This is a genomic window from Nocardia sp. NPDC003963, assembly GCF_053605105.1.
On record NZ_JBSGIP010000005.1, the window covers coordinates 1 to 115343 of the forward strand.

Genomic DNA, 115343 nt, shown 5'->3' on the forward strand with positions numbered 1-115343 from the left:
GAGCGCAGCGACTGAGCGGCGGAGTGAAGAACCGGGGTTGATAGGGCCCCACCCCCGCGGCGCCGAAGGCGCCGCCAAAGTTACAGCAGCTGGCGGAGGCGGGTGCCCAGGGTGTCCCAGCGCCATTGCCGTTCGACGAAGGCTCGTCCGGCGGCGCCCATTTCGGTGGCTGCCGGGCGGTCGGCGAGGATATCGGCGATCGCGTCGGCTACGTGGTCGGCGCGGCGGCCGTCCACTACGCGGCCTGTTTTCCCGTCGAGTACCGTTTCCGGGGCTCCGCCCGAGGTTCCGGCTACCACGGGGACGCCGGAGGCGGAGGCTTCCAGGTAGACGATGCCGAGACCTTCCACGTCCAGGCCCGCGCCGCGGGTGCGGGCGGGCATGGCGAATACGTCGGCGAGGGTGTGGTGGGCGGCGAGTTCGTCCGCGGGTACCCGGCCGGTGAAGACCACATCGTCGGAGAGGCCGAGGGCGTCGGACAGGCCGCGCAGCCGGTCTTCGTAGGGGCCGCTGCCGGCGATCACCAGAACGGCGCCGGGGACGCGTTCCTTGATCCGGTGCATGGCGATCAGGAGGACATCCTGTCCTTTGCGCGGGACCAGCCGTGACAGGCAGAGCACGGTGGGCCGGTCGCCGAGTCCGTAGCGTTTCCGCAGTTCGGCGCGGGCTGCCGGGTCGGGGCGGAAGGTTTCGGTGTCCACACCGGGTGGCAGGTATTCGAGGGCGGCGTCGGCGCCGAATGCCGCGGCGAACCGGCGGCGGGTGTATCTACTGACGTAGGTGACCACATCGGTGTTGTTGCCGATGACTCGCAGGGCCTGTCGCGCGCCCGGCAGCATCGACCAGCCGACCTCGTGGCCGTGGGTGCTGGCGAGGATGCGATGGGCGCCGGCCCTTCGCAGCGGTGCCGACAGCAGGGCCAGCGGTGCGGCCGCGCCGAACCAGACCGTTTCGCAGCCCTCGGCGCGCAGTACTTTCCGGGCGCGGCGCAGGACCGCGGGCGTGGGCAGCATCAGCGTGGTCGGGTGGCGGACCACCTGGAAGGGCTGTTTCGCATCGAATCGGATATGGCTGTCACCGCGCCACCGGGGTGCGTAGACGACCAGATCGTCCGGGGGCAGCTGTCCGGCCAGCGCCTGCAGATACGACTGGATACCTCCCGGCCGCGGCGGGAAATCATTGGTAACCAGCAGAGTTCGAGCCATATGACCAACAGTATTGGCGTGCGGTCGGCTGCGTCGCTTCGGGTGTCAGTAGCGCCGGGCGGAGTGGTAGGGCGTGGAATCCATCGGTGCGACCGCGACCGGGACGCCGAAGGTCGACGCGTGCAGCATGAGGCCGTTACCGGCGTAGATGCCGACGTGGGAGATATCGTCGTAGAAGAAGACGACATCACCGGGTTGCAGTTCGTCGCGGCCGACCGGGGTGCCGTAGGCGGCCTGCGCCGAGCTGGTGCGTGGCACCTCCTTGCCGACCTGGGCGAACGCCCACTGGACCAGGCCGGAGCAGTCGAACTGGTCGGGACCGGTGGCGCCCCAGACGTACGGGTCGCCGACGCGGGTGAGTCCGGCGGCCAGAGCGCTGGTGCCGCTGCCGGGTACCAGATCCCGCAGCAGGCTGTCGCGATCGAATCCGGGTGGGAACGGTGAACCGGCCAGTGCGGTGCGATCGGCGGTCGACAAGGAGCCCCAGATCTCGATCACATGGGCGACGGCGTTCTGCAGATCGGTTTGTTTGCTCTGCACCTCGCCGCGGACGGTATTCGCCTGATCGGCGGCGGCGCGCGCGGTATCGGCGGCCGAACGAGCGGCGGATTGCGCGGCGGTGGCGGCGTCGGTCGCGCGTTTGTACTGTCTCAGCTGGTCGGAGGTCTGGGTGGCGACCACGTCCAGAGTGGACATCTGATCCAGCAGTTGCTGCGGTGAATCGCTGACCAGGACCGAGAACAGCCGGTTGGTCCGTGCGCCCTGGTAGGCCGCGATCGCGGTGCGATCGATCATCGGCCGGTAGCGGGCGACCTCGTTGCGGGCGGCGTCCACGGCGGCACCGGCTACGGCGACTTCGGCGTCGGCGTCGCGCTGGACGGCGAGTTTCGCGTCGAGGTCGGCCTGGGCGGTGAGGGCTTGCTGATTGAGCTGTTCGGCCTGCCGTGACAGGTCGATCATCTGCTGGACCGCTTCGCTCGCGGAGGTCGGTACCGGGTCGGCGCCGGCGCCGGCCGGGCCGCCGCCGTAGAGCGCCGCCGCGAGCAGTCCGGCCGCGAGGGCGGTGCGTGCGGTGTGCCGGTCCTGCCTGTGGCCGGGCCGATCCCGTTGCCGCCGTTGCCGCCGTTGGTGTGCTGCCACAGCCTGCCGTGCCCCGCTCTCATATGACGCTCTGTGCGATACGACCCGTAAAGATCTCGATTAGATTACGGAACCGCCGATGGAGTGTCCAGCACGGCACGAAATGGTCACGCTCCCGCGCGATTCCGGTCGGGGCGGGTCACGCCGGACACTCCGCGGCCGGCGGTCAGTAGCGTCGGGCGCCGGCGAACGGCATGGAGGAGATGGGTGCGACCGCTACCGGCGAACCGGCGGTGGAGGCGTGGACGACATTGCCGTCGCCCGCGTACAGGCCGGAATGCCCGCCGCCGTAGAACGACACCACATCGCCGGGCTGTAGATCGTTGATCGAGATGGGGGCGCCCGAGGCGAGCTGCGCGTCGCTGGTGCGCGGTAGTTCGCGCCCGGCCTGTCTATAGGACCACTGCACGAGTCCGGAACAGTCGAAGGCATTCGGGCCGGCCGCGCCGTAGACGTAGGGCGAGCCGACCTTGGAGAGCGCGGCGTCGAGTGCGATATCGCCGACGGTCTTGATGGGGGTGACGAACGGCGGGGCCGCGGGGGAGCCGGGCAGCTGGATGCCGGGGATGCCCGCCGGGATCGGGATCTCGTTGGGCACCTCGAACGTGCCGAAGCCGTCGATGGTGATCGGCTGAGCGGCGGCCGGTGCGGCGGGGAGCAGGAATGCGCCCAGGGTGGCAGCGCCGACGGCTCCGGTTACGGCTACGCGCCGTGCCTGTCGCTTGACGGTGTTGAACGCCATGATGCGGTCCTTCCGATCTCCCCGCCCGGTCGCACCGCCGGTGGTGCGCCGAACTCCGCGAGGTCTCGAAAAGATTACGAACAGATCACGGCCATTTGTAAAGCCCCAGGTATCGATAAACGTGTGCACCGCAGCTTTCGTCCGGCAAATTATGCGAGAGATATCACAGGGCGGCGCCGGATTGCGCCGAGGTTACGTACGGATGAGACAGGGGTGTGCGGACGTATCGATCCACGTCCGTTTCACATCGGAATTCGGTGATTTTTCGCAGCTGGAGCGGGAGGATGTCGTTCTGTGTGCGGTGGCCCAGCTGGGAAACCGCCCCCGGTTTGCCTCGGGGGGTCGTATGCGTTTTGAGTCGGGTGACTATTTTGTGCGCAATACGGCAATTGGATAGCTAACGAACATCGACTGTGAACTGGGGCACATTTTCGTGGTGAGGCGGGTGCGGACTGGGAACAAGGACAGGTTCGGCCCGCGAACCGAGCCCACGGACAACCGTCCGATACCGGGAATCTGTCGGACCCGCCCACTACTCTGCCGCCGTGCCCGAACCCGTTCCGATGCCCGCTCGGCAACTGGCGTTCGACCAGCTCGACACTCCGCTCTTCGATACGACCTTCGTGGTCGTGGATCTGGAAACCACGGGCACCAGTCCGGGAGCGGACGCGATCACCGAAATCGGCGCGGTGAAGGTGCGCGGTGGTGAAGTACTCGGCGAATTCGCGACGCTGGTGGACCCGGGCCGGTCCATACCGCCCGCGGTCGTACAGGTCACCGGTATCACCACCGCGATGGTGCGGGCGGCGCCGCCGATCGAGGCCGTACTACCCGGGTTCCTGGAATTCGCGGCGGGCGCGGTGCTGGTCGCGCACAACGCCCGATTCGATATGGGATTCCTGAAAGCCGCCGCGGTGCGCTGCGATACGCCGTGGCCACGCGCCCAGGTGGTCTGCACGGTACGGCTCGCGCGGCGGGTGCTCGGCCGCGACGAGGCGCCGTCGGTCCGGCTCGGCGTGCTGGCCCAACTGCTCGGCGCGGGCACCACCCCCACCCACCGCGCCCTCGACGACGCCCGCGCCACCGTGGATGTGCTGCACGCGCTGATCGGCCGGGTGGGGAATCAGGGGGTACACAGCCTCACCGAACTGATCGACTATCTACCCGAGGTCACCGCCGGGCAGCGGGCCAAACGTGCGCTGGCCGTCGACCTGCCCGTCGCGCCCGGTGTCTATCTCTTCCGCGGGCCGTCGGACGAAGTCCTCTATATCGGGACGGCGGTGAATCTGCGCCGCCGGGTGCGCAGCTACTTCACCGGATCGGAGACCCGGGGGCGGATCCGGGAAATGGTGCGGCTGGCCACCCGGGTCGATCATGTGGTGTGCGCGCACGGGTTAGAGGCAGGTGTCCGGGAGCTGCGGCTGCTGGCCGCGCACGCCCCGCCCTACAACCGCCGCTCCAAATTCCCGAAGCGGGCCTGGTGGATCACGCTCACCGCCGAAGCCTTTCCCCGGCTGACCCTGGTCCGTGAGCCCGGCGGTCCGGCGGTGGGGCCGTTCCACTCCCGGGCCGCCGCCGCCGATATCGCTGCCACCCTGGCCGAATACTGCGGTCTGCGTACCTGCACCACCCGGCTGTCCCGGACCGCGCTGCACTCGTGTCCGCCGGAAGTGGCCGGGGGTTGTCCGGCCGCGACCGGCACGCCGCGCGCGGCGACCGCCTACGCGGCTGCGCCGGCGGCCGCGCGGGCGCTGTTCGCCGGCACCGACGACACCGCGCTGCGCGCGTTGATGACCAGGATCGAGGACTACGCGTCGGGTGAGCAGTACGAATCGGCGGCGCGATTACGCGACCGGGCCGCGGCCGTCATCCGCGCGCTGCGTCGTACCCAGCGACTGGCCGCCGTCGCACGCCCCGCCGAACTGATCGCCGCGCATCCCGACGGTGCCGGCGGCTGGGAATTCGCCGTGATCCGCCACGGTCGCCTCGCCGGGGCGGGTACCGCCGGACGGGGGGTCGCGCCCATGCCGGTGGTCGAACGGATCGTCGCCGCCGCGCAGACCATCCGGCCCGCCGGGGCCGTGACCGGCGTTGCGCCCACCACCGAATTGCCCCTGGCCGGAGTCGAGCACCGGTCGCCGCCCCTGCTCGGGGCCGCACCGGACGAAGTCGCCGTGATCGTGCGCTGGCTCGAACGTCCCGGCGTGCGGATCGTGCGCACCACCGACGGCTACGCCGAACCCGCCCGTGGCGCGGGTCGCTGGATCGGCTGGGCCGAGATGGCCGATACCGCCGCGGGGGCGGCCCGGGCCGCCGAATCCTATGACGAACAGCGGGGCTGAGCGGCCGGTCGCCGGGCGGACCGCGTGGGCCCGCACGGCCGGGACTCGACGATGCCTAGGCTGTCCCCATGATTACCGCCATCGTTCTGATCCAGGCCGACAACGGGCGTATTCCGGAGACCGCGCAGGCGGTGGCCGATACCCGGGGTGTCGCCGAGGTCTACTCGTGCGCCGGGGATGTCGACCTGATCGCGCTGGTCCGCGTCCGCGACCACGAGCAGGTCGCCGAGGTGGTCACGGGGCGGATCGACAAGGTCGCCGGGGTGCAGCGCACGGTCACCCATATCGCGTTCAAATCGTATTCCAGTGCCGATGTCGAGGCCGGATTCTCCATCGGTGAGTGACCGCGGGGTCAGTCGTCGCCGAGCGTCCGGGTGAGTTCGGCCCAGCGGTCCAGCAGGGCGGCGGCCGCACCGCTGTCGATGGCCGTCGCCGCCCGCTCGATCCCGGCGACCAGATGTTCGTCCAGATCGGCCGCGCCGTCGGCGCCGCGGGACAGGTCGTAGGCGGTGATGGCGGCGGCGGAGTTCACCAGGACGGCGTCCCGTACCGCCCCGGGACGTCCCGCGAACACGTTCCGGGCCACCCGGGCGTTCACCTGGGCATCGCCACCGCGCAGTTCGTCCAGGTCGACCCGGGGGATACCGAGCCGGACCGGATCGATCACCGCTTCCCGGACCACACCGTCGGCGACCACGTAGACATCGGTGACATCGGAGGTGGTGATCTCGTCCAGGCCGTCGCGGCCGCGCACCACCAGTGCTCCGGCGCCCCGATCGGCGAATACGCCGGCGATGGTTTCCAGCAGATCCTCGAACGCGCACCCCACCAGCCCTGCCCGCGGCTGGGCCGGATTGGTGAGTGGACCCAGCACGTTGAACACCGTGGGGATCCCGATCTCCTTCCGGGCCGGCCCGGCGAAACGCAGGCCGGAATGGAACAGCGAGGCGAAACAGAAACCGATACCCACTTCGCGTACGCAGTGCGCCACCGATTCGGGGCCGAGGGCGAGTTTCACGCCCAGCGCCTCGAGGACATCCGCGCCGCCGGCCTTGGACGAAGCCGCCCGGTTACCGTGCTTGACCACCGGTATCCCGGCCGCCGCGACGACGATCGAGGACATGGTGGAAATGTTCACCGATCCCGACCGGTCGCCGCCGGTCCCGACGATATCCACCGCATCGCCGTCGATCTTCACCAGCCGCGCGTGCCCGAGCATGCCGCGGGCCATCCCGGCCAGTTCGGCCGGAGTAGGGCCCTTGATCTTCATCGCGACTCCGAACGCGGCGATCTGCGCCGAGGTGGAGTTGTCGGTGAAGATCTCGTCGATCACCCAGGTCGTATCGTCCGCGGTGAGGTCCTGTCCGTCGGCGAGCGCCCCGAGCATCAGGGGCCAGCTGCGCACGCTCATCTCAATCTCCTCGTCGCACCGATATCTGTGACCGAACGGTTGTGCACACCCTAAACCGCGCCCGGTCCCGTACACCGCACCACATCATCCGCGCTGTTCGCGGGGGCCTGCTCGGACGGGGGTCCGCCGACACGCCGAACCGCTGTGAGAGACGCACGGAGCCGGTCGATCACGACACGGATGATCAAGTTTGGAACCCGACTTCGACTGTCGTACTACGAAGAGTCATACTTACCCCCGTGACGACCGCAGTAGGTACCTCAGGATCGGCCATAACCCAGCGTGTGCATTCGCTGAACCGGCCCAACATGGTCAGCGTCGGTACCATCATCTGGCTGTCCAGCGAGCTGATGTTCTTCGCCGGCCTCTTCGCGATGTATTTCGTCGCGCGAAGTCAGGCGCCCGAGTGGCCGATGCCGCCGACCGAGCTGAACATGACGCTGGCCATCCCGGTCACCGCGGTGCTGATCGCCTCGTCGTTCACCTGCCAGATGGGTGTTTTCGCGGCCGAACGCGGTGATGTGTTCGGGCTGCGCCGCTGGTACGTGGTCACCTTCCTGATGGGCGCGTTCTTCGTCTGCGGCCAGGCCTACGAGTACTACCACCTGGTGGCGGAGGGGACCTCGATCGCCGGCAGCTCCTACGGGTCGGTGTTCTACATCACCACCGGGTTCCACGGTCTGCACGTCATCGGCGGTCTGATCGCCTTCCTGTTCCTGCTCGCGCGGACGGCGATGAGCAAGTTCACGCCGGCCCAGGCCACCGCCGCGATCGTCGTCTCCTACTACTGGCACTTCGTCGACATCGTCTGGATCGGGCTGTTCGCCACGATCTACTTCGTCCGGTGACACCGGAGCCCAATACAGCCCACCAGGTTCCGTCTACTCCAAAGGGACACAGATGAGTTCATCGCCCCCGACAGCGCCAGCGCCCGCCAGCGGTGGGCACGGCGAGGCCAGCAAGAAGCGCAGGCAGCGTCGCGTCCGCCGACGGATAGCGGGCGGTCTCGCGCTCATGGTGGGTCTCGTCGGAGCCGGTTTCCTCGCCTCGGCGCTCACTCCCGAGCCTCAGGTCGCCACCGCCAACGAGGATTCGGTCGCGCTGATCCGCGAGGGTCAGCAGCTCTACGAGACCTCCTGTGTCACCTGTCACGGCGCGAACCTGCAGGGTGTGGCCGATCGTGGTCCCAGCCTGATCGGTGTCGGTGAGGCGGCTGTGTACTTCCAGGTGTCGTCCGGGCGTATGCCGATGGCCCGTAACGAAGCGCAGGCCGAGCGCAAACCCCCGAAGTTCGACGCGCATCAGACCGACGCCCTCGGCGCCTACGTGGCCGCCAACGGTGGCGGCCCGACGGTGCTGCGCGACGCCAACGGCGAGGTCGCCCAGGAATCGCTGCGCGGTGCCGATATCGGCCGCGGTAGCGAATTGTTCCGGATGAACTGCGCGTCCTGCCACAACTTCACCGGTCGCGGTGGCGCGCTGTCCTCGGGTAAGTTCGCCCCGCCGCTGGAGCCCGCCTCCGAGGCGCAGATCTGGACCGCCATGGTCACCGGCCCGCAGAACATGCCGAAATTCTCCGACCGGCAGCTCTCGCCGGAGGAGAAGCGCGACATCATCGCCTACGTCAAGGACGCGGCCGAGGCGAAATCGCCCGGCGGCTGGGGCCTGGGCGGTTTCGGTCCCGCGACCGAAGGTCTGGCCATGTGGACGATCGGCATCGTCGCCGTCGTGGGTGCGGCGATCTGGATCGGGTCCCGGACGTGACCGGGTCAGCGCCCGGCGGCGGTAGCTTGCGTGGCCGTGGAGGGCGTCCGGTCACGTCCCCATCGGAAGGGACCTAGTCATGAGCGAACAGGAGCAAAACGAGATGGGTGGCCTGGACAAGCATTCCGCGGCCGCGACCCCGGCTGAACCGACCGAGGCCGAACTGGACGCGATGTCGCGGGACGAGCTGGTCGCGCTCGGTACCGCCCGTGACGGTGTGGACGTGGCCTACCGGCGGGAACGCTGGCCGGTGCCGGGCACCCGGGCGGAGAAACGTGCCGAACGGCAGGTCGCCCTGTGGTTCGCGATCTCCGGGCTGGCCGCGGCCGCCCTGGTGGGTGTGTTCCTGTTCTGGCCCTGGGAGTACAAGGGCAAGGACGACGACGGCCACGGCCTGTACACGCTCACCACCCCGCTCTACGGTCTGACCTTCGGTATCTCGATCCTGGCCATCGGTATCGCCGTGGTGCTGATCCGCAAGAAGTTCATTCCGGCGGAACTGTCGGTCCAGGACCGGCACGACGGTAAGTCCAGCGAGGTCGACCGCCGGACACTGGTCGCTCAGCTGAGTGACGCCGGGGAAACCTCCACCCTCGGTCGCCGCAAGCTCATCACCCGCACCGCGGGCGCGGGCGTCGGCGTCCTCGGCATCGGCGCGCTGCTGGTGTTCGTGGGCGGCATGGTGAAGAACCCGTGGGCGCAGCGCGAGAAGTCGCCGCTGTGGGTATCGGGCTGGACCCCGGACTTCCCGGGCGAAACCGTCTACATCCGCCGCGATACCGGCCGTCCGCAGGACATCGTGCTGGTCCGCCCCGAGGATCTGGACGCGGGCGCGATGGAGACCGTCTTCCCGTGGAAGGAATCCTGGCGCGGTGACGAGCACGCGACCCTGCAGTCGCTGCGCGGTATCCGAAACGCCGTCATGCTGATCCGTCTGCGTACCGAGGACGCGAAGAACGCGATCAAACGCAAGGGTCAGGAAAGCTTCAACTTCGGCGATTACTTCGCCTATTCGAAGATCTGCACCCACCTCGGTTGCCCGACCTCGCTGTTCGAACAGCAGACCAACCGGATCCTGTGCCCCTGCCATCAGTCGCAGTTCTCCGCGACCGAATGGGGTAAGCCGATCTTCGGTCCCGCTGCCCGAGCGCTGCCGCAGTTGCCGATCACCGTAAACTCAGAGGGGTACCTGGTCGCCAACGGTGACTTCATCGAACCCCTCGGCCCCGCCTTCTGGGAGCGTCGATCATGAGTTCTGGAGCTGCAGGCCGCAAAGTCGCGGCACAATTCAACGAAATGGACGAGCGGTACCGCGGCGCCGCCTTCGTGAAGCGATCGATCAACAAGGTGTTCCCCACCCATTGGTCGTTCCTGCTGGGTGAGATCGCGCTGTACGCGTTCATCATCCTGCTGCTGTCGGGTGTGTACCTGACGCTGTACTTCGATCCGTCGATGGCGCACGTCACCTATGACGGCGCCTACCAGCCGCTGCGCGGTGTGGGGATGTCGCGGGCCTACGAGACCGCCCTGAACATCTCCTTCGAGGTGCGCGGTGGTCTGTTCGTCCGGCAGGTCCACCACTGGGCGGCGTTGCTGTTCGCGGCGTCGATCATCATCCACCTGTTCCGCATCTTCTTCACCGGCGCGTTCCGCAAACCGCGTGAGGCGAACTGGGTGATCGGCTCGCTGCTGCTCATCCTGGCCATGTTCGAGGGGTTCTTCGGGTACTCGCTGCCCGACGACCTGCTCTCCGGTACCGGTCTGCGGGCCGCGTTCTCCGGTATCACCATCGGTGTTCCGGTGGTCGGCACCTGGCTGCACTGGCTGATGTTCGGCGGCGATTTCCCCGGCGAGATCATCGTCCCGCGGCTCTACATCGCGCATGTGCTGCTGTTGCCGGGCATCATGCTCGCGCTCATCGCGGCACACGTCGCCATCGTCTGGTATCAGAAGCACACCCAGTTCCCCGGGCCCGGCCGCACCGAGAACAACGTGGTCGGCTCTCGGATCGTCCCGGTGTTCGCCGCCGACCAGGGTGCGTTCTTCGCGTTCACCCTCGGCTTCGTCGCGATCATGGGCGGCGTACTGCAGATCAACCCCATCTGGAACCTGGGCCCGTACAACCCGTCGCAGGTGTCCGCCGGTTCACAGCCGGACTTCTACATGATGTGGACCGACGGTATGGCGCGTCTGATGCCGCCGTGGGAGCTGTATCTGGGCCGCTACACCATCCCCGCGGCATTCTGGGTCGCCCTGATCATGGGTCTGGTGTTCGCGGTGCTGGTCACCTATCCGTGGATCGAGAAGAAGCTGACGGGCGATACCGCCCGGCACAATCTGCTGCAGCGGCCGCGTGACGTTCCGGTCCGTACCGCGATCGGCGCCATGGCGATCGCGTTCTACGTGGTGCTCACGCTGTCCTGTGTCAACGACATCATCGCGCTCAAGTTCGATATCTCGTTGAACGCGACCACCTGGATCGGCCGTATCGGCCTGCTCGTCGCGCCGCCGGTGGCGTACTTCCTCGCCTACCGGTTCTGCATCGGCCTGCAGCGCAGCGATCGCGCGGTACTCGAGCACGGTATCGAGACCGGTGTGATCAAGCGGCTGCCGCACGGCGAGTACATCGAGGTGCACCAGCCGCTGGGACCGGTGGACAGCCACGGTCATCCGCTTCCGCTGGAGTACCAGGGCGCTGTGGTGCCCAAGAAGATGAACCAGCTGGGTTCGGCGGGCCAGCCGGGGACCGGCAGCTTCCTGCGGGCCGATCCGCGCGCGGAGAGCGAACAGCATTTCGCGGCCGAACTGGAAGAGGAACACCGGCAGCTGGCCGTACTCAAACGAGTACAGGACGAAGCCGGTTCCGACGGGAACGGGCACGGCGGGCACTGACCCGCCCCGCACGAACGAACAGGCCCCCTGGTCATCGGACCAGGGGGCCTGTTCGTGTTCGGGCCGGTCGTGGCGCCGGCGTCAGTTCGCGCGCCGGCGGGCCGATTCGATGGCCTCGAACTTGGCGAGGTTGTGCCGGGCGTCGGCCAGGGCGTCGTGCGCGTCACGCGGCGGTGGCGGCAGGTCCGGCCTACCGTGCGCCTCCCAGTGCTGCCGCAATTCGTTGGTGTAGCGCGGCAGTGTCGGCGGTAGGTCCACCATCGAACCCCAGAGCTGGCACAGCACCACATGGTCGTAGGCGCTGACCCACGCCCACAGTTCCGGTTGCACGGTGGGCCGGGGGACCAGGAAACGATACAGATCGTCGCGGATCTGCTGCCGGGTCCGCCACAGCGGAGAAGTCTTCGGCGGCAGCTTCGGCAGCACGTACTTGCACACCCAGGGCCCCGCGCGGTCCGCGTCGAACTCCGAGGACACCGCGTAGAACTCGCGCCCGTCCTCACAGACGACGCCCATCGACACGAGGTCGATCACATGGCCGTCCTCGATGAACTCCGCATCGTAGAAATATCTCAAAAGGTTGGGTCTCCTCGGCAGCGAACAGAACGCACGCGCCCACGGCCGTCCAGAACGGGCGACCATCGAGCACCGGCGGTGTAGCGAGCCTACCCAGGCCGGTCCCGGTGTATGTCCGCGCACACCTTCTGTTCACCTCGCGGGGTACACGACCCTGCGGCGGCGTCGGCGCCACAATCGGACACAGTATCCTGAAGGAGTGAACTGGACCGTCGACGTTCCTATCGACCGTTTGCCCGAGCTTCCGCCGTTGCCCAGTGACCTGCGGAAACGGCTCGATGACGCATTGTCGCGCCCGGCGCTGCAGCAGCCGTCCTGGGATCCCGAGCAGGCGGCGAACATGCGTACGGTGCTGGAGAGCGTGCCGCCGATCTGTGTTCCCGCCGAGGTCGACGAACTGCGTGGGCAGCTCGCCGAGGTGGCGCGCGGTGAGGCATTCCTCATGCAGGGCGGTGACTGCGCGGAGACATTCGCCGACAACACCGAACCGCATATCCGCGGCAATATCCGCACCCTGCTGCAGATGGCCGTGGTGCTCACCTACGGCGCCAGCCTGCCCGTGGTCAAGGTGGCGCGGATCGCGGGACAGTACGCGAAACCCCGCTCTTCCGATACCGACGCACTCGGGTTGAAGTCCTACCGGGGCGATATGGTGAACTCGCTGGTCGCCGACGCCGCGGTGCGCGAGCACGACCCCTCCCGCCTGGTCCGTGCCTATGCGAACGCCAGCGCCGCGATGAACCTGGTCCGGGCGCTGACCATGGCCGGAATGGCCGATCTGCACAAGGTGCACGACTGGAACCGGGATTTCGTCGCGCAGTCGCCGGCCGGGGCGCGATACGAGGCCCTCGCCGGGGAGATCGACCGCGGCCTGCGTTTCATGACCGCCTGCCGGGTCAACGATCCCAGCCTGCAGTCGGCCCGGATCTACGCCTCCCATGAAGCGCTGGTCCTGGACTACGAGCGCGCGATGCTGCGGCTCGCGCACAACTCGGCCGGTGATCCCGCCCTCTACGATCTGTCCGCGCATTTCCTGTGGATCGGGGAACGCACCCGCCAGTTGGACGGCGCGCATATCGCCTTCGCCGAACTGCTCGCCAACCCGATCGGTCTCAAGATCGGGCCCTCCACCACCCCGGAACAGGCAGTGGAGTATGTGGAACGCCTCGATCCGAACAACGAACCCGGCCGGCTGACCGTGGTCTCCCGGATGGGCAATACCAAGGTCCGCGAGATCCTCCCGGCGATCGTGCAGAAGGTCCAGTCCACCGGACACCAGGTCATCTGGCAGTGCGATCCGATGCACGGCAACACACACGAATCCTCGACCGGGTTCAAGACCCGGCATTTCGACCGCATCGTCGACGAGGTGCAGGGTTTCTTCGAGGTCCACCACGCGCTGGGTACGCATCCGGGCGGGTTGCACATCGAACTCACCGGTGAGGATGTCACGGAATGCTTGGGCGGAGCCCAGGACATTTCCGATCTGGATCTGTCGGGCCGGTACGAGACGGCCTGCGATCCGCGACTGAACACTCAGCAGTCGCTGGAGCTGTCCTTCCTGGTCGCGGAGATGCTGCGGTAGGGCGGCGCGGCGGGGGTGTCCCCGCCTACGCCGCCGCGCGCCGGCGGACTGTCAGGGGAATGCCACCAGGGTGACCGTCGTCCCCGGCTCGACATTGGCGTTCGCCGGAGGATTCTGGGAGACCACTGCCGAAGAATCCAGGGGCGCCAGCTGCCGGACCTGGACGGTGAGCCCCAGCGATTCCAGGGTCTGACGTGCTTCGGACACCTTTTTACCCATCACCGACGGCATCGTGACCGCTTCGCAGACCAGCAGAGTGACCGAGGACCCGGCATCGACGGTGGTGCCGACGGTCGGATCGGTCCCGACGACGCGGCCGGCTTCGACCAGTTTGTCGTAGACCGGGCGTTCACCGCTGACCGTGAGTCCGAGATCGGTGAGCTTCTGCCGTGCCTGTTCGGGTGTCGAGGCACGCAGATCCGGCAGCTGGACCGGTTTGGAGCCGTTGCTCTTCCAGATCTGCACCCGGGCGCCCGCGGGCAGGACCGTGCCGGGACCGGGATCGATCCGGGCCAGGGTTCCCTCGGGCGCCGTGCTGGCGACCTCGCCGCCGTCGACCGGTTGCAGGCCCTGATCGCGGATCAACTGCCCGACACTGTCCCAGTTGTCACCGGGGGAGACCGCCGGCACCTTGGGTTTCCCGCTGGAGACGAGGACGTCGATGGTGGAACCCTTGGTCTCGCGGGCCCCCGGGCCGGGATCGGTGCCCACCACGCCGCCGACGGGAACGGTATCCGAGGACTTGTCCCGGGTGCCGGTCTCGAATCCGGCCTCCTGGAGTTCGGTGGTGGCGTTCTCCAGTGTCATCCCGGCGACCGAGGGCACCGTGGCATAGCGGCCCATACCGAGCCACCAGCCGCCGATCCCGACGAGCAGCGTGACCACCACCACCACCGCGGCCCAGATCATGCCGTTGCGCCGGTGGTTGGCCCGGCTCTCCTGATAGGCGCTGTACTGGGTGGGTTGCTGCGGGGGAATGTAGGCGGGCGGCGGCGGCTCGTTCCGGGGCCGGGCCGTGGTCACCATCCGCGTGGCGTGCGGCCCGGCAGGGGCGGCGGCTTCGGGGGACGGCCGGGTGACCGGATGCCGGGCACTGGTGTGTTCGGCCGAGTCCTGGGGTGCGGGCACCCGGTAGGCGGGCAGCTCCAGCCGGGCGGCGACGGCCCGCAGTTCGGCGACCATTTCACCGGCATCCGCGAACCGGTGCCCGGGTTCCCTGGCGGTCGCGCGGGCGACCAGCCGGTCGAACTCCGGTGGTACCCCGGCGATGAACTCGCTCGGGCACGGGACGTCGTTCTCCACCCGCTGATACGCCACCGACAGCGAGTTGTCGCCGGTGAACGGCACTCGGCCGGTGAGCAGTTCGAAGATCAGGATCCCGAACGCGTACACATCGCTGCGGGCGTCGGCGCTACCGGAGGTCACCTGCTCGGGTGAGAGATAGGCCGCGGTGCCCAGAATGACGCTGGCCGAGGTGGTGTTGGCCGCCGCCACCGCGCGCACCAGGCCGAAATCGGCGATCTTGACATCGCCGGTATCGGAGATGAGGACATTCTCCGGTTTCACATCGCGGTGTACCAGCCCCGCGGCGTGCGCGACGCCGATCGCGGCCAGTACCGGTTCGGCCACCGCGCGTACCGCGTGCGGTGGCATCGGACCGCGTTCGCGCAGCAGTTCGCGCAGCGTACCGCCCTGGACCAGCTCCATGACGAGGAACGGGTACTCACCGTCGATACCTTGGTCGTAGACCTCGACCAAGGAAGAGTGTTTGAGTCCGGCGACCGCTCGTGCCTCGAATTCGAAGCGGCTGAGGAACTGGGGGTCACCGGCGAATTTGGGATCCATCACCTTGATGGCGACCTGACGTCCCAGGCGGGTGTCCACCCCGCGGAACACCATCGACATACCACCGCGGGCGATCGGCGCGTCGATCCGGTATCGCCGGTCGAGTACGGCGCCGATCAATTCTGTTCCGGCTGTCACGAACCTCTCCACTTTCCTACCGCGTCCACACGGTGGCCGCCCCGCGCGGCTGGTGTCGATGTTATCGGCCGCGCTGCCACGGGTGTCTCACGGTGGGGAGGCGGGCAGCGTCTACGGTTGTCTTCCGTGAGTGCCTTTCCCTGCAGTACCGATGTCCTGCCCGCCTCGGTACCCCTGCTCGCGCTGCCGGAAGTCGCGAAACAACTGGGCGTCGTCGTGACCCGGGTCCATCAGATGCTGCGCGACAACCAGTTGCTCGCCCTCCGGCGCGACGGTGTGGTGGGCGTCCCGGAGATCTTCTTCGACGATACGGGTGCCGTACTGAGATGGCTGCCCGGGCTGATCACGGTGATGCGCGACGCGAAGTACACCGATGAGGAGATCCTGGAGTGGATCTTCACCGACGACAACACGCTGCCGGGTAAACCGGTGGAGGCGTTGCACGGGCCGCTGGCCCGTGAGGTACTGCGCCGCGCCGCCGCCGAACCGATCTGAACAGGCCATCTCAGCCGCCCAGTGCCGCGCTCGCGGTGAGCCTCAGTCGCCGGCGCCGCGGCACTACGGCGCGCTGCGCGAACACGGCGTAGCCGCTGTCCTCTATGCGGTCGAGGATGGCCGCGTAGAGGGTCGCGGCCGCGCGGATACCGGGCCGCACCCGCGGGCTCAGCAGATCGATACCCGGGTGCGCACCCCGGTACAGATCGCGATTCACCGCGATCAGATGTGCCAGCGCGCGGCGCAGGCGCCGGTCGGTGCGACCGGTGCGCCGGCCCTCGGCGAGCAGTGCCTCGTCCACCCCGAACGCGGCAAGATCGGCCGTCGGGAGATAGATCCGGCCGCGGTCGAGGTCCTCGCCGATATCGCGCAGGAAATTGGTGAGCTGGAATGCGTTGCCGAGCGCGGCCGCCGCGGGTTCGGCTTCGGCGACCGGGCAGACGGTGCCCAGGACCGGTAGTAGTTGCAGACCGATGGCCGCGGCCGACCCGCGCATGTACTCGTCCAGCGCCACCATCGTCGGGTAGCGGTCGCGGAACAGGGGAGACTCCGGCAGGTCCATCCGCATGGAATCCAGGAAGGTCCAGAAATGCCGCGGCTCGATCGCGAATCGGGCGACCGTATCGGTGACCGGCGAGACAATCCGGTCGAACTCCGGGGGGAGTGCGACGCCGGCCGGTAGCGGTGCGGTGTGCCCGGGCCGGGACCATGCGCTGCGGAGCCGGTATTCGACAGCGTTCAGCACTGTCACCGGTTCGTACCGGGTGCCACCCCGGCCCGGCGGGCCGTCGACGATATCGTCCACGGTCCGCGCGAAGGCGTACAGCGCGTGCACCGCCGGACGGCGGTCGGCCGACAGGAGCCGGGTCGCCAGATAATAGGTACGACCGTGTGCGGCGGCGATCCGCCGGCAATGCCGATAGGCTGCCGGGAGGGACTCGTGCCCCGGGGGCCCCGTCGGCGTCGGTACGCCGACGCGCGTACCGGGCGGGTTGTTCACAGACCGCCGGTGACTGCGGGCGTCGTGACCGCGCGTGGGGTGCGGGGCGTGCCGCGTAGGCGGAGCGGGTCGATATTGCGCAGCGAGAGTGCGGCGACCACCGAGGCGAAGGTCGCGGCCGCGACATGCCAGAAGTTGTACAGGCCGATCGAACCGTCCGGCTGGAAGACCAGCATCAGCCAGGTACAGACACCGACCAGCGTCATGAGTGTGGTGGTGGATAATGCGAAGCCGGCGGCCAGGGCCAGCGGCCACGAGTAGTACCAGGGCAGCGCGGCCGGCGACAGGATCACGATGGCGACGAAGGCGATCAGGATGCCCAGTACCGCGTCGCGTTCGCTGAGTTTGAACCGCCACCAGGTCCACACCAGCAGTGCCAGCAGTGCCAGCATGCACAGCATGCGGGTCACCTCGAGGGTCGAATCCAGGCCGAACGGGGTGATCCAGGTGACGGCATGCGCCATGACGGTGGGCAGCGACAACCAGTTGATGATCTTGCGTGACCCCGACAGTGCGGTGAGCCAGCCGATTCCGACGCCGGCGATCGCCGAAGCCGCCACGAAAACCACCGCGAATACGGCGAGGCCGAGGCTCGCGATCTTGGCGAACATCTTCCAGTGATGGGCCAGGAACTCCCGGCTGGTGGTGGCCAGGGCGGCGCGCTGGCCGTCCTCGGCGCGGCGGTCGCGTTCGTGCAGCATCCAGATCCACACCAGGAACGGGAGTGCGACACCGGCGGTCGCTTTGATCGCGACCCCGATCGCCACCACCACGATCCCAGCCACATGATGGCGTTCCAGCACGAGCGCGATCCCGGCGCACATCAGCCCGACCATCAGCATCTCGTTGTGCACGCCGCCGATCAGGTGGATGAGCACGAGCGGGTTCAGCACCGCCAGCCACAGGGCGACGGCGGGCCGGCCACCGAGGTGTTTGGTCAGGTACGGCACCGCCCACATCATCAGCACCAGGCCGGGCAGCATGACGAAGCGCAGGACGATCGTGCCGCCGACCACGCTGTCCCCGGTCACCGCGGTGATCGCGCGACCCATCAACAGGAACACCGGACCGTAGGGGGCGGTGGTGGTGGTCCAGACGGTGCTCACGTTGTCGAGCAGGATTCCGGGATTGGCGACCGGGCCCACCTGATAGGGGTCGAAACCGTCGCGCAGCAGCGCGCCCTGGGCGAGATAGGAGTAGGCGTCGCGGCTGAACATCGGCACCGCGAACATCAACGGGGCGATCCAGATACCGACGATGGCGCGTAGCTCGTTGAGCCGCACCTCGCCGGTGTGGCCGCCGAAGCCCAGGGTTATCCGGCCCAGCCGCACCCACGCGGCCACCATCATCAGCACCCCGGCCCAGACACAGATCATCGACAGCGCGTAACCGTGCCCGAACCGCAGCCAGGACAGGTGCACGGCCTCGAGCAGTGGATCGCGTTTGCGTACGCCGCCGGCGCCGAAACCACCGAAGGTGATCATGACCGCGCCGGCGAAGCCGAGCAGCGCCGCATGACCTTCCGGGCTGCGCAGGAAATCGGCGCAGAAACGCAGCCAACCCCAGAATCCGGGCGCGAAACCGGCACGTCCTGCCGTCCGCGCGGTCTGCGGTTCCGAAACTGCCGCGTCGGCGTCGGCGACGGGAACAGTGGTGGTCGTGGTGTGCATATAGGGGGCTGGCATCCGGTGTCGGTCCCCCCTGGATGGTCGGCGGTCGCAACCGCGGGCGAATAGGTCGGCGCTCAGTTTACGGCTTCCGTCACGGAAGGCAGCCGGACGGTAGCGGGGGCGCGCGTCCGGGCACCGCGATTCTCGCCCACAACGCGCTGTGCCGCGAGTTTTCCCGATAACAGCGCGGTGGGTACCCCGACGCCCGGTGTCGTCCCGCATCCGGCCAGGACCACGTTCTCCTTGCCGCGCGCGAGATTACGAGTACGGAAGGGGCCGGTCTGGCGGAACAGGTGCGCGGCCGAGAACGGCGTCCCGGCGATCATGCCCTGATCCAGCCAGGTCGCGGGCGTGTCGAGCCGGTCCACGCGGAACTGCGCCGAGATCCCGTGGTATCCGCGCTCCTCCAGGACGGCGAGTAGTTCCCGCAGGTAGGAGGGTCCGAGCCGAGTCCAGTCCAACGGTGCCGAATCCAGGTTGGGGCAGGGAGCGAGCAGCGAGAAGGGTTCGTAACGGGCCTCGCCGCGGGTGAGGTAGAGCCCCGGATCGCTCAGCGCGGGCCGGGTCAGCAACAGTGACGGATCGCTCATGAGACGGCCCCCGCGGCGGGGTGTGATCTCGGCGAAGGTCCGCGACCAGGCGGCGCCGAAGTCGATGGTGTGATGTGCCTGTACCGGCCAGGTTCCGGTGATCTCGGCGGGTACGGTGCCGTGCGCGACGACCGCCGACGGGGAGGCCCGCAGCCGTCGACGCGGGCGCGCGCCGAAGCGATCCAGCGACCCCAGATCAGCGGTCAGGATCACCGCGTCGCAGGGCAGGTCCCGGCCGTCGGCCAGCAGCACTCGCCGGGCCCGGCCGCGGTGGTGGTCGAGTCCGGTGACCTCGGTACCGAGTTCGAGCCGGCCACCGGCGGCGGTGAACGCACCCGCCATGGTCTCGGCGACAGATCGCATTCCGCCGTCGGGGAAGTAGACGCCGAGACCGGTGTCCATATAGGGGATCGCGCCGTACACACCGAGTGCCTGCTCGGGTGTCATTCCCGCGTACAACGCCTGGAAGGTGAACAGGCGGGCCAGCCGCGGGTCGCGCAGTGTCCGGGTGACCCGGTTGCCCAGCCGGCCGAAGGCACCGAGCCGGATCAGTTCGAGCAGAGCCGCTCGTTTTGCGGGGTACCGCACCATATCCAGCGGTGAATCGAAGTTCGCCGCCAGGAATTCGTCGTATTCGGCCCGGTACACACGGCCCAGCCAGTCCCGTAACCGCCGATACCGGACGGCTTCGCCGGGGCCGCAACTCCGCTCGACTTCCGCGCTCATCCGGTCCGGGTCGGCGTACACGCGCAGGTCGGATCCGTCCGCGAAGCGGGCGTGGTAGGCCGGATCCAACTGCCGGATCCGCAACGGCGGCACCGTGGTCGAAGGATCAGCTCCCACCGCGGCCAATGCGTCGTCGACGAGTCCGGGCAGGGTGAGTACGGTCGCGCCGGAATCGATCTCGTAATCGGCGAACCGGTACCGCCCGACCCGGCCGCCGACATGATCGGCGCGCTCCACCAGGGTGACCGAGCAGCCGGCACCGGTCAGGTACAGCGCGGCCGCCAGACCGGACAACCCGGCGCCGACCACGACCACCCGCTCCACGGGGCCGGTCACCGACTTCACGAGCTGCCCGCCGGTGCGTGCGGGCCCGCCACCGCGGTCGGCCGCGGCTCACCGGTGGTCATGCCGCGCGCCGGGTGGCCGCCAGGGCCATCGCCCGCAGCCGAGTCTTGGCCTCGGGTGTGGCGGTACTGGCATCGATCGCGGTCAGGCCCTGATCGGTCAATGCGGTGATCCGGGCTTCCACCGCGTCCGCCGCGCCGAGTTCGGTGAGCAGCGTCCGCAATTCGCCGACCTGTTCCTCGGTGAGATCGGTGCCGATCTCGGTGCGCAGTTTCCGGGCCGCCGCCGGAGTGGCGCGTTGCAGCGCTTCGGCGACCAGGACGGTGCGTTTACCTTCGCGCAGATCGTCCCCGGAGGGTTTACCGGTCACCGCGGGATCGCCGAACACCCCCAGCAGATCGTCGCGGAGCTGGAAGGCGATCCCGATATCGGTCCCGTAGGTGCGGTAGGCGGTGATCAGTCCGGGGTCGGCGTCGGCCAGTGCCCCGCCGAGGTGCAGCGGGCGTTCCACCGTGTAGGCGGCGGTCTTGTAGCGGTTGATCCGCAGCGCCGCGGCCACCGATTCGTCGCCGCTGGCCTCGCCGTGCACATCGAGCAACTGGCCGCCCAGTACCTCGGTGCGCATCCGGGCCCATACCGCCGCGAACCGGGCCAGTGCCGCCGGATCGAGTCCGGCGTCGTGCACCATATCGTCGGCCCAGGCCAGCGCCAGATCGCCGAGCAGGATCGCCACCGATTCGCCGTAGTGCGCCGAGTCTCCGGACCAGGCCGCGCGGTGATGCCGCTGTTCGAAATCCACATGCACGGTCGGGAACCGGCGCCGGGTGCGGGAGCAATCGATGATGTCGTCGTGGATCAGCGCGCATGCCTGGACGAGTTCCAGGGCCGAACACGCGCGCAGCACCGCGGTCGCCTCGGTGCTCGCCGGATCGCCACCGGCGCCCAGCCAGCCCATCCACGCGAACCCGGGCCGGGTGCGTTTGCCGCCACGCAGGGTGAACGATTCGAGTGCCTCGACGCTGTCGGCGAATACCGGACCCAATTCGGCGACCGGATCGTGGCGGGAGGTGAAGAAATCGGTCAGGGCCTGTTCCACGGCCGTCGCGAAGGCCGCTGTCCCGGGGACGGCCGAGAGGGGACCCGACCGGGTCGGGATACCGGTTCCGGCGGACAGGGTGACCTCCCAGCTCGTTCGATGCCCGTGGGAGCGGCCGGTGGCGGCCGCTGCTGCGGGAGCGACCCACGTTCGCCCGCCGCGGCGGCGGGACCTGATCGCAGAATACGCGCGCGCGGCCCCGGGCCGGGATCGGGTAGCGGACCGGACAGGAGACACTCGGGGCAGGTGCGGGGTCGGCTCTAGACTGGGTCGGTGACTTTCGACAACGCGCGGGGACTACCGACCCCTGGCCGGCCGTCTCCCACGTCACCGGACGTCTCCGCGACGCCTTCGGTCGTGCAGCGCCTGGGCCGGCACGCCGACGGCGCCGTGCCCTTCTCCGTGGAGTTCTCCCCACCTCGCGACGAGGCGGGTGAGCAGCGGCTGTGGCGTGCGGTGCGTACCTTCGAGCGGATGCACCCGGCATTCGTCTCGATGACCTACGGCGCCGGTGGCAGCACCCGCGACCGTACGGTGCGCGTCACCGGGGAACTGGCGTTGCAGACCACCCTGTTGCCGGTCGGTCATCTCACCGCGGTCGGGCACAGCGTCGCCGAACTGCGCTCGATCGTCGGGGCCTACGCCGATTCCGGTATCAGCAATATTCTCGTGCTGCGTGGCGACCCGCCGGGCGATCCGCTGGGGGAATGGCACAAACACCCCGGCGGGGTGGAATACGCCGAGGAGCTGGTGCGGATCGTGCGCGACCTCGGCGATTTCCATGTCGGGGTGGCGTCGTTCCCGCAGGGTCACCACCGCTCGATCGACCTCGATCACGATACGCGGCACCTGGCGGCGAAACTGCGTGCGGGCGCGGAGTATTCGATCACCCAGATGTTCTTCGACGTCGACGACTACCTACGGCTGCGTGATCGGATCGCCGCGTTGGATCCGGAGGAGGGCGCCAAGCCGATCATCCCGGAACTGATGCCGATCACCTCGCTGCGCACGGTGGAGCGGGCCGAGCAGTTGTGCGGCCGGCCGCTACCTGAACGGGTGATCGAGCGATTGCGTGCGGCCGCCGGCTCGGGGCCGGAAGAGGATCGTGCCGCGGTCCGGGCCGCCGGGATCGAGATCGCCACCGAGATGGGTGCGCGGTTGATCGCCGAGGGCGCCCCCTGTCTGCACTTCATCACCCTGAACTTCGCCAAGGCGACCAGCGAGGTGCTGACCAATCTGGGTTACGGCGTCACCGCGTCACCGCTCAGCGCCTGAGTCGCCGGGCGGACCGGCGTCAGTCGGCGGGGGCGTAGACGTTGACCGTGATGAGGTCGTCGCGGCGGACCACCTCGAGCGCACGGTCGTCGTGCCGCAGGATCAGTCCCGGAGCGCCGTCGATCGGATCGATGATCTCGATACCGGCGATACGTTCGCCGGCGTGGTCCAGCCGGTCGCCGGGTTTGGCGGCGATGAACACGCGGCCGTCGATCACCCACCAGGTGCCGGGTAGGCCGGGCAGTTGTTCCGGTGCCTCGCCGAGCCGGTGCCGGGCGACCGGGTCGCTGCTGCCGTGCGGGCTGCGCAGCCGGACCGAGCACCGCTCGTACCATTGCGTCCAGGTGGTATCGACGCTGGTGTGGCCGACAATGGTCATGGTGCAGCCTCCTCGGAACCCGGGCCGTCGCGGCCCTGCCCGCCGGTCGTGCCGGGCGGGTTCATCATCCGGCCGCTCCGGTGCGGGCACAAGACCAAGAATCAGTGAGAATCCAGCTCTTGGCGGGGTGTAAGGACACGTCCGCGCCAGGTCAGGGCGTTGCGACGGTGGGCGCGATGTGAGTGTTGCCACAGCAATAGGTAGGCCGCGACCGAGGCCGGGTGCGCGAGCGCGTCCACGAGGTCGTGCCGGTCCGGCCGCCGCGCTTTCTCCAGATCGCGCGCCAGCAGCCGGCCGGTGACCGCGGCGGCGTAACCCAGCAGGCCTATCCGGCGCGTGCGGCCGTGGCCCAGTACGGCGGCCAGCGGGGGCAGCCAGTAGGCCCACGCGGCGACGGTGCCCACCGCCACGCCGCCGGCGACCGACCCGCCGTAGGCCGACCAGAGCCAGCGCCGGTAGCCCGCCACCAGTTCGTTCGTGTTCCGGTACATCCGGGTCCGTGCCGATTCGCCCGCTGCCACCGTCGCGGTCCGCCGGCCGGCCCGGCGCAGCACCCGGGCGATATCGAGGTCTTCGGTGACACTGCCGGCGACGGGCTCGTGACCGCCGATCGCGTAATACCCCGCCGCGTCGAACACCAGGAACTGTCCGCAGGCCACCACGGTCGACGGGTAGGTGCCGCGATCGGCCCGGGCCACCGGCAGAGTGGTCGCCCAGGACCAGCACAGCAGCGGTTGCACCGCACGCTCGGCCACGGTTTCGGCGCGCTGTTCGGGCCACGGCGCCAGTAGCGCGAGGTCCTCCCGGCGCAGCCGCGTGACGGCCGCGGCCAGCGTCGTCGGCGCGAGCCGGATATCGGCGTCGAGGAAAACCAGTACGCCGGACCCGATCCCGCCGTCGCTCCGTGCGTGTCGGGCCAGCGCGGCGCAGGCCGCCGCCTTACCGGTCCAGCCCGGTGGTGGGTCGGTGGTACCGCGGAGCAGTTCGCACCGGGGGTCGTCGTCCATCGCCCGCAGGGCCTGTGCGGCCGTATCGTCGGTGGAGGCGTCGTCCAGGACGAGGATGCGCAAGCGCGCGATACCGGCCTGGGCGCGCAGATCACCGATCAGTCCGGGGAGCAGCGCGGCTTCGTTGCGCGCGGGTACACAGACCGTGACGGTTTCGTCGACCGGGCCGGCGCGGTCGGGCAGGCGGGGGACGGTGAGCCGGTTCCAGGCGGCGAGCGCGGCCCCGGACACGGCGAAGCCGGTGCCCATGGTCACCAGGCGGCTCCATCCTCCCGGCGCCCGCGCGGCCGATCTCATGCGTCGGATTTGACCTGGTCCCACCAGCGTCGCAGCGAGAACCCGGCCGGTCCGCCCGGTGCCGGCGGATTGCGGTCCACATAGGCGAGTGCGATGACCACCGCCGCGACCGCGAGCGTGATCCCGCCGACGATCCCCGCCCAGCCCGCGAAGGAACGGGTGTTGGGATCGGCGTAGCCCACCTCGGCGCGGACGGTGCTGACCTCACCGGCGGGAAGTTTCCAGGAGACCACGGAATCGCCCTCGCGGTTGCCGTTGGTCTTGGCGACCCGGGCCGGGAAAGCCACACTCAGTTGCACATCGGATCCGTGTGGGGCCAACGTTTCCAGGTCCACCCGGCCGTTGAGGCTCACCAGATCGCCGTTGCGCTGGAACTTCAGGTCGAACAGGCCCTGGGCCTGCTCCGAAAGCTGGGACAGCTGTTCCACCTCGCCGAAGTTCAGATCGTCGAAGTACACCTCGCTGCCGATGTATCCGTCCTGGTTGTACGGCTCGATGCGCACCTTGGTGGCAAGGGTTTCCGGGGCGGTGAGCTGGGGGCCCTTGTCCTCGCTGTTCTCCGGTACGACCGCGGCGACGATCCGGCCCGAGACCCGGTCGTTGGACGACAGGCCCATGGAGGCCTGGACGCGGAGGCATCCGGCCAGCGCGGGGGTGAGCAGCGCGGCCAGGACGAAGGCCGCGGCTATCCGCGACCGCAGGCGGCGGCGCGAGCGCGGAGCGGGGACCGGGGAGCCGGGTTTCGCGGTAACGGGACTCGGAGGCACGGATGACATGGTGCCAGGCCCGAACTCACCCACGCCATGCGACGGGCCCGAGGATCCGCCGATCGTGCTCGGACGGACCGCCGGTGCCGTCGCGCACCAGCCGGACCAGTAGCGGAATACCGAGAACCCCCAGCACGACCGCGCCGTAGCCGGCCGAATACGGCAGTCCGAGGAACACCGCGTGTGCGAGCGCCGAACCGAGCCAGGTCCACAGGAACATCACCACCGGCACCCCGATCCGCGCGGATCGGGCGGCGGACCGTTCCCAGCCGGTGAGTGCTCCCGCCATCACCGCCGCCACCGCCAGCCAGCCGAGATAGTTGGTCCAGGGGATCTCGGCGAGGCCCGGCAGCCCGGAATCGGTGACCGCCCACTGCCACTGCCCGTCGGCCACCATCTGCGGATCGAGGAACAGATCCCAGCCCACCGCGCCTATCGCGGTGGCGGCGATCCGTGTCACCGGACCCGGACACAGCAGACCGGCGACCACCCAGATCGGATACAGCCCGCCGGTCCAGGCGAGGGGGACCACCAGCGGTACGTCGAACAGCTCCGGCCCGAGCCGTCCGTCCGCGTACTCGTAGGCCCCGAAGGGGATCCCGGTCGCCGTGCCCACGGCCTCGGCCGCCAGCCCGATCCCGGACACGATCACCAGGAACCCGGCGGCGTAGCCGATACCGCGGGTCACCGCGGCGTGCAGCAGTGCGGTACCGGCGGTCAACAGGACCACGGCCACCGTTACCGCGTCGCGGGCCGCGCCACTGGTCAGCGGATAGGCGATCTGCGTTCCGACCAGCACGACCAGCAGACCGGCCGGTAGCAGGTCGCGCCATCGCGCGGGCCGGGCCCCCGGCCCGGCTAGCGGCGTATCCACTTGCGGATCCCGCGGCTGTCGCGCAGCACCAGACGCGCGGCGGTGCGGCCGCTCGCCCCCGACACTCCGCCGCCGGGATGCGTCGACGCGCCGGTCAGATAGAGACCGGGCGCGCCCGGCACCCGCTGCCCGGACAGCTCCGGTAGCGGGCGCCACAGCATCATCTGATCGAGACTCATCTCCACATGCATGACATTGCCGCCGCGCAGCCCCATCTCGCGTTCCAGATCGACCGGTGTCTGGATATGGCGGTCCAGTACGGACCCGGCGAAACCCGGTGCGTAGCGATCGAGTTCGGCGATGATCCGGTCCGCTTCCGATTCGCCGTGCCGGGCCCAGCCGCCTTCCGCGGTGAGACGGTAGGGGTGCCATTGCGACCACAGCGAGAGTTGGTGTTGCCCGGTGGGCGCGATACTCGGGTCCAGTGCGCTGAAACTCATGGCGAGCACGATCGGCCGCGGGGGCAGCCGCCCGCCCGCGGCACTGCCGTGCGCCAGCGCCAGGCGGCGTCGATCCGCTACGAGTAGTTGCAGACCCGGCGCGGATTCGTCGGTCGTCGCGCCCGAATACCGGGGGAGCGCGTCGGTCGCGACTCGCACCACCATGCCGATCCCGGGGCCCACCCGGATTCGCCGCCGCCAGCGGTCGAGCGTTCGCGGCTCGAATCCGCCGGCCCCCAGCAGGTCGAGCGTGGTGAGGATATGGGTTCCCGCGATCACGGTCGTGGAGTCGTATGCCCGCCCCGCCGCTGTACCGACCCGCCAGCCGTCCACACGGCGGGTCAGCGTGGTGACCGCGTCGCCGGCGACGATCTCGCCGCCGTCGCTGCGCAGCCGTGCCACCAGGGCCTCGGTGAGGGCGCCGCTACCGCCTACCGCCCGGCCCGGCGGCAGGGTGTGCATCAGCGCCGCGAACGCGACCATCGGCGCCGTTCCCGGTTCCGACATCGGCGGCCCGGACTGGGCGCCGAACCAGGCCAGCGCGGCCTTCAAACGCTCGTCGTCGAACCAGGTGTCCAGGAGCGCGTCACCGGACTGCAGGAACTCCCGGGACAGCGCGCTCCCGCCGTCTCGGGCGTCCAGCCCCCAGAACGAGCGCAGCAGCCGGCCGGGAGTCGGTGCGCCGCCGAACGAGCGCATCACCCGCCGTGCCCGGGGCTCCCACACACCCACGAAACGCCGGTACGCCGCGGCATCGCGGTCACCGCAGGCGGCGGCCACCGACGCGCAGGTCCGGTCGAGGTCGCGATGGAACACGATCGGTGCGGCGCCCGTCTCCGGACAGGCCGGGGCGAAGGCCCAGGGGTCGCAGTCGAGGTAGCGCAGTCCGAAACGGTCCAGTTCGAGCTCCTCGACGATCCCGGTGTGCCGGACCATCAGGTGTGCCGAAGAACCCCGGTCGACGCGGTGGCCCGGGAAACGTTCCACGGTCGAGACCGCCCCGCCCAGTACGGTATCGCTCTCCAGCACCCGGACCCGGTGCCCTTCCCGCGCCAGATAGCAGGCTGCCACCAGCGCGTTGTGGCCGGAGCCGATGATCACCACACTCACGGCAGCAGTGGTAGCGACCGGCCGAGGATCCCGAAGCGGCGCGTATCGCCGGCGAAGACGAAATCGCGCAGGACATCCCGGAAACCCATCCGCCGGTAGAGGCGCCAGGCCCGGTTGTCCTCCTCGCCCACCTCGGGAGTGGACAGCAGGACGGCGTGCTCGGGGCGGTCCCGCAGCAGACGCTGCAGCAGGGTCGCCCCGATACCGCGGCCCTGCGCGCTCGGATGCACATGGAGCTCGGTGAGTTCGAAATAGTCGCCGAGCAGCTGCTGGGCGACCGGTTCCGGCCAACCGGTCCGGCGCATACCCGCATGCACCTGCTGCTGCCACCACTGCTGCGGTCCGCCGCGATACCCGTAGGCGACGGCCACGATGGGGGAGCGGCGCAGGTCGAACTCGCCGTTGTCCTCGGGGACAACCGCGGCGACCGCCTGCCACCCGACCCGGTGGGTGTGCTCGGTCCACATCGGTGCGCGATGGTGCTCGGTACCGCGCGGATAGTCCATGGCTGCGACGTACACGGCCAGTGCGTCGTGCAACCGGGCGCGCAGCGCGGTTACCGAGAGGTCGACGACGACCGGGGCGGGGAGATGATTCGACTTGACAGCGGTCATTGCGGTATCGGTGGGCTCTTTCGCGGTCGGCGGGGGCGGAGCTGCGGTTTCGGGCACACGAACATGTCGGTGGTCGTCTCTATATTCAAGCTCGAGCCAAACGTTCGAATGCCTGTTCGGCCCCCGCGGTGCACGCTCAGCCTGCCATACCGGCGGACCGCCGCGGGGAGTGACGGGCGAGATACGGAGGGACGGCCATGCCGGAACGAAGCATGCACCCGGTGCAGCCGGGCCGGGCGGGGATGCTGCTGCGGCGCGCCGACGGGCTGCTCATGGAGGCGGCCGGCGAGCAGGATCCGCAGGAGCGTTTCCGGGTCGCCTACCTGGCGGCCCTGCGCGGCGCGGGAGCGGTGCTGGCGCTCACCGGTGCCGATACCGCGCCGCGGGCACGATCGCGTAACGCGTGGGTGATGTTGCAGCGCGCGGCACCCGAATTCGTGATGTGGGCGGACTATTTCAGTGGCCATTCCGCGACCCGGGCGGCGCTGGAGGCCGGGCTGCCCCGGGAGATCGGCGCGGAGTGGGCCGACGAGTTCGCTTCGCGGGTGGGAGCCTTCCTGCACGATGTCGAGGATCTCATCGCACCGGCCGCGCGGCTACGTGCTGCCGGTGAGAGGGACGACACGCCTCACTAGAGGTCACCGCCGGCCGTCGGACCTCTGTATTCGGCCCCGGCCCGATTCGATCGGGCGACGAACTTCGTTCGGCTGTACCCATATGGTGGTACCGCTCCTGGCGAACTCGTATCATTGATGACAGATAGCCGCCAAGGGGTTATCTGTCGCCTACCCGGAGGCGACAGCCACGACCTAGTGCCGGGGGAGGTACCGTGCCACTCTCCGAGCACGAGCAGCGCATGCTCGAACAGATCGAGAGCGCTCTCTATGCTGAGGATCCGAAGTTCGCCTCGTCCGTCCGCGGTGGACGTCTTCGTACGACCTCGAGTCGTCGTCGACTCCAGGCCGCGGCCTTGTTCGTCCTGGGCCTTGTCCTACTCGTCGCGGGGATCGCCCTTCCGGTGCGACCCGGCGGCTTTCCGATCATCAGCCTGATCGGATTCATCGTCATGTTCGGCGCGGGAGTTCTACTCCTGCTCGGTGGCGCCAAGGGTGCCTCGCCGGGCAGCGGCGGCGGTTCGCCGGGCGATGCGTCGGGGGCAGGGTCGTCGTCGGAGCGAGCCGGCGGGCGCGGGCGTCCGCGCCGCTCCGGTGGGTTCACCGAACGTATGGAGGACCGTTTCCGCCGAAGGTTCGAGGAGTAACCGCCCGCCGATCTCGAACCGGCCATACGAGCCGACAGCGGTGCCGCGCCGGTAGCCCGGTGCGGCACCGCTGTTCGTGCGTGCACCCGGCCCGGGGTCCGGCGCGGGGCCGGGTCCGCGCCGGACGTGCACGGGGCCACCTTTCCCACAACGCCCCACCGGGTTCCTCCACCGCGCCCCACCCGCTCGTCCGAGCTCGCGTGAACAGGGTGTTTGCTGGAAGTTGACGGGAGCCGCCGGAGTCGATGGTCGTGGACGCGCGCAAGGAGGCAGGGGCCGCGAAAAGTTCACCCAGCCGGTGATAGCTGGGGTGACCTGCGAAATCCGCCGGGCGGGGAGGCACATCACCCCGTGTTTCGATTGAAAGTGGGGGAAAGTGGGGTAATGTGGAGCGCGCACTACAGGAGAGGCTGCAAGGCACTCGACCGGCCTAGCCGGTCAACACCATTCGAGGTGGTCCGGTAGGAGGTATCGGGTTGTTTCTCGGTACTTACACACCTCGTCTGGACGACAAAGGGCGACTCACGTTGCCCGCGAAGTTTCGAGACGATCTGGCGGGAGGGTTGATGGTCACCAAAGGGCAGGACCACAGCCTTGCCGTCTATCCGAAGGACGAGTTCAGTGCGCTCGCCCGGCGAGCTGCGTCGGCATCCCGGAGCAACCCGCAGGCGCGGGCATTCATCCGGGCGCTGGCAGCGGGCACGGATGAGCAGCGGCTGGATTCGCAGGGCCGGATCGTGTTGTCGGCCGAACATCGCCGGTACGCAAACCTCACCCGCGACTGTACGGTCATCGGTTCGGTCGACTTCCTGGAGATATGGGACAAGCAGGCGTGGGAGACCTACCTCGCCGAGCACGAGGAGGACTACGCGCAAGCGAGAGACGAGGCACTGGGCGGAATCTTCTAGCCCGCGCGAGTGCCACGCGGCCTCTGCCCGGATGCGGACCCTGACGTACTTCCCCGACGCCAGGTGCCGCTTCGGTCAGAGACCCCGCGGCATTCGTAACGTCGCCGATTTCCTTCTGCCGCACACACTGTGAGCGTGCGGATAGATCGGTCGCGTGGCCGCATCTCGCGCAATCAATTGTTCGCCCGCTTCGGCGCCGATGATCCGCACCCGTACCGGGTGCGGCGCGACCCGGATCGGGTCGTCACGGAGCGAGGCTAAGGATCCCCGGAGGTCGATTTGAACCGTGAGCAGCACGGCACACGACACGTCCCTGTTCTGCTCACCCGCGCCGGCGAACTGCTCGATCCGGTGCTCGACGCTCCGGCGGCCGTCTACCTCGACGCGACGCTCGGACTCGGTGGCCACGCCGAATATTTTCTGCGCACCCACCCCGATCTGAGGCTCGTGGGTCTCGACCGCGATACCCGGGCGCTCGCGCTCACCACCGAACGTCTCCGGCCCTACGCCGACCGGACCACCCTGGTCCATACGCGATACGACGGAATCGCCGACGCGCTCGCCCGGGCCGGCCTGCCCGCCACCGATTCGGTGAGCGGCATCCTGATGGATCTCGGTGTCTCGTCCATGCAATTGGACGAAGCCGAACGGGGTTTCGCCTACTCCGTGGACGCCCCGCTGGATATGCGGATGGACGCGACCACCGGTCCGACCGCCGCCGATGTACTCAACACCTACAGCCAGGGCGAGATAGCCCGGGTGCTGAAGGTCTACGGCGAGGAACGTTTCGCGAACCGGATCGCCGCCGAGGTGGTGCGCCGGCGCGCCCGGCAACCGCTGCGTACCAGTGCCGAACTGGTGAGCCTGCTCTACGACACCATCCCCGCGCCCGCCCGCCGAACCGGCGGGCATCCGGCGAAGCGGACCTTCCAGGCGTTGCGGGTGGAGGTCAACGGCGAACTCGATTCGCTGCGCGCGGCGTTACCGGCCGCCCTGGCGGCGCTGCGGCCGGGCGGGCGCATCGTGGTCATGTCCTATCAATCACTCGAGGACCGGGTCGTCAAGCACGAACTGGCCGAACGCGCGAAATCTCGTACCCCGGTGGGGCTTCCGGTAGAACTACCGGGTATGGGCCCGGAGTTCCGGATCTTGACCCGGGGCGCCGAACAGGCGGGTCCCGCCGAGATCGAGGAGAACCCGCGCGCCGCGCCGGTCCGGATGCGCGCCGCCGAGAAGATCGCACAGGACGCGGGATGAATCCGGACACCGGCACCGGCCGTGCCGCAGCGGTCCGCGGAGCAGCGAATTCGCTTGTCCGCGACCGATATCTGCGGTACGACGGTGTGGATGCGATATCCGCCTGTCGCATCGGTGTCCGCGGAGTTGTGGTGTCAGGGGAGCACCGGCTGGGCATTACGGACCACAGCACAGGGGCGCGCGGGTCGATACCGCGGGCCATCACACCGATACGGGGGTGTCAGGTATGAGCGTGAGCACACGTACCGAAACCGGGCGGCCGGCTCGGCGGGTACACGATGCGGAACGGGTGAAATCCGGTGCGGCGCAGCGCGCCTACGCCCGGCGCCGGCAGCGCACCGGCGGGCCCGGTACGCCGCCGGTGGCCGCGCCGCGGACGGAGTTGGCCGGGCGGGGACCGTTCGTCGCCGCGATCCTGGCCATGTTCGGCTGTGGGCTCGCCCTCACCCTGGTGCTGACCACCCGCGCCGCCGAGGACAGCTATCAGCTCAGCGACGCGCGCGAAGCCAACCGGGTGCTCGCCGACGAACGCGCCGCCCTGCAGCGGGAGGTCGCCGCGGCCGATTCCCCGCCCGAACTCGCCACCCGGGCCCGGGAACTCGGCATGGTCCCGGCACCGGATCCGGCCCGGCTGATGGTCACCCCCGACGGGACGGTCACCGTGGTCGGTGAGCCCATGCCCGCACAGGGGCCACCGGCTCCGCCGCTGAACGCACCACCTCGCTCCGGGGCGCCCGGTACGGGCGCCGATCCCGGGGAGCGGATCGTGCCGGTCCCGGCCCTGCCCCGAGCGGATCCGGCCGCGCCGGGCCCGGGCGATGTGCTCGCCGCGCCGGGGTCCGAACCCACCTCGGTGCCACAGCCGGCCGAGGGCGTCCCGGCGCCGGAACAGACCGGTGCCCCGGCGGGGACCGCCCCGGTGGAGGGGGCTGCACCGGCCGAGGACGTAGCGCCACCGCCCGCCCCCGCCGTGGGCGACGGTGCTCCGGTCGAGGGCACCGCGCCCGCCGGGGCTCCTGCTCCGGTGGAGGGTGCTGCGGCAGCGCCCGGCCCGGCCGATGCTCCGGTCCCGGTCGACGTGCCGGCCCCTGTCGAACCCACCTCGGTCGCGCCGCTGCCGCCTGTCCCGGCGGGTGAGGAGATCCGATGAACCGGCGCGGGTCGGGTCGTGGGCGCGATTCCGCGCCGAGATCCCGAGCCGCGAGCGACCGCGGAAAGGTGAAGAAGAAAGCCGCCGAGGTCGCCCGGTCCGCACCCGGCCGGCCCCGTTCGCCGGGGCGGCCGCGCCCGGGCACCCGATCCGCGCCGGGGGGACCGGTGCGGATCCGGCTCGGTGTCGGCCGGTTGATCATGCTGGTGGCCCTCGCCGTGGTGGCCCTGCAGCTGCTGTGGCTGCAGACCGTCGCCGCCCCGACGCTGTCGGCGCAGGCGGCCGGGCAGCGCACCGCGTACCAGGATCTGCCCGCCACCCGCGGCACCATCACCGATCGCAACGGGAAGGCGCTGGCGTTCACCATCACCGCCCAATCGCTGAACTTCCAGCCGGTCCGGGTGCGCAAAGACCTCGCCGATGCCCGGGCGAAGGACGATACGGCACCCGATCCCGATCGACGGCTCGAGGATATCGCCCGCACCGTCCATCAGGTGCTCGGCGACGAGGGGCCCGGAGAATCCGAGCTGCTGGAGAAGCTGCGCAGCGACCAGACCTTCGTCTACCTGGCGCGCAATGTGGACCCGCGCAAAGCCGACGAGATCACCGCCGAGTTCCCGGAGATCGGTACCGAACGCCAGGACCCGCGCGAATACCCGGGTGGGTCGCTGGCCGCCAATATCGTGGGCGCCACCGGCTGGGACGGTCACGGTCGGGTCGGGCTGGAGGCGTCACTGGATTCGGCGCTCGCCGGGACCGACGGTTCCTACACCTATGACCGCGGCTCCGACGGCGCGGTCATACCCGGTAGCGTCCGGGACCGCCAGCCCGCCGTGGACGGTAACAATATCGAGCTCACCCTGGACTCGTACCTGCAGAACCATGTGCAGCAGCAGGTCCAGCAGGCCAAGGATCGCTCGGGTGCCAAATCGGCCTCGGCGGTGGTGCTGGACGCCAAAACCGGCCAGGTACTGGCGATGGCGAACGACAACACGTTCAATCCGGCGCTCGGTCCACAGCACTGGGATCCGGCCGGGCTGGACAATCCTTCGGTGACCCAGCCGTTCGAACCCGGTTCGGTCAACAAGGTGGTCACCGCGGCCGCGGCCGTCGAATACGGCCTCACCACGCCCGACGAGGTACACCAGGTGCCGGGCCGTATCGATATGTCCGGGGTGACCGTGGGCGACGCCTGGGAACACGGCGTCGCCCCGTACACCACCACCGGGATCTTCGGGAAATCCTCCAATGTGGGCACCCTCATGCTGGCTCAGCGCGTCGGCGAGGACCGGTTCGCCGATATGCTCGAACGCTTCGGCCTGGGCCGCCGTACCGAGGTGGGACTCCCCGGCGAGAGTTCCGGCCGGGTGCCCGCCCGCGACCAGTGGTCCGGGGGCACCTTCGCCAACCTGCCCATCGGACAGGGCCTTTCGATGACCACTCTGCAGATGACCGGGATGTACCAGGCCATCGCCAACGGCGGGGTCCGGATGCCGCCGCGAATCGTCCGCGCCACCGTCGCGCCCGACGGGACCCGCACCGAAGAACCGGCTCCCGAGGGAGTGCGGGTGGTGAGCCCGGAGACCTCGCGCACGCTGCGTACCATGTTCCAGTCGGTGGTGCAGAACGACCCGACCGGCGTGCAGATGGGTACCGGATCCGCCGCCGCCGTCGACGGGTACCGGATCGCCGGGAAGACCGGTACGGCGCAGCAGGTCGATCCGAACTGCGGCTGCTATTCGAGCTCCTCGTACTGGATCACCTTCGCCGGTATCGCACCGGCGGACAATCCGCGCTATGTGATCGGAATGATGCTCGACGCGCCGGTACGCAGCTCCGACGGCAGCGGTGGACAGTCGGCGGCACCGCTGTTCCACGACATCGCCTCCTGGGCCCTGCAGCGGGATCGGATACCGCCGTCCAGCGAACCGGAACGGCAGTTCGTCCTGCAGGCGTCGTGATTCGGCGAACCGGCTTACCCGACCGTGACATGTCGTCGGTAACCTGACTCGTCGTCGTATCCGCGCTTCATCATGCAGAGAGGAACCCTGTGCCCGCGCAGTCCAGCCAGCACGCGCTGCGGCCGGCCCGGCCGCTGTCGACACCGCTGCCCGACCTGCTGGATCTGATCGACGCCGAACTTCGGCCACCGGTCGCCACCGACCTGCTCGTCACCGGGATAGAACAGCGCTCCGACGCGGTCCTACCCGGTGATCTGTTCACCGCGTTACCCGGCTCCCGGGCGCACGGCGCCCGGTTCGCCGCGGATGCGGTGGCCCGCGGCGCGGTCGCCGTACTCACCGATGCCGCCGGTGCGGAACTGGCCGGTGAGCTGCCGGTACCGGTCCTGGTGCGCGAGAATCCGCGCGCGATCCTGGGTGAGCTTTCGGCGGCGATCTACGGACATCCGTCGGAGCGGTTGCGGATCATCGGTATCACCGGCACCTCCGGTAAGACCACCACGTCGTATCTGGTGGAGGCCGGACTGGCCGCCGGTGGGCTGTCCACCGCCCTGATCGGCACCATCGAGACCAGGATCGGGGGCCGCCGGGTCCCCAGCGCGCTCACCACCCCCGAAGCGCCACAGCTGCACGCCATGTTCGCGCTGATGGTGGAACAAGGGGTGGACGCGGTGGTGATGGAGGTGTCCAGCCACGCCCTGACGCTGGGCCGGGTCGACGGGGTGCGGTTCGCGGTGGGTGCGTTCACCAACCTGTCGCAGGACCATCTGGATTTCCACGCCGATTTCGAAGATTATTTCGCCGCCAAGCGCCGGTTGTTCGAACCGGAGTCGCCGGTCGCGGCGCGGACCGCCGTGGTGTGTGTGGACGATGCGTGGGGTCGCCGGCTCGCCGATGGGCTGGCGGCGCCGATCCGGGTGGCGACCACCGAACCGGCGGATTGGTCACTGGCCGGTCCCGCTCGCGCCCACGGCGGTGAACAGGAATTCACCGCGCGCGGGCCCGCGGGTGAGATACCGGTGCGGTTGCGGTTGCCCGGTGACTACAACGTCGCCAACAGTCTGCTGGCGGTCGCGGTGTGCGCGGCGGCGGGGGTCGCGCCGGGAACGGCGGCGCCCGCGCTGGCGACCGTCGATGTACCCGGCCGGATGGAGCGAGTGGAGCGCGGGCAGGAATTCCTGGCCCTGGTGGACTATGCCCATAAACCCGCCGCCGTGGAATCGGTGATCGCGACCCTGCGCACCCATCTGGCCACGGCGGGCAGCCGGGGACGGCTGGCGGTGGTGGTCGGGGCCGGCGGTGACCGGGATACAAGTAAACGGGGGCCGATGGGCGCGGCCGCGGCCCGGGGTGCCGATCTGCTGATCGTCACCGATGACAACCCGCGCACCGAGGATCCGTCCGCGATCCGGGGATCGCTGATCGCGGGCGCGCAGAGTGTCACCGAAGATCAGCGCGGCGAGGTCCGCGATATCGGTGACCGGACGGCGGCCATCGCGGCGGCCGTCGGCTGGGCCCACGCCGGTGATGTGGTGCTGGTGGCGGGGAAGGGCCACGAAACAGGTCAGGAGATCAACGGGGTGAAATATCCGTTCGACGACCGCGAGGTACTCGCGGCGGCGATCGATTCGGCACTGCGGCACAGTTCCGGGGGCGCGGACAACGGTTCGTGGTCGACGGGCGCGGAGGACTTGACAGTTTCATGATCGAAATGACACTGCGGGATATCGCCGAGGTCGTGGGCGCAACGCTGCACGACGTCGGTGACCCGGAGGCCAGGGTGACCGGTTCGGTCGAATTCGATTCGCGCCGAGTCGGTCCCGGCGATATCTTCCTCGCCCTGCCGGGAGAGCGGGTCGACGGTCACGACTACGCCGCCGCCGCGATCGAGGCGGGCGCGATCGCCGTGCTCGGGGCCCGGCCGGTCGGAGTTGCCGCCCTCGTCGTACCACCGGCGACCGGCTCGGTGCCGTCGAGTGCGCTTGCACTGAGCCATGATTCGACCGGCGCGGGCGCCGCGGTGCTGGCCGCGCTGGCCGCGCTGGCCCGGGAGAGCGTCTCGCGTCTGGTCGCGGCCGGTGGGCTGACGGTGGTCGGCGTCACCGGGTCCTCGGGTAAGACCTCCACCAAGGATCTGCTGGCGGCCGTGCTCGCTCCGCTGGGTCCGGTGGTGGCCCCGCCCGGTTCTTTCAACAACGAGCTCGGGCATCCGTGGACCGCCCTGCGCGCCGGTCCGGAGACCCGGTTCCTGGTGCTGGAGATGTCGGCGCGTGGTCCGGGGCATATCGCCGCGCTGGCGCGGGTGGCGCCGCCGACGGTCGGGGTGGTGCTGAATGTGGGTACCGCGCATCTCGGCGAATTCGGCAGTCGCGAGGCCATCGCGCAGACGAAGGGCGAACTCGTGGAGGCCCTGCCCGAAAGCGGTCTCGCCGTACTCAACGCCGATGATCCGAAAGTCGCCGCCATGGCCTCGCGTACCGTGGCCCGGGTGGTAACGGTCGGACATTCCGCGAGCGCGCAGATCCGTGCTACGGCAACGACTCTCGACGATCAGGCCCGTGCCTCGTTCACCCTGCACACACCGCTCGGTGACCGCCCGGTGACATTGGCCGTGCACGGGGAACACCAGGTCGGTAACGCACTGTCGGTCGCCGCGGTGGCCCTGGAATGCGGTGCCGATCTCGACACCCTGGTCACCGCGCTGTCCGGCGCCCGCGCCGCATCGGCACGGCGGATGGACGTGCGAACGAGCGTCGCCGGGGTCACGGTGATCAACGATTCCTACAATGCCAACCCGGATTCCATGCGGGCCGCGCTCAAGGCGCTGGTCACCATGGCCCGGTCGGGCGACACCCCGCGGCGCAGCTGGGCGGTGCTCGGCGAAATGGCCGAACTCGGCCCGGAATCGGTGGTGGAACACGACGGGATCGGCCGTCTCGCGGTCCGCCTCGATGTGGACCGGCTCATCGTCGTCGGAACCGGACGACCCTCCCGGGGCATGCACCAGGGAGCGGTCATGGAAGGCTCATGGGGTGAGGAATCGGTGCTCGTCCCGGATATCGAAGCGGCCGTGGAGTTGCTCGCCGCCGAAGTCGGCGCGGGTGATGTGGTGCTGGTGAAGGCATCGCAATCGGTCGGCCTGTGGGCGGTGGCCGAACAGCTGCTGGCCGAGGGTGAGAAGGATACGGGTGCCGGCACACCGGCACCGGGCGGCACCGCCGCCGACGGGGTGAGCACGGAGGCAGTGCGATGAGACAGATCTTGTTCGCGGCGGCGATCGCGCTGACGGTGTCGATCCTGTTGACCCCGCTGCTGATCCGGATATTCGCCCGGCAGGGTTTCGGTCAGGAGATCCGGGTCGACGGTCCGGCCAGCCATCAGTCCAAACGCGGTACGCCCACGATGGGCGGGGTGGCGATCATCATCGGTATGTGGGCCGGGTATCTCGGTTCCCATCTGATCGGGATCGGTTACGAGGCAGAAGGTCCGACCGCTTCGGCGCTGCTGGTCCTCGGCCTGGCCACCGCCCTGGGTGTCGTCGGATTCATCGACGATTTCATCAAGATCCGCAAGGGCCGCAATCTGGGGCTCACGGCCGCGGGTAAATATCTGGGCCAGATCACCGCGGCGGTGGTATTCGGTGTGCTGGCATTGCAGTTCCCGGGCGGCAGTGGGCTCTCCCCGGCCAGCCGGCAACTGTCCTATGTGCGCGATATCAACACCGTCTCGATGAGTGTGGTGGTGTTCCTGGCCTTCGTCTGCCTCATCGTGGTGGCGTGGTCGAACGCGGTGAACCTCACCGACGGCCTGGACGGTCTGGCCGCGGGATCGATGAGCCTGGTCCTCGGCGGCTATGTCGTCATCACGTTCTGGCAGTACTACCACTCGTGCGAGACCAAACCGGAGACCGGCTGCTACAACGTGCGCGACCCGCTGGATCTGGCGCTGGTCTGCGCGGCCGGTACGGCAGCGTGCATCGGGTTCCTGTGGTGGAATGCCGCGCCCGCCAAGATCTTCATGGGTGATACCGGATCGCTGGCCCTCGGTGGTCTGCTGGCCGGCCTGTCCATCACCACCCGGACCGAACTGCTGATGGTGGTCATCGGTGCGCTGTTCGTCGCCGAGGCGGCGTCGGTGGTGCTGCAGGTGGCCGTCTTCCGCACCACTAGGAACCGGTTGTTCAAGATGGCGCCGTTCCACCATCATTTCGAACTGAGCAAATGGGCGGAGACCACGGTGATCATCAGGTTCTGGTTGCTGGCCGCGATGGCCTCGGCGGCCGGACTCTCGCTGTTCTACAGCGAATATCTCTCCGCGGTCGGGTGAGTTGACGATGGAGGAACATTCGCCGCGGGCCCTGCGCTCGCCGGGCCCGATGCTGGAATTCCTGCGCGGCCGCGAGGTATTGGTCGCGGGCTGGGGAGTCTCGGGTCGTTCGCTGGTCACACCGCTGCGCGATATCGGGGCCCGGCCGGTGGTCACCGACAGCGGTGCCGCGGCTCTGGCCGAGGCCGCCGAACTGGGACTGGATATCGCGCCCACGCCCGAACTCGAGCACACCGACTGGTCGCGGTTCGCACTGGTGATCACCAGTCCGGGCTGGCGGCCGGATTCGCCGGTCCTGGCCTCGGCGGTATCCGAGGGCATCCCGGTCTGGGGGGATGTCGAATTCGCCTGGTGGGTGGATCAGGCCCGGATCTACGGTCCGGTCCGCAAATGGCTGGTGGTGACCGGGACCAACGGTAAGACCACGACGACGCAGATGACCCATTCGATCCTGCGTGCCGCCGGTATCCCCAGCGTCGCCTGCGGGAACATCGGCCTGCCGATCCTGGACGCGCTGCGCCGTAATCCGGGTCCGCAGGTACTGGCGGTCGAACTGTCGTCGTTCCAGTTGCACTGGGCGCCGTCGGTTCGCCCGGAAGCCGGGGTCGTTCTGAACGTGGCCGAAGACCACCTGGACTGGCACGGCGGACTCGACGCCTACGCGGCCGCGAAATCGCGGGCCCTGCTCGGCCGGGTCGGGGTGGTCGGTCTCGACGATCCGGTGGCCGCCCGGCTGGCGCGCCGCTCGAAGGCCCGCCGCACCATCGGCTTCCGGATCGGCGTACCCGCCGACGGTGAACTCGGAGTGGTCGACGGCAAGCTGCTGGATCGCGCCTTCACCAAGGCGGCCATCCTGGCCGAATCCAAGGAGATCAGCCCACCCGGACCGGCCGGTATCGCCGATGCTCTGGCCGCGGCCGCACTGACCCGGGCCATCGATGTGGCGCCGCAGTTCGTCCGTGAGGGGCTGATCGAGCACAAGGTCGGCCCGCACCGGTCGGCGCTGGTCCGGGAACTGGGCGGCGTCGAGTTCGTCGACGACTCCAAGGCCACCAACCCGCACGCCGCGCGGTCCTCGATCCTCGCCCATCAGCAGGTCGTCTGGGTGGCCGGTGGTCAGCTCAAGGGCGCCGGAGTCGAGGATCTGGTGGAGGAGGTCGCCGAGCGACTGGTCGCGGTCGTGCTGTTCGGTGTGGACGCTCCGGTGATCGCGGCCGCGCTGGCGCGACACGCGCCGGAAGTCCCCGTGGTCGAGTTGGATACGCGGGATCATGCCGGTATGGGGCAGGCAGTCATGGACGAAGCGATCACCGGGACCCGCAACACCGAGATCGCCGACGCGATCATGGAACGTGCGGTGCGGGAGGCGGCGGCGTTCGCCGGACCCGGCGATACCGTACTGCTGGCGCCGGCGGCGGCGTCGCTGGACATGTTCACCGACTACGCCCATCGTGGCCGCAGCTTCGCCGGTGCGGTCGAGGACCTGAAGGACGAGGACCTCGGGCGGCGGTTATGAGACCGCGCGGCACGCGACAGGTGCAGGTGGGCCGGTTCGGCGCCTGGCTGGCGCGGCCGCTGGCCTCATTCCATCTGGTCGTCACCATCGCGACCCTGCTCACTCTGCTGGGATTGGTGATGGTGTTGTCGGCCTCCAGCGTGGAGTCCTACGCCGACGGCGGATCGGCCTATTCGCTGTTCGTACAGCAGATGATGTACGCGCTGGTCGGCGCGGTGCTGTTCTATCTCGCGCTGCGGATACCGCTGCGCCGGTTGCGGCAGCTGTCCTTCCCGGTGTTCGCCGGTTCGGTCTTGCTGCTGGTGCTGGTGCTGATCCCGGGCGTCGGGAGTACGGTCAACGGCGCGCGCCGCTGGATCGACCTGGGAGTTTTCTCGATCCAGCCTTCGGAGCTGGTGAAGGTGACGTTCGTGGTGTGGGGGGCGCACCTGCTGATCTCGCGGCGGGCCGCGGGCCGGGCGGCCAATGATCCCGGTGGTCTGAAGAATCTGCTGGTACCGCTGGTTCCGGCGGGTCTGCTGGTATGTCTGCTGATCGTCCTGCAGCCGAACCTGTCGACCACCATCGCGCTCGGTATCGTGCTCCTGGCGCTGCTGTGGTTCGGTGGCCTGCCGGTACGGCTGTTCGTCGCCATCCTCGCCTCGGGGGCCATCGCCGCCCTCGCCCTCGCCCTCTCCGCCGGCTATCGCTCCGACCGGATGCGCGCCTTCTTCAACCCCGCCGACGACCCGCAGGGCATCAACTACCAGGCCAGGCAGGCGATGTACTCACTGGCCGACGGCGGACTGTGGGGTCGCGGACTCGGCCAGAGCCGGGCCAAATGGAGCTATCTGCCCAACTCGCACAACGATTTCATCTTCGCCATCATCGGCGAGGAACTCGGCTTCCTGGGTTGCGCCCTGGTCCTGGGCCTTTTCGCGCTTTTCGTCTACACCGGCCTGCGGATCGCCGCCCGCTCGGTGGATCCCTTCCTACGCCTGCTCACCGCGACCGCCACCACCTGGATAACCGGGCAGGCGTTGATCAACATCGGCTATGTGGTGGGCCTGTTGCCGGTGACCGGATTGCAGTTGCCGCTGGTATCGGCTGGTGGTTCGTCACTGGCCCTGACACTGCTCATGTTCGGCATCATCGCCAACGCCGCCCGGCACGAACCCGAAGCGGTGGCGGCCCTGCACGCCGGCCAGGACGGACGGGTGAGCCGGCTGCTACGGCTGCCGAAACCGGAGGTCTACCATCCCGTCCGGGCGCGCGCCGCCGCACCGGCCCGCGACCAGGGCCCGGCTCGCCGCCCGGCCCGTACCGACCCGCGGGACGAGCAGTCGCGCACGCGGCAGCGCGCCAACAGCCGGGGTACCGACACACTCCGAGCGACCCGGGCCTGGGAACCCAGCTATTCGGTGACACACGCACGAGAACGGGGAAGAAACAGGTGAGCGCACCTCAGTCCGCAGACGAGCACACGGCGTCGCGCGCGGACGGGATATCGGTGATCGTCGCGGGTGGCGGTACGGCCGGGCATATCGAGCCGGCCCTGGCCGTCGCCGATGCGCTGCGCCGGCTGGATCCCGGTATCCGGGTGACCGCGCTCGGCACCCAGCGCGGCCTGGAGACCACCCTGGTACCCGAACGGGGCTACCCCCTCGAACTGATCCCGCCGGTGCCGCTGCCGCGGAAACCCAGCGCCGATCTGCTGCGGTTGCCGGGCCGGGTCCGGGCGTCGGTATCGCGGACCCGCGAGATCATCGACGCCGTCGAGGCCGATGTGGTCGTCGGATTCGGCGGTTACGTCGCGCTGCCCGCCTATCTGGCCGCGGGCCGCGGCGCGCTGCGCCGCCGCCGCGCTGTACCGGTGGTGGTGCACGAGGCGAACGCGAAGGCCGGTATCGCGAACAAGGTCGGCGCGCGGCGGGCGGCCCGGGTGCTGGCCGCGGTTCCGGGTTCCGGCCTCGACGCCGAGGTCGTGGGTATTCCGGTGCGTTCGGCGATCACCTCGCTCGACCGGGCCGGGTTGCGCGCGCAGGCGCGGGAGCATTTCGGGTTACCGGCGGAGGGCCCGGTCCTGCTGGTGTTCGGCGGCTCGCAGGGGGCGCGTTCGCTCAACGAGGCGATTTCCGGTGCGGCCCCGCAACTGGCCGCGGCCGGGATCTCGGTGCTGCACGCACACGGCCCGAAGAACACCCTCGAGATCGAGTCGGTGGACCCCGCCGCACCCTATGTGGCGGTGCCCTACCTTTCGCGGATGGACCTGGCCTACGCCGCCGCCGACGTGGTGGTCTGCCGGTCCGGGGCGATGACGGTCGCCGAGGTATCGGCGGTCGGACTGCCCGCGGTGTACGTACCGCTGCCGCACGGAAACGGCGAACAGGAACTCAATGCCCGGCCCGTTGTCGCGGCCGGTGGTGGCAGAATCGTTGCCGACCCCGAACTTTCCCCCGAATATGTGATCGACGAGGTGATACCGCTGCTCACGGATCCAGCACGCACTGCCGAGATGGGCCGTGCCGCCGCCGGCGCCGGCCATCGCGATGCCGCCGACGCGGTCGCCCGGATCGTGCTGCGGGCGGCGGGCCGGTGAGCGGGGAGCAGTTGACCGCTCCCGAGACCGGTCCCGGCGCGCTGCCACCGGAACTGGCCCGGGTCCATATGGTCGGGATCGGCGGCGCCGGGATGTCGGGTATCGCCCGGATCCTGCTCTCGCGGGGCGGCGAGGTGTCCGGGTCCGATGCCAAGGAGAGCCGTGGGGTGCTCGCGCTGCGGGCGCGCGGCGCCCAGGTGCGGATCGGGCACGACGCCGGTGCGCTGGACCTGCTGCCCGGTGGTCCGACCGTGGTGGTGACCACCTACGCTGCGATTCCCAAGACCAATCCGGAACTGGTGGAGGCACATCGCCGCGATATCCCGGTACTGCTGCGGCCGACCGTCCTGGCGGCCCTGATGAACGGGCATCGCACGCTGCTGGTGTCGGGGACGCACGGGAAGACCTCCACCACCTCGATGCTCATCGTCTCCCTGCAGCACTGCGGGCTGGACCCGTCGTTCGCGGTGGGCGGTGAACTCAACGAGGCGGGTACCAACGCCCACCACGGCAGCGGCGATATCTTCGTCGCCGAGGCCGACGAGAGCGACGGCTCACTGCTGCAGTACGACCCGGACGTCGCGGTCGTCACCAATATCGAATCCGATCACCTGGACTTCTTCGGTTCCGACGCCGCCTATGTGCAGGTGTTCGACGATTTCACCGATCGTCTGGCCGATGGCGGGCTGCTGGTGGTGTGCCTGGACGATCCCGGCGCGCGGGCGCTCGCCGAGCGCACCGGCGAGCGGCTGGCCGCGCGCGGTGTCCGGGTACTGGGCTACGGCTCCGGGGAACTGCCCGACGCACCTGTTCCCGTCGGGGTGCGCCTGCACAGCTGGGAACCCCGCGATGTCGGTGGTATCGCCCAGTTCCAGCTCGCCGACGAACCCGCCCTGCGGACGCTGCGGCTCTCGGTACCCGGGCGGCATATGGCACTCAACGCGCTGGCCGCGCTGCTGACCGCACGAGCGGCGGGCGCCGATGTGGACGAGATCATCCAGGGGCTGGAGAGTTTCGGCGGGGTGCACCGCCGCTTCCAGTTCGTGGGCCGGGAGAACCGGGTCCGGGTGTTCGACGATTACGCCCACCATCCCACCGAGGTCCGCGCGGTGCTCGGCGCCGCGGCCGAACTGGTGGAACAGGAGGCCCGCGACGGTGCCCGCTCACGACGGGGCCGGGTGATCGTGGTCTTCCAGCCGCATCTCTACAGCCGTACCGCAACTTTCGCCGCCGAATTCGGTGCCGCCCTCGGCCTGGCCGACGAGGTGGTCGTGCTCGACGTCTACGGGGCACGCGAGGAGCCCTTGCCGGGCGTCAACGGTGCGCTGGTCGCCCAGGCGGTGGACAAACCGGTGCACTATCAACCCGATATGTCGCGGGTGGGCCGCCAGGTCGCCGGTCTCGCCCAGCCCGGTGATGTGGTGATCACCATGGGTGCCGGTGATGTCACCATGCTCGGTAGCCAGATCCTGGACGGACTACGCGCGCGTCCGCAGTACGGGCGGTGAGGCGGAGTGCGGGCCGGGACGCGACGATTCGGGGTGGGCGGATTGCGGCGGTTCCGGCTGTGGGCGCTGCCCGCGCTCGTGCTGGCGATCACCCTGGCCGCGCTCGCCTGGTTCTCCCCGTTGCTCTCGGTACGCGAGGTCCGGATCGACGGTGCGGGCGAGATCTCGGAGGAGCAGATCCGCGAGTTGCTCCAGGTGCCGGAGACGGGTTCGATCCTGCGGATCGATACCGCGGCGATGGCGGCTCGGGTGGCGACCATTCCGAAGGTCCGCAGTGTCCGCGTCCAGCGAGTGCTGCCGTCGACGGTGCGGGTCCGGATCGAGCCACGGAGCCCGGTGCTGTACTACGAATCCCCCGAGGGCGCGCATCTGCTGGACGCCGACGGGATCGAGTACGCCGTCGAACCCGCGCCGATCGGGGTGCCGCAACTGGTCACGGCCCGGCCGGGCAGCGCGGACGAACTGACCCGTGCCGCGGTCACCGTGGCCCGGGTGCTGCCGCCGGCGCTGGACGTGCAGGTGGAAACCGTGCGTGCCGAGGGCCCGTCGCAGATTTCGCTGACGCTGCGCGACGGTCGCACTGTACTCTGGGGCAGCAGCGAGGACGGCGAACGCAAATCGGCGGTGGTACTGCCGCTGCTCACCCAGCCGGGAACCGTGTTCGACGTCTCGAGTCCAAGTCTGGTCACGGTAAAATGATTCCCAGCAACCTTGTTCGGTTCGACCCTGTTCGGTTCGAAGCTCCACCGCGGTCCCGGGCGTTCACCCGAAGACCGTATGTTGCGGGAGCCGGGGGCGTCCCACGATGTGGGCGCGGACAGCTGGGCAACCGTTCACGATACGTCGCGCACCGCCCTGGCAGAAGCAAGTTCGCCGAAGAAACTGGTTATCGTCTCGGCGCGCCTGCGAGCGGATCACGACGGCGGCGAATAGCGTTCCGCACCAGTCGGATACTTGACATAACTCCAACCCTATGGTTGAGGTTCAGGGTTTGCCCGGATCGTGGTCCGCGGATCGTGGTCGCGCGGATCGGTACCGGACATCCGAAAACGACAGACTTTGAGTCGAAGGAAGGCGAGAGCTCATGACGCCCCCGCACAACTACCTTGCCGTGATCAAGGTCGTCGGTATCGGCGGCGGCGGCGTGAACGCCGTCAACCGAATGATCGAGCAGGGTCTCAAGGGTGTCGAGTTCATCGCGGTGAACACCGACGCCCAGGCACTGCTGATGAGCGATGCCGACGTGAAACTCGATGTCGGGCGGGAGCTCACCCGTGGTCTCGGCGCCGGCGCCGACCCCGAAGTGGGCCGTAAGGCGGCCGAGGATCACAAGGACGAGATCGAAGAGGTGCTCAAGGGCGCCGATATGGTCTTCGTGACCGCGGGCGAGGGCGGCGGTACCGGTACCGGTGGCGCACCGGTCGTGGCGAGTATCGCGCGCAAACTGGGCGCGCTGACCATCGGTGTGGTGACCCGGCCCTTCTCCTTCGAGGGGAAGCGGCGTGGCAACCAGGCCGAAGTCGGTATCAATCTGCTGCGCGAATCCTGCGACACCCTGATCGTCATCCCCAACGATCGGCTGCTGCAGCTCGGTGACGCCGCGGTGAGTCTGATGGACGCGTTCCGCTCCGCCGACGAGGTACTCCTCAACGGTGTCCAGGGCATCACGGATCTGATCACCACGCCGGGTCTGATCAACGTCGACTTCGCCGATGTGAAGAGCGTGATGTCCGGTGCCGGTAGCGCGCTCATGGGTATCGGTTCGTCCAGGGGGGAGGGCAGATCGGTCAAAGCGGCCGAAGCGGCGATCAACTCACCGCTGCTGGAAGCCTCCATGGACGGTGCGCACGGAGTTCTGCTCTCGATCGCGGGTGGCTCGGATCTGGGGTTGTTCGAGATCAACGAGGCCGCCTCCCTGGTGCAGGAGGCCGCGCATATCGAGGCGAACATTATCTTCGGTACGGTCATCGACGATTCGCTCGGCGACGAGGTGCGCGTCACCGTGATCGCCGCCGGATTCGACGGCGGCGGCCCGGCGCGGCGTACTTTCGACCCTGCCACCACCCGGGGGTCGCTGGGATCCGGGCGCACCGCGGAGATATCCGCACAATCGCGTACCGCCGAACTGGGCCAGTCCCGGACCGCCGAACTGGGTGCGGCCCGCGGCCATTCCGAGGAGCCCGCGCCGACCCGGGCCTCGGATTCCGGCTCGTCCGTCGCCCGCGGCCCGGCGCCGAGCTACCGCGATACCGAGCGTAGCCGCCCACCGGTGGATCCGACCCTGAGTCACAACAGCCGGTCCCATATCCAGCCGCCGCCGGATCTGCCCGACGATGACGACGACGATGTGGACGTCCCGGACTTCATGCGTCGCTGATCCCCGGAAGGTTTCCGCACAGTCTCCACCGGGCCGCCCGCGTCGATTTCGCGGGCGGCCCATTCGTACGATTTCGACATGTGGCGCGGCTGTCGTCCGCGCCGGGTGCCGCGGACCGGGAGTCCGGCCGGCGGTCCCGGCCGGGTTGCGTTGTCGGCTTGTGAGCTGCACGGTTTCCGCGCTACCCGAGTGCCGGTGTGTCCTGCGGGAGTTGCCGATCCGGCCGGGTGACCGGATCACATCCCGGACCGGTCGCCCGGATCAGCGGCACGAACAATTCCGTATCGAACTGCTATTAGGCTCGGTGTCATGACAGCGGCATCGGTACTCACGGTTCGACGGGTCGTCACCACACGGGCGGGGGGCTTTTCCGCGCCGCCCTACGATTCGTTCAATCTCGGCGATCATGTCGGCGACGATCCGGAGGCGGTGCGACGTAATCGTGCCCGGCTCGCCGAGACGCTCGGATTGCCCGGCGATCAGGTGATCTGGATGGAACAGATCCACGGTCGCACGGTGGCCACCGTGGACGGCCCGCGCACCGAACCGTTCCCCGGGACCGACGCTCTGGTCACCACCCGGCCGGGTCTGGCACTGGTGGTGCTCTCCGCCGACTGCGTACCGATCCTGCTGTCCGACGACGAGGCGGGGGTCGTGGCCGCGGTGCACGCCGGCCGGGTGGGTGCGCGAATCGGTATCGTGCCGCGGGTTCTGGACGCGATGGTCTCCGCCGGCGCCCGGATCGATCGGATCGGCGCGCTGCTCGGCCCGGCCGCGAGCGGCCGGCAGTACGAGGTACCCGCCGAGATGCGGGCAGATGTGGAGAAACATCTGCCGGGGAGCGCCACCACCACGGTCCGCGGGACCCCCGGTCTGGATCTGCGCGCGGGGATCCGGCGTCAGCTCACCGCTGCCGGGGTCGCCGCGATCGCCGAGGATCCACGCTGCACCATCGAGGACACCGCGCTCTTCAGCCATCGCCGGGGTGCCCCGACCGGACGATTGGGCAGTGTCATCTGGATGGATTCGAGTACAGCGTGACGGGCCGGGTGGTTCGCGGCGCCGGATTCGGCCGTCGCCATGGCACGGCCGGTACGAGCCGCGCAGTCGCGCAGAGTGTTCGACGGGTGGCCGCTGATCGGCGCCGGAAGAGAGTAGACCGATGACCGGCCGGAGATCGCGGCAGAGCGGCGGCCGGCGGTGAGCGGCCCGCGGCCGGGAGACCGGATCGGTGCCGAATCCGCCCGTGGGTCGGCAGCTTCCGGTGGAAACAGGGGGACGGCTGTCCCGGACACCGACGGCGTCGACGCCGGGAACGATGCGCGTGTGGTGGAATTGGCCGCCAACCTCGACCGGGTGCTCGCGCGCATCGATGCAGCGTGCGCGGCTGTCGGCCGTGATCCGGGGGACGTGCGGCTGCTGCCCGTGACGAAATATTTCCCGGCATCCGATATCGCGGCGCTGTATCGTCTGGGCCGCAGGGACTTCGGGGAGAACCGCCCGCAGGAGGCCGGCGCCAAAGCCGCGGAACTGAGCGATCTCGGTGTGCGTTGGCATCTGGTCGGGCAGTTGCAGCGGAACAAGACGCGTCAGGTGGTGCGGTGGGCTCATGCCGTGCATTCGGTGGACAGCGAACGTCTGGCGACCGCGCTCGCCGCGGCCGCCGCCGCGGCGCTGGATTCCGGTGAGCGGGACTCTCCGCTGGAGGTGCTGATCCAGGTGAGCCTGGACGCCGATCCCGCCCGCGGCGGAGTGGAACCGGACGCCGTGCCGGCGCTGGCCGATCACATCGCCGAATCCGCCGGACTGCGTTTAGCAGGGGTTATGGCCATTCCGCCGCAGGCCGCCGACCCGGATGTGGAATTCGCCCGCCTGGCCGAAGTCTGCGCCCGCCTGCGCACCGGACACCCCGGTGCGACGGAGCTGTCCGCCGGAATGTCCAACGATCTTGAAAGAGCTATTGCCCATGGATCCACGTGTGTGCGTGTCGGTACTGCCCTCATGGGCAGCCGACCGATAACCTCGGCGTAGCAAACAAACCTCATCAGTCACATTCGACACATATGCTGGGACACGACGAGGGCTGAGCAAGACTTCAACACCCGGCCGCCACCGGGGCCGAAGGAAGGTCGACCAGAATGAGCGAGCGCAGCGAGCGAGTACTCGACGCAGCCACTATCGTGGTCATGACGGAGCCGAGCGACAGCGAGGCGCGGTCATCGAGTGAGCGCAGCGAGCGAATTATGGGCGCAGCCACGAGCGTGCTCGTGACCGAGCCGAGCGCTAGCGAGGCGCGGTCATCGAGTGAGCGCAGCGAGCGAATTATGGGCGCAGCCACGAGCGTGCTCGTGACCGAGCCGAGCGCTAGCGAGGCGCGGTCATGAGCACGCTGCACAAGTTCAAGGCGTACTTCGGCATGGTTCCGCTCGAGGATTACGAGGACGACTACGTCGACGATCGCACCCCGCGTGGGGTCGAGGATCGCGGCGCGCGTCGGCCGCGTGACTATTCCGACCGCGCTCCCCGCGACTACGACGACCGTCCGGACTACGACCGGTACCCCGAGGACCGCTACGACGGTCCCGACTACCGCGAAGCGCCGTACAAGTCGTCCTACCAGCCCAGCTACCCAGCGCCGCGCCGCGACGACTACCCGGGCGACGCCTACGACGACGAATACGAGGGCCCGCGCCGTCCGACCCGGATCGACGCCGCCGCGTCCGGCCGGTACCGTCCGGGCGGCGGTGCCTCGTTACGCGGCGCGACCAGGGGTGCGCTGGCAGTCGATCCCGACGCCGAGGAGCGTCGGCTCGCCGAACGGGTGCGCGCCGAACCGGTTGCCGCCCGCCGTCCCGCGATCTTCGAGGACGGAGGTCCCTTGTCCAAGATCACCACGCTGCGTCCGCGTGACTACAGCGAAGCCGCGATCATCGGGGAGCGGTTCCGCGAGGGCAACCCGGTGATCATGGACCTGGTCGACCTGAGCAATGCCGATGCCAAACGCCTCGTCGACTTCGCCGCGGGGCTGGCCTTCGCGCTGCGTGGCTCCTTCGACAAGGTGGCGACCAAGGTGTTCCTGCTCTCCCCGGCCGATGTGGACGTATCGGCGGAGGAGCGCCGCCGGATCGCGGAAACCGGGTTCTACAACCAGAAATAGCGAGCGGCGTGCCCGGCCGGGCGCCGCGTGGTACGAACAGGATCGGCGCGGGCATTTTGCACCGCGCCGATTTTGCGGCAGAGTGAGGTCGTGGCCTTGTTCGCGGTGCTGTACTTCGTACTGTTCATCTTCTGGCTGTTGCTCATCAGCCGGGTGATCGTCGAGTTCATCCGGAGCTTCGCCCGCGACTGGCGCCCCACGGGAGTGGTCGTCGTGATCCTCGAGGTGATCTTCACCATCACCGATCCTCCCGTAAAGCTGCTGCGGCGGCTGATACCGCCGGTCTCGCTGGGCGGAATTCGGCTCGATTTGTCGATTATGGTTCTGCTGTTCCTGGTCTTCATCCTGATGTCGGTCGTGAGCCGGCTCGGGCAGCCGGTAGCTCCGGTGTGACAGAATGGGCACTGAAGACTTGCCAGAGCCGCTAGATCTGCCAACGCGCGAAGGGATCCTTCCATGCCGCTGACCCCAGCCGATGTGCACAACGTCGCGTTCAGCAAACCGCCTATCGGCAAACGCGGCTACAACGAGGACGAAGTCGACGCCTTCCTGGATCTGGTGGAGCAGGAACTTTCCCGGCTGATCGAGGAGAACGCCGATCTTCGCCAGCGGGTTGCCGAGCTCGACGCGGAACTGGCCGATGCCAAGAGCAGCCGTGGTCCGGGCGGGCCCGGCCTCGGTAAACCGGTGCAGCAGGCCCCGCCGCCGGAACCGATCAAACCCCCGGTCCAGGCTCCACCCTCGGCGCCCATCCCGGCGGTTCCCCCCACCCCGGTCGCCGCCGATGTCGCCGCCGACGCGAATATGCAGGCCGCCAAGGTCCTGAGCCTGGCGCAGGAGATGGCCGACCGGCTCACCAGCGACGCCAAGGCCGAAGCCGAGAATTTGCTGGCGAACGCGCGGGCCAATTCCGAGCGGCTCGTGAACGACGCGCGGGCGCGCTCGGAGGATATGGTCGCCGACGCGCGCCACAAGTCCGACGCCATGCTCTCCGACGCCCAGACCCGCTCGGACAGCCAGTTGCGCCAGGCCAAGGAGAAGGCGGACGCGTTGCAGGCCGACGCCGAGCGCAAACACACCGAGATCATGGGCACCATCACCCAGCAGCGCAATGTGCTGGAGAGCCGGATCCAGACCCTCAAAACCTTCGAACGCGAGTACCGGGTGCGGTTGAAGTCGTATCTGGAATCGCAGCTCGAGGAGTTGGAGAACCGCGGTTCGGCAGTGCCGGTCGACGAGGGTGACTCCTTCGATACCGGGGCCAACCAGCTCGCCCCCGCGTCGTTCGGCAACGGCGAGTAAACGCCCGATACCGCTGGGAGCGAACGGGCACCCGGCCTGCTGTTCTGGGGGTCATCATGCTTGTCTTGACATTGGCGCTGGCCGCGATAGGCCTGGCCCTGCTGATCGTGTCCCTGGCCACCGGATCGGTGATGTGGGCCTGGGGCTGCATCCTGGTCTGCGTAATCGGTGCTGTGGTGTTGCTGGTGAGCGCGCTGTCGATGCGCGCACCCGATGAGGAACTGCCGCCGCGGGATCAGCACGCGAAGCGCTGACGAGAAAAACGGGCGAAAACCACTACGTCCTTCCGGGTTGCGTGTGCTGTTGCTCCGCGGGCGGTTGTATAAGTGGTTGACCGTCCTGGTTAGAATCAAACCTGTAAGTCGGCGACGATCCGGCCATCACCGGGGAGCTTTCGGAAGAACGGCGCCGCGCGGCGCGCTGTAGGTCGCGCACGCTCACTAGACCCGAACGGGTGAGCCCGTCACAGCTCGCAACGAGAGGTTCGCCCGGTTCGCCGGGCCGGACAAGCGGGGTGGTACCGCGGTTCCGGCGCACCCTTTGCGCCGTGATCGTCCCCGTGCCGACATACCGCGCCCCAGAGCGCGCCGGGCACGAGGAGACGTGAAGCCGCCATGGCGGACGAGAAATCCAGTAGCAGCGCATATCCGCGCGTCGATCTCGGCGGTGGATCCGGTGTGTCCTTCCCCGAGCTGGAGCGGGCCGTACTGGACGCCTGGGCCGCCGACGGAACTTTCCGCGCCAGTATCGACAACCGGGCCGGCGCCCCGGAGTTCGTCTTCTACGACGGCCCTCCGTTTGCCAACGGTCTGCCGCATTACGGTCATTTGCTGACCGGCTACGTCAAAGATGTCATCCCACGCTTCCAGACCATGCGCGGTAAGCGGGTCGAGCGTCGTTTCGGATGGGATACCCACGGGCTGCCGGCGGAAATCGAAGCGGAAAAGCAGCTCGGTATCACGGACAAATCACAGATCGACTCGATGGGACTCGCGGAATTCAATGCCGCGTGCAAGTCGTCGGTGCTCCGCTATACCGATGAATGGCGCGATTATGTGACCCGGCAGGCGCGCTGGGTCGACTTCGACAACGACTACAAGACCCTCGATCTCGACTTCATGGAGTCGGTGATGTGGGCGTTCAAGTCGCTCTACGACAAGGGGCTGATCTACCAGGGCTTCCGGGTGCTGCCCTACAGCTGGTACGAGCAGACGCCGCTGTCGAACCAGGAGTCCAAGCTCGACGACGCCTACCGGATGCGCCAGGACCCGGCGGTGACGGTGGATATGGTGCTCGCGGTCCCCGACGATCATCCGCTGCGGGAGCTGGACGGCGCCAACGCGCTGATCTGGACCACCACTCCGTGGACGCTGCCGTCCAACCTCGCTGTCGCGGTGCATCCGGACCTCCGCTATGTGCAGGTGCGCGGTGCGGACGGTAAACGCTATGTGCTCGCGGCCGAACGGGTCGCGCACTATGCGCGAGAACTCGGCGAGCAGCCCGAGGTGCTCGGCGAATACGACGGCGCCGCGCTGGTCGATCTGCACTACGCGCCCCCGTTCGACTTCTTCGTCGGGCATCCGAACTCGCACCGGGTCCTCTCCGCCGACTATGTCACCACCGATTCCGGTACCGGCATCGTGCATATGGCGCCCGCCTTCGGTGAGGAGGATATGGACGTCTGCAGCGCGAACGGGATCGAGCTGGTACAGCCGCTCGACCCGGGGGGCAAGTTCACCTCCATGGTGCCGCCGTACGAGGGCCTGATGGTGTTCGATGCCAACCCGGTGATCATCAAGGATCTGAAGGCCGCCGGAAAACTGTTGCGGCAGGAGACCATCGACCACTCGTACCCGCACAGCTGGCGTTCCGGCCAGCCGCTGATCTATATGGCCGTGCCGTCCTGGTTCGTGGCGGTGACGCAGTTCCGCGAGCGGATGGTGGAGCTGAACAAGCAGATCAGCTGGGTGCCCGAGCATATCCGGGACGGTCAGTTCGGCAAATGGCTCGAGAACGCGCGGGACTGGAACATCAGCCGGAACCGCTACTGGGGCAGCCCGATCCCGGTGTGGATGTCCGACGATCCGGCGTATCCGCGCATCGATGTCTACGGTTCGCTCGACGAGCTCGAACGCGATTTCGGGGTGCGGCCCACGGATCTGCACCGTCCCGCGATCGACGAGCTGACCCGGCCCAACCCGGACGACCCGACCGGTCAGTCCACCATGCGCCGGGTGCCGGAGGTGCTGGACTGCTGGTTCGAATCGGGATCCATGCCGTATGCCCAGGTCCACTTCCCGTTCGAGAACAAGGACTGGTTCGACTCGCATTTCCCGGGCGATTTCATCGTCGAGTACAACGGCCAGACCCGCGGGTGGTTCTACAACCTGCATGTGCTGTCCACGGCGCTGTTCGACAGTCCGGCATTCAAGAATGTGGTCGCGCACGGGATCGTCCTGGGCGACGACGGGCTGAAGATGAGCAAGTCCAAGCGTAATTACCCGGATGTGAACGAGGTGTTCGACCGGGACGGCTCCGATGCCATGCGCTGGTTCTTGATGAGTTCGCCGATCCTGCGCGGTGGCAATCTCATCGTCACCGAGCGCGGTATCCGCGAAGGTGTGGGTCATGCGCTGCGGCCGCTGTGGAATGCCTGGACTTTCCTGCAGCTCTACGCCGCCGAACCCGGTGTGTGGCGTACCGATTCGCCCAATGTGCTGGATCGCTACATCCTGGCGAAACTGGCGCAGAGTCGCGAGGTCATGACCGCGGCGCTGGAGGAGTTCGATATCGCGGGTGCCTGCGAGGAACTGCGTACCTTCGCCGACGCGCTCACCAACTGGTATGTGCGCCGTTCGCGTGCACGGTTCTGGGCCGAGGATCGCGACGCTGTCGACACACTGCACACGGTGCTGGAGGTCGTCACCCGGCTGGCGGCGCCGCTGCTGCCGCTGGTCGCCGAGGTGATCTGGCGCGGTCTCACCGGCGAGCGTTCGGTACATCTGGCCGACTGGCCGACCGCGGGCACCCTGCCGCAGGATCCGGAACTCGTCGCCGCGATGGACGAGGCGCGCAGTGTGTGCTCGACGGTGCTGAGCCTGCGCAAGGCTCAGAAACTGCGGGTCCGGCTGCCGTTGGCGGAGGTGACGATCGCCGCGTCCGACGCGGACCGGCTGGCGCCCTATGCCGACATCATCGCCGACGAGGTCAATGTCAAGAAGGTCGACCTGACCACCGATGTCGCCACCCACGGCCGGTTCGAGCTGGCGGTCAACGCGCGTGCCGCCGGACCCCGGCTGGGCAAGGACGTACAGCGGGTGATCAAGGCGGTCAAGGCGGGTGACTGGTCGGAGAACGCCGACGGTGTGGTCAGCGCGGCCGGGATCGATCTACTGCCCGAGGAGTACACGCAACGACTGGTGGCGGCCGAACCGGAATCCACCGCCGCGCTGCCCGGTAACGCGGGGCTGGTGGTGCTGGACTCGGTGGTGACCGAGGAACTGGAGGCCGAGGGCTGGGCGCGCGATGTGATCCGGGATCTGCAGGAGACCCGGAAGGCACTCGGGCTCGATGTCTCCGACCGTGTGACGGCGACCCTCGAGGTGCCGGCCGACCGGCAGAACTGGGCGAGCACCCATCGCGAGTTGATCGCGGGGGAGATCCTGGCCGTCCAGCTGGAATTCGGGCCGGCCGGCCCGGACGCCGCGGAACTCACCGGTGGGGTGCGGGCCCGGGTCGTCAAAGCGGGCTGAGCCGTCGCCGGCCGGACCCGACGGGGCCGGCCGGCGAGGTCCGATCGCCGCGGGCGTATCCGCCGGGGCGAACCCGGCCGACTGCGGTATAGGCCGGGTTCCAATGGTTTTCGCAGGTGGGGGCCGGAACCGGCTGCGCCGGGACTTATGGCCATGACCGGGGCCGAGTCGCGCACTAGGGTGAGACCTTATGGCTTCGGACAATCCCGACGAGTGGTGGCAGCATTCCCCCGAGGGACAACAGAAGAACTCCCCGTCGGGGCAGTGGCAGCAGGGCTATCAGTCGCAGGGCGGGCAGCCGGGTCCGGGCGTGCAGTGGGGGCAGACCGCGGGGCACGGCCCGCAACCCACTCCGCCGCAGGGCGCCTGGGAGGTGCCGCCGCTGGGCGGCGGTGGGTACGGGGGTCCGCCGGCGAAGAACAACGGTCCGTTGATCGCGGTGCTCGCCGCCGTGGTGGCACTGGTTCTGGTCGGCGTGGTCGGACTGGTGGTGATGCAGTCGCGGGGGTCCGAGGAGAACACCGCGACGGGAACCTCCACGGAGATAACCGATTCCGCGCAGCCGTCCGGTTCCGCTGCGGCGACCTCCACTACCGCGACCACCAGCGCCCTGCCGTCCACGGGCGAACCCGTCCTGCGTGCGGGTGTGGCACCGGTCGCGGTGCTCGGCCCGACCTGGCAGGCCGGTGAGAGTACCTACACGATGGCGTTCAAGGACTGGCCCTTCGCCTTTCGGGCCGCGGGCTCCTGGGGATGTATGAAGGGGACGTTCGACAAGATCCCGGACGCTCAGGTCTGGGCTTGCGTGGACGAGGGCAATTCCACTGCGGGCCAGAAGGTCAACCTGATGCTCCGCAAATGTCCAGCGACCTGCGATGCCGCGACGCAGACCCGGTTCAACGCCGATTGGTTCGATGCGCCGGACAAGGCTCGCAAGTTCGACGACCGGACGTCCTATGTGGAGACCGCGTCCAACGACAAAGGTAAGTACTCGGTGGACTTCAGCCGCTTTTTCGCCGCCGAACCGGGTGGTGAGCCGGTCTGGCAGGTAGGGGTCTTCGTGGAGTCCCCGGCAGCCACCAAGGATGTGGTTCTCAAGACGCTGAACGACGTGGCGACCCAAACGCAATAAACATTTTTGTGATGTTCATCACATGCTAGAAATTTGCCAGAAGCTTGTCGGCCCTCTGCGGGCCGGGCAAAATCATCCCCGATACCGCTGAGTCCGGGCCTCCGGACCACCGGGAACGGTGATCATTTCGTTCGGTTCTACCTGAGTGAAGTTGCGCCGGAGCCGATTCACCCCGGCGTGACCCCTGTGGTTGCGGTATCCCACCCCCCGTGGCGGGTGCCGCGAGAAAACCCGGGCGCCACACGGCGTCCCGGGCACCGACGGGCAGAAGGGTGGGCACGTGATCGGAATAGCACTGCGCCGGGGTATCGCCGGCGTGCTCTTCGCGACGGCCGTGGGCGCGGTCGCCGCCACCCCCGGGTGGGCGCAGACCGGAAGCGGGGGTACCGGAAGCGGGGGTACTGGATCGGCCTCCGGTTCCGGATCGCTCAGCGCCAGTGGATCGGCCGCGCTGCCGATCTCCAGCAGCAACGGACTGGGCGCGCTCGCCGCGGCCACGTCCCAGACCGGAAAAATGTACGAATGGGGAGCCACCGGCCCCGATACCTGGGACTGTTCCGGACTGGTCCAGTGGGCCTTCCGCCAGGTGGGTGTCGTGCTCCCGCGGACCACCTGGGAGCAGGCGGAGGTCGGTGCCTCGGTGCCGCGCTACGCGCTCTCACCGGGTGATGTCATCATCATCAACCAGGATGCCTCCCATGTGGGCATCTACGCCGGGTTCGGGCAGGTGCTCAATGCCTATGCCGCCGGGTTCCCGGTGGGGCTCACCCCACTGGACCAGTTCTACATCTACAGCATCCGTCGATTCTGACTCCGCGGCGGCGACGATGCCGCCGAACCCGGGTCAGTCGACCTGACGGCGCAGGAGCGGCCCATAGTCGGGGTGGGCCAGCGCCGAGGCGAACTGCGCGATGAGATAGTCACCGGGGTTGCCTGTGTCGTACCAGCGGCCCTGGATGACCTGCCCGTATACCGCATGGTTCGCGGCATAGGCGTTGATGGAATCGGTCAGGTAGACCTCGCCGGTGCGGTGGGTGTACCAGTTCTCCGTCTGCGCACGCAGTTCGTCGATGATCCCCGGTGTCACCACATAGCCGCCGATCGCGGCGAAGGCCGAGGGCGCGTCCTCGGGTTTGGGTTTCTCCACCAGCCCCGATATCCGCAGCAGGCCGTCGTCCAGGTCCTCCCGGACCACCGGGACACCGTAGCGCTGCGATTCGTTCGGATTCATCGGCATCAGCGCCAGCACCGGGCAGCCGGTCGATTCGTAGGCGCGGATCAGCTGCTGGGCCCGCGGTTCCTCCGCGACGAAGACGTCGTCGGGCCACAGTACGAGCATCGGTTCGTCGGCGGCGGTACGGGCCGCGTTCAGGACCGGGGTGCCGTTTCCGTACGGGCCGTGCTGGTCCAGATAGGTGATATGCCCCAGCCGGGACAGTTCACCGACCTCCTCCACCGCGTCCGCGTAGGCGGCCTTGCCGTCGGCCCGCAATTGGGCCACCAGTGCGGGATTGGGCCGGAAATGATCCTGGATCAGCGATTTTCCACCACTGACCACAATGGTGATATCGGTGATCCCGGAGGCCACCAGCTCACGCACCGTGTGCTCGATCACCGGCTTGTCACCGACCGGCAGCATTTCCTTGGGGATCGCCTTGGTCAGCGGCAGCAGCCGGGAACCGATACCGGCAGCGGGAATCACGGCCTTGCGGATCTTCATCGTCCGATCATCACATATCAGTCACCCGGGACGTGGTATCCCGGCCGGGTCCAGTGATCCCGGAAACGCCCTGTGGCCGGGTCGATCGTCCATGGCGGGTGGGCGACGGGCCGGGCCCCGTGACAGGTCGCCGGGCGAGGGAATTCCCGGCAACCCGGCAGCCACCGATCCGCATCCCCTCTGCTGTCGGTACCGCCGCGTAGATTCTGCGCCCATGGACTCCACGTTCAGGGATACCGGCGACGGCTTGCGTAGCCGCCGCCGGTATCCGCGGTGGTGCCGGTCCGGTGAACCACGAGCCGCCTCGTGGTGAGCGGTGAGCATCCGGAGCCCGGCGCCGGACCGGGCACCCGCCCGGCCGGTGGGACTTCCCGGCGCTGGGTGCTGCATATCGATATGGACGCGTTCTTCGCCTCCTGCGAACAACTCACCCGGCCCACTCTGCGCGGCCGCCCGGTACTCGTCGGCGGTACCGGTGCGCGCGGTGTGGTCGCCGGGGCGAGCTACGAGGCCCGGGTCTTCGGCGCCCGTTCGGCCATGCCGATGCATCAGGCGCGGCGGCTGGTCGGGATATCCGCGGTGGTGGTGCCACCGCGGGGCGCGCTCTACGGGGTGCTGAGCGGTCGGGTCTTCGATACTCTGCGCGCCCGGATCCCGGTACTGGAGACCCTGTCGTTCGACGAGGCGTTCGCCGAACCCGCCGAACTGGCCGGGGCGAGCGCCGCCGAGGTGGCCGCGTTCTGCGCCGGGTTGCGGGCGGCGGTCCGGGAGAGCACCGGACTGGTGGCCTCGGTCGGCGCCGGGAGTGGGAAACAGCTGGCCAAGATCGCCTCCGGAATGGCCAAACCCGATGGGATCCGGGTGATCGCGCCGGATGAGCAGCAGGCACTGCTGTCCGCGCTGCCGGTGCGCAGGCTGTGGGGTATCGGGCCGGTGGCCGAGAGCCGATTGCGCAGCCTCGGGATCGAAACCGTCGGAGCCTTCGCGGCATTGCCCGAGGCGGAGGCGGTATCGATTCTGGGCGGCAGTATCGGGGCGGCGCTGCACCGCCTCGCGCGGGGTATCGACGATCGTCCGGTCGCCGAACGGGCCGAGGCCAAACAGATCAGCGCCGAAACCACCTACGAACACGACATCGTCACCCTGGAGCGGTTGCGCCCGGCGATCAGCGAGATGGCCGCGGCGGCACATCGCCGGCTCACCCGCGACGGCCGCGCCGCACGTACGGTGGTGCTGAAACTGCGTCGCGCCGATATGAGTATCACCACTCGCTCCACCACCCTGGCGTATGCGACGGAGGATCTGCCCACCCTCACCGCCGCCGCGCAGCGCGCCGCCGTGGACCCCCGCGAACTCGGGCCGATTCGGTTGGTCGGTGTCGGTTACGCCGGACTGTCCACGATCCGGCAGGAATCCCTGTTCCCGGAGCTGGACCGCCGCGGCGCCGGACCGGCGGGGTTCTCCGGCGAGGGCGAAACGGCTCCGGATTCTCTGGCGGCTCCCGAAGAGACTTCTGTGGATTCGGTAAGAGCTCGGCCGGTCCCGGCGAGTTCGGTGGACACTGTGCCGGGCGGCCACTCGGCGGGAGACGAGGTCGGCGAAAACGATACCGGGCCGCCGGATTCCGGTATTTCCGCTGGTGAGAGCCCGCTGTGGCGGCCGGGTTCGGATGTGCGGCATCCCGAATTCGGATTCGGCTGGGTGCAGGGCGCGGGCCACGGACGGGTGACCGTCCGGTTCGAGACCCGCTCGACAGGACCGGGGATCGCGCGTACTTTCGCTGCCGACAATACGGAGTTGTGCTCAGCGGACCCGCTCGGCAGCTTGTCCTGAGGGCCCGCCGGGTAGTTTGGTCCCGGGCAGCGTCGCCGGTTCCGGTGGCTCTGTCGCCGCGCACGACACCGAACCCTCGAACGCAAAGGACGAGCAGTTGAAGCTTCGCAAGACCGGACGTATTGCGATCGCCGGCCTGGCCGCCGTGGCCGCGCTGACCCTGACGGCGTGTGGTAGCGATGATTCCGACTCGGACAGCAAGGCCGCGAGCACCACGTCCGCATCCGCGGCCGCCTCGGAATCCGAAGAGGCGTCCGACCTGCCGCCGGTGCCCTCCGCCGCCGACCTGAACACTCAGCTCCAGCGCGCCCTCGACCCGAATGTGCCGAACGAGGAGAAGCTGCAGATGGTGCAGGGCGCCGAGGCGGATCCGGAACTGCCGGCGAAACTGTCCCAGTTCTACACGGATTCGGGCGCCACCATCGAGGTCACCGAGGTGAGCGATTTCGCCGACACCCTCAACGCCAAGGCCAACTTCAAACTGGGCGACACCCAGAACGTGGTCGACGTCCCGTTCGTCGCCGAAGACGGTGTCTGGAAGGTGGAGAAGACCTGGACCTGCAATATGCTCGCCCAGGCTCAGGTACAGTCCCCGGCCTGCGTGGCCTGATCCCGCACGCTTCGAACCGGCCGGTCCGCAGACAGCGGACCGGCCGGTTTCGTTCGGTCGTGTCGGGCTGCTCGGTGAACTCCGCCGCAGTGGTGCGCGCGGTCCCCGCTAGGATTGCGCCCCGTGGCTGACACGATGGTGGTGGCGGCGCCCGAGCCGGCAGATATCTCCGACAATCCCCGATCCCGATCGCGTGGTGGCTGGGCCCGGCCGGTCGCGCTGGTATCGGCGCTCATCGGAGCCCTGCTCGCGCTGGCGGTGCCGCTGTTGCCCGTCCGGGTGGACGCGGCGACCCTGAGCTGGCCGCAGGACGATTCCGCTGCCTCGATCGAGGCACCGCTGGTCGTGTACGCGCCGCTGAACTTCACCGCCACGGTGCCCTGCGCGGCGATCCAGCAACTCGGCCCCGGTGGCGGCGTGCTCACCTCGACCGCGCCCTACGGTGCCCCCGACCTGGAACGTTACGGGTTCCTGGCCCGGGTCCGGCCCGCGACCCCGGAGGCCGGTGCGCAGCTCGACGTCGTACTGCGCAACCAATCGCTGTTCAGCGTCCCCGTGGCCGAACTGCCCCCGGACTGCGCACTCACGGTCCGGGCCGATATGACCGAGGCCGTCGCCTCGCTCACCGGATCCGAACAGGTGGTGCTGGGCGGTGATCTGCGACCCCAGCTGGTCGGTGTGTTCAGTGATCTCGGGGACCCGGCGGGTACCACGGTCACCGCGGATATCGACAGCCGGTTCAGCTCCAGCCCGACGCCGGTCAAACAGATCGCGATCTGGTCGGCCGTCGTCGCGACCCTGATCTCGCTGTTCGCGCTGTACCGGCTCGATGCCCTCGACGGGCGCCGCGCCCGCCGGTTCCTACCGGCTCGGTGGTGGGCCTTCCGCCCCGTCGATGTCGTGGTGCTGGGCACCCTGGTGCTCTGGCATTTCATCGGCTCCACCACCTCCGACGACGGCTACCAGTTCGGCATGGGCCGGACCTCGCAGGCCGCCGGGTACATGGCGAACTACTTCCGTTACTTCGGGGTCCCGGAGAACCCGGTCGGCACCCCGTACTACGACCTCATCGGCCTGATGGCCGATCTCAGCACCGCCAGCCCCTGGGTCCGGCTGCCGAGCCTGCTGGCCGGAATCCTGGCCTGGTTGGTGATCAGCCGCGAGGTGGTGCCCCGGTTCGGCGCCGCACTGCATCGCAACCGGTTCGTCCCGTGGACCGGGGCACTGGTGTTCCTCGCCGTCTGGCTGCCCTACAACAACGGGCTGCGGCCCGAACCCATTGTCGCGCTCGGGGTGCTGCTCACCTGGTGTTCGGTCGAGCGCGGTATCGCCACCCGGCGGCTGCTGCCGTTCGCGGTCGCCATTCTGATCGCGGCCTTCAGTTGTACCGCCGGTCCGCACGGCCTCATCTGTGTGGCCGCGCTGCTGGCCGGGCTCCGGCCGCTGATCAAGATCGTCTCCGCTCGGGCGCCGCGGGCCGGCTGGCTGCCGCAGCTGTTGCCGCTGGCCGCGGCGGGAGTGCTGGTGCTGGTGGTGGCTTTCGCCGACCAGCCGTTCAGCGCCATGATGGAGATGCGGCGGGTGCACGAGCTGGCCGGCCCGCATGTGCTCTGGTTCGACGAATACCTGCGCTATCAGTACCTGTTCATGGGCACGGTGGACGGTTCGGTCGCCCGGCGGTTCGGGATCTTCGTGATGATCGCCGGTCTGGCCGTCTGCCTGCTGACCCTGCTGCGCAAGGGGGGCCGGATCCCCACCGCCGCGGTCGGACCGTCGCGCCGCATCCTGGGAGTCACCGTGGGCGCGATGGCGCTGATGATGACCACACCCACGAAATGGACCCACCACCTCGGTGTCTTCGCCGGGCTGGCCGGTGCGGTGGCGGTGCTGACGGCGGTGGCGATCGGACCGCGGGTCATGCGGGCGCCGCGCAACCGGGCGCTGTTCGCCGCCGCGGTGTCGTTCCTGCTGGCACTGGTTTTCGCCGGCCCCAACGGCTGGTGGTACGTCTCCTCCTACAGCATCCCGTGGTGGGACAAACAACCGTCGGTGGCGGGAATCGCCTTCAACAAGGTCTTCCTGCTGGGTGCGGTGGCCCTGCTGGCGCTGGCGGCGTGGTGGCATGTGCGGGCACCCGACGACGGACAGCACCGGATCTCGCGCTGGGGCTGGCGCGTCGCGAAGATTCCGGCACTGACGGTGGCGGCCGCCTTCATGGTGTTGTTCGAAGTGGCGTCGTTCGCGAAAGGCGCTGTCGCGCAATATCCGGCGTTCTCGCTGGCGAGCTCCAATCTGAACGCCCTCGCCGGCAATACCTGCGGTCTGGCACCGCATGTTCTGGTGGAGACCGATCCCAACCGCGGTCTGCTCGCCCCGCTCTCCGGTGACCCAGCGTCCACACTGGCCGGCACCGGCACCGGATTCAGCGCGGGCGGAGTCGCGGCCGACCTCAGCGCCGACGCCGAGAAAGGCGCCGACGCCGCCATCGCCGATTCGGTCGGCGAAGCCACCGCCGGGAGCGGCGTCGCCACCGAAACCGACAGTCCCGCATTGCCGTTCGGGCTCGATCCGGGAACACCGGTCCTGGGCAGCGACAGCGCCGACGGTCCGGCCGAACTGACCTCCGGCTGGTATTCGCTGCCGCCGGTCGCCGACCGCGCGGATATCCTGGCGCTCAGTGCCGCCGGCCGGATCTGGTCGCGCGACACCGACGGCGTGGTGACCCACGGACAGTCGCTGGAACTCGAATTCGGTTCCACCACCGCGCCCGGCGGCTCGGCCGCGAATCCGGTACCGCTGCGCCGGGTCAATCCGATCGATATCGGTCCCGCTCCCTCGTGGCGTAACCTGCGGGTCCCGTTGGCGCCCTACGCCGATGCCGATACCGTGCGCATCGTCGCCGCCGACCGCGACCGCGATCCGCGTCAGTGGCTGGCCTTCACCCCGCCCCGGATTCCGCAGACGCAGGACCTGAACACTGTCGTCGGCTCCAGCGATCCGGTGCTGCTGGACTGGGCGGTGGGTCTGCAGTTCCCCTGCCAGCGGCCCTTCGATCACCGCATCGGTATCGCCGAGACACCGAAGTACCGGATCCTGCCGGACCGGGTCGGTGCGACCGACACCAACCTGTGGCAGAACCACGACGGTGGCGGCCCCCTGGGCTGGACCGGTCTCCTGCTCTACGCCCGCACCCTGCCGACCTACCTCGACCAGGACTGGGACCGTGATTGGGGGCAGCTCCAGCAGTATCTGCCCATCGATCCCGAAGCGGTGCCGGCCCGCCCGCACACGACACAGGAGGATCACTCCGGAATGTGGTCGCCCGGCCCGATCAACGTCGCCTGGTGAGCCGCGAGCCGTCGCGCTGGCTACGCTGACATCCATGTCGACAACTGTGCAGTCCGTCGGGATGCCGGGTCTCACCGCCGCGGAGGTGGCGCAGCGCCGGCGCGACGGGCTCACCAATGATGTACCGGACCGGGCCAGCCGTTCGGTGCGTGAAATCGTCCGGGCGAATGTGTTCACCCGGATCAACGCCATCCTGGGTGTGCTGTTCGTGCTGGTGATGGCGACCGGGTCGGTGATCGACGGGATGTTCGGCCTGCTGATCGTGGCCAACAGCGCGGTCGGCATCATCCAGGAGATCCGGGCCAAACGGACGCTGGACCGGCTGGCGATCGTCGGCCAGGCCAAACCCACCGTGCGCCGGGACGGCCGCGCCGAACAGGTCGCGCCCAGTGATGTGGTACTCGACGATCTGATCGAACTCGGACCGGGCGACCAGATCGTGGTCGACGGCGAAGTGGTCGAAGCCGAACTGCTCGAGGTCGACGAATCGCTGCTCACCGGCGAATCCGACGATGTCGCCAAAGAGTCCGGCGCGCAGGTGCTCTCGGGCAGCTATGTGGTCTCCGGTTCGGGCGCCTACCGGGCGACCAAGGTCGGCAAGGACGCGTACGCCGCGAAACTGGCCGACGAGGCCAGCAAGTTCACCCTGGTGAACTCCGAACTGCGCAACGGTATCGACACCATCCTCAAGGTGATCACCTATCTGCTGATCCCGGCGGGTGCGCTGAGCATCTACAACCAGCTGGTGTCCAGCGGGGAATCCTGGCGTCCCGCTGTGACCGGGATGGTGGCCGCCCTGGTACCGATGGTGCCCGAGGGGCTGGTCCTGATGACCTCGATCGCCTTCGCGGTCGGTGTGGTGCGGCTGGGGCAGCGCAAATGCCTGGTCCAGGAACTGCCCGCGATCGAGGGCCTGGCCCGGGTGGATGTGGTCTGTGCGGACAAGACCGGCACCCTCACCGAGAACGGGATGCGCCTGGCCGAGCTCCGCATGATCGAAACCGGTTCCGGCGCCGAGGAACACGCCCGGCAGGCGCTGGCGGCCATGGCGGCCGACGATCCCCGGCCCAACGCCAGCGTCCAGGCCATCGCCGAAGCGCTCCCCGCCGCATCCGGCTGGGCGTACACCGCGGTCGCGCCGTTCTCCTCGGCCAAGAAATGGAGCGGTTTCTCCTACGGAGACCACGGCGACTGGCTGCTGGGCGCACCCGATGTCCTGCTCGACAGCGGATCGGCCGATGCCCGCGCGGCCGAAGAACTCGGCGCGACCGGCCTGCGGGTCCTGCTGCTCGCCCGCGGCGATCGCGCGGTGGACGCCGACGACGCGCCGGGCACGATCACTCCCGTCGCACTCGTGGTGCTCGAACAGAAGGTGCGGCCCGACGCTCGCGACACCCTGGACTACTTCGCGAGCCAGGATGTGTCGATCAAGGTGATCTCCGGGGACAACGCGGTCTCGGTGGGCGCGGTGGCCTCTTCGCTGGACCTGCCCGGCGGCGAGCACGCCGTCGATGCGCGCACGCTGCCCGCGGACCGCGCCGAACTCGCCGCGGTACTGGAGGAGCAGACCACATTCGGCCGGGTGCGCCCGGATCAGAAACGTGCCATGGTCGGCGCCCTGCAGTCCCGCGGCCACACCGTGGCCATGACCGGTGACGGGGTCAACGACGTGCTCGCCCTCAAGGACGCCGATATCGGGGTGGCCATGGGTGCGGGCAGCCCCGCGACCCGGGCGGTCGCGCAGATCGTGCTCCTGGACAATAAATTCGCGACCCTCCCGTACGTGGTGGGCGAGGGCCGTCGCGTGATCGGCAATATCGAACGGGTCTCCAACCTGTTCCTCACCAAAACCGTCTACTCGGTGCTGCTGGCCTTCCTCATCGGCGCGGCCGGTGTCGGTTCGCAGATCTTCGGCTACGAACCCATCGGCTACCCGTTCCTGCCGCGGCATGTGACCATCGCGGCCTGGTTCACCATCGGCATTCCCGCGTTCATTCTTTCGCTGGCGCCGAACAACGAGCGGGCCCGGACCGGTTTCGTCGGCCGGGTGATGCGACTGGCGATCCCCTCCGGGGTTGTCATCGGTACCGCGACCTTCGTCGCCTACCTCATCGCCTACGCCGGCCCCGAAGCCAGCGAACAGCAGAAGATGCAGGCCGGGACCACCGCGCTCATCACCCTGATCATGATCGCGGTCTGGGTGCTGGCGATCGTCGCCCGGCCCTACACCTGGTGGAAGGTCGTGCTCATCGCGGTATCGGTGGCGGCGTACCTGGTGCTGTTCACGGTGCCGTTCACCCGGGAGTTCTTCGCCCTGGATCCCTCGAACATCCGGCTGACCACCGCCGCGTTCATCTGCGGTGCGGTGGGGATCGTGCTGGTCGAGGTCGCCTGGTGGGCGAGCGCGAGTGTGCGGGGGGAGTCGCACAAGCTGATCCCGGCCGCGCCCGGCGAGGTGTGAGCCGGGGCGTGCCGGCTGGTGGGACAGCGATCGGCACGTGCGGAGCGGGGTGGGTAGCGGACGCCCGGTCGCGCGATGACGCGAGCGGGCCCACATGCCGCTTTCCGGGCCGATTCCGCCTCCGCAGCCGGCGGCCGGGCCCGCCCCCGCCCGGCCCGGACGGGCCGCGAAACGCCTCGATTACGTTGGGAGACGGTTTTATTCGGGCCTGGAGTACCTTCGGTGGCATGGAGGTTCTGTTGCACCAGATCGACGCGTTCGCCGACGCACCGTTCTCCGGGAATCCGGCCGCGGTGATGCCGTTGCCGACGTGGTTACCCGATACCGTGCTGCAACAGCTGGCCGAGGAGAACAATCTCGCCGAAACAGCCTTCTACACCTCGCGGTTACCCCCGGAAGCCGGGCCGCCGCCGGGGAGCTGGCCCGCGTATCACCTGCGCTGGTTCACCCCGGTGACCGAGGTGGTGATGTGCGGGCACGCCACGCTGGCGACGGCGGCGCATATCCTCTGCGATATCCAGCCGGGGGAGGACCGCGTGAGTTTCTTCACCCACAGCGGCTGGTTGCGGGTGGATCGTACCGATGACGACGAGTACGTCCTGGACCTGCCCGCGGTCGAATCCGTTCCGGTCGAGCCGGACGCCGTACTGGTGGCGGCGTTGGGGGTGGAGCCCGTCCGGGTCTATTCCGGTGCGGATGTGGTCGTGGTGGTGGACAGCGAGCGGCAGGTCCGGGAGCTGGCACCGGCGTTCAGCGCGTTCCCGAAGGTGCAGCGGGGTGTGGTGGTGACCGCCCGCGGCGACGAGGTGGATTTCGTATCGCGGTTCTTCGCGCCCGGTGTCGGCGTGCCGGAGGATCCGGTGACCGGTTCGGCGCATGCCCAGCTGGCCCCGCTGTGGGCCGCGGAGCTGGGCCGGACCCAGTTCAGCGCGCGTCAGCTCTCCCGCCGCGGCGGGTCGCTGGCGGTCGAGCTGGCCGGGGACCGGGTCTTGCTGACCGGTCGTTGCCATCGGTATCTCGACGGTGTGGTGACGCTGGACTTCTGATCAGGCCGGTGGGACAGGGCCGTCGTCGGGTGGCGGGCCGACCGGATCGGGACTGTCGGGGAGCAGCGGGCCGACCGCGAAGCGTCCGGCTACCGCGTCGGCCGGTAGCGCCTCGACGGCGCGGATTCCGGGGTGTTCGCCGAGTGCGCGGAGCCGGGGTAACGAGGCGTGGACGACGATCCCCGGGGAACAGGCGCAACCCTCGCGCAGGCGCGCGACGGTGATGTCCAGGATTCGTGCGGTGCGGTCGGCGGTCATATAACGGCGTCGATCGGCCAGTTGCCAGGCGGCATCGGCTCCCGAGCGCCGCAGCGCGGTATCGGTGTCCGGGGTCGGTACCGCGACCAGTGGGGTCGCGACGCGCGGCAGCGGAACCTGATAGAGCACCTGCCCGATACGGATATCGCCCACCTGGTCGCGCAGCTCGGCGGCGGCGCGGTATTCGCTGAACGACACCAGCGCCCATCGCGCACCGTCGCCGGAACCGGCCAGGGTGCCCCCGGCCCGGTCGAGGTATTCGCGGACGGATTCGCCCTGGTCGGGCCCGAGACGGTCGGTGGTGACGACCGTCTCCGCGGGCGGGATCAGATACCCGAGCGCGAGGACGAGAACACCGCACGCCGCCGTGGCCGCGCCGAACGCCAGGCCCCGCCGGATGCGGCGAGGGGCGGTCGGTGCGGGAGCCTCGGACATCGGATCAGGCGTCGCGCAGGACGCGCAGCGCGTTCGTGAGATCGTCCGGGTATTCGCTCGTGATCTCCAGGTAGCGGCCGTCCGCGGGATGCTGGAAACCCAGCGACCGGGCGTGCAACCACTGGCGCTGCAGTCCGAGCCGTTCGGCCAGCCGGGGGTCGGCGCCGTAGGTGAGGTCACCGCAGCACGGATGGCGGATGGCGGAGAAATGCACCCGGATCTGATGGGTACGACCGGTCTCCAGATGGATATCGAGCAGGCTCGCCGCCTGGAACGCCTCCACCGTGTCGTAGTGGGTGACGCTGGGGCGGCCGTCGGAGGTGACCGCGAACTTCCAGTCGTTGCCGCGGGCCCGGCCGATGGGGGCGTCGATGGTGCCGCTGCTGGGATCGGGGTGGCCCTGGACCAGGGCGTGGTAGCGCTTGTCCACGGTGCGCTGTTTGAACGCGCGCTTGAGCACCGTATACGCGTGTTCGGACTGTGCCACCACCATGACTCCGGAGGTACCGACGTCGAGGCGGTGCACGATGCCCTGCCGTTCGTGGGCACCCGAGGTCGAGATCCGGTAGCCGGCCGCGGCCAATCCACCGACGACCGTGGGCCCGCTCCAGCCGACCCCGGTATGGGCGGCGACGCCGACCGGTTTGTCGACGGCGACGATATCGTCGTCGGCGTACAGGATCTTCATCCCTTCCACCGGCTCGGCTTCGATGCTCAGCTCGCGCCGGGGTTCGGGGAACACCACTTCGAGCCAGGCCCCGGCGGTGAGCCGGTCGGATTTACCGGCGGCCACTCCGTCGAGTTGTACCGAACCGTCCTCGGCCAGGGCCGCGACCGCGGTCCGGGACAGTCCGAGCAGCCGCGCGAGGCCGGCGTCCACCCGCATCCCGTCGAGGCCGTCGGGGACGGGCATCGTCCTGGTCTCTCTCATGCGGCGGTCTCCTTGCCGTCGGCGGTCTTCCCGGTGATATCCCCCCGGGTGCCGGAATTCTCGGTCGCGGCGGCTTCGGCCGGCGGGCCGGCGGTCGCGGAATCCTCCCGGGCGGGGCCCACGATGTTCTCCGGCGCGGAATCATCGGTGGAACCGTCCCGTGCGGTATCGGGTGTGGTGTCCGTGGGTGTTTCGCCGGCGGCTGTTTCCGGGGCGGCCTTGTCTTTGTCCTTGTAGCGGGTTCCGTCCGGTTCGAAGCCGAAGACGGTCAGTGTCACCAGCAGGATCGCCCCGCAGACGATCGACGAATCGGCCACATTGAACACCGGCCACCAGCCGACCGAGACGAAGTCGACCACATGACCCTGCAGCGGCCCGGGTGCGCGGAACAGCCGGTCCACCAGGTTGCCGAGCGCGCCACCGAGAACCCCGCCGAGGCCGATCGCCCACAGGGTCGAGCGCAGGGTGCGGCCGATCCGCAGTACCCCGATCACCACCGCGGCCGCGACCAGGGTCAGCAGCCAGGTCATCCCGGTGGCCATGGAGAACGCGGCGCCCGGGTTGCGTACCAGGACGAGCTCCACGACATCGCCGACAATGGAAACCGATTCCCCGGGCCGTATCCGCGCGACCACGATCACCTTGGTGACCAGGTCGAGTGCGAACAGTGTCGCGGCGACCGACAGCAGTAGCCGCAGGCGCTGCCGGGGCTGCGCGCCGGTACCGCCGGGGCGGTCGTCGGGGTCCTGCTCTGGCGTAGGCCGGTCCTCACTCACGCCGACCATCATCTCTCGAGGTGGATCGACGCAGTACCGTGGGCACCCGCGGGTAGCGGGCCGAGCCGTCCGGCCCGGCGCGTCGCGGCCGGGTGACGCGGTGGCGGGGCGAGTGCCGGAAGTTCCGGACAATGTCCCAGCCCACGCTCAGGTACGCCTCGTAGGCTGTCGGTCGTGACGGTGTTGTGTTCGTTTCCCACGCCACGCCTGGCGAGGTCCAGAGTGCTGATGGTGGTTCTGGCGGTAGGGCTCACAGCTTTCGGTTCCGGCTGCAGCGACGGCGGCGATTCGGGGGCCGACGCCGACGGCACCGAACCGCTGGGGATAGGTAACGAGGTCACGGTGCCGATCGCGGCGGCCGTGGTCACGACGGTGGATCCCGGCGAGGAGCCCCGGTCGATGCTGCGCCCCTCCTACTACAACGGCACCATCCAGGCGGTGACGCTGCGCACCGATCACCGTATCCAGCAGCAGATCGACTCCCAGCAGGTGCGCGATTTCTCCAGTCCGGCGCTGACCATTCCGATGACCGCCACCACCGATTCCGGCGGTGTCGAACTGACCCTCGGCTCGGTCACTACTCCCGATCCGGCACTGTCGGAGGCGCTGACCGCCGCCGACGGTACGCACGCCGGTTTCGAGATGAGCGAACTCGGCGGTATCACCGCGTTACGGCTGGCACCCGCTCCGGATACCTCCAATTCGGCTCGGGCCGCGCTCGAGCAGGCCTTCTACCAGGCGGTATACCGATCCATCACCTTCCCCGACGAACCGGTCGGGGTGGGCGCGATATGGCGGGTGCAGCAGACCGTCGGTGGCGGGGTCGACCTCGACCAGGTCACCACGGCCACACTGGTCGACCGCGACGGTGGCCGCTTGTCCATCCGGCTCGACGTCACCCAGACGCCGAAATCGAATATCTGGGACCTCCCGAACGAGGCCGGCACTCTCGATATCGAGGACTACGCGATGCAGGGCAGCGGCGATATCACCGTGGATCTGGGGTTGCCGCTGCCGATCGCGGGTTCGATCTCGATCGGCGGCCACCAGTACTACCGCGACCCGCGCACCTCGACAGTGCTGCGTCAGGTCATCGAGACCGACGTCAGCTGGGGCGACTGACCGCCCGGCTGTATTCGTCCCTGCCCGGCGGCCGGGACCGGGCATAGGCTCGGAGATGTCCGACAACCGCTCCGCGACCGGAGGTCCTGTGATGTCCGATGTCTCGCCTGTTCCCGCCGGCTATCCCACTATTTCCCCAGGTCTGGCGATCGCCGGGGCCGCGGACGCGGTGGAGTTCTACAAACGGGTGCTGGGGGCCACGGAGCGGATGCGGATCCCCGGTCCCGGCGATACGGTCATGCACTGTGAGCTGCTGATCGGAAATTCGGTGCTGATGCTGGGCGACCCGGCCCCGGATATGGCGTTCCGGGATCCGCATTCGATCGGTGGCACCCCGGTCAACCTCTATGTCTATGTCCCGGATATGGACGCCGCGCACGCCGCCGCGCTCGCCGGCGGCGCCACCGAGATCAGCGCTCCGGAGACCCAGTTCTACGGCGACCGCACGGCCGCGTTCGTGGATCCGTGGGGCCATCAGTGGACCGTCGCCACCCATGTCGAGGACATCGAACCCGAGGAGATGCGGCGGCGGATGGAACAGCTGGGATCCTGAACGACCGTACCGGGCCCGTGACCTGCCTCGGGTGACTACGATGGTCGAGTCGAAGGAGCAGGAAGGGTCTGGCGTGATGCGGGTGCTGGCCGTGGACGACGAGCAGCCGGCGCTGGACGAGCTGCTCTATCTGCTGCGCGCCGAACCCGCGGTGACCGAACTGCACGGCGCCGCCGACGCGACCGGTGCGCTGCGGATTCTGCGCGCGCACGGGGCCGACGCGGTATTCCTCGATATCAATATGCCGGGCCTGGACGGTATGGAGCTGGCGGGTGTGCTCGCCGAATTCGTGAACCCGCCCGCGATCGTTTTCGTCACAGCACACGAGGATCACGCGGTGGCCGCGTTCGATCTGGGCGCGGTGGACTATCTGCTCAAACCGGTGCGCCGGCAGCGTCTGGCCGCCGCAGTGCGGCGGATCGCCGAGCGCCGCGCCCGCACCGAACCGGAACCCGCACCGGATCCGGGGGCGAGTCACGAGGTCATCCCGGTGGAACTCGGCGGCGTCACCACACTGGTGCACCGGTCGCAGGTGAACTGGGTGGAGGCCGAGGGCGATTACGCCCGGCTGCATACCGATACCGGCTCCCATCTGGTCCGTATCCCGCTCTCGGCGCTGCAGGAACGCTGGCGCGACGATTTCCTGCGGGTGCACCGCTCCTATCTGGTGGCGCTCGGACGGGTGACCGGTCTGCGTACGGCCGGGTCGGGCACGCTGGTCTGTCTGCGCGGGGCGCAGCGAGTGGAGTTGCCGGTGAGCCGCCGGCAGGTGCGCGAACTCAAGCAGCGGCTGGTGCACGGACCGCATCCGTCGCCGGATCGGCGATGATCGGCGCCGCACCGAGACCCCCGCGCCGCCGGGTGGTGCTCGCCGAACGCCGCGGGGCGCGCCCGGTCCGGACCCGGGTGGAGGTCGCCGAGCAGACCGAGATCGGGGAGGCCCTGATCGGTGGGCTGATCCGGGCACAGCTGGGGCTCGCCCTGAGCTGCGGACTGGTGATCGCCCTACTGCTCGCGGCGCTGCCGTTGCTGTTCGGCGTGACGGCGGTGGCCGAGACGGTGGTGCTGGGGATCCGGCTGCCCTGGCTGGTGCTGGGTGGAGCCGTCTACCCGCTGCTGTGGCTCACCGGCCGGGTGTACCTGCGGCTGTCCGAACGCAACGAGAACGATTTCCTCGAGGTCACCGGTGATTGAGCGGGTCGTCCCGGTGCCGTGGCGGATGCGTGGACCGGGGTGGTGACCGCGTCCGGTCTGACGGTCTCGGCGCTGCTCGCCGCGGCGCTGGCGACCGTGGTACTCGGGGTGTACGGGGTGCGATGGGCCCGGACGACGTCCGATTTCCTGGTGGCCTCGCGCAGTGTCGGCCCACGCTGGAACGCCGCCGCGGTCTCCGGTGAATACCTCTCGGCCGCCTCGTTTCTCGGAGTGGCCGGATTGATCGCCAAATACGGTGCCGACGCACTGTGGTACCCGGTGGGTTTCACCGCGGGCTATCTGGCGCTGCTGCTCTTCGTGGCGGCACCGCTGCGGCGCTCCGGGGCCTACACCGTCCCCGATTTCGCGGAGTTCCGGTGGGGTTCGCCGCGGTTGCGCCGGCTCGCCGCCGTGGTGGTGGTACTGGTGTGCGCTGTATATGTGATCCCGCAGTTCCAGGGTGCCGGACTGACCCTGCGGATTCTGCTGGGGGTGCCCGGCTGGGTGGGCGCGGTGGCGGTGGCGGTGATCGTGGTGGCCAATGTCGTTTCCGGGGGGATGCGGTCGATAACGCTCGTGCAGGCTTTCCAGTACTGGCTGAAACTGACCGCGGTGGCATTGCCGGCTCTGGTGCTGCTCGTACATTTCTTCGCCGCCGACCGGCCCGGCGGTGATCGAGAACTGGGTGCCCCGGCGCCGCCGACGGTGAGCGAACAGACCACGGTCGAAGTGACCACACCGGTGGTCGTACAACTGGCCGCGCCGCAGTGGGCGGCGGTCCACGGGGTGCTCGACGATCGTGCGGTGGACGGCCCCGTCCTGCTGTCGGCGGGTACCCACGAACTGGACCGGGACACCCGCCTGGTGCTCGAACCGGGCGCGGCCGTACCGGTGGTGGCGGGGGCCCCGGCCGACGGCGCGCACTGGCTGCTGCCCGGTAGCGGCTTCGCCGGACCGCATCCGCGCTATCAGGTGTATTCGCTGATGATCGCCACCTTCCTGGGCACCATGGGGTTACCGCATGTTCTGGTGCGCTTCTACACCAACCGCGACGGGCGGGCGGCCCGCTCCACCGCGGTCGCGGTGATCGCGCTGGTCGGGACCTTCTATCTGTTCCCCGTGCTGCTCGGTGTCTTCGCCCGGCTCTATGTACCGCAGCTGCTGATCACCGGAACCTCCGACGCGGCAGTGCTGTTGCTGCCCTCCTCGGCCCTGGCCGGACTGCCCGGGCAGCTGCTGGCGGCGCTGGTCGCCGCGGGCGCCATGGCGGCCTTCCTGTCCACCTCGTCGGGGTTGGTGGTGAGTATCGCCGGGGTACTGAGCACCGATGTACTGCGTGGGCGGATCCGTGATTTCCGCGTCGGGGCGGTGGTCGCGGGTGCGGTCCCGCTGGCACTGTCGCTGGGGGTGGTCTCGCTGGATCTGTCGCGCACGGTGGGTCTGGCGTTCTCGCTCGCGGCCGCGACGCTGTGCCCGCTGCTGGTCCTGGGGATCTGGTGGCGGGGTCTCACGGCGGCGGGTGCGGCGGCCGGGCTGACGGCCGGCGGATTCGTGGCCGGGGCGGCGACACTGGTGTCGGTGCTGGGCGGTGTCTCCCACGATTCGGCAGGTGGCTGGCCCGCCGCCCTGCTCGGGTATCCCGCGGCGGTCGCGGTGCCGCTGGCCTTCGGGACGATGGTGCTCGTCAGCCGCTTCACCCCGCGGTCGCCGGGGGTGCGCCGGGCATTCGTCCGGATGCACGCCCCGGAGCGGCTGGGGATGGGAGCCGACCGGGTTCCCGGATACCGGCCGGACTGATCGCCGCCCGCGTTCCCGCCCGACCGTTCGTCGCGGCACGGTGACCGCTCACCGCATACTTACCCACCTCTGTCGAGTGACCCCCGTCACAAGGGTTCCGGGCTGTCGCCGGACGGCTACCTTCTGCACAGGTAGTACACGTCACATGATGAGGGACCCGGCATGACCGATATCGATCTCGACGACGGCGGCGGGCGGGTCACGCCCCCACCGGATTTCGTCGCCGCGCAGCAGAGCCCGGAATTCCAGGAACTCCGTAACAGGCTGCGCCGCTTCATCTTCCCCATGGCCGCGCTGTTCCTGCTGTGGTACCTCGGCTATGTCCTGCTCGGCGCCTATGCGCACGATTTCATGGCCACCCGGGTATTCGGCGAGGTCAATATCGGGCTGCTGCTCGGGCTGGGGCAATTCGTCTCGACCTTCGTGATCACCGGCCTCTACGTCCGGTTCGCCAACCGGGAACTGGATCCGCGGGCCGCAGCGCTACGCGCCGAACTGGAAGGAAACCAGTCGTGATCTCGCTGTACGCCGCCGACGCCACGGTCGGCAACCCGGTTGCCAATATCGCCATCTTCGCGGCATTCGTCGTGGTCACCATGGTGGTGGTGTTCTGGGCCGGTCGTAATACCCGCGGCGCCACCGACTATTTCACCGGCGGCCGCGGTTTCACCGGGCCGCAGAACGGTATCGCCATCGCCGGCGACTACCTGTCCGCAGCGAGTTTCCTCGGGATCGCGGGAGCCATCGCGGTCTACGGGTACGACGGCTTCCTGTATTCGATCGGGTTCCTGGTCGCCTGGCTGGTGGCCCTGCTGCTGGTCGCCGAAATGCTCCGCAACACCGGCAAATTCACCATGGCCGATGTGCTGAGTTTCCGGTTGAAGCAGCGGCCGGTCCGTACCGCTGCCGCGATCAGCACCCTGGCGGTCTCGCTGTTCTACCTGCTGGCGCAGATGGCCGGTGCCGGCGGACTGGTGGCGCTGCTGCTGGATGTGTCCAGTAAGACCGGGCAGGCTGTGGTGATCGCCGTGGTCGGTGTGCTGATGATCGTGTACGTGCTGGTCGGCGGTATGAAGGGGACCACCTGGGTGCAGATCATCAAAGCGGTCCTGCTCATCGCCGGCGCCGCGGTGATGACCGTGCTGGTGCTGGCGAAATTCGGTTTCGATCCGTCGCAGATCCTGTCCGGCGCGCAGAGCGCGATCGGCGGTTCCGCCGACGCGAAGGTGGCCGCCCGCGATGTTCTCGCCCCCGGCGCGCAATACGGCGGTAGCGAGATGTCGAAACTGAACTTCGTCTCGCTCGGCCTGGCACTGGTCCTGGGCACAGCCGGCCTGCCGCATGTCCTCATGCGTTTCTATACGGTGCCGACCGCCAAAGAGGCACGGCGCTCGGTGGTCTGGGCGATCGCGCTGATCGGTGCCTTCTACCTGTTCACCCTGGTGCTCGGCTACGGCGCGGCCGCGATCGTCGGACCGGACCGTATCCTCGGCGCGGCCGGCGGCCAGAACGCCGCGGCACCGCTGCTGGCCTTCGAACTGGGCGGGGTCGTTCTGCTGGGCATCATCTCGGCGGTGGCGTTCGCGACCATCCTCGCGGTGGTCGCCGGGCTCACCATCACCGCGTCGGCCTCGTTCGCGCACGATATCTACGCCAATGTCATCCGGCGCGGCAAGGTCGACGACGCCGCACAGGTCCGGGTCTCCCGGATCACCGCGGTGGTGATCGGGATCCTGGCCATCGCGCTGGGCATCCTGGCCAACGGCCAGAACATCGCCTTCCTGGTGGCACTGGCCTTCGCGGTCGCGGCCTCGGCGAACCTCCCGACGATTCTGTACTCGCTGTTCTGGCGGCGTTTCAACACCACCGGCGCGCTGTTCAGCATGTACGGCGGGCTGATCTCCACGATCGTGCTCATCGTGTTCTCCCCGGCGGTTTCCGGCTCCTCGACGGCGATGCTGCCGGATCTCGATTTCGACTGGTTCCCGCTGTCCAACCCGGGGATCGTATCCATCCCGCTGGCGTTCGTACTCGGCATCGTCGGCACCTACCTCGGCGGTAAGGACACCGAGGATCCGGCGAAGGCCGCGGAGATGGAGGTGCGGGCGCTGACCGGCGTCGGCGCCGAGAAGGCGGTCGCGCACTGAAACCCACCCCCGGATGCCGTGGCGGCGGCATCCGGGGGGCAATCCTCGGTGCAGGCCGGCCGGTCCCCGCTCTGTGAGGGTGAGCGGGGCCCGGCCGTTCCGGTTCACGGTCTGATACCGGGCCGGAATTTGGGCACGCGCATACTCACCTTGGTCCCGGACCCGGGTGCGGTATCCACCACCAGTCCGTAATCGTTTCCGAACGCGGCGCGCAGGCGGTCGTCGACATTGGCGAGGCCGATATGCGCGCCGTCCGTGGATGCGGGCCCGGCCGCGTCGAGGGATCCGGAGCGCAGCAGATCGGGATCCATACCGGCGCCGTCGTCCTCCACACTCAGCACACAATCGGTTCCGGCATCGAGCGCCTCGATCGTCACGGTGCCACCGCCGGGGGTAGCGGCCAGGCCGTGCCGTACGGCGTTCTCCACCAGCGGCTGCAATGCCAGGAACGGCAGCGTCACCCCGAGCACTTCGGGCGCGATCCGCAGCCTCACCTGTAGTGCCGGACCGAACCGGGCGCGTTCGAGCTCCAGATACCGTTCGATATTGCTGAGTTCGTCGGCCAGCACCGTGTACTCCCCGGCGTCCCGGAACGAGTACCGGGTGAAATCCGCGAAATCCAGAATGAGTTCGCGGGCCCGGTCCGGATCGGTCCGGACGAACGAGGCGATCGTGTTCAGCGCGTTGTAGATGAAATGCGGGCTGATCTGCGCCCGCAGCGCGCGCACCTCGGCGCGGTCGAGCCGAGCCCGGGAAGCGTCGAGTTCGGCCAGTTCCAGCTGGCCGCAGGCATATCGGGCGACTTCGGCCAGCGCACCGAGCGCACCGGGGCCCGGCCGGTTGCCGGTGACCATGCCCAGCGCTCCCACCACGGTGCCGGAATCGCTGAGCAACGGCTGGGTGACCAGGGTGCGTCCCGGATGATCGGGTTCGGGCAGATGTGCCAGCACGGGCCGTTGCGCCGCGACGGCCCGCCGGGCCGTCCCGGTGAACTCGGCCGCCAGTGTTTCGTGGGTGCCGTCCCAGGCGAGGAGTTCGCCGTCGGGATCGCTCACCCCGAGCCCCTCGGCTCCGACCAGGGCACGCAGATGAGGTGCGGCTTCATAGGCGGATTCCCGGGTGAGCCCGCCGCGGAGCGGCCGGGCCGCCAGGGACGCGGTGTGCAGCGCGGTGTGCACGGCGCGCTCGGCGGGAGTGGTGACCATCCGCCGGGGCCGCGCCCAGATCAGCAGTGCCGCGGCGATCAGCACCGCCGCGCCGGATACGGTGAGCAAGGTCGCGGTCATCGCTGTTCCTGTCCCGGCTGTCCCGCCGCTGTCCCGATCGCCCGGTCCCGCCGACCCGCCCTGGCACCCGGCCGGAGATCACCGCGATCGGTTCGAATGCTACGAGCCGGCGTACGGATATCGCCAGCGGCCCGGTACGCGGCTGTCCGGCCCGGAAATCGGAGGCGGATGCCGCACATCATCGGGCTCGGCCGACCCGACCCGTTTCTGGGGTGACCGGCCCGGCCGACGGCGAGGAGCCGGCCCGGGCGACCGGTCGGCCGACCTGCTGAGCAGTTCACCGCGCAACCCGCCTGCCGGTGACCGGACCAGCAGGTTACCGATATGACCCGGCTCGCCGATGTGGGCCGGCCATCGTCTCACGCTTCCCGCGGCAACCGCCATTGCCGCGGGAAACCTTCTCCGGAAGCGATGACCGGCCCGCATCGGCGAGCCGAGGTCGATAACCCGGCGTCGTGATCGCGCCGGGCGGTAGGGGGTCGATGAACAAGTCGTCAGGGACGCCGGGAACCGATCACGCCGAACGGGCCGGATGTTCGCTGCGGGGGCCGGCGATCACCCCTGGTACTTCTCGACGATGAAATCCACGGATCCCGATTCCGGAGTATGCGCCGCGCCGACGGAGACGGTCGCGGTGAAGCGGCCGATCCCGGGACGGAACAGGGCCGAACGGCCGTCGTTCATCCAGTGTCCGGGGCCGTTCGCGGTACGGGTGGTCGATCCGGTCTCGCCGGTATCGAGGTTGCGCCAGTTCAGGGTGATCGGCAGGCTGCACGAACCGACGCCGAACATGATGGTCGAGACGGTGAACGACGCGTGCTCCGGATAACCGGGGCCGTTGACCGAGGTATCGACCTGGGCCACGCAGGCGCCGTCGGCGAGGGAGTAGACGGTCCGGAACGAACCGCCGTCGGCCGCGGCGGGCGCGGCGGTGGCCGCCAGCGTTCCCACTGCCAGCACCGCGGCGGCGGGCAGCGCGAGCGCGGTCGTACGTGCTGTCATCGTTCACCTCGCTGGTCGATCGGGCACTTGCGGGTCGATCGTGGTGCGGTCGTCCGCCGGACGTGACGCGGAACGACCCTACCAGCGACCGAGCGTGCCGGTGGCAGAAACGGTTTCCCGCGCCCGGCGCCGGGTGCGACACGCCCGGGCCCTGCGGGCACGCCCGGCCGCCGCCGTACTCGTCGGACGGTGCGCATAAACTCGCTACACCAACCCCCGCCGAGCCATTGGGAGGAAGGACAGATCTTGGCCGCCTCGTCCGGATTCGTTCATCTGCACAACCACACCGAGTACTCCATGCTCGACGGTGCCGCCAAGATCTCGCCGCTGTTCGCGGAGGCCGACCGGCTCGGGATGACCGCGGTGGGAATGACCGACCACGGCAATATGTACGGCGCGGCCGAGTTCTACCATTCGGCGAAGAAGACCGGTATCAAACCGATCATCGGGATCGAGGCGTATATCGCGCCCGCCTCGCGGTTCGACACCAAACGTATCCAGTGGGGCGATCCGAGCCAGAAGAGTGACGATGTCTCGGGTTCCGGTGCCTACACCCATATGACCATGGTCGCCGAGAACGCGACCGGTCTGCGCAATCTGTTCAAGCTGTCCTCGCTGGCCAGTATCGAGGGCCAGCTGGGCAAATGGGCGCGGATGGACGAGGAGCTCATCGCCGCGCACGCCGAGGGCATCATCGCCACCACCGGCTGCCCGTCGGGTGAGGTGCAGACCCGCCTGCGGCTGGGGCACGAACGCGAGGCGCTGGAGGCCGCCGCCAAATGGCAGGAGATCTTCGGCCGCGACAATTTCTTCCTCGAGGTCATGGACCACGGTCTGTCCATCGAGACACGGGTCCGGAAGGGCCTGATCGAGGTCGGCCGAGCTCTCGACATCCCGCCGCTGGCCACCAACGACTGCCACTACGTCACCAAGGAACACGCGCGCAACCACGAAGCGCTGCTGTGTATCCAGACCGGTAAGACCCTGTCCGATCCCACCCGGTTCAAATTCGACGGTGACGGCTACTTCCTGAAATCCGCCGACGAGATGCGCGCGCTCTGGGACGCGGAGATCCCCGGCGCCTGCGACAACACCGTGTGGATCGGGGAGCGTGTCCAGTCCTACGCGGAGGTGTGGGAGCACCGCGATCGGATGCCGGTCTTCCCGGTCCCCGAGGGCGAGGACCAGTCGGGCTGGCTGCGCAAGGAAGTGCACCGGGGCCTGGAACGGCGATTCCCGAACGGGGTGCCGCGCGAGTACGTCGAGCGGGCCGAATTCGAACTGGACGTCATCATCGAAATGGGTTTCCCGGCCTACTTCCTGGTGGTCGGTGACCTGATCAATCACGCCCGCGAGGTCGGTATCCGGGTCGGCCCGGGTCGTGGCTCCGCGGCCGGATCGCTGGTCGCCTATTCGATGGGGATCACCAATATCGACCCCATCCCGCACGGTCTGCTGTTCGAGCGCTTCCTCAATCCCGAACGCGTCTCGATGCCCGATATCGATATCGACTTCGACGATCGCCGCCGCGGTGAGATGGTCCGGTATGCGACCGATCGCTGGGGTAGCGACCGGGTGGCACAGGTCATCACCTTCGGCACCATCAAAACCAAGGCCGCCATCAAGGATTCCGCGCGGGTCCAGTTCGGCCAGCCCGGTTTCGCCATCGCCGACCAGATCTCCAAGGCGCTGCCGCCGCCCATCATGGCGAAGGACATCCCGCTGTCCGGGATCATGGATCCCGAGCACGAGCGCTACAAGGAAGCCACCGAGGTCCGCGAACTCATCGGCAGCAACCCCGATGTCGCCAAGATCTACGAGACCGCCCGCGGCCTCGAGGGCCTGATCCGTAATGCGGGTGTGCACGCCTGCGCGGTCATCATGTCCTCCGAACCGCTGATGGACGCGATCCCGCTGTGGAAGCGGGCGCAGGACGGCGCCATCATCACCGGCTGGGACTATCCGTCGTGTGAGGCCATCGGTCTGCTGAAGATGGACTTCCTGGGCCTGCGCAACCTGACCGTCATCGGCGACGCCCTGGACAATATCGAATCCAATCGCGGTATCGACCTCGATATGGACAATCTGCCGCTCGACGATCCCGCCACCTACGAATTGCTCTCGCGCGGTGACACTCTGGGCGTGTTCCAGCTCGACGGTAGCGCCATGCGCGATCTGCTGCGCCGGATGCAGCCCACCGGGTTCGAGGATATCGTCGCGGTGCTCGCGCTCTACCGCCCCGGTCCGATGGGCATGAACGCGCACAACGACTACGCCGACCGCAAGAACGGCCGGCAACAGGTCAAACCGATCCATCCGGAGCTGGAAGAGCCCCTGAAGGAGATCCTCGCCGATACCTTCGGCCTGATCGTCTATCAGGAACAGATCATGCAGATCGCGCAGAAGGTCGCCGGATATTCGCTCGGCCGAGCCGATATCCTGCGCCGCGCGATGGGTAAGAAGAAGGCCGAGGTGCTCGAGGCCGAATTCGAGGGCTTCGAAGCCGGTATGCAATCCAACGGCTTCTCCAAACCGGCGATCAAGGCACTGTGGGACACCATTCTCCCGTTCGCGGGTTACGCGTTCAACAAATCGCATGCCGCGGGCTACGGCCTGGTCTCTTTCTGGACCGCCTATCTCAAGGCGAACTACAAGGCCGAGTACATGGCCGGTCTGCTCACCTCGGTCGGTGACGACAAGGACAAGGCCGCGATCTATCTCTCGGATTGCCGCAAACTCGGTATCACCGTACTGCCGCCGGATGTGAACGAATCGGAGACCAACTTCGCCTCGGTCGGCGCCGATATCAGGTTCGGGCTGGGCGCGGTGCGCAATGTCGGCCAGAACGTGGTTAATTCGATCATCAACGCCCGTACCGAGAAGTCGAAGTTCACCGATTTCTCGGATTATCTGAACAAGATCGATACGGTGGCCTGTACCAAGAAGGTCACCGAATCGCTCATCAAGGCCGGTGCGTTCGATTCTCTGGACCATCCCCGCAAGGGGCTGCTACTGGTGCATTCCGACGCGATCGACGCCGTGATGTCCACCAAGAAAGCCGAAGCCATCGGGCAGTTCGATCTGTTCGGCGGGATGGGCGACGAGGGTGCCGATTCGGTGGCGTCGGTCTTCGATGTGAAGGTCCCCGACGAGGAATGGGAGAGCAAACACCGCCTCGCCCTGGAACGGGAGATGCTCGGCCTCTACGTATCCGGTCATCCGCTCAACGGCGTCGATCATGTGCTCGCCGCCCAGGCCGATACCCAGATCCCGACGATTCTCGAGGGCGATATCAAGGACGGTACCCAGGTCACCGTCGGCGGTATCCTCGCCTCGGTGAACCGCCGGATCAACAAGAACGGTCTGGCGTGGGCCTCGTGCCAGATCGAGGACCTCACCGGTGGTATCGAGGTGCTGTTCTTCCCGCAGGCCTACTCCGTGTACGGCATGGATGTGGTGGAGGACGCCGTCGTGCTGGTGAAGGCCAGGGTCTCGATGCGCGACGACCGGATCTCGCTGATCGCCAACGATCTCGCCGTCCCGGATCTGTCGGCGATCGGCGTGGCGAAACCGCTGGCGGTGACCATTTCCACCCGAATGTGCACCCCGGACAAGATCGGTGAGTTCAAACGGGTGCTGTCGCGGCATCCGGGGACCTCGGACGTCCACGTCCGGCATGTGGGGGCCCGGGAGAAGACCACACTGCTGAAACTCGACGACAGCCTGCGGGTGGAGCCTTCTTCGGCGTTGATGGGTGATCTGAAAGCGCTGCTCGGCCCGGGCTGTCTGGCGAGCTGAGCGAGCAGTCCGGCGTTACGGTCACACCCGTGCCGCAGCCGCGGCGGTGAGTTCGCCGCGACCCGGCGGATCGGTGCGGCCGTAGCCGGGCGTTACTCGGCCGCCTGTTCGACGCCGGTGGAGTTGTTCCGGTCCTGGACGCCGAAGTCCGTCGCGATGGCGCCCACGCCGTCGCTCACCCCGTTCACGGCCTGCTGCAGCAGATCGAGCCCGGTGAGGCCCTCGGCGGCGGCGGGCGAGTAGGTACCCGCGAACTCCTGGCCGATCTCGTCGGCGCCCCAGCATTCGCCCTCCGCCTCGATCACCGTGAGCGCGGCCCGCACCGCGTCGGCGACCCGGTCGGCCACCCGGACGATCGCCGGGCGGCTCGCCTGCAGGGCTTCCTCGTCGACCCTGATGGGGTTCATCGGCCGCCTTCCAGATAGTCGCGGTTGCGATAGAACTCGTCTTCTTCCTCCCGGCTCAGCGCGGCCGTGGGCTCCGCCTCGGTGCCGGGATCCGGAAAGAGCTCGCCGGTCAGCGTTTTGATACTCGGCATACCGGGGGCGATATCCGGCAGATCCGGGATCTCGCCCGCCATTTCCTGTACCGGTGCCCAGGCCTCCCGGGAGAGATCGCTCGCCTGCCGGGCCGCCTGCTGTACCGCCGCGAGGATCGAGCGGCCGAGTTTTTCCGGAGTGGACCGGCGGAACGCCTCCGCGGTCAGATGCACCTCCACCGGAACGCCCGCGGCATCGGCGTCGATCCGCACCAGATTGTCCGCCGACCAGACGCTCACCGTGGTGGTCGCGAGGCGCTGCCGCACCTCGGCCATGGCTTCGCGCTGCCGCTCCAGCGTACTCAGCAGCTGATCCACGCTCTCGCGTAGAAACCCGGTATCCGCGCGGTCGTCACTGCTCATCGGTCCCTCATTTCCGCGAAACTGCCGTCCTGTTCTTCGACGTGCCACGATGCCGAACGGTTCCGCCTTCTCGCCGATTCACGCCGGGACGAGATATATCACCGCGCCGCTCCCGATCACGCGCCTCGCATCTCTGAGCGTTCGACATCTTTCAGCGTTCGACGGCCACACCCACGGACTGGGTGTCGAGGAACGCCGGCCCCTGCCCCCGGACGACCTCCAGCTCGCGGATACCGAACCCCGCCGATTCGATCAGTGCGCGGATATCGCGGTCCAGATGGCAGCCACCGGCGATCCGCTGCTGGAGCGGATCGAGCCGGTGCTGCCAGCGCTGCACTTTCGGATCGGGTGCCAGACCGTGCTCGACGAAGTGCAGGGTGCCGCCGGGCACCAGCACCCGGCGCAGCTCACCGAGCGCGGCCCCGATATCGGGGATGGTGCACATCGTCCAGGTCGACAGCGCGGTATCGAAACTGTTGTCCGGGAACGGCAGCGACTGTCCGTCCAGGCCCGCGCGCTCGATCGGGACCCCGGCCCCGGCCCGCCGCCCGGCCGATAGTTTCCAGCCGAGATCCGCCGGTTCGACGGCGCTGACCGATACCACCGCATCGGAATAGAAGGGCACGTTCAGACCGGAGCCGAAGCCGAGTTCGACCACCCGCCCCGATAATCCGGCACAGACCCGCGCGCGGAGCGGCTCGTTGGCCTTCATTCCGCAGGCCACGTTCACCAGGCGCGGTACGAAACGCTCGCGATAGATACCCACGCTCTCCACTCTGGCACCCGGGACCGGTGAAAGCCATGGGGACTCACCCTGATCCGCTATCCTTGCCCTGAGCTGAGGAGGTTGCTCATGCCCATCAGGTTCCGTAAACGCCAGTCCTTCGGGCCGCTGAAGCTGAACTACACCCAATCGGGTCTGTCCTCGTGGAGTATCAAAATCGGCCCGTGGTCGTGGAACTCCCGGACGAAGAAGAACAGCGTCGATCTACCGGGGCCGTTGAGCTGGCGTCAGCGCTGACCGCGGCCCCCGCGGCCGGGCTCCGGATCCTCAGACCGGGCGCAGTTCGATCACCACACCGCCCTGCTGCCAGGTCTGGTAGATATCGGCCTTGTTCGGATTACCCTCGGCATCGAAACCGATGCCGTTGTAGTCCGCGTTGGTCTTGTTGTCGCGGGCGATGATCTCGAACAGCCGCAGTACGTCGTCTGCTTCGGTGTACACGATCGGGTCGAACCGCTCCGGACGCCCGCCGCGGGAGATGGCGAGCGGAGTACCGGGTGCCAGATTCTTCACCCACGGTCGCCGCGCTGTCCCGATCAGCAGCGTCTGTCCGTGGGTGGTGTAGGCCACCGGGATGTCGTAGGTGGTCCCGGATTTGCGGCCCACCACATGCAGGGTCGCCAGCCGTTTTCCGACCACTCCGGACAGGCCCGGGACCCGTAGCAGGGTACGGACCACCCGGTTGGTCACGCCCTGGGCCCGGCCGATGGGCTTGGGTCCGCTGGTGGTCGGTGTGCCGTAGGGGTTGCCGGTTCCGGAGTCCTCGCTCATGGGTCCCAGTATCGTCGCCTCAGAGCACCTGGTCGAGAAACCTTCGCAGCCGCGGTGTTTCGGCACTGTCGAACACCGCGTCCGGGCTGCCCGATTCCACTACGAGACCGCCGTCCATGAACACCACATGGTCGGAGACGCTGCGGGCGAATCCCATCTCGTGGGTGACCACTATCATCGACATACCGCCCGCGGCCAGATCCGACATCAACGCGAGCACACCTTTGACCAGCTCCGGGTCCAGTGCCGAGGTGGCCTCGTCGAAGAACATGATGTCCGGTTCCATGGCCAGCGCTCGCGCGATCGCCACCCGTTGCTGCTGGCCACCGGAGAGGTTCGCGGGCCGGGAATCGGCCTTGCCGGTGAGGCCCACCACCTCGAGTTGTGCCAGTGCCAGTGTGCGTGCCTCGTCTTTGGACAGGCCGCGTAGTTTCCGCGGGCCCAGCGCGATGTTCTCGGCGACCGTCCGGTGCGGGAACAGGTTGAACTGCTGGAACACCATCCCGATGCGCCGGCGCAGCCGGTCCGGGTTCTCGGTGAGCACCGAATCGCCGTCGAGCAGGATATCGCCGGAATCGGGTTCGTGGAGCCGGTTCAGCACGCGCAGCAGGGTGGATTTCCCGGAGCCCGACGGGCCGATCACCGTCGTGGTCGTGCCCGCGTCGACGTGGATATCCACCCCGCGCAGGATCTGATTACCGCCCAGTCGCAGGTGGAGGCCGGTGCCGGTCAGTGAGGCGCTCATCGGTTACCCCCGGCCTTCGGTGATGGTGGCTTGTTCGACCTGGTCGATCGGCTGATCGGGGCGGCCGGTACGCATCCGCCGGTCGATATAGTTCACCAGATGGGTGAGTGGGATGGTCAGCAGCAGATAGACCAGACCGGCGGCCACCAGGGGGGACAGGTTACCGGTCTGGGCGTTGAGATCGCGGCCGACCGCGAACAGTTCGCGCTGGGTGGCGAGCAGACCGAGGAAGTAGATCAGCGACGAATCCTTGATCAACGCGATGAACTGGTTCATCAGCGCGGGCAGCACCCGGCGCACACCCTGGGGGATCACCACCAGAGTCATCGCCTGCCGGTATCCGAAACCGATCGCGCGGGCCGCCTCCAGCTGGCCCGGTTCCACCGACTGGATGCCGGAGCGGAAGATCTCGCCGATATAGGCCGAGGCCAGTAGGGCCAGTGCCACCGCGCCGAGCCAGTAGGGGTTGTTGCCGGTGAGGCCGCTGACCACCGGTCCGACGCCGAGGCCGATGAGCAGGATGATGACCACGGCGGGCAACCCGCGGAAGATATCGGTGTACACCCGGGCCGGCCAGCGCAGCCAGCGGGTGCGCGAGATTCCGGCGACCGCGAGCAGCATGCCGATCACGGTGCCGAGCGCACCGGAGACCAGCGCCAGGATCAGCGTGTTGGGCAGGCCGGTCTTGAACAGGTCCGGGAGGGCCTGCCGGTAGAGCGACCAGTCGAAGAAGGTGTCGCGCAGCTGCTCCAAGGTCGATTTCGGAGCCTGGACCGTCTGTTCCTGCGGGCCGCGTTCGGCCGCGATCGCGGCGAAATCCGGTAGTTGCGGGGCGGGCGCGGCCTGCGAACCCGGCTTCCAGCCCGGCGGCATCTCGCGCGGGACCCAATCGCTGTAGAGGCGGGCGTAGGTGCCGTCGGCGATCACCGCGTCCAGTCCGGAGTTGAGCGCGTCGATCAGCGGTGTGTTGTCCTTCGCGACCGCCCAGCCGACGAAATTGTCCAGGCTGAACGAGTTCTCCACCACCGAGGTCGCGTCACCCGGCGCGATCGCGCCCTCGGCCTGCGCCGACGGGGCCACCCAGGCATCCACCTGGCCGGTCTTCACATTGGCGTAGGCGGTGTTGTAGTCGGGGAACTTCACCGGGTCCAGGCCCAGCTGGTTGACCACGTACTCGTCCTGAACGGTGCCCTGCACCACCGCGACCCGGGAACCGGGGCCCAGATCGGCGAATCCGTGTACCGGGCTGCCGTCCTTGACGACCAGCGAGAAGTAGCCGAAATCGTAGCCGTTGGTGAATCCGACCATTTCGCGCCGGGCATCGGTGGTGGTGATGTTGGACGAGCCGACGTCGAACCGCTTACCCGCGACCTGGGCCAGCAGCCCGGCGAATTCGGTGCCGGAGAACTCGACCCGCAGGCCGACCTTCGCCGCCGCCGCGCGCAGCAGTTCGTTGTCGAAGCCGGTGAACGCACCGGCGGAGTTCACGCAGATACTCGGCGGTGCGTCGGAGAGCGTGCCCACACTCAGGACGCCCGGCCGGATCAACCCCAGCCGCGCGGTGTCCACGGCCGCCGGCGGCTCGGTGGACGCGGTGGTGAACCGGTCCTCTTTTCCGGCGCCCGGCGCGCTCAGATTCGCGGGCGCGGCCGACGCCGCCTCCGGTCCGGGTGGCGCGCACAGATCACGGGTGGCGCTGTCACCGCCGCCGCCACTGCCACACGCCGTCGCCAGCAGGGCGACAGCGAGCAGCAGCGCGGCGAGCAGCGCACGGGCGCGCGGGGCGGGCAGACCAGGCATGATCGACAACCCTAGCTGCCGGTCCCGTCCGGTTCGGGAACCCGGTCCGGGTACGGCCGCACCCGGACCGGCCCGGCGATCACCCGGCCGTGAAGAAGGTGCGGGGTACCTCCACCAGCATCGTCTGCAACTGCCGCTCCTCGATACCGCGATCGAGGACGTAGGGGAAGACATCGTCGAACAGATGGGTGTAGTGCCACTGCGGCAGGACGGCCGCTCGGGTGGCGGGTTCCATCCAGTCGATATAGCAGCTGGAATCCTGTGAGAGGACCATGCGTTCGGTGTAGCCGCGGCGCACCATCTCGATGAGGGTGTCGGCCCGTGCCTCGAAAGTGGTCTCCAGGTTGATCCCGAAACGATCCATCCCGAGGACGAAACCGGCGTCGGCGAGGGCGGTCAGATAATCCAGGTCGGTGGTGTCGCCACTGTGCCCCAGCACGATCCTGGTCGGGTCGACGCCCTCTTCGGTACACAGGACGCGTTTGACCTCGAAGCCGGTACCGGATTCGGGGTGGGTGTGCACGGTGATCGGCACCCCGGTCTCGTGATGGGCCCGGGCCACCGCCCGCATCACCCGTTCGACGCCGGGCGTCAGCCCCTCCGCGTCGATCGCGCATTTGAGCATGCCGGCGCGGACACCGGTGTCGGCGATACCGTCGCGGATATCGCCGACGAACATATCGACCATCGGGTCGGGAACGTGCGTGCCGACCAGCGGATCCAACGCCGGGCCGCGGTAGTGGAAGAAGAACGGTACGTCGTTGTAGGTGTAGAGGCCGGTGGCCACGACGAGTTGCAGCGGAACCCGTTCCGCGATCTGCGCGATCCGCGGGATATAGCGGCCCAGCCCCACCACGGTCGGATCCACGATCGTGCGCACGCCGGCGTCGTAGGCCAGGCTCAGCTGCCGGACCGCGTCCTCGACCCGCTCCTCCTCCGACCCCCACTCCTGCGAATAGTTCTGCTGTACATCGGAACTGAGTACGAAGACGTGTTCGTGCATCAGGGTGACACCGAGGTCGGCGGTGTCCACGGCGCCGCGGACGGTCTGGATCGAGGGCACGGAGACTCCTGGGGAGGGCAGCGCGCAGCGCGAGACGCCGGCACGACGGATGGGGAGCGGATCCGCGACCGGTGGCGGGCGCGGCGACAGGATTGCCGGCGACTCGGCCGCTCGGGCGAGCGCCGGTTTCCGGGAACAACTGAACCCTACGGTGCTGCTCCGGGGGGCGACCATATTCCACCCGCATGAAAGCGTCGCGCGCATTTGTGCTCGCCGCACAGTGCCCCCGAGACATACGGTCGCGCGGGCGGATATCGCGTTTCGCGAGAGCCGGTTCAGCTCGGTGCGGCATCCTTCTCGAGCACCACGCTGCCGAGCAGATGGGTGGCCTGCAGCGCCAGCCGCGGGTACAGATCGACGCCGGGGGTATCGGTGCTCACGCCGATGAGGGCGAGTGCCTGCCGGACGCGGTATTGGACGGTATTGCGATGGACGGACAGCCGCGTGGCGGCCGCCGCGTAACTGCGGTTCACGGCGAGGAATACGCGCAGCGTTTCCCGGAGCCAGAGGTTGCGCTCGTTGTCCACCGCCAGTTCGCCGAGCTGGTCGGCCACGAATTCGCGCAGCGTATCGATATCGCCGGCCAGCAGGGCGACGGCCGATACATCGGGATAGGACACCACCCGCGCGCCGTGTTCACCGCTCAGCAGTGCGAGCCGGCGTACCCGGTCGGCCTGTTCGGCGGTCCGCCGGAATCCGGCGAGTCCGGTGTCGTAGCCACCGATGGCCACCCGCACCGGCAGTGCGCGATCCGACAGCAGTCGTTCGATCGCCGCACAGTCGACCTCCGGTTGCTGCGGCAGCGCGAACCACAGCCGGGCCTCGTGTTCGTCCACCGGCACCAGCAGGGTGCCCTGCGCGCGATCGAATACGGTGGCCAGCGCCGTCCGGAGATGATCGAAGACCTCTACCGCGACGGCGGGGTCGATATACGGATCGGTCCAGGTACCGATGGCGAGATGGCCGCGGGACAGCGGATACTGCAGGGCCTGCTCGGCGGCGTCGGTATCGGTGGTCGTGCCGTTGCGCAGCCGGGTGACCCACTGCTGGCGCAGCCCGCCGCGGTTGGCCACCCAGCGGTCACGTTCCTTTTCGTAGGCGGCACCGACCTGTTCGCAGACCCGATCGATGTAGACCGAGGTGCGGTTGACGATATGCACGATCGCCGAGGTGGTGACCGGACCGCCGCCGCCGAATTCGATCGCGTACCGCATGCCGGTGTCCAGGAAACCGGCCTGGCCGACCCGGTACGCCCGGATCAGCGCGGAGGCGGGAACATCGCGCTGGGCCAGGATCCGGGCGTAGACGAGTGCCCGTTCCGGTGCCCGGACATCGTCCTCACCGGCCTCGTTCTGCAGGAACTGCAGGACCTCCATCAAATTGTCCGTGGTACCCGCTTCCATCAGTTCGCGCAGCCGCTCGTCCCGGTCCAGTGTCGGGACCTGGGTGCGCATCAGATGCGAGAGTTCGTCCACGAACTGGTCGCGGTCCCGCAGGAAGGTCTGCGCGACCATCCCGACCACCTCTTCGGTGCTCTGTGCCGCCTGCTGTTGCTCCACGATGCCAATGATCGCGCGTCCGGGCGCCGACCCGCGGCTCGGGCGGTGCCATCGGCCGCTCGACGCCGGGGTCGTGCCCGGTCAGGGGCCGGGGGCACCGAACCGGTGTCCCGGGTGTCGTGGGCGGATAGAGTCGTCGGGCGGCCGGGCGACCGGTGTACCGCGCGGTACGCGGGACCGGCTGTCGATGGATCGACTCGGTACAGGGGGCTCCATGAAGATCGATGCCGGGGAGCCCGGTTGGTACGACGCGTGCTCACCGGACGAGCGCGCCGCGACGGTGGCTCTGGCCGCTTCGCGCTGGAAATGGGCGGTGGTGTGGTCGGTCGTCGCCGGCGCGGGTCTCGTACTCGGTGTCGTCGTCCTGATCGCCGGACTGCTCCCGTCGGGATGGCAGCGGCCGGCGGCGCCACCGGCGGTGCTCGCGGTGGCGACAGCCGCCTTGGGCCTCGATCTCGCCGTCCTGCTGGTGAACGGTGCCGCCTGGGATCGGGTCCGGCAGGTGTTCGCCGGTATCGCGTCCGACGAGGTGGTGCGGCCGTTTCGGCGGTTGCGGTGGCTGCCCACCTCGCTCGTCTCGCTGTTCGGGACGATCGCGATGCTGATGGCCGGGATCTATCCGCTCGCCCGCTACGGCGACTCCGGCTTCGCGGGACTGTCCGTGGCCGACTGGTCGACCGCCGGGCTGGCGGTGCTCTGTGTGCTGTGCGGGCTGTCCACCATGTGGCTGAAGGTTGTGCTGCGACCGGTCCACACCGGACGGTAGGAGCCCGGCGCGGACCGGCCCGCGGGACTCAGTTCAACGGGCTGCGCCGTTCCAGCAGGACGACGTCGCGCCAGCGTCCTGCCGACCGGCCGCTGCGCTCTCGGATGCCGACGGTGCGGAAACCCGCCGCGTGGTGCAGCAGGATACCGATGCGATCCTCCGGGAAGACGGTGGTCTGCAGGGCACGCAGACCCGCGTCCTCGGCGGCCATCACCTGACAGCGCAGTAGCGCGGTGCCGATGCCACGGCCCTCGAGTTCGTCCGCGACCATGACGCAGCTGTCGGCGATATCGCGGTAGAACTCGTGGCCCGAGACCGGGGTGAGCGCCGCCCAGCCCACGATCCGGCCACCGGCCTCGGCGACCCAGCGGTGCCCGGGCGACCATTGGCGGTCCAGTGCGTCGCGGTCGGGTGCGTCGGCCGCGCCGACGGCGGGGGAGGAGATGCCGCGGGCGGCGTAGATGGCGCGGACGGGCTCCCAGTCGGCGTCGGTCATCGCCCGGACGGTGACGTCGGGGGGCAGATCGTCGGGACAGGGGGGCGCCGGGGTGAGGATGCCCATCACCGCGTCCGCGGTATGCGGTAGTTCCGTGCAGCGGTGCGGATTGACGGTGACGAGGGTGGCGGTGCCCTCTTTGTGTACGGTCACGAACCCGGCGTCGGTGAGTTTGCGGACATGGTGGGACACGGTGGGCTGTCCGATACCGAGTGCTGCGGCGATCTCTCCGATATGGATTCCGGCGGGGCTCGTGGCGACCTGGTGCAGTAACCGGACCCGGGTCGGGTCGGCCAGGCAGGAAAACCAGCCTGCGTAGACGGTCGCGTCGGCGACCGGGAGCGCGTCACCGCGCACCTGGTCCCGCACGACCGGCGGTTCCAAGGAGGTCATGGGGCCACTATATCGACGGTGGATATTCGATCCGAGAAAGTCGCCTTTCAGATGTTTATCCAGTGTCGTCGATATTCTCGTGTGTCGATATCGCGGAGTTTCGGCGCTCGGGTTCCGGCTGTTCGTGTGACCGAATGGGCGCGTCTCGCGAAACAGTGCTTCGAGCGGGGAATACCCGCGATGACGATACGGTTTCGCGGAGTCGGGGCCGGATGCGTGCGTGGCGGCACGGCACCTGGTGTGACGAGCTGTTTCCCGCGCGGTCCGACCGCGGAAATTCTTTACCGATTCGTTTCCTGTGTAGCCTGAAATTCCGTGGGATCGGGGAAATGTATCCACATCGAATTCTCCGGGCGGTAGCTGTCCCGGACGATTGCGTCCGGGTGTCGGAGCGGGACCGCCCCGTAACCGGCTCGAGCAGGCCGGACGTGGCGGATACAGGGCCGTCCCGGCGGGAAACCGTCCGGGACGGCGTTGCCGGAATCGTGGAATGACCTTACTGTGTAAGGATGAGCAGCGTCGCTTATTCCGGCAACGCCGGAGCGGAATTCCGGCGGCTGACGTCCGCATTCACCCGGGTCTACGGCGGCCGGAAGGGTGTAGGCGCGGCGCTGGCGGTGTACCGGCACGGGGAACCGATTCTCGATATCTGGACGGGGGAGTCCGCGCCGGACCGGCCCTGGACGCGCGATACCGGCGCGGTGGTGTTCTCCGCGACCAAGGGCATCGCGGCCACGGTCGTCCACCGGCTGGCCGATCGCGGCCTCATCGATTACGACGCCCCGGTCTGTGAGTACTGGCCCGAGTTCGGCTGCAACAACAAGGACCGGATCACCGTTCGCCAGGTGCTCACCCATTCGGCCGGGCTGTCCGGGGTTGGTGCCCTGGCCGCGCAGGGGTCCGAACTGCTCGACCACGAGTTGATGGCCGAACGGCTGGCCGCCGCCGCACCCGATCGGTTGCTCGGCGTCCCCGCCTACCACGCGATGACCTTCGGCTGGCTGCTCGCCGGCCTGGCCCGGGCGGTCACCGGGGCGAGTATGAAGGAACTGTTCCAGCGCGAGGTCGCGATCCCGCTGGGTACCGACGGTATCCACCTGGGTCGCCCACCCGCCGGTTCGGTGATCGTCGCAGCGGAGAGCTTCGGCACCGGGTTCTCCTTCGCCGGTACTCCGCGCGGTTCCCGGCTGGTCACCTTGCTCCAGGGCATCCCGGGCGCACTGGGTGTCAGCAGCCGCTCCCTGTTCATCCCGGGTGCGGAAGCGATCCTGACCGGCCCGAACCCCCCGCTGCTGGACAGCGAGATGCCCGCGGCCAACGGCGTGTGCAGCGCCGACGGGCTGGCCGCGGTGTACGAACCGCTGGCATGCAACGGTCTCGCCGGTGGCCGGCGGTACCTGTCCGGCGCGGCCGTGCAGGCCATCCGCAAGATCGAGCGGTACCGGCCGGATACCGGGCTCTTCCTCTATATGGGCCCCCTGTGGCATCTGGGATACCACTCGATGCCCACGGTCGGCGCGCCGCGCGGCTTCGGTCATATCGGCCTGGGCGGTTCGTTCGGCTGGGCGGATCCGGACAGCGGTATCTCGCTGGGTTTCGTGCACAACCGGCTCGCCATGGAGACCCTGCCCGTGGACCAATCGGCCTTCGCGTGGCTGCTGCCGCTGGTCATGTCCGGAGCGCGTTCGGCATCCCGGATCGGCCGCGGCACCGATCGGGAGGCCGCGGCCTGATCACTCAGGTCAGATAGCGGTAGGCCGGGGAGCCCGGTTCGAGCCGCTCGCACTGGATGGGCGAATGCGCGATCCGGTCCAGCAGCGGTTGCAGGCCGGTGCGTTCGCCCAGTTCGATACCGACCAGCGCGGCACCGGTGTCCCGGTTGTTGCGTTTGACGTATTCGAACAGGGTGATGTCGTCCTCGGGGCCGAGCACCTCGTCGAGGAACCGCCGCAGCGCGCCGGGCTCCTGCGGGAAGTCCACCAGGAAATAGTGCTTGAGCCCCTGGTGGACCAGGGAACGTTCGATGACCTCGCGGTAGCGGGACACATCGTTGTTCCCGCCCGAGACCAGGCAGACGACGGTGGAGCCGGGCTCCGGTGGCGATTCCAGCAGTGCGGTGACCGCGAGCGCGCCCGCGGGTTCGGCGATGATCCCCTCGTTCTGGTAGAGCTCCAGCATGGCGGTGCATATCGCGCCCTCGTCCACGCGCAGCAGCCGGAAGGATCCGGCGCCGCCGGGAAGTTCGGTCGAGACGAGCAACGGGAGCGAACCGTGCGTCACCACCCGTCCGCCGAACTCGGCGACCGCGTCGTAGGGGACCCGGCCGATCCGGCGTACCGCGGCGCCGTCGACGAACGGATCGACTTCGGGCAGGGTGACCGGTCCACCCGCGACCAGTGCCGCGGTCATCGAGGCCGCTCCGGCGGGCTCGACCGCGAGGATCGCCGTCTCCGGCGCGCGCTCGCGCAGATAGGTGCCGATACCGGCGAGGCATCCGCCGCCGCCGACGGGGACGACGACCAGATCCGGTGCGGTGCCGAGCTGATCCAGGATCTCCGCGGCGATGGTGCCCTGCCCCGCGGCGGTGCGGGTGTCGTCGAACGGGGGCACCATGGTGGCCCCGGTGCGCCGGACATCGTCGTCGGCGGCCGCCGCGGCGGCGTCGAAGGTTTCGCCGACCGCGATCAGTTCGACGAATTCGCCGCCGTGCACGCGGATACGGTCGCGCTTCTGCTTGGGGGTGGTGGTGGGGACGTAGATACGGCCGGTGATACCCATGGCCCGGCACGCGAACGCGACACCCTGGGCGTGATTACCCGCGCTCGCGGTGACCACTCCGGCCGCGCGCTCGGATTCGCTGAGCTGGACCACCAGGTTGTATGCGCCACGCAACTTGTAGGAGCGCACGACGGTGAGGTCCTCGCGTTTGAGGTACACCTGGGCCCCGGTCAGCTGGGATAGGCGCGGGCATAGTTGCAGGGGGGTGGGTTCGATAATGTCGGCGATGCGTTTGGCTGCGGCGTCGATCTCGTCCGCGGTCAGCGCGGGACGGGCTTCTGGCAGGTGAGTGAGCACATCGGACACCCGCTCCATGCTGCCACCCACCGCCGCCGCGGCGTGCGGCGGGTGGCCCTGTCCTGCGTTTTCGTTCATTCCGTCGGGCCGGAACCGGGGCGCCGGAAGCGGCCCGGACCCGTCAGCGTGGGCTGAGGACGAAGACCGGGATCTGACGATCGGTCTTGAGCTGGTAGTCGGCGTAGGGCGGGTAGGCGGCCACGGCCCGGGTCCACCAGAGTGCCTTCTCCTCGCCGAAGACCTCGCGGGCGGTGTAGTCCCCGGTGACGGTGCCGTCCTGTAGTTCGACATGGGGCTGGGCGACCACGTTGTGGTACCAGACGGGGTGCTTCGGAGCGCCGCCCAGTGAGGCGACGACCGCGTATTCGCCCTCGTGCTCGACCCGCATCAGCGCGGTCTTGCGGAGTTTGCCGGTCTTGTTGCCGACGGTGGTCAGCACGATCACCGGCATACCCTGCATGGTGGTGCCCTCGGTACCGCCGGACTGCTCGATCTTCTCGGCCTGCTCGCGGGCCCAGTCGGATGTGGACGGTGCGTACTCTCCAGTCAATGGCATATCCGGAAAACGCCCCGGGCGGGTTCACTTGTTCCCGGCCCGCCCGGCCCGGTGGCGATCGCCGCTCCGTCCGATCGGCCGGGTGGGCCGAGTATGTGTCCGGGAAGACAAAAGTTCGATGGACCGAACACCGCTCGCACGGGTAGCCTGAACATATGACCGCCTCCCCTCTCGCCACCCCACGTACCGCCGTTCGCGGCGTAACGGTTGTCGATATCGCGGGTTCACGCTGGCCGGTGTACAAGCTGGAGGCGCTCATCGTGGGGCTGCTCGTCTTCCTGGTCCCGGCCGTGGTGCTGGGTTCGGTACAGACCGGGGTCCTCCTGGGCGCGGCCGTGGGCGCGCTGCTGTGGACCACCGGCCGGTGGCGCTCGGCGCACCGGTAGTCGCCGAGACGGGGCCCGCCGCGCCGCCGGGAACGATGCCGCGCGGATACTTGCCGTATTAGTCTGGGCCGAGTTGAACACACGTCCACTTGGCTCCGGATACGGGTATCCGGGTCCCCGAGGTACACGCGAGCCGATTCATGACCGATCGAGTACATGCCTTCAACGACGACGTACTGGGCGAACACGACGCGGTGGCACTGGCAGCGCTGATCCGCGACGGTGTGGTGCGTCCGGACGAACCGGCCCGCGCGGCACTGGCCCGGGCGGATCTGGTCAACCCCCGGTTGAACGCGATCGCGTACCGGTGCCCGAGCCCCCGGCCCGCCCCGGCCGCGGGCGGCATCTGGTACGGCGTCCCGACCTTCGTCAAGGACAACGCGGATGTGGCCGGCCTGCCGAGCCGCCACGGTAGCGCGGCGATCACCGCCCATCCCGCCGATGCGGACGACCGGTTCACGGCGCAGCTGCTGAGCACCGGGATGACGGTGCTGGGTAAGAGCACCATGCCCGAATTCGGTTTCACTTCCACCACCGAATTCGAAAGCGGCGATCCCACCCGCAACCCGTGGGACACCGGATACTCGGTCGGCGGTTCTTCGGGCGGGTCGGCCGCGCTGGTCGCCTCCGGCGTGGTCCCGGTGGCGCACGGCAACGACGGCGGCGGATCGCTGCGTATTCCGGCGGCGATCGCGGGACTCGTATCGCTGAAGCCCAGCCGGTTCCGCCACCTGGACAATGCGCAGGCGCGGCAGTTGCCGATCAAACTCGTCTCCGAAGGAATACTGTCCCGGTCGGTCCGTGATCAGGCGGCCTACCACGCGGCCGCCGAAACCTACTGGCGCAACCCGAAACTCCCGCCCATCGGCACCGTCGAGGGACCGTCCACGCGGAAGCTGCGGATCGGTCTGCTGACCACGGCGGCCAACGGATCGGAACCCGATGCCGCGACCCTGGCCGCGGTCACCGCGACCGCGCGGGTCCTGGAGGCGGCCGGGCATACGATCGAGCCGATGGCCTCGCCTGTCCCGGCGGGCCTCGTCGCGGATTTCCTGCAGTACTGGGGATTCCTGGCGCAGATGTCGGGTGTCACCGGAAAGCTGAGCCATGGCCGCTCCTTCGACGCCGCCCGGCTCGAAACCTTCACCAGAGGTCTCGCGGCATCCTTCCGCCGGCATCTGTTCACCACTCCGGGCGCGCTGTACCGGCTCAACCGTGCCCGCGCCGACTACGACGCGGTGCTCACCCGTTACGACGCGATCCTGTCGCCGGTGCTCACCCACACCACACCCGAGATCGGTTACCTGAACCCCGGCGTGCCGTTCGCCGAATCGATCGAGCGGGTGACGAATTTCGTGGGCTATACCCCGATCAACAATGTCACCGGTTCACCGTCCCTCGCCGTACCGGCCGGGCTCACCGATACCGGTCTGCCGATCGGGGTCATGCTCAGCGGTGCCTACGGTGGTGAGCGCACGCTGCTGGAGCTGGGTTTCCTGCTGGAGGCGCAGGCCCCGTTCCCGCGGATCGCGGCCGCGGCGACCGGGTCCTGAGGGTCGGCCGGTCAGCGGACCAGAAGCGCGACCGGCAGCCGGGCGAAGAGCTTCTCTGTACGCGCGCGGTTCTGGAAGGTGTGCCCGGTGAGGCGATCGGTCCAGGACCCGCCGGACAGGTCGATATACGTATCCCCCCAGCCGGTCTCGCCGATCGCGACGCTGTGCCGAGTGACGGCCACGATGATCTCGGGCTCCGCGCCGACCCGGCCGCGGGCGAAGGCGACCAGTTTGTCGGCGTGCTCGCCGTGCCCGAACACCGGGCCGTAGGTGCCACCGACGAAACATTCCGGGCGTTCCCGGCGCAACCACAGCGCGTAGGCGACCAGCCACATCTTGGCGGCGCCCGTGATATCCAGTGGCGGGGTGGTGGTGAGCGTGTGCAGCATTCCCGCCCGGGAGACGAAATCGATCGGCCGGCGATTGTCCGGGTCGACCAGCGAATCCTCCCAGATCTCGCAGCCCTGGTAGATGTCCGGGATGCCCGGCGCGCACAGTTGCAGCAGCTTCTGTGCCAGCGAATCCGACCAGGCGTGCGGGGCGAGATCGTGCGCGAGGTCGGTGAGCTGGCGGCCCACCGGTCCGTCGATCACCTGATCGAGCCAAGCGTGCACCGCGTTCTCGAACTCGGTATCGGGTTCCTCCCATGAGGTGTGTTCGCCGGATTCGCGCATCGCCTTCTCGGCGAAACGGTGCACCCGGTCGCGCAATCCCGGCACCGAGGGTGCCGGGCGGCCGTCGGCCGGCCACATCCCGAACATGTTCTGCAACAGGAACAATGCGGTCGCGCCGTCGGGCGGCGGGAGTTTCTCCAGCCAGAGCGTCACCGCCCGTGCCCACATCCGCGGCACCTGTGACAGCACGCCGATCCGGGCCCGTACATCCTCCCCGCGTTTGGTGTCGTGAGTGGACAGGGTGGTCATCGACGCGGGCCAGCGGCGGGCCCGCGAGGCATTGGCGAGATGGAATTCGTTCACCGTGCGGCCGAAGCGGGCCGGGTTGCCGCCGATCTCCTGCAGCGATACCAGCCGGACCGCGCGGTAGAACAGAGTGTCCTCCACGGCTTTCGCGCCGATGGCGGTACTCACCTGGTGGAACCGGGTCCACGCGGCACCCCCGGCCACCAGCGCGGTCACCAGAACAGCCAGCGGCACCCGCAGTTCGGCGTTGCGCTTCTCGACTTCGGCGACCACCGCGCTGATCATGCCCGCCAGCGGGGTGTAGTCGGCCCGGGCGACCGGTAGGAACGACAGCACTTCGATAGTGGCGTTGGTGAGGGCCATGGTGTCGAAATCCGGGGCAGCCGCATCGGCTTTTATCGCGGCGACCAGGCGCCGCAGTTCCGGGACCAGAATGCTCTCGGCCACCGCGCGTTTGATGCGATGCTCTTTCTCCCCGACCCACACCCGGTCGCTACCGTGACCGGTGATGTGGCGGGACAGTTCGGTGAGGATCTGCTCGCCGGCGGGTTCGAGCAGGACGCCGCCGAAATCGGCGATACCGTCGTATCCGGTGGTCCCGTCGATCGGCAGAGTGGGATCCAGGGGCTCCCGGTTGGCCAGGGTCTTCTCCACCAGCAGCAGCCGGTCGGGTCCGATCAGCTGCCGTAGTCGTTGCAGGTATCCGGCCGGATCGGCGAGTCCGTCGGGATGGTCGACCCGGACGCCGTCGATCAGGTCGTGCTCGCACCAGGCCGCGAGTTCGCGATGGGTGGCCTCGAAGACCTGCGGGTCCTGCTGGCGCAGCGCCGCCAGCCCGCTGACCGACAGGAAACGGCGATAGCCGCAGATCCCGGATTTCCAGCTCACCAGCCGGTAGTGCTGTTTGTCGTGGATCCGCAGCGCGTTGTCGCCGTCGGTGCCGGGGGCGATGGGGAAACGTAGTTCGTGCAGGGCCAGCAGCGGTTCGGGCCCGGTCCGGTCCACGCTGAGCGCGGCCGGGTCGTTCGCGCTGCGCAACACCGGTAGTGCCAGCCGGCCGCCCACGCCGTTGCCCGGGCTCCAGTCGATATCGAAGAACGAGGCGAACTGGGATTTGCGACCGTACTGCAGCACATGCCACCACCACAGGTTCTGCTGCGGATCGGCGACCCCGACGTGGTTGGGGACCAGATCCATGATCAGGCCCATACCGCGGTTGTGGACCTCGTCGGCGAGAGCTTTGAGTCCGAGCGGGCCGCCCAGCGCGGCGGACACGGTGGTCGGATCGGTGACGTCGTAGCCGTGCGCCGAGCCGCGGGTCGCCGTCATCACCGGGGAGAGGTAGAGATGCGAGACACCCAGCTGCTGGAGGTATTCGGCGATGGCCGCGGCCTGGGCGAAGGTGAGTCCGTCCGGGCGCAGCTGTAACCGGTAGGTGCTGCGGACCGGAGTGACGCGCGGGGGACGGCGGAAGCTCAGCGGGTCTGCGGGCATACGTTTCTCGGTCGAGGTCCTGGGGATGAGGAGCGCGGCGGGCGGGGAGGAGCGCCGGGTCCGGCGGCGCGGGTGCGGGGACCGGCCGGTCGGCGTGGATGCTCGGCATCCCCCGATGACCAGGTGCTACTCGGTTATGGCACCGGCGGTGCCATTTCCTCGGTAGGCGAGTCGGACGCGTGCATGGACATGACCCTAGCGTCATTCCCGCGCGCGGATGGCAGGGGCCGCTGGTCGTTTGTTCAGTTCGGGTCCGTGAGGCCGGTCCAACGGTCCGCGTATCCGGTTCGCCGGGCGATTGCGGCGAGGCTGCCGAGGATCGCGCGCTGGAGCCGGGCGGGGATACCGGCCAGGTAGCCGTCCTGTAGATCCCAGAGCAGCGCGAGTGCCAGTGGATTGCGCGGAACTCCGGAGCGGGTGGTGGCGCCCGCGCCGTCGAGAGCGCTCCACAGGGCGAACATTTCCAGGTGGCGCAGCGGTGGCCGGATCTCGTGGTCGAGCACCGTATCGGGCGCCTCGCTGCGGAACTCGTGCACGGTGCGGGCGGCCGCGTGCACGGTATCGCCGGGGCCGGCGGTGATCTCGCGGCCGTCGACGCGGAATACCAGCGCCCCCTGCCGGACTGTCCAGGTCTCGGTGAGTACGGGGTGCCAGTGCGGGCCCGCCTGTCGTCCGGGGGTGGGTAGTTCGTGGCGCAGGCGCAGGTAGGCGCCGTCGGCGTCGGTGCCCTCGTCGAGCACGGTCACCCGGTGGCCGTTGCGGAAGATGATGACTTTCTCGGACATGGCCCTATTAGAAAGGTAGCCTTCATAATATGTCAACGGTGCCACCGCCCTCGCTGCTGAAACTGCTCACCCTGGCCGCCCGGGCTGTCGAATCCGAGTTGAACGCCGAACTGCGCACGCGACTGTCCGGTGAGCTGCGGCCGGCGCACTACGCGGTGTTCCGGTATCTGGATCCGGCGGGGTCGCGGGTGGGGGAACTGGCCGAGGCCGCGGGGATGACGCAACAGTCGATGGGTGAACTGGTCGGTCAGCTGGAGGGGGTCGGATTGGTGCGCCGGCAGGTCGACCCCCGCGACCGGCGTGCCCGGCTGGTGGTGTGTACCGAGGCGGGGCGGTCGGCGCTCGAACTGGCCGGGGAGCGGCTCGCCCGGACCGAGGACCGGATCCGTGCCGATATGGGGGAGGCCGGAGCGCTGGAGTTGCGGCGGCTGCTGGCGCGGGTGACGGCGGTGCTGGAAAAGGCGGAGTGAGCGGGCCCCGGCCGCGACGGGCGTCCGGAACCGCGCAGCTGTCCCTGCTGTGGAACCGGCTCCGCCGGGGTTGGTAACTTGAACGGCGTTCAAGGTTTCGTGCGGCCGGGTCCGGGCGCACTACGACGTGGAGGATCGCCGTGCTCGTCGCGCCCGCAGAACTCACCGCCGCGCAGATCTCCGAACTCGACGCGCGCTACGTATGGCACCCCTACGGGGGCTTCCCGCCCAGTACCGAACCGCTCGTCGTCACCGCCGCCGCGGGTACCCGGCTGACGCTGGCCGACGGGCGGGAGCTGGTGGACGGGATGAGTTCGTGGTGGGCTGCGGTACACGGCTACCGCCACCCCGTACTCGACGAGGCGCTGCTGGCCCAATCCCGCCGGATGAGCCATGTCATGTTCGGCGGGCTCACCCACGAACCGGCGGCCCGGCTGTGCGAACTGCTGGTGCGGCACACCCCCGACGGACTCGACCGGGTGTTCCTCTGTGATTCGGGTTCGGTCGCCGTGGAGGTCGCGGTGAAGATGTGCCTGCAGTACTGGCGATCGGTCGGCCGCCCGGCGAAACGCCGCCTCCTGACCTGGCGCGGCGGATACCACGGCGACACCTTCACACCGATGAGCGTGTGCGACCCCGAGGGCGGTATGCACGCCCTGTGGACCGATGTCCTGACCGAACAGGTCTTCGTCCCCGCGCCACCCCGCGACTATCACGACGACTACGTCCGGGAACTGGAGCGTACGGTCGCGCGGCACGCGTCGGAGCTGGCGGCGATCGTGGTGGAACCGGTGGTCCAGGGGGCCGGGGGGATGCGCTGGCACGACCCTCGTTACCTGGCCGATCTGCGCCGTCTGTGCGATGGGCACCGGGTACTGCTGGTGTTCGACGAGATCGCCACGGGATTCGGGCGTACCGGAACCCTTTTCGCCGCCGAGCAGGCGCTGGTCGCGCCGGACGTCATCTGTGTGGGCAAGGCGCTCACCGGTGGATACCTGACGCTGGCCGCCGCCCTGTGCACCGGCGAGATCGCCGAGACGATCAGCGCCGCGCACGGCGGTCTCATGCACGGACCCACCTTCATGGGTAATCCGCTGGCCTGCGCCGTCGCGGTCGCCTCGGTGGAACTGCTGCTGTCGCGGGACTGGCGCGGTGAGGTGGCGCGGATCGGCGCGGAGTTGCGGGCGGGCCTGGCACCGGCGCGGGATATCGACGGTGTCACCGAAGTGCGCGTACTGGGTGGTATCGGCGTGATCGAACTGGATCGGTCGGTGGATATGCGCGCGGCTACCGAAGCCGCCGTCGAGGCGGGGGCCTGGATCCGGCCGTTCCGCAATCTGATCTACGCGATGCCGCCGTATATCAGCGATACCGCCGATATCGCGACGGTGACCACCGCGATGGTGGCGGCGGCCCGTACCGGCTCCTGAACGGCGGGCGCTGTCCGGTGGGCGGGTGGCGCCGGGACCGCGCAGCGGTGGCACCGGACCGAACAGTCCGGTGCCACCGCGCAGCTCGGCGCTATCCGGCCGACGGCGGGGGATCGGTACGCCCCGCACCCGTTTCGGCGAAGGCCCGGGCGTAGCGGGTGCCCGCGATGAGCAGCAGCACCCCGACCACCAGGAAGGCGGTCACCCGGATGAGGCCGTCGAGGGTGGCCAGGTCGAACAGGAACAGCTTGGCCAGCGCCGCGGCGGTGACCAGCAGTCCGGATCCGAGCGCGACCTTGGCGGCCGTCGGTGTGTCCGCGCTCAGCGAACGCAGCCCGTAGAGCAGGGCGGCCAGCGCCGCGGTCATCCAGACAATGGTGGCGATACTGTGCCCGATGACGAACCCGTCGGCGATACCTGCGGTGACTCCCAGCGATACCGCCGCGGCGGTCACCAGGTACAACGCGGCGGTGCTACCGCCGATCCAGAACAGTGCGGTGGCGGTGTCGGTGCCGCCGGGTTTGCCCGGCGCGGCGGGACGGATGAGCCGGCTCGCCGCCCACAGCGCCACCGCGACCGCCGCGAGTCCGGCGATCGCCGAGGCCGCGGTACCGGCCGAGAGTTCGCGGACGGCGATCCATTCGGTGGACAGGGTGCCCGGTCCCGCGATCACGAGGAAAGCGAGGCCGCCCAGTGCGGCATACCCGGCGCCCAGGCCCGCCGCCACCCGGCCGCGGGTGCGGCCCGCGATCGCCAGGTAGCACCCGGCGACCAGGAACAGCCCGAGCGGGAGGGTGGCCTCGGTGGTCACCCCCCAGCAGGTCTCCAGCAGCGCGAACGAACCGGCGACGGCCGCGACGGTGGCGGTATGGCCCGGGATGCGGGCGATACCGCGAACTTTCGGTAGCAGGGGCGTCGCGGCGAGGGCCAGCAATACGACCGCGTACACCGACGAGATCACCGTCGCGACCGGCCGGTCGAACAGCGCGGGTGCGGCGAGCAGGGGCGTGGTGGCCAGCGCGAACGTGAGGGCGGCGACGATATCGCCGGGGCGGTGCCGCACCACGACGACGGTTCCCGCCAGTCCGACCACGGCGACCGCCACCGCCGCGACCAGCACCAGTACCGCCCGGCTCGGGTCGTCGGTGCCGATCGCGGCGGCGACCACGGCGATCTGGGTGGCGAGGACGGCCGGGACCGTGCGCACCAGGTGCAGGAACGACCAGTCGTGCCGGTACTGCACCGGGACGCAGGCCAGCTGGAGCACGACGAGGAACGCGAGGAGCGAGAGTTCGGTACTGACGAACGGGGCCAGGACCGCGGCACCGGCGACGACCAGTACCGCCAGGGCCTGGGACCGCCACTGCACCGCCAGCCCGACTCCGGCGGCGGCGACCCCGAGCGCGACGGCGAACCCCGGAACCGGATGCAGCCAGTCGTAGATCGTGGTCGTCGCGACCACGACCAGGTAGGCGCCCGCGAAACCGGTCGCGGCCAAGGCGATTCCACCGACCCGGCCGCCGGCGCGCCGGTACACCCGCATACCGGCTCCGATGAGGCCCGCCGCGAACACGGCTCCGGCGACGACCCGCGGGATCGGCCCGAAGACCCCGGCCTGGGCGGCCAGTACCAGCAGCATCACGACACCGATGAGGGTCACCGCCACACCCGCGACCGCGAGTACCCGGCTGATCACGCCCTCGCGTTGCCACCACGGTGTACGGGGCACGGCTCGGCCGGCGGGGCCGCGGCCGGGCGGTCCCGGTGGCTGGTTCCGGTATATCGGGTAGGCGCCGGCGTATCTGCTGTGCGGCGGCGGGGCCGCCCAGGGCTGAGGGGCGGTGCCCCAGTAGGTTCGGGCGGGATGGTGCCCCGGTGCGGTACTTCCGGGCGGGGTGGGGTGACCCGCGGGTCCGTCCGCCCGCACACCGGGCGTCCCCGCCGCGTCCGGTGTGGCGGGCGGTGGTGTGGGCACCCGGACCGTGTGTTCCGGGGCCGCCCGGGTCGCGGACTCGGCCGGCGGCGCGGTGGCCGCCGCGTCCGATTCCGCCGGGGTCGCCGCCCGCACCTGCCGGTGCAGGACCTCCAGATCACGGCCGAGAGTGCTCAGCTGACCGCCGAGTGCGGTGAAATCTCCGGCGATCGTGGTGAACTCACCGGACAGGCGAGCGACCAGCGCCGGATCGATCGAAGTCGTCATAGCTCGATGGTCGGCCGTGAGCGGCGCGCGAGGATGAGTAGGACTACTCGGGCCGCGGCCGGGATCTACCCGAATCCGGGTGCGCTATTCGTCGAGGCCCTGTTCGATCACATAGCGGGTGAGTTCGACCCGGTTGGCGAGCTGCAGTTTGCGCAGCGTGGCCTGCACATGGTTCTCGATCGTCCGGTGACTCAGGTCCAGCCGGGTGGCGATCTGCCGGGCGGACAGGCCTTTGGCCACCAACCGCAGGACCTCGGTCTCCCGGTCGGTGAGGGCGGGCCGATGCGGTTCGCCGGGATCGGCCGGGGCGGTGGCCATCCGGCGGTACTCGCCCAGGACGAGCCCGGCCAGACCGGGGGTGAACACCGCCTGCCCGGCGGCGGTCGCCCGGACCGCGCCGACGAGTTCGGCGGCGGAGGCGCTCTTCATCAGATAACCGGACGCGCCGGCCTTCACCGCGTCCAGTACATCGTCGCGTTCACCCGATGCCGAGAGCACCAGCACCCGGCTGTCCGGGGACACCCGCAGCACTTCGGCCGTGGCCTGCGCACCGTTACCGTCGGGCAGTTGCATATCCATCAGCACCACCTGCGGACGGGTGGCCGCGGCCCGGCGGGCGGCGGCCGCGGCGTCCTCGGCGGTGGCGGCCACCCGGAAACCGGCCTCGGTGAGATCGCGGGCCACCCCTTCCCGCCAGATCGGGTGGTCGTCGACCACCATCACCGAAATCGTCTCCGCCGCCTGATCGGTCACACCGCCGCTCCTTCCGCGTCCGGACGCGCTCTCCATAGTGTCAGACCTGCCCGCCCGGTCCGGGGCGTGACCATCGGGCCCGGGAACGGTCAACCGCGCGGTATGCGGAACTCCCATTCGGTGCCCTCGGCCACCGTTGCCGCGGTGAGCAGTTCGGCGGTGCCGCCCAGGGCGGCGAGCCGGCCGGTGATCGACCGCGATACTCCCATGCGGCCCTCGTCCTCGGCCTCGGTGAGCCGTCCCGGCGCGATCCCGACACCGTCGTCGCGCACACTCACGATCAGTTCCGCTCCGGTGTCCTCCAGCAGGACGAACGCCCGGGCCTCGGGGCCCGCGTGCAATTCCACATTGGTCAGGGCGGCCGCGACGGCGCCGGCGATCTCGTCGGCGGTCCAGCGGCCCAGCAGCACCGGTTCGCCGGGTGTCGAGACCACCACATCCGGTGCGGCGTAGGCGGTGAGCAGCGGCCGCAGATCGACGGTGCTGGTGTCGGCCGAGGCCGGCGCGCCCTGTTCGGAGATGAGCCGCCGCAGCGCGATCTCCTGCTCCCCGGCCCGCTGGGCGAGTTCGGTGGCCGGGCCGCCGATCGCGTTCCCCCGGCGTTTGATGTAGGAGAGGATCTGCAACACACCGTCGTGCACCTGGCGGGCCAGCCGCTCCCGCTCCTCGGCGGCCGCGGTGAGACGGACCGCGCGCTGGAGTTGTTCCTGGGCGCGCCGGGCGGTGTTCGCGGCCAGACCCAGCGCCAGTCCCACCGAGACCAGTACCGGCGCGGTGGCATCGGCCCAGACGTCCTGCCCCCACTGCTGCCGCATGGTGATGATCGCGGCCGCTACGACCAGGCCGGAGGCGATTCCCGCGACGGGGCCGCGCAGAATCGCGGCCGAGATCACCGCGTTCGCCGACCACATGGTGGTGGGCAGGGGTTGATGTCCGTGATACCAGTCGTAATCGGCGACCAGCGGTGTCGCGGCGATCAGGCCGAGGACCACCAGATGGTCGCCGGCCACCACCAGTGTCCGGGTACGCGCGGTCTCGGGCGTGTGCCACTGTGCGAGCAACAGCGCGGAGAGTCCGGACCAGAACACCATCATCGCGATGAAAAACCAGCTCAGCCGCTGATTCTCGTAGTACTGCACCGAGGCGATCTGCTGACCCACCGCGTACAGCAGGGTGACGAGCCGGAATGCCTGTACCGCCCGCCACAGCGGCGCCGTCGCGGCATCGGCCGGATCGGGTTCGGTCGGCCGGTGCGCGCGCATACGGTGCCTTCCTGGTCGGCCGCGGGTGGGCGGGTCGGGCACCAACCTATCGGCCCGGGGGAGCCGGGGCCGGGGTTCGCTCACCTCGCGTCAGCGAGGCCCTTCGGCGTTGCCGGACGTGGGTCGCGCGGACGGTCGTCCGCGGTGCGGTCATCTCGCGGTGGATCCGAGTGGGGCACATCCGGATTCCGGGACGCGGCGGTGGCGGCCGGTCCGAGATACCGTTCGGCCCAGGACCGGTCGAACCAGGCGGGGGCGGCGGCCCGGAAACGCTGGGGATGCCACGAACCCGCCCCCGCCGGTACCGAACCGACGAGCGCGGCGCCGGTGACCCGGGGCAGATCGGCGCGGTTGGTCCGCATGGCCAGATCGGGTTGCCGGGGCCATGATCCGATGACCAGGCCCGCGCATTCCACCCCGGCCTGCCGGAGCGCCCAGGTGGTGAGTTCGGTGTGGTTGAGCGTGCCGAGACCGGGCGCGGTGACGATCAGTACCGGCGCCGACAGTTCCCGGGCGAGGTCGAGCAGAGTGAACTCGCCCAGCCGGACCAGCAGTCCACCGGCACCCTCCACCAGCACCAGATCGGCGGCCCCGAGACCCGCTATCGCGGAGACGGTTTCGGGAAGTGTGAGCAGCGGGGCGCCGCAGCGCCGGGCGGCGGTATCGGGGGCCAGCGGTTCGGGGTAGCGGGCCGGTTCGGCGGTCCGGCGCACTCCGGCGAGCGCGGTCACCGCGGCGAGGTCACCGGGCTCGTCCGCGGCCACGCCGGTCTGTGCCGGTTTGCAGACGGCCACCTCCCGGCCCGCCGCGTGCGCCACCGCGGCCAGGGCGGCGGTGGTGACGGTTTTGCCGACCTCGGTGGAGGTCCCGGTGACGAAGAGCAGGCTCATACCGGTACCGCCCCCGCGGCCCGGGCCCCGGCCAGGATCGGGGTCAGGACGGAATCGATGACGGTGAGGTCGGCGGCCGACAGATCGGCGCGGGCGGTGATCCGTAACCGCGAGGTCCCCGCGGGCACGGAGGGCGGCCGGAAGCAGCCGACTTCGAGACCTTGTTCCCGGCAGGCCACGGCGGCTTCGTAGGCGACCCGCGGATCGCCCAGCACCACTGGTACGACCGCGGAATCGGGTGTGCCGACGCCGGCGATCCGGGCGATCTCGGCGGCCCGGTCGAGTACGCGCTCCGGCAGTCCCCGGTCCCGGCGCAGGATCCGTAGCGCGGCGCGGGCCGCGCCCACGGCGGCGGGTGCCAGTCCGGTATCGAAGATCATGGTGCGGGCCGTATCGATCAGGTGTGCCCGCACTCGTTCGCTGCCCAGGACCACGCCGCCCTGGGCGGCGAGAGCTTTCGACAGGGTGGCGGTGACGATCACATCGGGCGCACCGGCCAGACCGGACTCGTGTACGAGACCACGTCCACCGGTGCCGCGGACCCCCAGCCCGTGGGCCTCGTCGATCAGCAGTACCGCGCCGGCTGCGCGGGTCACCCGATGGAGCTCGGTCAGCGGTGCGAGATCACCGTCGGCGCTGAACACCGAATCGGTGAGGACCAGTGCGCGTTCCTCGTCCCGGGAGTCGAGCAACCGGCGCACCGCGTCGATATCGCGGTGCGGGGCGATCTCCACCCGGGCACGCGAGAGCCGGCAGGCGTCGACCAGTGACGCATGACAGCCGGCGTCGGACACGATCAGCGCACCCCGGCCCGCGAGCGCGGTGACCGCACCCAGATTGGCGGCGTAGCCGGACGCGAACACCAGCCCGGCCGCGAATCCGGTGAATTCGGCGAGTTCGGCCTCCAATAGTTCGTGTTCGGTCGTGGTACCGGTGACCAGCCGGGAACCGGTGGACCCCGCGCCCCACCGGTGCACGGCGTCGATCGCGCCCGCGATCACCTCGGGGTGCCGGGACAATCCGAGGTAGTCGTTGGAGGCCAGATCCAGGCTCGTCGCCGCGGCGGTCCGCGGGCGTAGGCGGCGCCGGAGTCCGGCGGTTTCGCGCGCGGCGGCTCGGTCGTCCAGCCAGGCCAGTGGATCGGAGGTCACCCGGGCACCATACTTGAACGGTGTTCAAGGTTGCGCGCGATATCCCGATCCGAGGTGGACGCCGACGGGCAACGTCAGCGGATATCGGCACCGAGCCGGTGCCGGATACCGGCGGTGAACAGCTGCAGGCCGAAATCGAAGCGGGCTGTCGGATCCTCGGATTCGACGAGGGTGTCGCCGGTGAGGGCGCCGGCGGAGTCCATCTGCATTCGGGACTGCTCGTCGACGGTGTGCCCGAGTACGTAGTACAGCAGCGTGTACGCCGCGAGTTCGGCCTCGTCCCGGGGGATACCGGCGCGAATGACAGCGGCGGCGAGGCGCTCCCGGCCCTTGCTGGTGGTCAGGCGGGAGGCGTAGGTGGCCGAGACCAGTTCCGCGCCGTCGCGGTAGGTGAGCAGGCAGTCGCGCAGCCGGTGGGCCAGTTCGGTGAGGGCGCCCGCCCAGTCGCCGGCGCCGACCGGTTGTTCCATGGGGGCGAGGATCCGGTCGGCCACCGCGCCGAGCAGGGCCTGTTTGTTCGGGAAATGCCAGTACAGCGCGCCGGGCTGGACCTTCAGCGCCCCGGCGAGGCGACGCATGGTGAGGTCGGCCAGACCGTACTGGTCGAGGATGGCGACGGCGCCGTCCACGACGTCGTCCCGGTGTAGCTGCACGGTGCTGTCCTCCCGATCCGGCTGCGGTTCCCCCTGACGCTACCCCAGCCTGAACACTGTTCAAGCTTTGGCGCTACCCTCTCTTGAACGCTGTTCAAGTTCTGGGTTCCGCAAAGGCCGGGACCAGGAAAAACCCGCCGGACGAAGGGATTCGCCAGTGAACCGGGCACCCGTCAGGAACGCCGATACCGCCGTGACCGCCGAAGATGTTCTCGCCGTGGCGCGGGAGCAGGTACTCGACCGGGGCACCGGCCTGTCCCGGCAACAGACGCTCGCCGTCCTGCGTCTCGGCGACGACCGCCTCGAGGAACTGCTCGGACTCGCCCACGAGGTGCGGATGAAATGGTGTGGTCCGGAGGTGGAGGTCGAGGGCATCATCAGCCTCAAGACCGGCGGCTGCCCGGAGGACTGCCATTTCTGCTCCCAATCCGGACTGTTCCAGTCCCCGGTACGCGCGGCCTGGCTGGATATCCCGAGCCTGGTGGAGGCGGCCAAACAGACCGCCAAGACCGGCGCCACCGAATTCTGCATCGTCGCCGCGGTGCGCGGTCCCGACGAACGGCTGATGGCGCAGGTCGCCGCCGGCGTCGAAGCCATTCGCGACGAGGTCGACATCCAGGTCGCCTGTTCGCTGGGCATGCTCACCCAGGACCAGGTCGACCAGCTGGCCGCGATGGGTGTGCACCGCTACAACCACAATCTCGAAACCGCGCGGTCCTACTTCCCGAATGTGGTCACCACGCACAGCTGGGAAGAGCGCTGGAACACCCTGCGGATGGTGCGCGCGGCCGGGATGGAGGTGTGCTGCGGCGGCATCCTCGGGATGGGGGAAACCCTCGAACAGCGTGCCGAATTCGCCGCGGATCTGGCCGAACTCGAACCCGACGAGGTTCCGCTGAACTTCCTGAACCCGCGCCCCGGGACCCCCTTCGGTGAGCTGGAGGTCCTGCCGGCCGGCGACGCGCTGCGCGCGGTCGCGGCGTTCCGGCTCGCGCTGCCGCGCACTCTGCTGCGGTTCGCCGGCGGCCGGGAGATCACGCTCGGTGATCTCGGCGCCCGCAAAGGCATCCTCGGCGGGATCAACGCGGTGATCGTGGGCAACTACCTCACCACGCTCGGCCGCCCCGCCGAAAAGGATCTGGACCTGCTGGGCGAGCTCGAGATGCCCGTCAAGGCACTCAACGAGACATTCTGATCGGCGACGTCAGCCGGGGAAAGGCCGATCCCGTGAGTACTGTCGGCGATATGGACGCGCGCTACAACCCGTTCACGGGCCGGCCTGTCGGGCCCGGACTCGACGAACCGATCGCCCGGGCCGTGGAACTGGGACTGGAACCGCCGCGGTTCTGCGAACACTGCGGTCGCCGCATGGTCGTACAGGTGGACCCCGACGGCTGGTGGGCGAAATGCGCACGCCACCCGCGGATCGATTCCGCGAGCCCGGAGAGGCGGTAGCGATGCCGGACCGGAATCGGGCCGGGACGCGTCGTGAGGTGCGCGCCGCTCTCGTCCTGCTGCTCGCCGTGATAGCGGTGAGCCTGCTCGTCGGGGCGCTGTGGGGGCTGCTCGCGCCCACCGAACGGGTGCTGGTGGTCGAACCGGGCCGCGGCGCCGCACTGGTCGGCGAGAGCGCGCACCGCTTCGACGCGTTGGCGCTGTTCGCCGGTGCCGGCGCGGTCACCGGCTTCCTGTCCGCGGTCGCTGCCTGGCGGTGGCGCGGGATGCGCGGTCCCATCCAGTGCGCGGGCCTGATGGTCGGTTCGGCGGCCGGCGCCTGGGTGATGGCGTGGATCGGCGATCTGGTCGTCGCCTGGGACAATCCGCGGCCCGATGATCCGCCGGTCGGCCGGATCGTCGCGCTGCCGGTGGAGTTGGGCAGCCAGTTCGCGCTGGTGGTGCAGCCGTTGCTGGCCGGGCTGGTGATCCTGATCCTGGCCGGGCTCAGTCCGGCGGAGGATCTCGGGACCGGTTTCCTGAGCCCGTTCGGCGACTCGCGTCCGCAGGACTACGCCGACCCCGAGCCCGGCGGCACGCCGTACCGCACGGACCCACCCGGTGGGCCGTCCACCGGGGATCCGGCCCGGGCCGGTGCGCCGGGCGCGTACACCGCCGGGGATCCCCCTGGAGCCCCGCCGAGCCCCTCGTCCTGAAGGTTCGCGAACGCGAGGTCGCACTTTGCCGAGTCCGGCCGGGCTACGGCGTCGCCGGGCCGGGATCCGTCCGAATCGCGGCCCCATGAAGCGTAGCTCGCCCGCGAACAGGGACGGTGACCGCCGGATCATGTGACGTTCCGGCGTATTTCGGCGAATCCGGCCGGTGTCCCGCTGGGTGGGCCTGCGCCGCGGCCGGGCGCACGCGGTCGATGCCGCCGGTCGTACGCTGAGCGAATCCGGCTGGACGACAAGGAGATGACCTCGTGGGGTTCACCAGCGCGCTCGTGGTCGAGGAGATCGATGGGACGTTCTGGACGGTCCGGGAGCCACTGGGTTACGCGGGCGCGAACGAGCATTTCGAGGTACCCGTCGGGTTCCGTACCGATTTCGCCTCGGTACCGCGGCCGGTGGTGTGGCTGATACCCCGATACGGCGTGTATACGCGGGCGGCGATCCTGCACGATTACCTGCTGCGCTCGGAGTTGGTGAGCAAAGTCGACGCCGACGGTCTGTTCCGGCGGGTCCTGCGGGAATGCGCGGTGTCGCTGCCGCGCCGCTGGATGATGTGGGCCGCGGTACGTTTCGGCAGCCGGTTGCAGGGGGCGTCGCCGCCGGCACTGGCCGTATTCGCCGTGATCGCGGTGCTGTCCATCCTGTTCCTGCTGGTCCCCACCGTGGTCGTCACGGTGTTCCTGCTGCTGTTCTGGGTGATCGAGCTGATCGTCTGGCCGTTCGATCGCGCGGCTCGGCGGCAGGGGACGCATCCTGTACCACGGCCCGAGCTCCGGTCCTGATCCGGCGCCGGGAAGTCGGCTCACCGGGGTCGGAGTCCGAGTGCGACGAACTCGTCGTTCGTCCCCGATCCGGTCGGGCACGAGGCTGTTCTGGGTACGACCGGACGCCCTCCGCGCGACCCCGGCCCGGTCAGGCCCGCGGCCGGAGCGCGGCGAATTCGTCGGTGACGCGTAGGCCGGAGTCGCTGAATCGGTACACCGAGGCCGGTCGCCCGCCCGCGCGGCCGGGCGCGGCGGTGTCGCCGGTGGGGGTGATCACCTTGCGCCGGGTCAGCACCCGTTGCAGGTTCGTCGTATCGACGTCGTAACCCAGTGCGGCGCAATAGATTTCTCGGAGTGTGGACATGGTGAACCGATCGGGCGCCAGGGCGAACGAGATATTGGTGTAGGAGAGCTTCGCGGCCAGGCGTGCGCGGGCGTGTTCGACGACTGTTCCGTGATCGAAGGACATCTCCGGTAGCGCGGCGACCCGGTGCCAGGCGGTGTCGTCGGGTAGCCGGGGGTCGGCCGTGAGCGGTACCAGTCCCAGGTAGGCGGACGCGATACGACGCGGCCCGGGGACGCGGTCGGGCGCGCTGAACACCGACAGCTGTTCGAGATGGTCCACTTCGCGGACATCCACCTTCTCGGCCAGCTGCCGGCGGGCGGAGGTGTCGAGGTCCTCGTCGTTGCGCAGCCGGCCGCCGGGGAGCGACCAGGTGCCGCGCTGGGGGTCCAGCGCGCGTTGCCAGAGCAGTACCGCGAGTTCCCGCCGCGGGCGACCCCCACCGCCCGCGGCGCTTCCACCTGCGGTGTTGCCGGTGGGGAAGCGGCGAACCTGGAACACCGCGGTGAGCGATTCATGGATGGTGCTAAACTGGTCCACGTTTTCGATCATAAGTCGAAAACCTGGTTGAGTGCGAATCGGCAGGGACGCCGATCGCGCGGAGGAAGGAGCGACCATGGCGACGATGGGAGCAGAATTGGCCCCGGCGCCGGGTACCGCACTGCGGGAGCGGATCAGCGACGGACCCTCGGGCTACACCGGGGTCGAGGCGACACCGGAATGGGCGGCCGAGGTGAAACGCCTGGCCCGGCAGCGCAATGCCACCATTCTCGCGCACAACTACCAGTTGCCCGAGATCCAGGATGTGGCCGACCATGTCGGGGATTCGCTGGCACTGTCCCGGATCGCGGCCGAGGCGCCCGAGGAGACGATCGTCTTCTGCGGTGTGCACTTCATGGCCGAGACGGCGAAGATCCTGAGCCCGGAGAAAACCGTGCTCATCCCCGACGAGCGCGCGGGCTGCTCGCTGGCGGACTCGATCACGGCCGAGGAACTGCGCGAATGGAAGGCCGAGCACCCGGGGGCGGTGGTGGTTTCCTACGTGAACACCACGGCCGCGGTGAAGGGGCTCACCGATATCTGCTGCACTTCCTCGAACGCCGTGGACGTGGTCGCCTCGATCGATCCCGGCCGCGAGGTCCTGTTCCTGCCCGACCAGTTCCTCGGCGCGCATGTGAAACGGGAGACCGGACGCGAGAACATCCATATCTGGATGGGCGAATGCCATGTGCACGCCGGGATCAACGGTGACGAACTCAACGACCAGGCCCGCGCGCATCCGGACGCCGAACTCTTCGTCCATCCCGAATGCGGCTGCGCCACCTCCGCGCTGTACCTGGCGGGGGAGGGTGAATTCCCGGCCGACCGGGTGCACATCCTGTCCACCGGCGGCATGATCGACGCCGCCCGCGCCGCGAAATCCAGCCAGGTACTGGTCGCGACCGAGGTCGGCATGCTGCACCAGTTGCGCAAAGCCGCCCCGGGGATCGATTTCCGGGCGGTCAACGACCGCGCGGCCTGCAAGTACATGAAGATGATCACCCCGGCCGCCCTGCTGCGCTGCCTCGAGGAGAACCGCGACGAGGTGCACGTCGACCCGGAGACCGCGGCGCTGGCCCGGCATTCGGTGCAGCGGATGATCGAGATCGGCACTCCCGGCGGCGGGGAATGACGGCGGACCGGATGTGACATCGGTTAGACCGGTGTGGAGTACACGATGACCGTGGAATCGGATCGGATGTGGGAGGCCCACGCCGACCTGGTCGTGATCGGCGGCGGGGTCGCCGGGCTCACCGCGGCCCGGGCGGCCGCGCGGGCCGGAGCGCGGGTACTGATCCTGAGCAAGGGCGGGCCGGCCGATACCGCCACCCAGTACGCGCAGGGCGGTATCGCCGTCGTCGCGCCGCACGGGGATTCGGTGGACTCCCATGTCGCCGATACGCTCGCCGCCGGTGGCGGACTGTGCGACCCCGACGCGGTGCGTTCGATCGTGGCGAGCGGCCCGGACGCGGTGGCCGCCCTCACCGACCTGGGCGCGGTCTTCGACCTCGGCCGGGACGGGGAGGTCTCGCGGACCAGAGAAGGCGGCCACAGTACCCGGCGCATCATCCATGCGGGGGGTGACGCCACCGGTGCGGAGGTGCAGCGGGCCCTGTCGGCCGCGGGGCTACCGGTGCTGTTCGGCACCGCGGTACTCGAGATCGTCACCGATACCTCCGGGGTCCGGGGCGTCGTCGCGGTCTCCGATCGCGGTACCGGCCTGGTGCACGCCCCCGCGGTGCTGCTCGCCACCGGTGGTTTCGGGCAACTGTTCGCGTTGAGCACCAATCCGGCCGGCGCGACGGCCGACGGTGTGGCCCTGGCGTTGTGGGCGGGCGCGGCGGTCGC

At 69.0% G+C, this 115343-nt stretch carries 101 protein-coding genes (1 of these 101 running past the window's edge); 59 read left to right on the plus strand and 42 right to left on the minus strand.

Going from position 1 to position 115343, the window contains the following annotated elements:
* Positions 1-80 precede the first annotated feature (80 nt).
* The 3 genes from ACWEWT_RS13570 to ACWEWT_RS13580 all read right to left on the minus strand — a co-directional run bounded on the left by ACWEWT_RS13570 (position 81) and on the right by ACWEWT_RS13580 (position 3087).
* Positions 81-1205, minus strand: coding sequence for a glycosyltransferase family 4 protein (locus tag ACWEWT_RS13570; RefSeq protein ID WP_452558844.1), 1125 nt, complete (start codon positions 1203-1205; stop codon positions 81-83).
* 45 nt (positions 1206-1250) lie between these two features.
* Positions 1251-2252, minus strand: coding sequence for an NlpC/P60 family protein (locus tag ACWEWT_RS13575; RefSeq protein WP_452559153.1), 1002 nt, complete (start codon positions 2250-2252; stop codon positions 1251-1253).
* Positions 2253-2511: 259 nt separating this feature from the next.
* Positions 2512-3087: a C40 family peptidase gene (locus ACWEWT_RS13580; RefSeq protein ID WP_452558846.1), complete on the minus strand. Its 576-nt coding sequence runs from the start codon at positions 3085-3087 to the stop codon at positions 2512-2514.
* 563 nt (positions 3088-3650) lie between these two features.
* On the opposite strand from ACWEWT_RS13580, the gene ACWEWT_RS13585 reads away from it, so the two are divergent.
* Together ACWEWT_RS13585 and ACWEWT_RS13590 are read left to right on the plus strand one after the other, a co-directional pair.
* Positions 3651-5429 (plus strand): DEDD exonuclease domain-containing protein, encoded by a 1779-nt coding sequence (locus tag ACWEWT_RS13585; RefSeq protein ID WP_452559154.1) that lies wholly within the window; start codon positions 3651-3653, stop codon positions 5427-5429.
* A gap of 68 nt (positions 5430-5497) precedes the next feature.
* Positions 5498-5773 carry an Lrp/AsnC family transcriptional regulator gene (locus tag ACWEWT_RS13590; protein ID WP_452558848.1) on the plus strand — a complete coding sequence of 92 codons (276 nt, stop codon included), beginning with the start codon at positions 5498-5500 and terminating at the stop codon, positions 5771-5773.
* Positions 5774-5781: 8 nt separating this feature from the next.
* Here ACWEWT_RS13590 and trpD read toward each other — a convergent pair whose 3' ends face one another.
* On the minus strand, positions 5782-6840 hold the full coding sequence (trpD, locus tag ACWEWT_RS13595; protein WP_452558850.1) for an anthranilate phosphoribosyltransferase: 1059 nt from the start codon (positions 6838-6840) through the stop codon (positions 5782-5784).
* A gap of 239 nt (positions 6841-7079) precedes the next feature.
* Between trpD and ctaE the strand changes: the two genes are divergently transcribed.
* The 4 genes from ctaE to qcrB all read left to right on the plus strand — a co-directional run bounded on the left by ctaE (position 7080) and on the right by qcrB (position 11496).
* A complete protein-coding gene (ctaE, locus tag ACWEWT_RS13600) occupies positions 7080-7688 on the plus strand; it encodes an aa3-type cytochrome oxidase subunit III (RefSeq protein WP_452558852.1) in 609 nt (202 codons plus the stop codon).
* Between the two features lie 52 nt (positions 7689-7740).
* Entirely contained in the window at positions 7741-8604 is an 864-nt protein-coding gene (gene qcrC, locus ACWEWT_RS13605; protein WP_452558853.1) for a cytochrome bc1 complex diheme cytochrome c subunit, read from the plus strand.
* Between the two features lie 103 nt (positions 8605-8707).
* Complete coding sequence (gene qcrA, locus ACWEWT_RS13610) at positions 8708-9856, plus strand: cytochrome bc1 complex Rieske iron-sulfur subunit (protein WP_452559155.1); 1149 nt, start codon at positions 8708-8710, stop codon at positions 9854-9856.
* On the plus strand, positions 9853-11496 hold the full coding sequence (gene qcrB, locus ACWEWT_RS13615; RefSeq protein ID WP_452558855.1) for a cytochrome bc1 complex cytochrome b subunit: 1644 nt from the start codon (positions 9853-9855) through the stop codon (positions 11494-11496). Before qcrA ends, qcrB begins: the two co-directional genes overlap by 4 nt.
* An 81-nt stretch (positions 11497-11577) precedes the next feature.
* On the opposite strand, the gene ACWEWT_RS13620 is transcribed toward qcrB, so the two are convergent.
* Complete coding sequence (locus ACWEWT_RS13620; RefSeq protein WP_452558857.1) at positions 11578-12072, minus strand: polyadenylate-specific 3'-exoribonuclease AS; 495 nt, start codon at positions 12070-12072, stop codon at positions 11578-11580.
* Between the two features lie 199 nt (positions 12073-12271).
* On the opposite strand from ACWEWT_RS13620, the gene ACWEWT_RS13625 reads away from it, so the two are divergent.
* On the plus strand, positions 12272-13657 hold the full coding sequence (locus tag ACWEWT_RS13625) for a class II 3-deoxy-7-phosphoheptulonate synthase (RefSeq protein ID WP_452558858.1): 1386 nt from the start codon (positions 12272-12274) through the stop codon (positions 13655-13657).
* A 51-nt stretch (positions 13658-13708) separates the two neighbouring features.
* On the opposite strand, the gene pknB is transcribed toward ACWEWT_RS13625, so the two are convergent.
* A complete protein-coding gene (pknB, locus tag ACWEWT_RS13630; protein ID WP_452559156.1) occupies positions 13709-15622 on the minus strand; it encodes a Stk1 family PASTA domain-containing Ser/Thr kinase in 1914 nt (637 codons plus the stop codon).
* Positions 15623-15766: 144 nt separating this feature from the next.
* On the opposite strand from pknB, the gene ACWEWT_RS13635 reads away from it, so the two are divergent.
* Positions 15767-16135, plus strand: coding sequence for an Rv2175c family DNA-binding protein (locus tag ACWEWT_RS13635; protein ID WP_452558860.1), 369 nt, complete (start codon positions 15767-15769; stop codon positions 16133-16135).
* Between the two features lie 10 nt (positions 16136-16145).
* Here the strand turns inward: ACWEWT_RS13635 and ACWEWT_RS13640 are convergent, their stop codons facing one another.
* From ACWEWT_RS13640 to ACWEWT_RS13655, 4 genes are read right to left on the minus strand one after another with little or no spacing between them, the layout of a single operon-like run.
* Complete coding sequence (locus tag ACWEWT_RS13640) at positions 16146-17135, minus strand: phytoene/squalene synthase family protein (RefSeq protein ID WP_452558862.1); 990 nt, start codon at positions 17133-17135, stop codon at positions 16146-16148.
* Positions 17132-18820, minus strand: a complete 1689-nt coding sequence (locus tag ACWEWT_RS13645) for an alpha-(1->6)-mannopyranosyltransferase A (RefSeq protein WP_452558863.1) — start codon at positions 18818-18820, stop codon at positions 17132-17134. The genes ACWEWT_RS13640 and ACWEWT_RS13645 overlap by 4 nt, the downstream gene beginning before the upstream one ends.
* 59 nt (positions 18821-18879) lie before the next feature.
* Positions 18880-20466, minus strand: coding sequence for a phytoene desaturase family protein (crtI, locus tag ACWEWT_RS13650; RefSeq protein WP_452558864.1), 1587 nt, complete (start codon positions 20464-20466; stop codon positions 18880-18882).
* Positions 20467-20524: 58 nt separating this feature from the next.
* The gene (locus ACWEWT_RS13655; RefSeq protein ID WP_452559158.1) at positions 20525-21622 is read right to left on the minus strand and encodes a polyprenyl synthetase family protein; all 1098 of its coding nucleotides are present in this window, start codon (positions 21620-21622) and stop codon (positions 20525-20527) included.
* A gap of 213 nt (positions 21623-21835) precedes the next feature.
* On the opposite strand from ACWEWT_RS13655, the gene ACWEWT_RS13660 reads away from it, so the two are divergent.
* Positions 21836-22837 carry a methylenetetrahydrofolate reductase gene (locus ACWEWT_RS13660; RefSeq protein WP_452558865.1) on the plus strand — a complete coding sequence of 334 codons (1002 nt, stop codon included), beginning with the start codon at positions 21836-21838 and terminating at the stop codon, positions 22835-22837.
* A 19-nt stretch (positions 22838-22856) separates the two neighbouring features.
* Here ACWEWT_RS13660 and ACWEWT_RS13665 read toward each other — a convergent pair whose 3' ends face one another.
* The 6 genes from ACWEWT_RS13665 to ACWEWT_RS13690 form a co-directional block, all read right to left on the minus strand.
* Positions 22857-23216: a hypothetical protein gene (locus ACWEWT_RS13665; RefSeq protein ID WP_452558867.1), complete on the minus strand. Its 360-nt coding sequence runs from the start codon at positions 23214-23216 to the stop codon at positions 22857-22859.
* A 101-nt stretch (positions 23217-23317) separates the two neighbouring features.
* Positions 23318-24472: a glycosyltransferase gene (locus tag ACWEWT_RS13670; RefSeq protein WP_452559160.1), complete on the minus strand. Its 1155-nt coding sequence runs from the start codon at positions 24470-24472 to the stop codon at positions 23318-23320.
* A gap of 44 nt (positions 24473-24516) precedes the next feature.
* Positions 24517-25296 carry an LppM family (lipo)protein gene (locus tag ACWEWT_RS13675; RefSeq protein WP_452558868.1) on the minus strand — a complete coding sequence of 260 codons (780 nt, stop codon included), beginning with the start codon at positions 25294-25296 and terminating at the stop codon, positions 24517-24519.
* A gap of 16 nt (positions 25297-25312) precedes the next feature.
* Complete coding sequence (locus tag ACWEWT_RS13680) at positions 25313-26161, minus strand: carotenoid biosynthesis protein (RefSeq protein ID WP_452558870.1); 849 nt, start codon at positions 26159-26161, stop codon at positions 25313-25315.
* Positions 26146-27711, minus strand: coding sequence for a phytoene desaturase family protein (locus ACWEWT_RS13685; RefSeq protein ID WP_452558871.1), 1566 nt, complete (start codon positions 27709-27711; stop codon positions 26146-26148). Before ACWEWT_RS13685 ends, ACWEWT_RS13680 begins: the two co-directional genes overlap by 16 nt.
* The gene (locus ACWEWT_RS13690; RefSeq protein ID WP_452558873.1) at positions 27708-28325 is read right to left on the minus strand and encodes a GNAT family N-acetyltransferase; all 618 of its coding nucleotides are present in this window, start codon (positions 28323-28325) and stop codon (positions 27708-27710) included. The genes ACWEWT_RS13685 and ACWEWT_RS13690 overlap by 4 nt, the downstream gene beginning before the upstream one ends.
* A 242-nt stretch (positions 28326-28567) precedes the next feature.
* Here ACWEWT_RS13690 and ACWEWT_RS13695 point away from each other — a divergent pair, with 242 nt between their 5' ends.
* From ACWEWT_RS13695 to ACWEWT_RS13810, 24 genes are all read left to right on the plus strand, one after another.
* Positions 28568-28960, plus strand: a complete 393-nt coding sequence (locus tag ACWEWT_RS13695) for an SAV_6107 family HEPN domain-containing protein (RefSeq protein ID WP_452559161.1) — start codon at positions 28568-28570, stop codon at positions 28958-28960.
* A gap of 194 nt (positions 28961-29154) precedes the next feature.
* Positions 29155-29586 (plus strand): DUF3040 domain-containing protein, encoded by a 432-nt coding sequence (locus tag ACWEWT_RS13700; RefSeq protein ID WP_452558874.1) that lies wholly within the window; start codon positions 29155-29157, stop codon positions 29584-29586.
* A 476-nt stretch (positions 29587-30062) separates the two neighbouring features.
* Positions 30063-30494: a division/cell wall cluster transcriptional repressor MraZ gene (gene mraZ / locus ACWEWT_RS13705; protein ID WP_452558876.1), complete on the plus strand. Its 432-nt coding sequence runs from the start codon at positions 30063-30065 to the stop codon at positions 30492-30494.
* 279 nt (positions 30495-30773) lie between these two features.
* A complete protein-coding gene (gene rsmH, locus ACWEWT_RS13710) occupies positions 30774-31751 on the plus strand; it encodes a 16S rRNA (cytosine(1402)-N(4))-methyltransferase RsmH (protein WP_452558878.1) in 978 nt (325 codons plus the stop codon).
* 232 nt (positions 31752-31983) lie between these two features.
* Positions 31984-32901 (plus strand): hypothetical protein, encoded by a 918-nt coding sequence (locus ACWEWT_RS13715; protein ID WP_452558880.1) that lies wholly within the window; start codon positions 31984-31986, stop codon positions 32899-32901.
* The gene (locus ACWEWT_RS13720) at positions 32898-34862 is read left to right on the plus strand and encodes a peptidoglycan D,D-transpeptidase FtsI family protein (protein ID WP_452558881.1); all 1965 of its coding nucleotides are present in this window, start codon (positions 32898-32900) and stop codon (positions 34860-34862) included. The genes ACWEWT_RS13715 and ACWEWT_RS13720 overlap by 4 nt, the downstream gene beginning before the upstream one ends.
* Before the next feature lie 89 nt (positions 34863-34951).
* Positions 34952-36568, plus strand: coding sequence for a UDP-N-acetylmuramoyl-L-alanyl-D-glutamate--2,6-diaminopimelate ligase (locus ACWEWT_RS13725; RefSeq protein WP_452558883.1), 1617 nt, complete (start codon positions 34952-34954; stop codon positions 36566-36568).
* Positions 36565-38115, plus strand: a complete 1551-nt coding sequence (locus ACWEWT_RS13730) for a UDP-N-acetylmuramoyl-tripeptide--D-alanyl-D-alanine ligase (RefSeq protein ID WP_452558885.1) — start codon at positions 36565-36567, stop codon at positions 38113-38115. The genes ACWEWT_RS13725 and ACWEWT_RS13730 overlap by 4 nt, the downstream gene beginning before the upstream one ends.
* Positions 38112-39188, plus strand: a complete 1077-nt coding sequence (gene mraY / locus ACWEWT_RS13735) for a phospho-N-acetylmuramoyl-pentapeptide-transferase (protein ID WP_030523849.1) — start codon at positions 38112-38114, stop codon at positions 39186-39188. The genes ACWEWT_RS13730 and mraY overlap by 4 nt, the downstream gene beginning before the upstream one ends.
* 49 nt (positions 39189-39237) lie before the next feature.
* Positions 39238-40704, plus strand: coding sequence for a UDP-N-acetylmuramoyl-L-alanine--D-glutamate ligase (murD, locus tag ACWEWT_RS13740; protein ID WP_452559163.1), 1467 nt, complete (start codon positions 39238-39240; stop codon positions 40702-40704).
* The gene (ftsW, locus tag ACWEWT_RS13745; RefSeq protein WP_452558886.1) at positions 40701-42140 is read left to right on the plus strand and encodes a putative lipid II flippase FtsW; all 1440 of its coding nucleotides are present in this window, start codon (positions 40701-40703) and stop codon (positions 42138-42140) included. Before murD ends, ftsW begins: the two co-directional genes overlap by 4 nt.
* Entirely contained in the window at positions 42137-43282 is a 1146-nt protein-coding gene (murG, locus tag ACWEWT_RS13750) for an undecaprenyldiphospho-muramoylpentapeptide beta-N-acetylglucosaminyltransferase (RefSeq protein WP_452558887.1), read from the plus strand. The genes ftsW and murG overlap by 4 nt, the downstream gene beginning before the upstream one ends.
* Positions 43283-43350: 68 nt before the next feature.
* Complete coding sequence (murC, locus tag ACWEWT_RS13755) at positions 43351-44790, plus strand: UDP-N-acetylmuramate--L-alanine ligase (protein ID WP_452559164.1); 1440 nt, start codon at positions 43351-43353, stop codon at positions 44788-44790.
* A gap of 33 nt (positions 44791-44823) precedes the next feature.
* Positions 44824-45489 carry a cell division protein FtsQ/DivIB gene (locus ACWEWT_RS13760; RefSeq protein WP_452558888.1) on the plus strand — a complete coding sequence of 222 codons (666 nt, stop codon included), beginning with the start codon at positions 44824-44826 and terminating at the stop codon, positions 45487-45489.
* 385 nt (positions 45490-45874) lie between these two features.
* A complete protein-coding gene (ftsZ, locus tag ACWEWT_RS13765) occupies positions 45875-47167 on the plus strand; it encodes a cell division protein FtsZ (RefSeq protein ID WP_452558889.1) in 1293 nt (430 codons plus the stop codon).
* A gap of 309 nt (positions 47168-47476) precedes the next feature.
* A complete protein-coding gene (gene pgeF / locus ACWEWT_RS13770) occupies positions 47477-48208 on the plus strand; it encodes a peptidoglycan editing factor PgeF (protein WP_452558890.1) in 732 nt (243 codons plus the stop codon).
* A 285-nt stretch (positions 48209-48493) separates the two neighbouring features.
* On the plus strand, positions 48494-49198 hold the full coding sequence (locus ACWEWT_RS13775; RefSeq protein WP_452558891.1) for a YggS family pyridoxal phosphate-dependent enzyme: 705 nt from the start codon (positions 48494-48496) through the stop codon (positions 49196-49198).
* A 349-nt stretch (positions 49199-49547) separates the two neighbouring features.
* Positions 49548-50324: a cell division protein SepF gene (locus ACWEWT_RS13780; RefSeq protein WP_452558892.1), complete on the plus strand. Its 777-nt coding sequence runs from the start codon at positions 49548-49550 to the stop codon at positions 50322-50324.
* Between the two features lie 90 nt (positions 50325-50414).
* Positions 50415-50717 (plus strand): YggT family protein, encoded by a 303-nt coding sequence (locus tag ACWEWT_RS13785; RefSeq protein ID WP_030523839.1) that lies wholly within the window; start codon positions 50415-50417, stop codon positions 50715-50717.
* A gap of 63 nt (positions 50718-50780) precedes the next feature.
* Positions 50781-51626: a DivIVA-like cell division protein Wag31 gene (gene wag31, locus ACWEWT_RS13790; RefSeq protein ID WP_452558894.1), complete on the plus strand. Its 846-nt coding sequence runs from the start codon at positions 50781-50783 to the stop codon at positions 51624-51626.
* A gap of 56 nt (positions 51627-51682) precedes the next feature.
* The gene (locus ACWEWT_RS13795; protein ID WP_452558895.1) at positions 51683-51880 is read left to right on the plus strand and encodes a hypothetical protein; all 198 of its coding nucleotides are present in this window, start codon (positions 51683-51685) and stop codon (positions 51878-51880) included.
* A 360-nt stretch (positions 51881-52240) separates the two neighbouring features.
* The gene (ileS, locus tag ACWEWT_RS13800; RefSeq protein ID WP_452558897.1) at positions 52241-55378 is read left to right on the plus strand and encodes an isoleucine--tRNA ligase; all 3138 of its coding nucleotides are present in this window, start codon (positions 52241-52243) and stop codon (positions 55376-55378) included.
* 190 nt (positions 55379-55568) lie between these two features.
* The gene (locus ACWEWT_RS13805) at positions 55569-56510 is read left to right on the plus strand and encodes a hypothetical protein (protein WP_452558899.1); all 942 of its coding nucleotides are present in this window, start codon (positions 55569-55571) and stop codon (positions 56508-56510) included.
* Positions 56511-56790: 280 nt separating this feature from the next.
* A complete protein-coding gene (locus ACWEWT_RS13810; protein WP_452558901.1) occupies positions 56791-57321 on the plus strand; it encodes an NlpC/P60 family protein in 531 nt (176 codons plus the stop codon).
* 33 nt (positions 57322-57354) lie between these two features.
* Here ACWEWT_RS13810 and ACWEWT_RS13815 read toward each other — a convergent pair whose 3' ends face one another.
* Complete coding sequence (locus tag ACWEWT_RS13815; RefSeq protein ID WP_452558903.1) at positions 57355-58230, minus strand: UTP--glucose-1-phosphate uridylyltransferase; 876 nt, start codon at positions 58228-58230, stop codon at positions 57355-57357.
* A 396-nt stretch (positions 58231-58626) separates the two neighbouring features.
* Here ACWEWT_RS13815 and ACWEWT_RS13820 point away from each other — a divergent pair, with 396 nt between their 5' ends.
* The 5 genes from ACWEWT_RS13820 to ACWEWT_RS13840 all read left to right on the plus strand — a co-directional run bounded on the left by ACWEWT_RS13820 (position 58627) and on the right by ACWEWT_RS13840 (position 67528).
* Entirely contained in the window at positions 58627-60063 is a 1437-nt protein-coding gene (locus ACWEWT_RS13820; RefSeq protein WP_452559165.1) for a DNA polymerase IV, read from the plus strand.
* 97 nt (positions 60064-60160) lie between these two features.
* Complete coding sequence (locus ACWEWT_RS13825; RefSeq protein ID WP_452558904.1) at positions 60161-60673, plus strand: hypothetical protein; 513 nt, start codon at positions 60161-60163, stop codon at positions 60671-60673.
* A 123-nt stretch (positions 60674-60796) separates the two neighbouring features.
* Positions 60797-64021, plus strand: a complete 3225-nt coding sequence (locus ACWEWT_RS13830; protein ID WP_452558905.1) for an arabinosyltransferase domain-containing protein — start codon at positions 60797-60799, stop codon at positions 64019-64021.
* Positions 64022-64055: 34 nt separating this feature from the next.
* The gene (locus ACWEWT_RS13835; RefSeq protein ID WP_452558906.1) at positions 64056-66482 is read left to right on the plus strand and encodes an HAD-IC family P-type ATPase; all 2427 of its coding nucleotides are present in this window, start codon (positions 64056-64058) and stop codon (positions 66480-66482) included.
* Positions 66483-66709: 227 nt separating this feature from the next.
* Positions 66710-67528 (plus strand): PhzF family phenazine biosynthesis protein, encoded by an 819-nt coding sequence (locus ACWEWT_RS13840; RefSeq protein WP_452558908.1) that lies wholly within the window; start codon positions 66710-66712, stop codon positions 67526-67528.
* On the opposite strand, the gene ACWEWT_RS13845 is transcribed toward ACWEWT_RS13840, so the two are convergent.
* Genes ACWEWT_RS13845 through lspA form a run of 3 tightly spaced genes read right to left on the minus strand, consistent with a single transcriptional unit; the run spans position 67529 to position 69940 of the window.
* Positions 67529-68221: a hypothetical protein gene (locus tag ACWEWT_RS13845; RefSeq protein ID WP_452558909.1), complete on the minus strand. Its 693-nt coding sequence runs from the start codon at positions 68219-68221 to the stop codon at positions 67529-67531.
* A 4-nt stretch (positions 68222-68225) separates the two neighbouring features.
* Complete coding sequence (locus ACWEWT_RS13850; RefSeq protein ID WP_452558910.1) at positions 68226-69152, minus strand: RluA family pseudouridine synthase; 927 nt, start codon at positions 69150-69152, stop codon at positions 68226-68228.
* Positions 69149-69940 (minus strand): signal peptidase II, encoded by a 792-nt coding sequence (gene lspA, locus ACWEWT_RS13855; RefSeq protein ID WP_452558912.1) that lies wholly within the window; start codon positions 69938-69940, stop codon positions 69149-69151. The genes ACWEWT_RS13850 and lspA overlap by 4 nt, the downstream gene beginning before the upstream one ends.
* Before the next feature lie 216 nt (positions 69941-70156).
* Between lspA and ACWEWT_RS13860 the strand changes: the two genes are divergently transcribed.
* The 7 genes from ACWEWT_RS13860 to ACWEWT_RS13890 all read left to right on the plus strand — a co-directional run bounded on the left by ACWEWT_RS13860 (position 70157) and on the right by ACWEWT_RS13890 (position 76741).
* Positions 70157-71050 carry a hypothetical protein gene (locus ACWEWT_RS13860; RefSeq protein WP_452559166.1) on the plus strand — a complete coding sequence of 298 codons (894 nt, stop codon included), beginning with the start codon at positions 70157-70159 and terminating at the stop codon, positions 71048-71050.
* Between the two features lie 91 nt (positions 71051-71141).
* Positions 71142-71603, plus strand: a complete 462-nt coding sequence (locus tag ACWEWT_RS13865) for a VOC family protein (RefSeq protein WP_452558914.1) — start codon at positions 71142-71144, stop codon at positions 71601-71603.
* Between the two features lie 40 nt (positions 71604-71643).
* Positions 71644-72432, plus strand: a complete 789-nt coding sequence (locus tag ACWEWT_RS13870) for a LytR/AlgR family response regulator transcription factor (protein ID WP_452558915.1) — start codon at positions 71644-71646, stop codon at positions 72430-72432.
* Positions 72429-72797: a hypothetical protein gene (locus ACWEWT_RS13875; RefSeq protein WP_452558917.1), complete on the plus strand. Its 369-nt coding sequence runs from the start codon at positions 72429-72431 to the stop codon at positions 72795-72797. The genes ACWEWT_RS13870 and ACWEWT_RS13875 overlap by 4 nt, the downstream gene beginning before the upstream one ends.
* An 18-nt stretch (positions 72798-72815) precedes the next feature.
* Positions 72816-74594 carry a sodium/solute symporter gene (locus ACWEWT_RS13880; protein WP_452558918.1) on the plus strand — a complete coding sequence of 593 codons (1779 nt, stop codon included), beginning with the start codon at positions 72816-72818 and terminating at the stop codon, positions 74592-74594.
* 162 nt (positions 74595-74756) lie between these two features.
* Complete coding sequence (locus ACWEWT_RS13885) at positions 74757-75110, plus strand: DUF485 domain-containing protein (protein WP_452558919.1); 354 nt, start codon at positions 74757-74759, stop codon at positions 75108-75110.
* On the plus strand, positions 75107-76741 hold the full coding sequence (locus tag ACWEWT_RS13890) for a solute symporter family protein (protein WP_452558920.1): 1635 nt from the start codon (positions 75107-75109) through the stop codon (positions 76739-76741). The genes ACWEWT_RS13885 and ACWEWT_RS13890 overlap by 4 nt, the downstream gene beginning before the upstream one ends.
* 104 nt (positions 76742-76845) lie before the next feature.
* Here the strand turns inward: ACWEWT_RS13890 and ACWEWT_RS13895 are convergent, their stop codons facing one another.
* Positions 76846-78027: a sensor histidine kinase gene (locus ACWEWT_RS13895; protein WP_452558922.1), complete on the minus strand. Its 1182-nt coding sequence runs from the start codon at positions 78025-78027 to the stop codon at positions 76846-76848.
* Positions 78028-78582: 555 nt separating this feature from the next.
* Complete coding sequence (locus tag ACWEWT_RS13900; RefSeq protein ID WP_452558923.1) at positions 78583-79029, minus strand: hypothetical protein; 447 nt, start codon at positions 79027-79029, stop codon at positions 78583-78585.
* Positions 79030-79275: 246 nt separating this feature from the next.
* On the opposite strand from ACWEWT_RS13900, the gene dnaE reads away from it, so the two are divergent.
* Entirely contained in the window at positions 79276-82827 is a 3552-nt protein-coding gene (dnaE, locus tag ACWEWT_RS13905) for a DNA polymerase III subunit alpha (protein WP_452558925.1), read from the plus strand.
* Positions 82828-82919: 92 nt separating this feature from the next.
* Here dnaE and ACWEWT_RS13910 read toward each other — a convergent pair whose 3' ends face one another.
* From ACWEWT_RS13910 to ACWEWT_RS13920, 3 genes are all read right to left on the minus strand, one after another.
* Positions 82920-83234: a hypothetical protein gene (locus tag ACWEWT_RS13910; protein ID WP_452558926.1), complete on the minus strand. Its 315-nt coding sequence runs from the start codon at positions 83232-83234 to the stop codon at positions 82920-82922.
* A complete protein-coding gene (locus ACWEWT_RS13915) occupies positions 83231-83728 on the minus strand; it encodes a YbaB/EbfC family nucleoid-associated protein (RefSeq protein ID WP_452558928.1) in 498 nt (165 codons plus the stop codon). The genes ACWEWT_RS13910 and ACWEWT_RS13915 overlap by 4 nt, the downstream gene beginning before the upstream one ends.
* Positions 83729-83879: 151 nt before the next feature.
* Positions 83880-84494, minus strand: coding sequence for a class I SAM-dependent methyltransferase (locus ACWEWT_RS13920; RefSeq protein WP_452558929.1), 615 nt, complete (start codon positions 84492-84494; stop codon positions 83880-83882).
* An 87-nt stretch (positions 84495-84581) separates the two neighbouring features.
* Here ACWEWT_RS13920 and ACWEWT_RS13925 point away from each other — a divergent pair, with 87 nt between their 5' ends.
* Positions 84582-84749 (plus strand): DUF4236 domain-containing protein, encoded by a 168-nt coding sequence (locus ACWEWT_RS13925; RefSeq protein WP_081877120.1) that lies wholly within the window; start codon positions 84582-84584, stop codon positions 84747-84749.
* A 30-nt stretch (positions 84750-84779) separates the two neighbouring features.
* Here the strand turns inward: ACWEWT_RS13925 and ACWEWT_RS13930 are convergent, their stop codons facing one another.
* From ACWEWT_RS13930 to ACWEWT_RS13950, 5 genes are all read right to left on the minus strand, one after another.
* On the minus strand, positions 84780-85283 hold the full coding sequence (locus ACWEWT_RS13930; RefSeq protein ID WP_452558931.1) for a hypothetical protein: 504 nt from the start codon (positions 85281-85283) through the stop codon (positions 84780-84782).
* 19 nt (positions 85284-85302) lie between these two features.
* Entirely contained in the window at positions 85303-86028 is a 726-nt protein-coding gene (locus tag ACWEWT_RS13935) for an amino acid ABC transporter ATP-binding protein (protein WP_452558933.1), read from the minus strand.
* Between the two features lie 3 nt (positions 86029-86031).
* The gene (locus ACWEWT_RS13940; RefSeq protein ID WP_452558934.1) at positions 86032-87828 is read right to left on the minus strand and encodes an ABC transporter substrate-binding protein/permease; all 1797 of its coding nucleotides are present in this window, start codon (positions 87826-87828) and stop codon (positions 86032-86034) included.
* A gap of 79 nt (positions 87829-87907) precedes the next feature.
* The gene (locus tag ACWEWT_RS13945) at positions 87908-88891 is read right to left on the minus strand and encodes a phosphotriesterase family protein (protein ID WP_452558935.1); all 984 of its coding nucleotides are present in this window, start codon (positions 88889-88891) and stop codon (positions 87908-87910) included.
* Positions 88892-89166: 275 nt separating this feature from the next.
* Positions 89167-90450, minus strand: a complete 1284-nt coding sequence (locus tag ACWEWT_RS13950) for a PucR family transcriptional regulator (RefSeq protein ID WP_452558936.1) — start codon at positions 90448-90450, stop codon at positions 89167-89169.
* A 214-nt stretch (positions 90451-90664) separates the two neighbouring features.
* Here ACWEWT_RS13950 and ACWEWT_RS13955 point away from each other — a divergent pair, with 214 nt between their 5' ends.
* Positions 90665-91216, plus strand: coding sequence for a hypothetical protein (locus tag ACWEWT_RS13955; protein ID WP_452558937.1), 552 nt, complete (start codon positions 90665-90667; stop codon positions 91214-91216).
* 28 nt (positions 91217-91244) lie between these two features.
* Here ACWEWT_RS13955 and ACWEWT_RS13960 read toward each other — a convergent pair whose 3' ends face one another.
* Positions 91245-92105, minus strand: coding sequence for a helix-turn-helix domain-containing GNAT family N-acetyltransferase (locus tag ACWEWT_RS13960; RefSeq protein ID WP_452558938.1), 861 nt, complete (start codon positions 92103-92105; stop codon positions 91245-91247).
* Between the two features lie 509 nt (positions 92106-92614).
* On the opposite strand from ACWEWT_RS13960, the gene ACWEWT_RS13965 reads away from it, so the two are divergent.
* Complete coding sequence (locus ACWEWT_RS13965; protein WP_452558940.1) at positions 92615-93838, plus strand: serine hydrolase domain-containing protein; 1224 nt, start codon at positions 92615-92617, stop codon at positions 93836-93838.
* Between the two features lie 4 nt (positions 93839-93842).
* On the opposite strand, the gene ilvA is transcribed toward ACWEWT_RS13965, so the two are convergent.
* Both ilvA and ACWEWT_RS13975 read right to left on the minus strand, forming a co-directional pair.
* Positions 93843-95198: a threonine ammonia-lyase IlvA gene (gene ilvA, locus ACWEWT_RS13970; RefSeq protein ID WP_452559168.1), complete on the minus strand. Its 1356-nt coding sequence runs from the start codon at positions 95196-95198 to the stop codon at positions 93843-93845.
* A 103-nt stretch (positions 95199-95301) separates the two neighbouring features.
* Positions 95302-95736, minus strand: coding sequence for a nitroreductase family deazaflavin-dependent oxidoreductase (locus ACWEWT_RS13975; RefSeq protein ID WP_452558941.1), 435 nt, complete (start codon positions 95734-95736; stop codon positions 95302-95304).
* Between the two features lie 155 nt (positions 95737-95891).
* On the opposite strand from ACWEWT_RS13975, the gene ACWEWT_RS13980 reads away from it, so the two are divergent.
* Entirely contained in the window at positions 95892-96122 is a 231-nt protein-coding gene (locus ACWEWT_RS13980) for a hypothetical protein (protein ID WP_452558943.1), read from the plus strand.
* A 140-nt stretch (positions 96123-96262) separates the two neighbouring features.
* Complete coding sequence (locus tag ACWEWT_RS13985) at positions 96263-97675, plus strand: amidase (protein ID WP_452558944.1); 1413 nt, start codon at positions 96263-96265, stop codon at positions 97673-97675.
* A gap of 11 nt (positions 97676-97686) precedes the next feature.
* On the opposite strand, the gene treY is transcribed toward ACWEWT_RS13985, so the two are convergent.
* A complete protein-coding gene (treY, locus tag ACWEWT_RS13990) occupies positions 97687-100089 on the minus strand; it encodes a malto-oligosyltrehalose synthase (protein ID WP_452558945.1) in 2403 nt (800 codons plus the stop codon).
* Between the two features lie 242 nt (positions 100090-100331).
* On the minus strand, positions 100332-100874 hold the full coding sequence (locus ACWEWT_RS13995; protein WP_452558946.1) for a cupin domain-containing protein: 543 nt from the start codon (positions 100872-100874) through the stop codon (positions 100332-100334).
* A 29-nt stretch (positions 100875-100903) separates the two neighbouring features.
* On the opposite strand from ACWEWT_RS13995, the gene ACWEWT_RS14000 reads away from it, so the two are divergent.
* Both ACWEWT_RS14000 and ACWEWT_RS14005 read left to right on the plus strand, forming a co-directional pair.
* Positions 100904-101344, plus strand: coding sequence for a MarR family winged helix-turn-helix transcriptional regulator (locus ACWEWT_RS14000; protein WP_452558948.1), 441 nt, complete (start codon positions 100904-100906; stop codon positions 101342-101344).
* A 140-nt stretch (positions 101345-101484) separates the two neighbouring features.
* Complete coding sequence (locus ACWEWT_RS14005; protein ID WP_452558950.1) at positions 101485-102774, plus strand: adenosylmethionine--8-amino-7-oxononanoate transaminase; 1290 nt, start codon at positions 101485-101487, stop codon at positions 102772-102774.
* Positions 102775-102865: 91 nt separating this feature from the next.
* On the opposite strand, the gene ACWEWT_RS14010 is transcribed toward ACWEWT_RS14005, so the two are convergent.
* The 6 genes from ACWEWT_RS14010 to ACWEWT_RS14035 form a co-directional block, all read right to left on the minus strand.
* The gene (locus tag ACWEWT_RS14010) at positions 102866-104974 is read right to left on the minus strand and encodes a DUF2339 domain-containing protein (protein ID WP_452558951.1); all 2109 of its coding nucleotides are present in this window, start codon (positions 104972-104974) and stop codon (positions 102866-102868) included.
* Positions 104975-105058: 84 nt separating this feature from the next.
* Entirely contained in the window at positions 105059-105694 is a 636-nt protein-coding gene (locus ACWEWT_RS14015) for a response regulator (protein WP_452559170.1), read from the minus strand.
* Positions 105695-105816: 122 nt separating this feature from the next.
* On the minus strand, positions 105817-106989 hold the full coding sequence (macS, locus tag ACWEWT_RS14020; RefSeq protein ID WP_452558953.1) for a MacS family sensor histidine kinase: 1173 nt from the start codon (positions 106987-106989) through the stop codon (positions 105817-105819).
* 80 nt (positions 106990-107069) lie between these two features.
* Entirely contained in the window at positions 107070-107879 is an 810-nt protein-coding gene (bioD, locus tag ACWEWT_RS14025) for a dethiobiotin synthase (protein ID WP_452558955.1), read from the minus strand.
* Positions 107876-109030 carry an 8-amino-7-oxononanoate synthase gene (locus tag ACWEWT_RS14030; protein WP_452558956.1) on the minus strand — a complete coding sequence of 385 codons (1155 nt, stop codon included), beginning with the start codon at positions 109028-109030 and terminating at the stop codon, positions 107876-107878. The genes bioD and ACWEWT_RS14030 overlap by 4 nt, the downstream gene beginning before the upstream one ends.
* Before the next feature lie 74 nt (positions 109031-109104).
* Positions 109105-109683, minus strand: a complete 579-nt coding sequence (locus ACWEWT_RS14035; protein WP_452558958.1) for a TetR/AcrR family transcriptional regulator C-terminal domain-containing protein — start codon at positions 109681-109683, stop codon at positions 109105-109107.
* A 193-nt stretch (positions 109684-109876) separates the two neighbouring features.
* Between ACWEWT_RS14035 and bioB the strand changes: the two genes are divergently transcribed.
* The 4 genes from bioB to ACWEWT_RS14055 all read left to right on the plus strand — a co-directional run bounded on the left by bioB (position 109877) and on the right by ACWEWT_RS14055 (position 112630).
* Complete coding sequence (gene bioB / locus ACWEWT_RS14040; RefSeq protein WP_452559171.1) at positions 109877-110878, plus strand: biotin synthase BioB; 1002 nt, start codon at positions 109877-109879, stop codon at positions 110876-110878.
* A gap of 50 nt (positions 110879-110928) precedes the next feature.
* On the plus strand, positions 110929-111138 hold the full coding sequence (bsaP, locus tag ACWEWT_RS14045) for a biotin synthase auxiliary protein BsaP (protein WP_452559172.1): 210 nt from the start codon (positions 110929-110931) through the stop codon (positions 111136-111138).
* A 2-nt stretch (positions 111139-111140) separates the two neighbouring features.
* A complete protein-coding gene (locus tag ACWEWT_RS14050; RefSeq protein WP_452558960.1) occupies positions 111141-111833 on the plus strand; it encodes a DUF2567 domain-containing protein in 693 nt (230 codons plus the stop codon).
* A gap of 266 nt (positions 111834-112099) precedes the next feature.
* Positions 112100-112630, plus strand: a complete 531-nt coding sequence (locus ACWEWT_RS14055; protein WP_452558962.1) for a DUF1353 domain-containing protein — start codon at positions 112100-112102, stop codon at positions 112628-112630.
* A 130-nt stretch (positions 112631-112760) separates the two neighbouring features.
* On the opposite strand, the gene ACWEWT_RS14060 is transcribed toward ACWEWT_RS14055, so the two are convergent.
* Positions 112761-113507, minus strand: a complete 747-nt coding sequence (locus ACWEWT_RS14060) for an NUDIX hydrolase (protein ID WP_452558964.1) — start codon at positions 113505-113507, stop codon at positions 112761-112763.
* Between the two features lie 64 nt (positions 113508-113571).
* Between ACWEWT_RS14060 and nadA the strand changes: the two genes are divergently transcribed.
* Together nadA and ACWEWT_RS14070 are read left to right on the plus strand one after the other, a co-directional pair.
* Complete coding sequence (gene nadA / locus ACWEWT_RS14065; protein ID WP_452558965.1) at positions 113572-114627, plus strand: quinolinate synthase NadA; 1056 nt, start codon at positions 113572-113574, stop codon at positions 114625-114627.
* A 45-nt stretch (positions 114628-114672) separates the two neighbouring features.
* A protein-coding gene (locus ACWEWT_RS14070) for an L-aspartate oxidase (protein ID WP_452558967.1) crosses the window boundary here: on the plus strand, positions 114673-115343 show its 5' portion. The gene runs 931 nt beyond the window's last position; the window shows 671 of its 1602 coding nt (coding positions 1-671); it begins with the start codon at positions 114673-114675; the stop codon falls past the right edge of the window.

Bases quoted from the DNA above. Each gene is read 5' to 3' on its own strand.
- ACWEWT_RS13570 (WP_452558844.1), bottom strand. From the start codon at position 1,205: ATGGCTCGAACTCTGCTGGTTACCAATGATTTCCCGCCGCGGCCGGGA.
- ACWEWT_RS13580 (WP_452558846.1), bottom strand. From the start codon at position 3,087: ATGGCGTTCAACACCGTCAAGCGACAGGCACGGCGCGTAGCCGTAACC.
- ACWEWT_RS13585 (WP_452559154.1), top strand. From the start codon at position 3,651: ATGCCCGCTCGGCAACTGGCGTTCGACCAGCTCGACACTCCGCTCTTC.
- ACWEWT_RS13590 (WP_452558848.1), top strand. From the start codon at position 5,498: ATGATTACCGCCATCGTTCTGATCCAGGCCGACAACGGGCGTATTCCG.
- trpD (WP_452558850.1), bottom strand. From the start codon at position 6,840: ATGAGCGTGCGCAGCTGGCCCCTGATGCTCGGGGCGCTCGCCGACGGA.
- qcrC (WP_452558853.1), top strand. From the start codon at position 7,741: ATGAGTTCATCGCCCCCGACAGCGCCAGCGCCCGCCAGCGGTGGGCAC.
- qcrA (WP_452559155.1), top strand. From the start codon at position 8,708: ATGGGTGGCCTGGACAAGCATTCCGCGGCCGCGACCCCGGCTGAACCG.
- qcrB (WP_452558855.1), top strand. From the start codon at position 9,853: ATGAGTTCTGGAGCTGCAGGCCGCAAAGTCGCGGCACAATTCAACGAA.
- ACWEWT_RS13645 (WP_452558863.1), bottom strand. From the start codon at position 18,820: ATGCCAGCCCCCTATATGCACACCACGACCACCACTGTTCCCGTCGCC.
- ACWEWT_RS13665 (WP_452558867.1), bottom strand. From the start codon at position 23,216: ATGACCATTGTCGGCCACACCAGCGTCGATACCACCTGGACGCAATGG.
- ACWEWT_RS13670 (WP_452559160.1), bottom strand. From the start codon at position 24,472: ATGGGCACCGGCTTCGCCGTGTCCGGGGCCGCGCTCGCCGCCTGGAAC.
- ACWEWT_RS13675 (WP_452558868.1), bottom strand. From the start codon at position 25,296: ATGTCATCCGTGCCTCCGAGTCCCGTTACCGCGAAACCCGGCTCCCCG.
- ACWEWT_RS13690 (WP_452558873.1), bottom strand. From the start codon at position 28,325: ATGACCGCTGTCAAGTCGAATCATCTCCCCGCCCCGGTCGTCGTCGAC.
- ACWEWT_RS13695 (WP_452559161.1), top strand. From the start codon at position 28,568: ATGCTGCTGCGGCGCGCCGACGGGCTGCTCATGGAGGCGGCCGGCGAG.
- ACWEWT_RS13720 (WP_452558881.1), top strand. From the start codon at position 32,898: ATGAACCGGCGCGGGTCGGGTCGTGGGCGCGATTCCGCGCCGAGATCC.
- ACWEWT_RS13730 (WP_452558885.1), top strand. From the start codon at position 36,565: ATGATCGAAATGACACTGCGGGATATCGCCGAGGTCGTGGGCGCAACG.
- mraY (WP_030523849.1), top strand. From the start codon at position 38,112: ATGAGACAGATCTTGTTCGCGGCGGCGATCGCGCTGACGGTGTCGATC.
- murD (WP_452559163.1), top strand. From the start codon at position 39,238: ATGCTGGAATTCCTGCGCGGCCGCGAGGTATTGGTCGCGGGCTGGGGA.
- ftsW (WP_452558886.1), top strand. From the start codon at position 40,701: ATGAGACCGCGCGGCACGCGACAGGTGCAGGTGGGCCGGTTCGGCGCC.
- murC (WP_452559164.1), top strand. From the start codon at position 43,351: ATGGTCGGGATCGGCGGCGCCGGGATGTCGGGTATCGCCCGGATCCTG.
- ftsZ (WP_452558889.1), top strand. From the start codon at position 45,875: ATGACGCCCCCGCACAACTACCTTGCCGTGATCAAGGTCGTCGGTATC.
- pgeF (WP_452558890.1), top strand. From the start codon at position 47,477: ATGACAGCGGCATCGGTACTCACGGTTCGACGGGTCGTCACCACACGG.
- ACWEWT_RS13780 (WP_452558892.1), top strand. From the start codon at position 49,548: ATGAGCACGCTGCACAAGTTCAAGGCGTACTTCGGCATGGTTCCGCTC.
- wag31 (WP_452558894.1), top strand. From the start codon at position 50,781: ATGCCGCTGACCCCAGCCGATGTGCACAACGTCGCGTTCAGCAAACCG.
- ACWEWT_RS13795 (WP_452558895.1), top strand. From the start codon at position 51,683: ATGCTTGTCTTGACATTGGCGCTGGCCGCGATAGGCCTGGCCCTGCTG.
- ileS (WP_452558897.1), top strand. From the start codon at position 52,241: ATGGCGGACGAGAAATCCAGTAGCAGCGCATATCCGCGCGTCGATCTC.
- ACWEWT_RS13805 (WP_452558899.1), top strand. From the start codon at position 55,569: ATGGCTTCGGACAATCCCGACGAGTGGTGGCAGCATTCCCCCGAGGGA.
- ACWEWT_RS13815 (WP_452558903.1), bottom strand. From the start codon at position 58,230: ATGAAGATCCGCAAGGCCGTGATTCCCGCTGCCGGTATCGGTTCCCGG.
- ACWEWT_RS13820 (WP_452559165.1), top strand. From the start codon at position 58,627: ATGGACGCGTTCTTCGCCTCCTGCGAACAACTCACCCGGCCCACTCTG.
- ACWEWT_RS13835 (WP_452558906.1), top strand. From the start codon at position 64,056: ATGTCGACAACTGTGCAGTCCGTCGGGATGCCGGGTCTCACCGCCGCG.
- ACWEWT_RS13840 (WP_452558908.1), top strand. From the start codon at position 66,710: ATGGAGGTTCTGTTGCACCAGATCGACGCGTTCGCCGACGCACCGTTC.
- ACWEWT_RS13845 (WP_452558909.1), bottom strand. From the start codon at position 68,221: ATGTCCGAGGCTCCCGCACCGACCGCCCCTCGCCGCATCCGGCGGGGC.
- ACWEWT_RS13850 (WP_452558910.1), bottom strand. From the start codon at position 69,152: ATGAGAGAGACCAGGACGATGCCCGTCCCCGACGGCCTCGACGGGATG.
- lspA (WP_452558912.1), bottom strand. From the start codon at position 69,940: ATGATGGTCGGCGTGAGTGAGGACCGGCCTACGCCAGAGCAGGACCCC.
- ACWEWT_RS13860 (WP_452559166.1), top strand. From the start codon at position 70,157: ATGGTGGTTCTGGCGGTAGGGCTCACAGCTTTCGGTTCCGGCTGCAGC.
- ACWEWT_RS13865 (WP_452558914.1), top strand. From the start codon at position 71,142: ATGTCCGATGTCTCGCCTGTTCCCGCCGGCTATCCCACTATTTCCCCA.
- ACWEWT_RS13870 (WP_452558915.1), top strand. From the start codon at position 71,644: ATGGTCGAGTCGAAGGAGCAGGAAGGGTCTGGCGTGATGCGGGTGCTG.
- ACWEWT_RS13875 (WP_452558917.1), top strand. From the start codon at position 72,429: ATGATCGGCGCCGCACCGAGACCCCCGCGCCGCCGGGTGGTGCTCGCC.
- ACWEWT_RS13885 (WP_452558919.1), top strand. From the start codon at position 74,757: ATGACCGATATCGATCTCGACGACGGCGGCGGGCGGGTCACGCCCCCA.
- ACWEWT_RS13895 (WP_452558922.1), bottom strand. From the start codon at position 78,027: ATGACCGCGACCTTGCTCACCGTATCCGGCGCGGCGGTGCTGATCGCC.
- ACWEWT_RS13900 (WP_452558923.1), bottom strand. From the start codon at position 79,029: ATGACAGCACGTACGACCGCGCTCGCGCTGCCCGCCGCCGCGGTGCTG.
- ACWEWT_RS13910 (WP_452558926.1), bottom strand. From the start codon at position 83,234: ATGAACCCCATCAGGGTCGACGAGGAAGCCCTGCAGGCGAGCCGCCCG.
- ACWEWT_RS13915 (WP_452558928.1), bottom strand. From the start codon at position 83,728: ATGAGCAGTGACGACCGCGCGGATACCGGGTTTCTACGCGAGAGCGTG.
- ACWEWT_RS13925 (WP_081877120.1), top strand. From the start codon at position 84,582: ATGCCCATCAGGTTCCGTAAACGCCAGTCCTTCGGGCCGCTGAAGCTG.
- ACWEWT_RS13930 (WP_452558931.1), bottom strand. From the start codon at position 85,283: ATGAGCGAGGACTCCGGAACCGGCAACCCCTACGGCACACCGACCACC.
- ACWEWT_RS13935 (WP_452558933.1), bottom strand. From the start codon at position 86,028: ATGAGCGCCTCACTGACCGGCACCGGCCTCCACCTGCGACTGGGCGGT.
- ACWEWT_RS13940 (WP_452558934.1), bottom strand. From the start codon at position 87,828: ATGCCTGGTCTGCCCGCCCCGCGCGCCCGTGCGCTGCTCGCCGCGCTG.
- ACWEWT_RS13955 (WP_452558937.1), top strand. From the start codon at position 90,665: ATGAAGATCGATGCCGGGGAGCCCGGTTGGTACGACGCGTGCTCACCG.
- ACWEWT_RS13960 (WP_452558938.1), bottom strand. From the start codon at position 92,105: ATGACCTCCTTGGAACCGCCGGTCGTGCGGGACCAGGTGCGCGGTGAC.
- ACWEWT_RS13965 (WP_452558940.1), top strand. From the start codon at position 92,615: ATGAGCAGCGTCGCTTATTCCGGCAACGCCGGAGCGGAATTCCGGCGG.
- ilvA (WP_452559168.1), bottom strand. From the start codon at position 95,198: ATGGAGCGGGTGTCCGATGTGCTCACTCACCTGCCAGAAGCCCGTCCC.
- ACWEWT_RS13975 (WP_452558941.1), bottom strand. From the start codon at position 95,736: ATGCCATTGACTGGAGAGTACGCACCGTCCACATCCGACTGGGCCCGC.
- ACWEWT_RS13980 (WP_452558943.1), top strand. From the start codon at position 95,892: ATGACCGCCTCCCCTCTCGCCACCCCACGTACCGCCGTTCGCGGCGTA.
- ACWEWT_RS13985 (WP_452558944.1), top strand. From the start codon at position 96,263: ATGACCGATCGAGTACATGCCTTCAACGACGACGTACTGGGCGAACAC.
- treY (WP_452558945.1), bottom strand. From the start codon at position 100,089: ATGCCCGCAGACCCGCTGAGCTTCCGCCGTCCCCCGCGCGTCACTCCG.
- ACWEWT_RS13995 (WP_452558946.1), bottom strand. From the start codon at position 100,874: ATGTCCGAGAAAGTCATCATCTTCCGCAACGGCCACCGGGTGACCGTG.
- ACWEWT_RS14000 (WP_452558948.1), top strand. From the start codon at position 100,904: ATGTCAACGGTGCCACCGCCCTCGCTGCTGAAACTGCTCACCCTGGCC.
- ACWEWT_RS14010 (WP_452558951.1), bottom strand. From the start codon at position 104,974: ATGACGACTTCGATCGATCCGGCGCTGGTCGCTCGCCTGTCCGGTGAG.
- ACWEWT_RS14015 (WP_452559170.1), bottom strand. From the start codon at position 105,694: ATGGTGGTCGACGACCACCCGATCTGGCGGGAAGGGGTGGCCCGCGAT.
- macS (WP_452558953.1), bottom strand. From the start codon at position 106,989: ATGCGCGCGCACCGGCCGACCGAACCCGATCCGGCCGATGCCGCGACG.
- bioD (WP_452558955.1), bottom strand. From the start codon at position 107,879: ATGAGCCTGCTCTTCGTCACCGGGACCTCCACCGAGGTCGGCAAAACC.
- bsaP (WP_452559172.1), top strand. From the start codon at position 110,929: ATGGACGCGCGCTACAACCCGTTCACGGGCCGGCCTGTCGGGCCCGGA.
- ACWEWT_RS14050 (WP_452558960.1), top strand. From the start codon at position 111,141: ATGCCGGACCGGAATCGGGCCGGGACGCGTCGTGAGGTGCGCGCCGCT.
- ACWEWT_RS14060 (WP_452558964.1), bottom strand. From the start codon at position 113,507: ATGATCGAAAACGTGGACCAGTTTAGCACCATCCATGAATCGCTCACC.
- nadA (WP_452558965.1), top strand. From the start codon at position 113,572: ATGGCGACGATGGGAGCAGAATTGGCCCCGGCGCCGGGTACCGCACTG.